This is a genomic window from Advenella faeciporci (assembly GCF_014652395.1).
GTDB classification, from domain to species: domain Bacteria; phylum Pseudomonadota; class Gammaproteobacteria; order Burkholderiales; family Burkholderiaceae_B; genus Advenella; species Advenella faeciporci.
The window spans coordinates 1-90,598 of the sequence record NZ_BMYS01000013.1 but is presented as its reverse complement, the minus strand read 5'-3'; the positions used below and the strand labels follow the sequence as shown (position 1 = coordinate 90,598).

The window sequence follows — 90,598 nt, the reverse complement described above, 5'->3', positions numbered from 1 at the left end:
TTCGCTTCAAGCCGCTCTTGGGTAACTTCAATTGCCTGCTTTTTTTAGCCATGTTCAACTGTCAATCAAAGCCGCTTATTATCTCAAAAAATGCTTAACTTAATGGCAGTGACGCAGAGCGTGGGAATGCATACACAACACACAGGAAACAAAAACCATGGCACAGGCAATAGTCATTCACCAACCCGGTGGCCCCGGCGTTTTACAGCCGCAAACCATCACCGTAGGCAAACCCGGCCCCAACGAACTGCGTATCCGGCAAACCGCCATTGGCGTGAACTTTCATGACGTTTACGTGCGTTCCGGCCTTTACCAAACCCTGCCGCTACCGGGCATTCCCGGCATAGAAGCCGTGGGCATAGTAGAAGAAACCGGCTCACAGGTTACCAACTTCACCGTTGGTGACAGAATTGGCTACATCACCCGCAGCTATGGCGTTTACACCTCTGAGCGCCTGTTGCCTGCCGACCTTGCCATCCGTCTGCCCGACAGCATTAGCGATGACCTGGCCGCCACCCTTTTGCTAAAAGGCCTGACCGCAGAAATGCTGGTAAAACAGGTGCACCCCGTTAAACCCGGTGAGCGGGTACTGGTGCATGCCGCTGCCGGTGGCGTAGGGCGTTTGCTATGCCAGTGGGCCAGCCACCTGGGGGCGACCGTAATAGGCACGGTTGGCAATGCCCAAAAAGCCGAACTGGCCCGCCAGGCCGGTTGTGCGCATACTATTTTGTACCGTGAAGAAAACGTTGTGGAACGGGTGCAAGACATCACGAATGGCAAAGGCGTGAATGTGGCCTATGACTCGGTGGGTAAAGACACCTTCCAGGGCTCGCTGGACAGCCTGGCCATTTGTGGACACCTGGTTAATTTCGGGCAATCGTCGGGCAGCGTGGCGCCGTTTGAGGTATCTGCCCTGTTTGCCAAGTCCAACAGCCTGACACGGCCCAGCGTGTTTCACTACGCCCGGGAAAGAAGCATGCTGGACAGCATGAGCAACAACCTGTTCAATGCACTGGAACAGGGGGCCATCAAGGCCGAACCGGGTATGGCCTTTGCACTGGCAGACGCTGCTAAGGCACATGAAATGCTGGAATCAAGGGAAAGAACGGGGGCTTTGCTGTTGAAGCCTTGAGCTTGGTTTGCTTTATCTCATTCTCACGCTCTGCGTGGGAATGCATACAAAACGTTAACATACTGATATGTATTAGCTAAAAAATGAACAAACAGTTTGCCTTATAAAATCACCCATTAATTTTTATAAATCCTTGTTTCTTCTTGAATAAAAAACCTTCATTGGCAAACATCAGCATAGACTCATCACCTTTACTATTTCCATAGGCATAAATAAACGGTGGTAAACGCCCATTTAGCCATTCCAAAATTCTTTGAACCTTTTGTTCACCAAAACAGTTCCCTCCCTTTAATTTACCGGTAATGCAATCTTCCCTAACAGCCAGTTGGCTGCTTAACAAGGCATTGATATTTTCCATTTTTACCCAGCTACTTAGATAAACATCAAGCGAAGCACTAACCAGAATGCATTCATGTCCCAGTTGTTGGTGCCATCTCAAACGTTCTATTCCTTCGGCCCTAAGCATGCCTGGTATGATTTCATGGCTGAATTTGCTACCCAAATCAAACAGTTCATCTTTAAGATAGCCAGACAAATACCATTTCAACACCAGCTGTTTGGCAACGTCGTTGCGAATGAGCTTCAAGAAATAAGCGATTAAAATGGGGCTGATTGCAAACAACTTAATATAGTAAACAGGTTTCCCGACCACAAACTTAAGAAATGGCATCAAGGAATCTTTGGTCGTAAGCGTGCCATCAAAATCAAAAAAAGCAACTGGCCGATTGAAATCCGTTTTAGTCATATGATTCATAATGACATTTTTTTGAAAATAGACTCTGGAATATGTTTAATCATAAACATGATACCCCACCAAAAACCAGGTAAATAAACTTCATTTTTACCCTTAACCATGGCGCTTACAATGCCTTGAGCAATCTTGTCAGGTTTACTCCATAGTAAGCCTGACTTGTTAAAACTGGCAGTCATTGGGGTATCTACAAAACCGGGTTTGATGGTAACAACATCAACACCTTTTTGAGCCAAACGGTTGCGCAAACCCTGCAAAAACAGGCTTACCATACCTTTAGAGGCACCATAAACGTAGTTGCTTTGCCTACCCCGGTCACCCGCTACCGAGCTGATTACGGAAATTACCCCTTTTTGTTTGGGTTCAAAATAATTTGCCAGCAAAGTCAATAAACTGATTATGCTTAACGCATTCGTTTCAATTTCTTTTAGCGTTAAGTCAACACTATTCTCACAGTCTTGTTGAGTTGGTAAGGTACCGTGTGCAATCAGGACGGCATCAATATCACCCAATACATCTTGGGCACGCTCGATAATTGCCTGATGCTGTTTAATATTTACCAGATCACAACAGAAACCTTCAATTTTTTGATTGGTCCCTGCCCTGACTTTCAAATCATCAACAATCGCTGTCAGTTTGTTATTATTCCGACCAACGCAAAACAATGAAGCACCCTGGCTCACCAGTTGGCGTGAAACCTGTTCGGCAATGGCAGAGGTGGCACCAAAAATAACGACTCGTTTTAAAGTATTCATGGTGTTACCCGTTTCCAGAAGCTTGAAGAAAAATTTGGATCTGTAAAGTGACTGAATGCTTCCCACTGTGGGAAACCTGACTGGAACAAATCTGCTGGCATACGTGCATCTTTTGCGGGATAAAGTGCTCCTCCTGCCTCTCTCACAAGGGCATCAAAGTCAGCTAATAAACGCAGGGTTTTGTCACCCCGGTTAGGAAAATCCAATGCCAGCGTCATACCAGGGCGAGCGAAAGACAGCATGCCTATTGAGGGTTGATTGCCAAATGCTTTAAGAATCGCTAAAAAAGAACCTTCTTTTCTTTTTGAGATGGTATTCAATAAAATTAACGTGGCTTCTTTTGCGTTGTCAGGTGGAATAACACACTGATATTGATAAAAACCCTGACGACCATAAATACGGTTCCAGTTTTGAATGGCATCCAATGGATAAAAATACGGGACATAATGCGACAATGCGCCTTGTGGCTTAACACTTTGACGGTAATAAAGCGCATTAAACGCCCGTAAGCTCATTGGGTTAATGAGCGAGAAAGGGGGTGAAAATGGAATCCGTTTTGTTTTTTCTTTGAAAACAGGGTAAGTATTTTGGCTGGCTGCATGTTGGCCGGCAAATAAAATGCCCCTGCCACGCGAGTTCCCACCTGCCATGCAATCAATCCATGCAACCGTGTATGGAAAATTTTGTTCGGCCTGTGCGTTTAATGGCCAAAACTCATCAAGGTTTTGAAACCGTTGTGATTGGACCCACATCCATGAGTTGTTGACAGGTATCAGTTGCAGTTCAACCCAGCGTATAAGGCCGGTCAACCCCAACCCCCCAATGCTTGCCTTAAAATAGTCTGTATTTTCTGTTGCTGAACAATGCAGAATAGAACCATCGCTACGCCAAAGTTCAAAGGCCCTTACATGATGCCCAAAACTGCCCATAATATGATGGTTTTTGCCATGTACATCATTGGCAACAGCCCCCCCGATGGTGGCAAGCCGTGTACCGGGGGTAACCGGTAGAAACCAGCCTTGCGGAACAATTAGTGCCAGAATATCAGCCAATGTCATACCCGCTTCACACTGGATTACACCTGTTACAGGGTTAAACTCAATGAACCGGTCAAGCCCGTGGGTGAGCAAAAGCGTGCCTTCGTTAGTTAGGCAAACATCCCCATAACTGCGGCCATTGCCATAAGGCAGAAAGGGTTTTGGCAAATGCGTTGAAAACGGCTCTTGTCGGTAAGACAGGGCATGAATTTTTTCAGAAAAAACACGGGGCAGTTGGTTCCAGGAAAGAGGGGTTTTCATTTTCCGGTACTCATTGAAGTATCCAAAGCGTGCAGGCAAACCATAATATAACAGTCATTAATAAATGGGGGTCTTGTAGCAAATCTTTGGCTGTGTCGTTACCCCTTGAGCAACGATGCAACAGGAATATATAACGAAAAATGCCATACATCACAAAGGGTAATGTAAGAATCAGGTTCTCGGTATTGTGAAGTTGGATAGTTTTGGGTGAAACCGTATACAAACCGTATGAAAGAATAGTGCCGGCTGCGGTGATCGCAATGTACTGTTCTAAAATAATTGGGCTGTAGTCATCTAAAACCCGTCTTGTTAAAGCTTGATCTTGTTTGTCACCCCCTTTTAGCATAAGGAGTTCTGCGCGTCGTTTAGAAAAGCCCATAAATAAGGTTATCATTAAGCCACATAGCAGTAACCAGGCAGAAGGTGCAATACCAAGCCCAAGCGTACCGGCTAGAATCCTTAGCATAAAGCCAGACGAGATTAAAAATACATCAAGAATGACAACATGCTTTAAGCTTAATGAATAAAAAATATTAATAATAAAATAACTGATAGTGCATGCCGCAACGTAAATACTTACGCTTATTGACAGCCCAACTGATGCCAAAAACAAGGCCACTAACAATATTTTTGCATGATATGGTGAAATTTCCCTGCTGGCGATGGGCCTTTTGCATTTTATTGGGTGAGCACGGTCTGTTTCAACATCAACCAGGTCATTAAGGATATACACCGCACTTGCCATGGCACAGAATGCGGCAAATGTCATCATGCTTTCATACAGTGTTGATAAATCCCATTGATGAGCAAATAAAGGACCGATGAATACAAAGCTGTTTTTCAGGTATTGATGGGGCCGGATGAGTTTTATAAGAGGGGGCACTTTGACAGAGTATCCTTGTATCCTGTGAAAAATGTAAATTTTGGCCAGTATTACTGCAACAATCTTAGTGCTTAGCCAACGGGTAAGATTGTAATGCTATATTTTCGGTTAAAAGATTTTGGCACAACGGTCGGCCGGTTTATTCCGATTTATCGGAATAGGATTTCATACATCATCTAGAGTTTTCATGCGTTTTTTTTCTAAAATCAATCAAAATAATTTGCTTCATAACAGGGTTTTAATCGTTTTTTTTGCTTCCCTGTTTTTGCTGGTTCTAATACGAACAGCCTGGATTTCTGATGATGCCGCTATTACTTTAAGAACCGTTTTAAACTTTACCCATGGGTTTGGGCCAACGTTTAATATTGATGAAAGAGTTCAAGCTTACACTCATCCTTTGTGGTTTTTATTGTTATCGGTTGGTTCTTTTATTTTAGGGAATGTTTTTTATACAACTTTTTTCCTATCAATCTTTATTTCTGTTGCAACATTGATTTTTTTGCTTGGTACACAGCCACGCAACTTGCTGGCTCTTGTTTTGGTTGGTACAGCTGCAGTTTTATCAAAATCTTTTGTTGATTTTTCTACTTCTGGCTTGGAAAATACTTTATCACATTTAATTTTATTGATAGCAGTTGTTTATGCATCATTGTGCCTTGATAAAGGTAAAAATAGATTAACTGGATTTTTCTTATCCTGTTCTGCACTTTATCTTAATCGTCCAGATTTGCTTTTGATAATGCTGCCCATGGCGATATATTTATTTTATACCGCTTATCGAAAGCCAGAGCATCACGTTTGGAAATCAATTTTAATTGCATCCATTCCTGTTGTTTTGTGGACGGGGTTTTCCATATTTTATTATGGGTTTCCGTTTCCAAATACGGCTTATGCAAAACTGGGTACAGGAATAGATTTAGATGAGAGAGTTGTTCAAGGGCTAATATACATATTGCATGTAATTATTCAGGACCCAATAACAGCCTTTTTCATTATGGCTGGCATCATAATTGGGATTTTTTCGTCAGTTTTAAATAGATGGCTTTCAATAGGAATAATTTTATATCTTGTTTATATTTTAAGTATTGGTGGTGATTTTATGATGGGTCGTTTTTTATCAGCACCATTTTTTGTATCATTGATTATTATTGCGAGAGAATCTTTTTCAAAACTCATTGCAATTACGCTTATGGTTTCAATTATTGTTTTAGGTTCTCGTAATATTATTCCTAATTTTATTTCAGGTTCTTCATATTCGAATCAGGCAATATCAATATATGGTGTGGCTGATGAAAGAGGATACTATTATCAACGTTTTGGTTTGTTAGCGGCTACAAAAAATACTTTTAAACAACCACAATGGTTCATTTATAATGAAAAGGTAGAAACTATTTGTGGAGAGCTGGGTTTTAATTCTATACGTCATGGGCCAGGAATGCATTATATAGATACCTGTGCTTTGGCTGATCCGCTTTTGGCCAGATTGCCTGCAAAATATGATCCTAATTGGCGAATTGGCCATTTTTATAGGCAACTTCCCACTAATTATCAAGAAAGTCTTGAAAAAAATAAAAACTTGCTAGCTGATGAAAATACTAAAAAATATTGGGATTCAATTCGTATTGTTACACGAGATGGACTCTTTAATAAAAATAGGTTATTCGAAATTATAAAATTAAATTTTGGGTTTATTGAAAAGCCGGATTATGATATGTATAGATATCATAATGTTAAGAATAAAATTAATGGTGAGTTGGAATATTAAAAATTTTCATAATATATATTGGTATGTTTTAATGTAAATAATTTAGTTGTTATTTTGAGTAAATTACAAAAACTGAATCTGAATTTTTTTGAGGTGGCTCAAAGTAGTCGATAATGTATCCGGCATCATGTAAATCAGCCATTAATTTTTTGGTATTGATGGTGCTGTTTAGAGCAAAGAATATAAAAGGTTTTCTTTTATCTAGTGTGATTAATTCATCGTAATCCAAAGGTGTTGGATTAAAATCAATATTACCTAATTTGTCAAGATAAAATCTAGACATTAAGCTTTCTATATACAACATGTTACTATCTATATTTTTATGGTAATAAAATTTGTGAGTAATATGTAAGCCTTTATCAAAAATGAATTTAGACGCAGCAGCATGATTTTGGAAAGGGTATTGTTTTGATTTTGTTTCTAAGTAAGCAATAGATATTGCGCTTAGTCCGAATGCAATAACTAATAAAAAATGAAAAATTTTCATTTGATAAAAAGCAAAAAACAAATAAGCTATAAAAATTGAAAAGATTGGAAGGAGAACAATAAAATTTCGGTATGTTGAAATAGGAGTATGCAAATCAATTAAGGCTACACAAAAAACAAACAGAAAAATAATAGATGTAGAGAATTTGAAAATTATCTTTGATGTTATGCCTGAAATTACACTTTTCGATTGAAGTATTTTGAGTAAATAAGCAGTAAAACCAATATAAATAAAAACACCTGTAATTGAAAAAATAGTGGTTGAATTAAAAAAAATATATTTTAAAATAAGAGTTTGTTGAGTTAATGCATTGAAAAATATTTTTAATGTTGTTTGAACTCCTTCTGATTTTATCCAAAAATCGCCTCCTGTTTTGGATGACAAGTTACCTAATAAAAAATGAACTATAGGCCACACTAGAGTTGTTAAGCCTGCGAGGAAAAAACTAATTCTAAATTTAAGTGGTTTGATTGTTATAAATAAGTATAAAAGAACCAGACCTGAGAAGATAAAGCCAAAATAATGAGTTAATGACAGTAATAATGAAAGAGTTGAAATCAAGAGTGCAAATATCAACGAACTGTTTTTTGTTAAAAATTTTAAAGTAGTGATGGTAAGTAATGTTGACAGGAACAACATCATTGCATAAGAGCGGGTTTCTTGGGCATAGAATGAAAACAGGAAGCTGGTTGAAAATATCACTATTGCAACTGTTGACAAACCAAGTGGTATATTTTTTAAAACCCAATATGAAAAAAATGAAATTGCCAGTAAAGAAAATAAAAGGCTTAACGATCGTGTAGCAAACTCTGATGTTCCGAAAAGATTAATCCAGAAACTTAAAATCATTTGATAAAGTGGGGGGTGAACATCTTTCATAATAAATTTAGAAAACATTTCTTCCATCGGAAGTGATGATGCTGTTACTGAGTAGAGTTCATCCCACCAATAGGAATAGGGTTGCCAAATATTAAAAAAAGCAAGGGAAATGCCTAGTAAAAAAAATAGAGCTGCTGACAGTTTTAATAGATTATTCTGACTCATAACTAATCTAAGGAAATGCTGAATTATTAACCATATGGGGACTAAAGAAGCCTGTATAGTGTTTGTTAAACAGGTGTTGCATCTATTCAAAAATACTAGAAAAACCAAGCTTTTTTTTCATATCCCAGTAAGATAAAACACCTTTTTCGGAGAAACTTAAATTTAATGCCTCTTTAAAATCATCAATGTCAATATTTCCGTCTTTTTTTATAAAATATAGATGGGGATAAGAATTGTCATATGAAACAGAAAAAGCCTGGTAATCATCAGATTTATCTTTTAAGTAATCATAGACCGTGAGAGGTGCCTTTGTTACACCATATTTAACCACCCTCCAATCAGTATCTTTTTTGATACCGTTAAGCACTTCTGGATAAGATAGCTCACAGTAATTTTTATTACAAACCTTTGAGTAGTCAGCAGTTTCTACTACATGTATGAAGATGAGGTCAGGGTTCAACCCTTCAATGTATGCAGGGGACGATCCATTCACAGCGGTCTCTGGAGTATTTAGACCAACTAAGTCATACTTTTTACCATTTACCCAGTAAGCAAATCTTCCTGCTTCAGTCAGAGCTATTTTAGTTTCATTATCTATGTTTTTTGATAGATGATAAGGGAAATAGTTAATGTAACCATCGTTTTTCAAGTTGTGAATCATAAAAGAAAAACCAGCAGAATAAATTGCAGTAGAAGAGAATATTGTAGCGCTCATTATCGTAAGTATGATCACTGTAACCCTATTAACATCACCTTTCATTTTTTCTAAAAAATATGAAATAAATAAAGTGGAACATATTATTAGAAGTGTTGTACCTGGAGCTTGAAATCTAAATGCAATATTCTGACTTTGAGTCGCAAACATCAAGGCAATAAATAGGGCAGAAATAGGTATAGAGGCAATAATTATTCTCCACCTATCTTTATAAAAAATAAGAGCAACAATTACAAATATAAGTAAAAAACAATTATACAATGCCCAATTTATATGGGGCCAAAAACCAGGAAAAGATTCTGCTGATGTGCTCTTGACGTAAAGTGGAAGTGGTAAGAGATAGCCAAAATATGTATATCGCCATGCAAAGTATCCCACCCCAAAAGTAAAACAAAAGGCAGAAACAAGCAAATATTTTCTTATCACTGCTTTACGGTATGCGAAATAAAGACCAGTAATAGATGCAACAATGCCTATAATCACACCATCAGGTCTTAATAACCCAAGAGTAATACCGACAACAGGTAGAAGATGAAGTTTTTTTCCTTTAGATTCATATATAAGATAAAAAGATAACGCAACAAAAAAACAATAGAATCCTGCGCTAAAACCTGCCAGTGACGCCTGAGATACCTGGGACAACAAAATTATCAAAGACAAAGAAAAACTGACCAGCATAAGCTTACTTCCAGAAATATGCTTGGAAGCAAGAACGACTGACAAAGCTGCTATTAAAGAAAGGCCTAGACCGTTTAAAAAGGCAGCAGATAAAGCGACATCAACTCCAAAATAACTTCCCAAACTCAATAAGATCATCCACAAGAAGTCCGTAGCTCCTTCAGCAGGAGGGCCTCCAGGAAAATAAGCTATCCCATTACCATTGGCAAGACTTTCAGAAAAAATGAATAATATATAGGCATCTTCATGTAAGTGACCTGTCATCAAAATATAAATTGCTAAAGCAATGTATAATAAAAATACTAATACTGGAGGTATAAAAGCAGTTTTATTCATCTTAAACCAATGTTCAGTTCATTTTGTTGTTTATGATCCGGGGGGATTACCGATTGAAAACGGTTAGTCATGATTTTTATTGTTGAATGGCTTTGAATAAAAGCCAACGACCATCGCTTTCCTGGCTTAATGTTATCGGACTAATACCAGCTATGTCATTGGAACCCGCCAGCCAATTATAAAAAACAGCAGAGTGTGGCTTATCCGTTATAGCATCATTGCCAGACTGGCAAACAAGAATATATCCAACGTTCCGTTTTTCAATAACTTCTTTAGCAATGTCCCACGGGGCCGTATCCAGCAACGTCCTATGCACATCCAGCAACCCACCCACATTATGATGATAATTACCCGCAATCACCTTATGATGGGTCCGGTAAAGCAGTTCAGAAGCACCGCTGCTGGTGGTAAGCACAACTGAAGCAGGCAAGGCATTTAATTGCGGGGCAATATCCTGAATGGAACAATCATTCTTTTTATCTTTGTTCGCATTAAGAATATCGCTATCATTGTTCAGCAACACAACACCAATAACGGCAAACAATTGCAATGGCCCCAATAACACCAGCAACACCCCACCCATTTGCGCCTTGAAAGAATGACGTGCTTCTTCGTTGGCAAACACCGGCAAATAACTTATGGACAAACCAAAAGCCAGGGCAGAAACCAAGGCACCTGCCGCACCCATACGCACATGCAGGCCACCCAATAGGGCATAAAGCAGGGTGCCCATACCCAAAACACCCAGCCATAACAACCGTTTACGCCATGCCCAATAAAGCGCCAGCAATCCAGCCACAATTGGGGTAGCTAGCCAGGCAATCATTTTTTCCGGGGAGCTGGCCGGTTTCAGTTCCTGAATCTGATCCCACCAAACTGTTTTTAATTCATCAGGCAACAACCCACTGGCGCCTGCGGTAGCACCGGGCGTTAGCAACAGCCATACGCCACCCACCACCAAGCCCGTTATGGCCACCCAGGCAAATGCTTTTGGCAAAATCATTTCATGGGTAGCCACATAATCGGCAACCAGCATGACAAATGCAGTAAGGCCAACAAACAATAACCAGGCCAGGCTGATATGGTCTAGCGACCAGGCAGAAAAAGTGGGCGCTGGCGGGTCTATCAGCCAAGCCAGCAATACCAACCCCACCAGCCCGGCAGCCATCGGCCATAATTTGCCACTTCCAGGAAATTGCAACCGAATAGCCATGCGCAGCACCACCATAATAACCACCAGTGGCATGGTTTCTGGCGATATCCATAAAGCCAGCCCAGCCAATAGCCCGGCAAAAAAATCTCTGGCAACATTGGGAGTTTGAATGGAACGTATAATACACAGGGCAGCACCCGCAATGGGCACCAGCATGAAAATATGGTGAGTAATTTGTTGCAGCTGCCCATAACCAGCCAAGGGCAGGTTGCTGGCCATTAACAGGGCGGTTGCCAGGGTGGCTTTGTAGGTGCCAATGCTTAAAATAGTGCCTGCTACCAGTGCTGTTAATAGCAACATGCTGAACAGGGTCAGGCTGGCTCCGGCCCAGATTAGTGCGCTTTGGGTATCCATGCCAAACAGGGCAAAAACCTTGTGCAGTTGCCATACCGTCCAGCTATGCGGCAAAGACCAGTGGATCCAGTTGCCAGCGGGCACATTATCGCGAGGGTTGAAATTAATGGGCTCGCCTTGTGCATAGCCTTCCAGCAACACCAGTTTGTAATAACTGTCCGGATTTGGAAATTGCCCGGCAGCTACATCGCTAAACTGGGTATAGGTAGACCTAAATAAGGCAATGGCCATGAATACAATGGCCAAAATAAAAACCCCATTTCGGGAGCGTAATAAAGATAATTTCATGTTTTGTACCCAGATGCCAGGAAAAACAGTTTTCTTTGTTCTATGCGGTTTCTGGCTATGGCTTCCAGAATAATGCCGGTGGTAAAAATAACAAAGGCAATCATGCCCAGGCTACTGGCCAGTATGGCGGTAGGAATGCGGGGTACAAGGCCTGTTTGCATGAATTCAACAATAACAGGTATACCTAGCAATAGGCTAAGCAAGGCGGTTAGGCCAGCCACTGCCCCGTAAAAATGGGCCGGGTAAAAATGACGGAATAACCTGAAAAAAGATTTTAATATTTTAAAGCCGTCAGACCAGGTCCGCAATTTGCTGGTGCTGCCAGCCGGGCGCGGGGCATAGTGTACCGGAAACTCACCAGTAGAAATTTTAAGAATACTGGCAATAGCCGTCATTTCTGTTTCAATTTCAAAACCCGAAGACTGAATGGGCAGGATGCTGGCAAAACGGCGGGTAAAAACCCGGTAACCCGAAAAAATATCCTGGGTGGGTGTTTTGAACAGTCGCCCGAAAAGACGGTTAAACAAGGCATTGCCCCATAAGTGACCAGAACGGTAAGAATGACTTTCTGTATGCTGGCGAATGCCTGTGACCATATCCAGATGTGCTTGTTCCAGTAAAGCGATCATGGCGGGGGCGCTTTGGGCATCGTAAGTTTGGTCTGCATCAGCCAGGATATAAATATCGGCGTTAACGGTAGCCAGTAAACGCCGGACGGCATTGCCTTTGCCTTTTAGGGGTTCATGAATAACACGGGCCCCAGCTTTGTGGGCGATACTGGCGGTTTGGTCAGTAGAAGCATTGTCACACACAACCACTTCACAATCTGGCAGCACCTGTTGAAAAGCCTGAACCGTAGCCGCAACGGTTTTTTCTTCGTTATGGGCCGGCAGGATAATGGCTCTTTTTTGGCAAGAGGGCGTGTCTGCAGACAAGAGGTGCTTAAGGGGCATATGGAAAATGGTAATTTAGGGCTTGGATGTAAAATGAATGTATCTTTTGAAAAAAATAGTAGGCCTGTTGTATATTTTAAGCGACACTATAGTTCAAATAATGGCTAAAAAACAACTATATATGTTTGTTTTCATCAAATTAACAAGGGTTGACTATATAAAATAGGTTCGAATAAACAACGATTTATGTTACATTGGGTTATAAGTTGTAGATTTTAAAAAACATGGGTGTTTGTCCCTATTTACAGAAATATTATTCTGTTTTTATTTTTAGAATTTTTGTTTTGATTAAGCGCTTCGCCGTTTCATCAATATTTAATCCACGGAGGATTTAAAAATGAAAGATCAATTGATTAAGTTTTGGAAAGATGAAGAAGGTGCAACGGCAATTGAATATGCCTTGATTGCGGGGTTGATTGCTGTGGTGATTATGGTTGCTGTTAGGGCTTTAGGTGACGAAATTGAGGCTGTGTTTCAGGAGATTACTACGCAACTGCAAAATAGAAAGTCCTAGTTCAACAATTGTTTCGTACTAATTGATTCTAAACTGAAATAATATGCCCCCTCCCGGGGCATTTCTTTAAATACAAGCATGTCATCCAGCATCTGGCCCGTTCTCTTCGCTATTTTTTGTCTGCTGGTTATCACAAGTGATTTCAGGAAACGCAGAATAAGCAACCAGTTATTACTGGCTGCGCTGCTTGTTCACGCGGGTTTTTTGTTGGCAAATACGTTTGTTCCAGAAGTTTTGGCGTTACCCGCCACCCTAAGCTGGCGCCAGTGTATCACCGGTTTTTTAATGGGCCTGCTGGTTTTCTTTCCCTTCTGGGGCCTGAAACTGTTGGGCGCAGGCGATGTCAAGTTGATCGCCACACTGGGTTTTTTACTGGGTTTTGCCGGTTTATGGCAGGTGGTGCTGGTGGCGACGGTATTAACCGGTTTGCATGCGGTGCTAACGGTATTGGCACAAGGCTGGTTATCGGCCCGGGCGAGTTGGTGGAATGAAAGCAAAGAAAAACGGCGGGGCGTTCCCTACGGGGCCTGGCTGGCAGTAACGGCATTGGCGTGGGTAGGCACGGTTTACTGGAGCGGATATGCATGGTTCTGAAGGCAACGGCAATTTGATAAAGGCGCGAAAAGCGTCTTTTGTCGCTTCTGCCGCAAGCCGTCAGAAGGGGGCGTATGCGGTTGAGTTTGCCTTTGTGTTTATTGCTTTCTTTATTGTGCTGTACGGCATGATTACTTACGGGCTGATTTTTGCTGCCCAGCAATCCATGAATTTTGCGGCTGAAACAGGGGCGCGTGCAGGGTTGCAGTGGCAGGCGGGGTCTATACGGGCTGATTTGGAAAGTGAGAAAAGCGAGTTGGGAGAGTTAGAATCGCCTACAACGGAACAGTTGGCGCAACTGGCTAATATAAATACGGCGCTGGAATCTCTCGAAGATTTTAACGCTACCGAGTTGGTATTGCTGGAACGTGCTAAAAGAGCATGGGATGTTGCACGTTACCATAGTAGTTGGGTTAATAGCATGGCGAAAAACACCTTGCAAGTAACGGTTTGCAGTTACGGTGTGGGTGTTGAAAAAGATGGCAGCTATGGTGCCTGTGCTAATGTCGGCTCGCTTGAGGTGGTGATTCATTATCCTTATTATTGCAAAAAAACGCCAGATCAAGAATGTATACCGCTGGTGCCTTATTTGGGACCTTCCACTCTTTTACAAATAGCGGTTCCCAATAACCTTGAAAGCCGCAGTTCCGTAGACCTTGGCATTGCACGGGATTTTTCATGATGAAAACCGGCAAACCAAATACCCAAAAAAACCAGCAGGGGGTGGCAGCCATTGAGTTTGCCCTGACTATTTCCGTATTGTTGGTTATCTGCTTTGCCATTGTGAGTTATGGCATGTTGATGTGGACCCAGCAAAAGGTGTCGCATATTGCCGGAGACAGTGCCCGGGTGGGTTTGCAGCAGAGCATCCAGGGTAATGCGTTGTATGCGCAGGAAGCTTGTAACCATGCCAAAGTCATGGTGGCAACTGATTTTATTTTGAAAGACTTTGCCGAAGCCCCAAAATTTTGCGATTTTAAACAAGTTGCGTGTTCATGGGACTCAAAGCAAAAGTGTCTGCAGTTAACTATTGCAGTTACGGTAGATGGATTGCCGTTGGTAAATATGGTGCAGGCAGTAGGTAATCTTCTTAGCAAAGATACAGATACAAAAAGTTGGATACCCAGCGCACTATCCGCCACCTCAACCGTAAAAATTACAGATTTATAAAACAGAGTTATAAAAATTACTGATTAATCCGGAGCTTGATTTTTTTATGAATAACTTTACCAAAATCGTTGCAATAGGGCTGGTTTTGCTTGCAGCCGTTTTGGGCTTTTTTGCCTATAAAATGTCAACCGCGCCCAAGCCGGAACCGGTTGTGGTGGTTCAGCAGGTAGAGCGGCCAGTGGTGGCCAGCAAGCCTACCCGGGCAGTCATTCTGGCCGCCAAAGATATTCTGGCAGGCCAGGTTATTCAGGCCGACATGCTGAAGGAAGACCAGTGGCCCAGCGTGCCGGGCAATGGCTTTGCAAACACAGAAGATCTGGTGGGCAAGGTGGTGCGTTTTGATATTGCCGCCGAAGAACCCATTACCAAAGGCCTCTTGGCCATGGGGATTGCTTCTTATCTTGCTGACGGGCAGCGTGCCATTACCATTCCGGTTGACGAAATTGTAGGTGCCGGCAACCTGGTGGCACCGGGCGATATTGTGGATGTTTTCTTCACGCTTAACAGCAAGGGTGATGTTGGGGCACAGTCCCGTTTGCTGCTGCCCCAGGTAAGGGTGCTGGCTTATGGTGACAATACGGTAGATGGCCCCGCAACGCCACCGGCCAATGATGAGCGGCAGCAACGTACCCGCGCCACACCGGCACGTATTGCCATGTTGGCCGTGTCACTGGAAGACGTGAACAAACTGTTGCTGGCCACCCGTAATGGCAAACTGCAGCTGGCCCTGCGTGCGCCCCATGATGAAAATCTGCCCGATATGACCCTGTTCCCCGAACCGGAGCCGGTCCTGAAGGGCAAACCTGATTTAACGCCCGAACAGCTGGCCGCGCTGGAGAATGCCGGTAATATGGCGTATGCGGGCATGAGCCTGCCCGACCTTTCTGGCGAGTTGCAGGAAGATGACGATACGCCGGATGCACCGGTGGTGAAGCAGGGCAATTCGGGCAAGACCGTGCAGATTATTCGTGGCACGCAAATTGAAAACGTCAAGTACTAGGGTTGAATGGGTTTAATAATGAAATTTTCAGTGAATCAGATTTTTTCCGCCTTTAACAGGAATGCAACGCAGGTACTGACGGCAGCCGTCATGGGACTGACTTTGGTTCCCATGCAGCCGGTTATGGCGCAGTCCGCCGGTTTTACCCGCCCGGGTGGTTTGGGCATGGTGGTGGATACACAGCGCATGATCAAGGTGGACGGTTCACCGGCACGAATTGCCGTGGGTAACCCTGCTGTGGTGGATGTGCAGATTTTGCCGCTTGAAGAGGGCGTGGGTGATATTTTGCTGGTGGCCAGAAAACCCGGCGTGACGGATGTGCAGGTGTGGGTTGATGACGACCCAACCCCCAAACGCTGGCAGGTCAGTGTCGTGTCTGGTGAACAAAGCGCGCTGGAATCGGCCAAACGGCTTGAGGCGCCCGTTCGTGCCACCGGCGGGCAGGCCGTTGTAACAGGCCGTTCTTCCAATATGGTGGAGCATCAGCGTTCAACCGCTGCCGCCCGTGCAACTGGCGATTCTGACAAGATCATTGATACCTCTGTTATTAACCACAGTGGTATGGTGCAGGTGGAAGTGAAAATTGTTGAGTTGTCCCGTACGGTGATGAAAGAGGTGGGTATTGACTGGAATTCAGGTACCTCACGCGCTGGGATAACATTGCCAAATGGCAAGATAATGGAAGGGGGTTCAGGAACTTGGGGGGCGGTTAGCAGTTTTGCCCCTGCCATAAGTAATGGGTTTTCCTTAATGTTTGATTCCCGCAATTTTGGTGCCAAGCTGAAGCTGCTTGAAAACAATGGCATGGCCCGTACCTTGGCCGAACCAACCCTGGTGTCCTTGTCCGGCCAAAGCGCCAGCTTCCGTGCGGGGGGTGAAATTCCCGTGCCTGAATCGGGCGGGCTGGGTACGCAAACCGTTTCCTACAAGCCGTTTGGTATTGCGCTTACCGTCACGCCAACCGTGCTTTCACCCAGCCGGATAGCCTTGAAGGTCGCGCCAGAGTCCAGTGAGCTGGATTATGCCAATGCGATTCCCGTTGTCAGTGGAGACCAAACCACACTGATGCCGGCATTGAGTGTGCGCAAGGCCGATACCACGGTTGAAATGGGCGAGGGCGAAAGTTATATCATTAGCGGGCTGGTTTCACGCCAAACCATGGCTAATGTCAGTAAAATGCCATTTCTTAGCGATTTGCCCATTATTGGTTCGTTCTTCCGCAGCGTGTCCTATTCGCAAGATGAACGCGAGCTGGTGATTGTGGTTACTCCACGCCTGGTCAAGCCCATCGCCAAAGGTACGGAATTACCCCTGCCTGGCCAGGGCAAGGAAAACCTTAACGAGGCGGGTACTGCCTGGGGCTATTATTTGGTTGGACCGGCTTCGGGCGAACAAATGCCCGGGTTTTCCCGCTAAAACAATTATTATTTACCCCTTCCGGAGCAGTAGATTTTGTCCAAGCATAACCGGTTTGTATTTTTTTCTTCAGACACCGAGATCGCCGGAAAACTGGCGGATTCGCTGGAAGATATGGGCACGTTCGTTCATGAGCAGCCCGCTCCCGATGTCTTGACTCGCCACTTGGATGACAGCCTGGTTAACATGGTGTTTCTGGACTTTGTGCCTGATGATGCCGACAATGAAAAACTGGCCCGTGCGATTGACATGGCCCGTTTGCTTAATCGACATAAACCCGATATGCCCAGTGTTGCGGTGGGACGCATGAATTCACCGGGTGCCGCCGTGGCAGCCCTGCGTGCAGGGGTGAATGATTTTGTTGATGTGGATAACCCGGAAGAAGTGCGTGATACGGTCAAGCGCCTGGCAAGGCGGCTGAACAATGTCCACGAGGATGAAACCCGTTATCGCAATGTACTGATTTTAGGGGTGCGGACCGGAATGGGTGCAACCCTGCTTGCCGTGCATTTGGCCAGCCTGTTGCAGGAAATGCAAAATTCTGACCGCAATGCCCGTTTGCAGACGGGGGGGAAGTCTGACGCAAGCCAGCAGGATGCCGGCATGGTTTCCCTGCAGGATCGCACCTGCCTGCTTGATCTGGGTTTGCCGGTGGCTGATGGCATGCTGTACCTGGACCTTAATGGCAATTTTGATTTTGTGGAAGGGGTGCGCAATTTGCGTCGCCTGGACAGAACCATGTTAATGTCGGCCATGGCGCATGACAGTACCGGCCTGAGTGTAATGGCCTTGCCGCGTGACCTGGACCAGCTGAATAATGTTTCCCATGCCGATTCCCTGTTTCTGGTTGAACGGTTGCGTGATCATTTTGGTGTCATGGTAGTGGATGTAGGCGGTATGCCTAATCCGGCCTTTATTGCCGGCCTGGTTCGTCTTGCCGATGAAACCTGGCTGGTGACCGACCAAAGCATTGCCGCGCTGGTCTCCCTGGCGGATATTCTCAAAGAGTTTCAGGAAGATGGCATTTCTTCCAATGAGCTGTCGCTGGTGGTTAACCGCTACGATATTCAATACGGCATGAGTGCCGAACAGATCGCGCAGCGTTTTGGTTTAAAATTGAAAGGTACCTTGCCAGACAGGACACTGGCCATCATGAAAAGCACCAGTCAGGGGCATTTACTGCATCATGACGCACCTAAAGATCCATATATAAAGGCTTTACGGGCTCTGGCAAATACATTGGCAGTTCCTGCAGCAGGCAAAGAGCGGGCGCAGGAACAGAAATCAGGATGGCTGTCTTCATTTCTTGGACGGGACACCCGTTCTGGGTCAGCGCGGTAGGAGATCTGGATAATGATAAGGACACCCATTAAGTTTGGCGATGACGGATTCATTGACAGTGGCCGTTTCCAGGAAGTGAAGAATCATGCGTTCGAGCACTTGCTGACACGCATTGAAGAAATGGGGACCGAATTTGCCCGCTGGAATCCTGATGCGATCAGGACGTTTGTTGATAGCGAAGTCAATTCGTTTGTACGGATTCGGCGGTTTGCCGTCAATGAAAGCGAGATCCGTGAAATTGCCGATGCGCTTACCAAGGAGCTGGTTGGCCTTGGTCCGCTGGAAGATTTGTTAAATGACCCTGCCGTCGAGGATATCCTGATTAACGGGTTCGACAATGTATTCGTGTCGCGTCGCGGGGTGCTTGAGCGCGAACCGGCCCTGTTTACCGATAACCAGCATGTGATGCGCATTGTGCGCCGTATTCTGGCCCCGTTGGGCCGACGGCTTGACGAATCCACCCCCATGGTGGATGCCCGCCTGCCCGATGGCGCCCGCCTGAACGTGGTGATTGGGCCATTGTCGCTGGATGGCCCGCTGGTCTCCATCCGTAAATTCCGCAAGGATCCGCTTAAACCCGAAGATCTCATGAAGTTCGGGACCTTCAACGAAGAAATTTACCAATTGCTGGAAGCGGCGGTTGCGTCGCGCTGCAATATCCTTATTTCCGGTGGAACCAGTTCGGGTAAAACGTCCATGCTGAATGCGCTGGCATTTTTTATCGGCCCTCGTGAACGGATCATCACGATTGAGGATACCGCTGAAATGTCGCTGAACCATGAGCATGTGGTTCGGCTGGAATCGCGCCAGGCCGGTTACGATGGCAGTGGCGAGGTGGCTATTCGCGACCTTATCCGCAACAGTTTGCGCATGCGTCCTGACCGGATTATTGTGGGTGAGGTGCGGGGTTCTGAGGTCATTGATATGTTGCAGGCCATGAACACCGGCCACGAAGGCTCCATGGCCACCATTCACGCCAGTTCACCACGCGAGTGCCTGTACCGGATGGAAATGCTGGCCGGGTTTGCCGGTTTTCATGGCAGCGAAGAAAGTTTGCGTCGCCAGATTTCTGGCGCTTTGGACTTCATCATCCAGATTGGCCGCCTGCCCAACGGCAAGCGGCGGATTCTTTCAGTCACTGAAGTGATTGGCATGAGTGACGGTATTATCACCACCCAGGAGCTTTATCGTTATGAATCGGTCATTGGTGCCGATGGAGAAGAAAAAGACCAATGGGTGAGCATGGGTATCTTGCCGCACTGCAGTAAACTGGAAGATCATAAAGGCAAGATGCGTGAAACGGTGGTGAAGTCGGCGCCTGTGGTTGCCCAGACGGCCTCACGTGACCCCGCTGCGGGCTTCTGGAGCAGGAGGCGTTAATGAGCAGTAGTGTGGTTTTATTGGCGCTGATGGCCCTGGTTTTGCTTGTTCTGGCGTTAGTGCTGCTGTTGGGTGCCAGGCAGCAAGGCAAAAAAGATACCAAAGACCAGTTTGTGCTGGCACAACTGGAGCGCCGTTTAGGGCAGGAAGAAAGCGCAGAAGACGAGGCCATACGCCAGCGTAAGGTCTGGAAGGGTGGGCCACGGAATTGGAATGAGTTTTTACTGCGGGCCGGTGTGGTGCCCACTACCATGTTCTATGTCACGTTCTGGCTAATTATCCTGATACCCACCCTGCTGGCTGGGGTTTTTGGAGGCATGATTGCTGCAGGTGCCGCATTTGTCCTGCTGCTTGCCCTGTCTTTATTCCGTTTATGGCTGAAGGCCGAAACACTGCGCAAGAACCTGGTACGCCAGTTGCCCGACTTTTTAGATCGGGTGGTGCGCATGATGACGATCGGTAACAGTATGGGGGCGGCTTTCCATAACGCGGCGGCAGGCACCGAGTTACCCCTGCGGGATGTGATAGACCGTACGGTTAGCCTGAATCGCTCGGGCAAAGAAATTGACGTTGCCCTGCATTATGTGTCGCGCCAGTATGGCCTGCATGAATTATATCTACTGGCTTCCGTCATAGGCGTGGCCCTGAAATATGGCGGCCGCAGTGACCAGGTGCTGGAGCGGATGTCTGCGTTTATGCGTGACCTTGAACAGGCCCGTGCGGAAATGAAAGCCATGTCGGCCGAGCTGCGCCTGTCGGCATGGGTGCTGGCCCTGTTACCGGTGGGGCTGGCCTGTTTTATTCTGGTGTTCAATAATGCCCTGTTCATGGGCATGTGGGAAGATCCGGCAGGCAAAATGATGCTGGTGGGGGCGGTGGTTTTACAGATATCCGGTTCTTATTGGCTCTATCGCCTCGCCAAGTCCATATAAATGAGGGAAATAATATGCCGGATTTAACAAGTATTATCAGCCCCGAAGGCCTGCAGGCAGGTGCATTGGTGCTGCTGGCCATTGCCGCTCTGGTGGTGGCGATATACCTGATTGAAACCATGGTGCGCCAGGAAAAAAGCAAAGACCAGGTCGAGGACATCCTGCACAAACGGGAGCGGGTCGGGACATTGGCCTTTCCCGGAGCCCAAGGCCAGGCGGAAGAAGAAAGCCCGCGTTTGGAAAGTGCTGTTGTGAAAGCAACGGAATTGGGCGCGCGATGGGGCCAGGGCCGCTTTGGCGATGTCTTGCTGGCTGAAGAAGACAAGGCTTACCTTGAATTGGCGGGTTTTGAAGACTACGGCAAGGCAAAAGCCTTGTTCTCGTTTGTACGGGCTGTTTTGTCTATTGGTCTGCCGGTGATTTTGCTGTTCGTGGCGGGACCTGTGGAAATCATGGGCGGTCATTTAATGAGCTATGTGCTTTCCATTTTCTTTGGCTTTGCACTGGGCTGGATGGTGCCCAAATGGGTGTTGATGAGGCGGGTTAACCAACGCAAGAAAGCGGTTGATGATGAACTGCCGCTGCTGGTTGACCTGTTGCGCCTGTTACAGGGTGTGGGCATGTCAATGGACCAGAGCCTTTATATTATCGTGAAAGATTTCAAGGCGGTATTCCCTGTCTTAAGCTTGGAGCTGGAGGTCGCGGTAGAGCAGTATAATCGTGGCATGCCGCGCGAGCAATCCATGGATCGCATGATTAACGGCATGGACAATGATGACCTGACGGCCATTTGCCACTTGATTGCGCAAGTGGACAAGCATGGTGGCGCCGTACAGGAACCCCTGACGCGTTTTAGTGAACGCCTGCGTGAGCAGCGCCGTTCAGGATTGAAAGAAAAAATTGGCAAATTGACAGTCAAGATGACCGGGGTCATGGTGTTGACCTTGCTGCCCGCGTTAATGATTGTGACCGCAGGTTCTGGCTTTATTGCCGTGTTCCGCGGATTATCTCGAATGGGAGGTGGTTAAAAGTTATGAAGTTGGTGAAGAAAGCAACAGCGATTGCATGTGCAGGTGTATTGGCAGGATGTGTGAACAGTTCTTCGGATTCGGCCTGGCGGCTGATGGAAGAGCAACAGCAGGAACAGGCCATGGTTCAGCGTCAGGAAATGGATGACGCTCGCAAGAAAGCGCCCGAAAAAGAACAATTGTTAATCATGACCATTAAAGAAGCGCAAGATCAGGGGCGTTATTTCGCCTCTTTGGCGTTTATAGATGAACATGATGTCAAATACGGCAAATCGCCCGATGTGGAAATTTTGCGGGCCGAAGCTCTTAGAAAGACAGACCAGCATGCGCAAAGCGAGGAAATTTACCGTCGCCTGACCAAAACCCGTCAAAAGGCCCAGGCCTGGCACGGTCTTGGCTTAATGGCCGGCCAGCGTGGCGATTTTGCCGAAGCGGCCAAAAACCTGGAAAATGCGTCGTCAGCAGCCCCGTCCGATGCCGTTATTCTTAGCGATCTTGCCTATGCCAGAATGCGGTTGGGGGATCTTGAAGGCGCCCGTATTCCGATTGGCAAGGCCGCTGAATTAATGCCACAAAATCCCAAGGTGTTAAGCAATATGGCGCTTTACCTTTTGGTAAGAGGTGCCACGCCCGCTGCCGAGCAGGTGATGCAAAGCGCCAATCTTGGCCAGCAGGCCCGGCAGGAAATTTACGCAATTGCCGATCAGGTGCGTCGCTTGCCGCCTGCCCCCATACAGGCGTCCGGCAATGCGTCATCCCGTGATGATGGCAACCAGGTCAGGGGTGTCAACAACCTTAGGGCCTCTTCAGACGAAGTTAAAAAAAAACAGGATGAGGTCGTTTCGGCTTCGCGCCTGAATCAGGCACAAAATAGCCAACAGCAAGCGTTTGATTTGCAGTTGCCAGCCAGTGCGCCGCTTCCGGCTGATATCCAGCCCCGGCCCGATGCACAGCCGCAAGCCCGGATACAGCCTGAACCAGAACCCCAACTGGTTAATGTAGAGCAACAGGTGGCCCGGGCGACTGAACCAGCACATACAGCGCCACAACCGCAACAACTGGTCAGGGGCAACGAGCAGCCACTGGAAATGGCTCCCCCCACCAATGACCCGATTGCCATGATGCAGCCTGAGTTTGCCTGGCCACCCGTACCACAAGGACCTACTCCGGCTGGATTGGCCGGGCAACAGGCCGAAGAAAAACGCCTGGCCGAAGTAAGCCGACAGCAAGCTGAAGAGCAACGTCAGGCAGAACTGGCCCAACGGCAGGTTGAAGAGAAACGTCAGGCTGAAGTGGCCCAGCAACAGGCCGAAGAAAAACGTCAGCTTGAGTTGGCCCAGCAGCAAGCTGAAGAAAAACGCCAGCTGGCCCAGGCTCAAGCCCAACAGGAAGCCCAATCTCAACAGCAATTGGTTCGGGGTAACGAGGCACCCCTGGAGATGGCTCCGCCCACTAATGACCCGATTGCCATGATGCAACCCGCATTTGTCTGGCCACCTGTTACGCAACAGCAGGCTGAAGAAAAACGCCAGGCTGAAGAGGCAAGGCAACAAGCCGAACAGCAACGCCAGGCTGAATTGGCGCAGCAACAAGCCGAACAGCAACGCCAGGTAGAATTGGCGCAGCAACAGGCCGAACAGCAACGCCAGGCCGAATTGGCGCAACAACAGGCCGAACAGCAACGCCAGGTAGAATTGGCGCAGCAACAGGCCGAACAGCAACGCCAGGCCGAATTGGCGCAACAACAGGCCGAACAGCAACGCCAGGCCGAATTGGCGCAGCAACAAGCCGAACAGCAACGCCAGGCAGAGTTGGCCCAGCAACAGGCTGAAGAAAAACGTTTGGCCCAGGCTGCGGCCAGCAAAAAACCAGTGGCGCAAACGCAAGCCATTCCGACAGCCAGATCAAAAGGCAGCACCAGTGCCATTGACCGCTCTATTCTGGATGACGTCTCTATTGTTGGTGGTGACTTCATTCTTAAACGGAAGTAATCAAGCTATTTTTAAAGGTTTATAACCATGAATTTACTGAATGTTCGTGCAGTGCTATTTACCGCTTTATGCATGCCGGGACTGGCCATGGCCCAGGGTGCAGTAACGGCACCCCTGGATGTACCGGGTACGGGCGTCAACCCGCATCAGCCCAGCAAGAAAACCCATGCGTTTCCGGAATCCAAAACCTTTTCTGAAGATACATCACTGTATGTATACGTACCGCCCGAGCCTTTGGGTAAAACCACCCGCTCACTGATGGCCATGCAAGCCGACCCCAACCGCCCTGGTACGCCACACACCATGCTGGGCGCCACCGCCACCATCGCCTGGGATCGCTACCTGGACAGCTTTAATCATGCTATTCCAGAATGGTTTGAAGAAAAGATTGACGATCCGGGTGAATGAACCGGTGGTAGTGGTTTGAGTTGGCGTATCCCCGTGTAAAACATGACTGAATATCAGGGCGGGGATAAAAGGGTTATAGCGGTATGTTGCCATATTAAATATGCCGCTATTACTGCATTGAAACACCCCAGTTTTACTGATGGTAAAGCTGCAGGGGGTTTACAGAAAATATTTGGCTCCTGTAACATCAGCCGTTTGTATCCATTTGCCAGAAAAGCATCATTATGTATTGAAAACCACTGTTTTTATTTTGAAGCGGTGTGGTTTTCAAGAAGGCACGTTTCCTTTAAATATAGGGAAAATAGGTTAGTTTAAAAGGTTTCACCATGAAAAAATCAGCTATTAATCGCCAGAGAGGCTCAATCATCGTACCGGTTGTGGTTTCCTTATTGGTGGGATTGATACTGCTGGGTGGTGTCCAGCTGGGTTATTACTTTCACTTGAAAAGAGAGTTGCAGAATACGGCTGATTTGGCGGCGTTGAGTGGTGTGCAGACGTTAAGTAATGCGTTATGGTTGTCTGATAGCAAGGAAATAGCAGATGTTGACTGTAGTGCGGCTGAGGAAATTGGCAAACAAACAGCACGAGAAAATTTTAAATCTCATGGCGTTTTATCCGATTCACAGTTGGAGGTAACCTGCGGTAAATGGAAAGAAAACCAGGTGCCAGGAGACCCAAGGCATTTTATTGCGACGCCAACGGTAGAAGATGATACCAATTCACTTTATGTGAAGATAACTTATGATGCACTACCATTTTCTTCATTTTCTTTTGGTTCCACCATTGTAGTTGAGGCCATCGCCAAAAGTAGTAAACCTGTTGCGGCTTTTCAGGTGGGTTCGCAGTTGCTGAGGTTTGATAATGAAGCACCGTTGGGTAGTTTGCTGGGATTGGTGGGACTGGATGTCAGTACCTTGACTTTACTTGACTCAAACGGGTTGGCAGGGGCGACAATCACTCCATCTGGCTTGTTAGGCCTATTGGGGGGAGTGGGTATTAACGAGTTGGGTCTCTTGACGCCTAATGGTGTCGCTAAACTTGATAATGTGACCGTATTGCAGTTAATTAATGCGTCCGCAGAATTGGTTGGGCAGGGTACTGCAGCTGCTGTGGAATTAGGTGTTCTTGCTCAGAAATTGGTAAATATTGAATTAGAAGAAATTAAGCTTTTAGATACGGCAATTCCTTTGGGGGGTGGTAAAGATCAACCTGGTTTATTGGCGTTTCTGGGAATTGGTGGCAACGACCCATTAGGCGGTGCCCTGGATGTTAAGTTGGGGGTGGGTGATCTTCTGAAAACAGCGATTGCTGTGGCTGCTAATGGTCATGCGCTTGAAATACCGGATTTGAATTTACTGGGGCTGGCGAAAGCAAAATTAAGAATCGTGGAGCCCCCGGTTATTGCTATTGGCCCGGTAGGTATAACCGGGTATAGCGCACAGGTTCGTTTATGGCTGGATATTGATACCGATAACCTGCTGGGTGGTTTGCTTACGCCACTGGTAAGTGGTCTGTTGGGGACCCGTGTTCATTTACCTATTGCCGTAGATGTTGTTTCTGGAGAGGGTGAGTTGACAAAATTGCAATGCTCTAAAAACCCGCCGACTATGGATGTTTCTGTTAAATCCAGAATTCTTAATGTTTGTGTGGGCGGATTGACTGAAAATGATATTTTTTCAACAACAATGGCATGTCATGACATATCTTCTTTTAAAAATTCAAATCCCGAGTTGATTAGGCTGTTACATATTCCTGTGTTGTCAGGTAAATTATATGTGCCCGCTTTGGAAGATGACGGTATGGTTTCTGGTTTGGCAGTGGATGAGACGGGAAAGACTGATCCTAATTCTTTAAATTTAGGGGATACGGTTGAAGGGATAGTCGATGGGGTATTGGAATTATTAAGTGGGCTTTTCAGGGCACCTAATACAAATAGCTTTCCAAAGGATTGGGTATGGAATGGTTCATATGAAAATGACAGTCTGATACCTGGTATGGTATTGACGTATCTGGAAGAAGCGGAGAAAGATGCGTTGGGGCGTTATGATATTAATAAAGCGAATGAGTTAATAACGAAGGGAAGAGGCAGTGAGGGTGATGAGGATTACTTACCTAAATTACTGGAAGAAGATTTTGTAATTCCAGATTCAGTCGTTGAATGGTGTGGATTATCAAAATGTCAGAGAGACGGAACATTTACGGAAGTTTTTTATAATACTACAGAGAAAATAGACAGCCTTGGCGATATCTTAGGTTTTGGAGATTCTTGCAGAGGAATTTTTAAAAATCTTGTAGGAGATTATAATCAATGTGTAAGAAATAGATTAACTGCACTATTAACAGATAATCAACAATATATCCCTTCGTTTGAGCCAAAGGTAGTTGACACAATTCTTACTGTCAATGTGGAAGATAGTTGTCGTGGACTTTTGTGTATTGTATTAGATCCAATTGTTAGTGTCCTGAAACCCATCTTGAACGGTGTCGGTTCAGTATTAACTGCCGTGCTAGACAATTTATTGGGGCTTGAAGTAGGGCGTACTGAAGTTACTGCTCTTGCCATTGATTGCGATCCCGCCCAGCTGGTTTATTAAGCACCTTGTCACTATCAAGAAATAAAATGCCTGCAAGTGATTCCTGCAGGCATTTTTTATTGGTTTTTCTTTTTGGACATTAATGAAATTAGGGCCAACGACTATAGGGAAAAAGATGCGGAATATGGCATAATTTAACAGAATGATACATTTTTTCGTCTTTCAAGAACGGTATTTTAATAGGTTAAATGTAGGCCAGGTTTCTTGATAAAAGTAGCGAAAAAAGATTTGTTTTTGCTAAAAAGGTGTCCCCATGCAAACGTTATCAAATAATCACCAGCGTGGTTCAATCATTATACCGATTGCGGTTTCCCTGGTGGTGGGGTTAATTTTGCTGGGCGGTGTCCAGCTGGCTTATTACTTCTACATGAAGCGGGAGCTGCAAAATGCCGCAGACATGGCTTCCCTAAGTGCGGTCCAGCTTATTGAAAAATCTGGCACATTAACCTGCGACCAGCCTTCGCACCCGGCCCAGCAGGCGGCCGCAGCTATTATCAAAGAAAATTTCGGGTACGGTACTTTGTCAGAAATGACGGTATTGTGCGGAACCTGGGACCCCGAACAATATCCCGAAGAAGGGCATTTTAAAGCGGTTGCGGTGAATGGAGAATATAACGCCATACTGGTTGACTTGACCTATGAAGCCTTGGGTTTTATGCCTTTTGCTGTGGATGCAACCATTACCGCAAATGCCATTGCTAAAAAAGGCACCATGCCAGTGGCGGTTTTTTCCGTTGCGCCTGCTTTGCTGTCGTTGGGGCAGGGTGCGTTAACGGGTTTATTAACGCAGCTTGGTCTGGATGCCATCGGGTCTAATGTTGGCAGTTATCAGGGGCTGGCCAATGTCAAAATAAAAACGTCTGGCTTGTTGGAAGAACTGTTCAAAAATACTGATATCGACCTTGATGCCGTGGTGACAGTGGCGGAGTTGAATGCTTTGCTTAATACCAATGTGGGCTTGGGTGATATTGTGGTGGCTGCGGTCAAGGCGGCAGACCAAAATCTTATTGCTGCGGCGGTGCTGGACAGTTTGCTGGACGTGAAGGCTGAGTTAAATAATCTGGGCGTGCAGATCCCCCTGGGTTCAGGCACTCATGGCCGGGGGTTGTTTGCCCAAATCATGGCGCCTTCTGTACAGTCTGCGTTAAATGCAGAAGTAGGCATTGGCGATATTCTTGATGTGGTGCTGGATGTGGCCACAAAAAAGCATGCACTTAACGTGCCTTTGAAGCTTGGTATAGGGGGTATTCTGAAAGCTTCTGTGGAAGCGAAGGTAATTGAACCGGCTTCTATTGGGATTGGCGGGAAGGGGACATCGGCATACAGCGCATCGGTGCGGGCATTTGTGCATTTGTGTGTGGATTCCGCCGGAGAGTGTGATGAAGATGGCTATGACAGTGGTTGGTTAAGGCTGCAGGTGAATATTCCAGTAGCGTTGGAAGTGGTTACAGGCAAAGCTACTTTAAATTCTTTATGTGAACGCAATGACACGTCTGAAGAGAAAAATCCGATTGCAAACATAACAACCGCTTCGTCCGTGTTGGGCCTGTGTACGGGTGATATTACCAAAGATCATGTTTTTTCTTCTGCGTTCAGTTGCAGGGATACGGCTTTGGGGAGTAAAAAACTGGCGTCGCTAGGCGTGTTGGGACAGGTTTTGTTAAGCCTGAATTCAAAAGCGGCATTTGATGTGTTGGCTGATGATGACAATGAGGGTGACAATGAGGATGATGGCGGGAAAGATTATATTGAAGGACAAAGTGAGGTTTTTGTAAATCCGTTGTCAGTCGGCAAGTCACTGGATGATTTAATCTGGGAGGCAACCGTTAATCTTTTGAAAGGAGGCGAGGGTGTGCTGGGAGATGACCAGGCAACGGGGGAGAGTCTGTGGAATGCGACGCTGGCAAATAAAGAAGAGGAGGAAAAATGCAATCCGGTACCGCAAAATTGGGCCGGTTGGCATTGTCGTAAAGATGTCAGGGATGAGATTGCGGAAAGCTTGAAGACCGGTTTGGGTGGGCTTATTGGCGATCTGGCTAATGATTTGTTGGAAGGAAAGTTGCTTACTGGGCTGGTGGGGTTGGTAAATAATCTTTTGAAAGGGCTGCTTTTGGATCTTGATCCATGTACACCAACTGCATTGCTGGGTGCCGCCCCTGTTATAACAGGGGGTACGGTTGCCGGCTGTATTGGTCAAATTGACGACGTGCTTGATGACTTGAGAGAGGCTGAAGTTGAACAGGATGAAGAGGATGAAGAGGATGAAGAGGATGTGTTAGCGCTACTGGCCTTGATCACCGGATTGTTAAGCCCATCCTTGGACGGGCTGGGAGGCATGCTGAGTGAGTTGTTGGATAATCTGGGGGTTGATGTATTCACGGTAGAAACCAAGCTGATTTCACTTGATTGCGAAGGGGGAGCGCAGCTGGTTTATTAAGGGTTAGAGGTATACCACCCCGTCGCTACGCGCCACCCCTCCGCAGGGGGGAATGTAGTACTCACTGTTATAATGGGTTGATTATTTTAAGGTCAATTTGAAAAAGCCCATTTCATGACTTCTTCCATCCTGTCCCTTTTACAACAGCCAGAAAGTAAAATTCTGGAGTTTAAACGTGACCTTTCATCACCTCAGCCTTTGTTGAAATCCTTGATTGCTTTCGCCAATTCTGCTGGGGGGCGTTTAATTATAGGTGTCAATGATGAGCACAAGATTATAGGTGTTACTGATCCCCTTGCGGAAGAAGAACGTATTTGCAACTTAATTGCTGACAATATCGCTCCGCGTCTGGTTCCCAATGTAGAATTAACTAGCCTGAATAATAAAACCTTGCTTATTGTGGAAGTTTTTCCCAGTAGTTCTCGTCCACATTATTTTAAGAAACAGGGGCCAGAACAAGGTGTTTATGTCAGGCTGGGCTCTACTAACCGGCAGGCAGACCCTGCCTTGATTGCCGAGTTGCAGCGTGGTGTATTGGGAATATCATTTGACGAAATACCTATGCCTCAGCTTTCGATACAAGATCTTGATTTGGAGACTGCTGAAAAACTGTTTGGCAACAAGCGGACTTTAGATGAGAAATCATTACTGACTTTAAAGTTGTTGTGCAAAGAACAAGGTCGGCTTGTACCAACCCAGGGAGCTATCCTTTTATTTGGTAAAGATCGGGAAATGTATTTTCCCGATGCTTGGGTACAGTGCGGACGGTTTCGTGGTACCACTAAGGTGGAAATTTTTGATCAAATGGAAATCCATGATCTTTTGCCGTTGGCAGTGGACTCCATTGAAATGTTTTTGAAAAAACATGCATTTAAAAGTGCCAAGTTTTCTGGTATGCGCCGTAAGGATATGTGGAGTATTCCACTAACCATGCTTCGTGAAGCTATTATCAATGCGTTGGTGCATAGTGATTACTCACATCGTGGAAGCCCTATACGTATCGCTTTTTTTGATGATCGCATAGATATAGAAAGTCCTGGCATACTTTTGCCCGGTATGACCATTGAAGACATGAAAAACGGTACATCCAAAATTCGTAATCCTGTTATTGTTCGCATTTTCCGTGAGCTGGGGCTCGTAGAGCAATGGGGAAGTGGCGTTAAACGTATTTTTGCAGAGGCAAAAGAATTAGGTTTGCCCGAACCACAAATCACTGAAATAGCAACGGGTATTAGATTTAGTATCAGATTAAGCGAGTCAAACAGTGAGAAACTTTCTGAAAAATGGGTTGGTGAGCAAGTCAGTGAGCAAGTCAGTGAGCAAGTCAGTGAGCAAGTCAGTGAGCAAGTCAGTGAGCAAGTCAAGGCTATGCTTGGATATTGTTCTGAAGAACCAAAAAGCAGGCAGGAATTATTGGCAGCGGCAGATTTATCCAATGCTTACATGAATTATAAACGTCATATTGTCCCGTTATTGGAACAAGGAATCCTGGAAATGACTATTCCTGATAAACCAAGGAGTCGATTACAAAAATATCGCTTAACAGAACAAGGCAAGTTGATTCTTTCGAGCAATTAGGCGTCTCAAGCAAGTATAAAGTTTTAGATGAAAAAACATGCGACCTTATTGGGGATTCAATCGAAAACCAGTCGTCAACGGGAAATTTTGGTTTGCCCAGAACCACCCCGGCGCTTTGCGCCACCCCTCCGCAGGAGGGGAATGTGCAGCACTGACGTTGCCACGAAGCAGGAAAATTCCCCTCTGTGGAGGGGTGGCAGGCGAAGCCTGACGGGGTGGTTCCAAGCAAACCCCACCGTCCAAATCAATCTCTTCTGACGGGGTGGTTGCCAAAACTCCGCGTTCCCGCGTTAGTATGCATTCCTATGCGGGAAACCACCCCGGCGCTATGCGCCACCCCTCCACGGGAGGGGAATATCTTCACTTACTCCACCGTAATCAACGCCACCCCTTCTGTCACTTGATCACCCACGTTATAGAACACTTCTTCCACTTTGCCGTCTTCGGGAGCAGTGATGGTGTGTTCCATCTTCATGGCTTCCATCACCAGCAGGGCCTGGCCTTTGGTGACGGTATCACCTGCCTGCACCAGCAGGGAAATAATCTTGCCGGGCATGGGGGCGGTCAGGCCGCCACCGTGAGCGTCGCTATCGTCGGCGGCGTGCTGCAGCTCGTCGGGCTTGCCAATGATGGTAATGGCACCATTTTCAAAAACATGGGCCTGTTCACCTTGCATGACAACGGTCGCCTGGTGGTTGGAGCCGTTCAGGCTTAAACGACAGTGGCAGGTTTGGTCGGGGGTGATTTGCACCTGCCATTCAAACTCATAGCCAATGTCGTTATCCAGTAATTGCCATCCACGGGCGGTTTTTTCCAGGGTAACAAGGCGGGCTTCATCGTTGTCAATGACCCGGATATGCTGGGTGTAGTGGCCACTTAAACGCCAGCCATCGGTGGCTGACCAGGGATCGGCTTTGTTGGCATAGCGGTTGGTGGTGCTGCCGGTTTGTCCTTGTCGGGCCATGATGGCAGCGGTCAGGCTGGCCAGGGTAAATATACTGGCCTGCTTGGGGGCGGGCAGCAGCTGTTCGCTGTGCTTTTCAATTAAACCGGTATCCAGGTCGGCGGATGCAAAGGCACTGTTTTGCATCAGGCGGCCCAAGAAGGCCACGTTGGTATTCACCCCCACCACCTGGGTTTGCGCCAGTGCCTGTTGCAGGCGGGCAATGGCCTGTTCGCGGCTGTCGGCCCATACAATCAGCTTGGCAATCATGGGGTCGTAGAAGGGGGAAATGGTATCGCCTTGACGCACGCCACCATCTACCCGCACCTCGCCCAGTTCAAACTTGACGTGCTCGGGAAAGCTCAGGTGGCTAAGGGTACCAATCGAAGGCAGGAAACCTTTTTCCGGGTTTTCTGCATAGATGCGGGCTTCAATGGCATGGCCTTCTATGAACAGCTCGTCTTGTTCAGCGGGCAAGGGTTCACCGGCAGCTACCCGCAGTTGCCATTCCACCAGGTCGGTGCCGGTAATCATTTCAGTCACGGGGTGCTCCACCTGCAGGCGGGTGTTCATTTCCATGAAGTAGAAACGGCCATCGGGTTCGGCAATGAATTCAACGGTGCCGGCCCCCACGTAGCCCACGGCTTTGGCGGCGGCCACGGCGGCTTCGCCCATTTCACGGCGACGTTCTTCGGTCATGCCGGGGGCCGGGGCTTCTTCAATGACTTTCTGGTGGCGGCGCTGCACCGAGCAATCGCGTTCGAATAGATGAAGTGTATTGCCATGGCTGTCGGCAAAAACCTGGATTTCAATATGACGCGGTTTGGTCAGGTAACGTTCAACCAGTACCTTGTCATCACCAAAGCTGCTAATGGCTTCGCGTTTGCAAGAGCTTAGGGCATCGGGGAATTCCTGCGAAGACTTTACAATCCGCATGCCCTTGCCACCTCCGCCGGCACTGGCTTTGATGAGTACCGGGTAGCCAATCTGGTCAGCCTGCAGGTGCAGGAATTCCATGTCCTGGTTGTCACCATGGTAGCCAGGTACCAGTGGCACACCGGCCGTTTCCATTAAGGCTTTGGCGGCGGATTTGCTGCCCATGGCGGCAATGGCGCTGGCGGGGGGACCAATAAAGACGACGCCGGCATCGGCGCAGGCCTGGGCAAAGGTTTCGTTTTCAGATAAAAAACCGTAGCCGGGGTGGATGGCCTGGGCACCGGTTTGCCGTGCGGCCTGCAAGATGATATCGGCTCGCAGATAGCTGTCACGGGGCTCGGATCCGCCAATGTAAACCGATTCATCGCAGGCGGCCACGTGGGCGGCATTGGCATCGGCATCGGAATAAACGGCAACGGTCTGGATGCCCATGCGATGGGCGGTGGCGGCAACGCGGCAGGCAATTTCACCACGGTTGGCAATGAGTATTTTTTTAAACATGTGACGGGCTCCTGTTAAATACGGAACACGCCGAACTGCGTGTCTTCAATCGGTGCATTCAGTGCGGCGGAAAGGCTAAGTGCCAGGACACGACGGGTATCTTCGGGCTTGATGATGCCATCGTCCCACAGGCGGGCGGTGGCGTAGTAAGGGTGGCCTTCTTTTTCATATTGGTCGCGAATGGGGGCCTTGAAGGCTTCTTCCTCTTCGGCAGACCAGCTGCCACCCTTGGTTTCGATGCCATCACGTTTAACGGTAGACAGCACGCTGGCGGCCTGTTCGCCACCCATGACCGAAATGCGCGCATTGGGCCACATGTACAGCATACGGGGGCCAAAGGCACGGCCGCACATGCCGTAGTTGCCGGCGCCGAATGAGCCGCCAATAATCACGGTTACCTTGGGTACGGCGGCGGTAGAAACCGCGGTAACCATTTTGGCGCCATGGCGGGCAATGCCTTCGTTTTCGTATTTGCGGCCTACCATGAAGCCGGTAATGTTCTGCAGGAAAACCAGCGGGATTTTGCGCTGGCAGCACAGTTCAATAAAGTGGGTGCCTTTTTGGGCGGCTTCGGAAAACAGGATGCCATTGTTGGCAATGATGCCCACCGGCATGCCATGGATATGGGCAAAGCCGGTAACCAGTGTGGTGCCGAAGCGGGCCTTGAATTCGTCAAATTCAGAGCCATCGGTAATACGGGCAATGACTTCACGCACGTCGTAAGGCTTGCGGGTATCGGCCGGAATAATGCCGTTGAGCTCTTGCGGGTCGTAAACGGGCGGACGGCTGGGAATGATATGCAGCTGCTGCGGTTTCTTGCGGTTCAGGCGTGCCACGGCCTGGCGCGCCAGTTGCAGGGCATGCATGTCGTTGTTGGCCAAGTGGTCGGCCACACCCGAAAGACGGGTATGGACATCGCCACCGCCCAGGTCTTCGGCGCTGACCACTTCACCGGTGGCGGCCTTGACCAGTGGCGGGCCGGCCAGAAAGATGGTGCCCTGATTTTTGACGATGATGGATTCATCGCTCATGGCGGGCACATAGGCACCGCCAGCGGTGCACGAACCCATGACCACGGCAATTTGCGCAATGCCCAAAGATGACATGACAGCCTGGTTGTAGAAGATTCGACCAAAGTGATCGCGGTCTGGGAAGACGTCATCTTGGCGGGGCAGGTTGGCGCCGCCAGAGTCAACCAGATAAATGCAGGGCAGGTGGTTTTGCTGGGCAATTTCCTGTGCCCGAAGGTGTTTTTTTACCGTGATGGGGTAGTAGGTGCCGCCTTTCACGGTGGCATCGTTGCAGACAATCATGCATTCAATGCCATTGACACGTCCGACACCCGTAATAATGCCGCCGCCGGGGGCTTCGTTGTTGTACAGGTTGTGACCGGCCAGTGGCGACAGTTCCAGAAAAGGCGTACCGGGATCTAGCAGGCGCTCCACCCGTTCGCGAGGCAGCAGTTTGCCACGCGCGACATGTTTGGCACGTGCTGCTTCATTGCCGCCCAGTGCCGTGTTTTCCAGCAGTTGTTTCAGGTCATCAACCTGTTGCTGCATGAATTGTGCATTGTCAATGAAGGATTGTGCACGGGTATTGATTTTTGATGTGATAACTGGCATGTAGGTATGTCTCCTGTCCCTGCCTTTGTTACCTTCCCTGTTTTGGCAGGGAAGGTATGGAGGTTTTGCAAAATGCAAATTGCTTTTTTATTAAGGCTTTTGTTTTTTGTTAATGCTTAAATCAGTTCAATGGCAACGGCAACGGCCTCACCACCGCCAATGCACAGGGTGGCAATACCGCGTTTGCCACCGGTTTTACGCAGTGCGCCAATCAGGGTGGTAATAATACGGGCACCTGATGCGCCAATGGGGTGACCCAGGGCGGTTGCGCCACCGTGAATGTTGACCTTGGCGTGATCCAGGTTGAGGTCTTTCATGGCAGCCATGGTAACAACGGCAAAGGCTTCGTTAATTTCATACAGGTCTACTTCATCGGTAGTCCAGCCCACTTGTTTCAGGAGCTTTTCAATGGCGCCAACGGGGGCGGTGGTAAACCATTCGGGCTCATGAGAGAACTGGGCCTGGCCAGCAATTTTAGCCAATGGCTTGACACCCATTTCTTCAGCGGTTGAGCTGCGCATCATCACCATGGCGGCGGCGCCGTCAGAAATGGAAGAAGAGTTGGCGGCGGTAACGCTACCATCTTTCTTGAAGGCAGGTTTAAGGGTAGGGATTTTTTCGGGTTTGGCTTTGCCGGGGGCTTCGTCAATGCTAACAACGGTGTTGCCGCGACGGCTTTCGATAGTGACCGGTGTGATTTCCCATTCGAAGCTGCCGTCTTCAATTGCCTGGTTGGCACGACGCAGGGATTCAATAGAAAAGGCATCCTGTTCTTCACGGCTGAAGCTGTATTTATCGGCACATAGCTCGGCAAATACACCCATAGCGGTACCGCGCTGGTAGGCATCTTCCAGGCCGTCCAGGGCCATGTGGTCATAAACGGTAGAGTGACCATAGCGGTAGCCTTCACGGCCTTTAAGCAGCAGGTAAGGGGCATTGCTCATGCTTTCCTGACCACCGGCAACTGCAACGTCAATAGAACCGGCTGCCAGCATGTCGTGGGCAAACATGGCGGCTTTCATGCCTGATCCGCATACTTTGTGAACGGTGGTGCATGAAACGCTTTTTGGCAGGCCGGCGCCCAGGGCGGCCTGGCGGGCGGGCGCCTGGCCCTGGCCAGCCTGCAATACGTTACCCATAATGACTTCCTGAACGGCTTCTGGCTTGATGCCCGCGCGTTCTACGGCGCTTTTGATCGCTGCGGAGCCTAGCTGGTTGGCAGCCAATGGTGACAGGCTACCCATCATGCTGCCCATGGGGGTACGGGCGACGGAAACGATTACGATAGGATCAGACATTACAATTCCTTTTGGTTGGTAAGTTCAGGTTGCCTGACATGCAGGCGACGCGAGAACGGATAAGGGAAAATATCCTCGATCTTGCCGGCGGCGACACGGTCTTTGCGTGTTTGCCACCATTTATAATCGAGTAAATACGGATGGTGTTTCATGAAGGCTGCGCGCACGCGCGGATTGCCTAGCAGGAAACGCTCAAATTCTTCGGGAAAGACATCATTGGGATGTATCGGATACCAGGGCTCACCCGACATCTCGGCCTCTTCGTTGGGGGCTTGCGGGATGGCGCGGAAGTTCATTTCCCGCATGGGCTGGATTTCATCGTAGTCATAGAAGACGATCCGGCCCAGGCGGGTAACACCAAAGTTCTTGAACAGCATGTCACCGGCAAAAATATTGGCCGCCGCCAGTTCGGCAATGGCGTCGCCGTAGCCCTTGATGGCGTTGTCCAGGGCTTCATCATTGGCCTGGCTCAGGAAGATGTTCAGCGGGGTCATGCGACGCTCAATGTAAACGTGGCGAATCACGATGCTGTCTTTGGTTTCTTCAATCAGCTTGGGGACCTGGCTGCGCAACTCTTCGAGCAGTGCGGGCGAACAGCGATTTCGTGGCAGGGCCACCAGCGAGTACTCCCAGGTATCAGCCATGCGGCCAACCCGGTCGTGCATTTTAACCATGTGATATTTTTTCATCACGATGTCATGGGTCATGCCGTCTTTGTTGATGCGGTCGCGTATGAGCTTGAAAACATAAGGGTAAGAGGGGAGCGTGAAAACGGTCATGACCATTCCCTTGATACCGGGAGCGATGTCGAATTGGTCGTGCGAGTTTTTCAGGTGATACAGGAAATCGCGGTAAAACAGGGTTTTACCCTGTTTTTGCAGGCCGATGGCGGTGTAAAGCTCTGCCTTGGGCTTGCTGGGCAGTAGCGATGACAAAAAGGCCACATACGCCGAGGGTACTTCCATGTCGACCAGAAAGTAGGCGCGGGTAAAGCTGAACAGGGTACTGATGTCATCGGTGGTGCTCAGGAAGGCATCCAGTTCTATTTCGTTGGCAGGCGTGTGCAACAGCGGAATGCCAAACGGGTAAACAATATTGTTGTTGATGAAACGTCCCACAATATAGGCACCCTTGTTGCGAAAGAACAGGGTATTCAGGACATGGATCTGGCAGTCGGGGGCAATACGCTTGCCACCGCTTTTGATTAATTTCTGGCGCAGGATGCCAACCGCCCTGCGGGCCACTTTGCGGGCATCGTAGGGCAGATTCTTGAAGGGCGCGGCCAGACCGTAGTCAGCCACCATTTTGATGATGCACTTTTCAATGCCATGGATATGCGGGTAGTAAACACGGTAAGACTGGTGTTCTGAATCCAGGTATTCGGTGGCAATGGCCGGGCGCACAAACAGGAAGGCATTGTGAAAATAGTCGCGGTGCAGGATGCGGCAGGTGACCGAGTTGAAGAAGGTTTCAGCGCATTCGGGCTGCTGGTGGTTGGCAAGCAGGCGAACATATTCCTGCTTGATCGTCTGCCAATAGTTGATTTGCTGCGGGGTCAGGTCGCCGTGTTTTTCTTGCGGCATGCCCTGGGTCTTGTTGAGCATGTTGTTGACCTGATAGGTGCATTCGCGCACCCTGATGTCGTAGTATTCGATCCTCTCTTTGGACACCCGCTGTATGCCGTGCCAGTCGTGCGATTCAAACAGGGACTTGGCACGCTGGGCCACATAGCGGAACAGGGAATAATGCCGATCAAACCCTGCCAGGATTTTTTGCGCCACTTCCACCGGTGGGGGAAGGGTTTTGTCCAGTTGCTGTACGAGTTGATGATCGGCGTTATAAGTCATGACATTGTGTGACAAGTAATTAGAATCCTATTATTGCCTTATTTTGTTTCATTGAACAGTTCCCGGCCAATTAACATACGACGGATTTCACTGGTGCCGGCACCAATTTCGTACAGTTTGGCATCCCGCCACATGCGGCCTGTGGGGTATTCGTTAATGTAACCGTTACCGCCCAGGATTTGAATTCCTTCACCGGCCATCCAGGTGGCTTTTTCAGCACAGTACAAAATAACGGCAGCACAATCTTTGCGCACTTCGCGCACATGGCTGCTACCCAGGCGGTCCAGGTTTTTGCCAACGGTATAGCAAAAGGCGCGGCTGGCCTGCAGGGTGGTGTACATATCGGCCACTTTACCCTGGATAAGCTGGAATTCGCCAATAGACTGGCCAAACTGTTTGCGGTCATGAATGTAAGGCACCACCACGTCCATGACGCCCTGCATGATGCCTAGCGGCCCACCGGCCAGCACGGCACGTTCGTAGTCCAGTCCGCTCATGAGCACCTTGACGCCACCGTTCAGTTCACCCAGGATGTTTTCTTCGGGCACTTCGCAGTTGTCAAACACCAGCTCACCGGTATGGCTGCCCCGCATGCCCATTTTGTCCAGTTTTTGCGCCACTGAAAAACCCTTGAAGCCCTTTTCAATAATGAAGGCGGTAATGCCACGCTGGTGGGCTTCGGGATCTGTTTTGGCATATACCACCAGGGTGTCGGCATCGGGGCCGTTGGTAATCCACATCTTGCTGCCGTTCAGGATGTATTTGTCACCTTTTTTCTCGGCACGCAGTTTCATGCTGACCACGTCGGAACCGGCTCCCGGCTCGCTCATGGCCAGGGCGCCAATATGGTCGCCGCTAATGAGTTTGGGCAGGTATTTTTGTTTTTGGGCTTCGGTGCCGTTGCGGTTAAGCTGGTTGACACACAGGTTTGAATGGGCCCCATAGGAAAGGGCAATGGCGGCGCTGGCACGGGACAGCTCTTCCATGGCAATCATATGCGCCAGGTAGCCCAGATTTGTGCCGCCGTATTCTTCGCCAACCGTTAAGCCCAGCAGGCCCAGGTCACCGAATTTTTTCCACAGGTCCATGGGAAACTGGTCACTGTGGTCAACCTCTTGGGCACGGGGTGCAATTTCAGCCTGGGCAAAGGTGCACACGGCATCGCGCAGCATGTCCAGGTCTTCGCCCAAGTCGAAATTCAGTCCGGGTAAATTCATGATGTTTGTCTCCTGTGAAGGTTTTTTTCTTTGGATTATATATATGAAATATAACAGAAATAAGATATTCCGTTTACGTTAACGTTAACATTGGCTCTGCTCGTGTTTTTTTAGCAACCCAATGCAGTGCTCCTCCTGGTTGTGGATTTCCTGCAAAATGGCCTCAAGATCGCGTTTCTGGCTTTCAAGCTGCTCTTTGTGCCGGTTAAGCATGGCAATGTATTGTTTGAGCTGGGGAGCTGTACTGCCCGGGCCGTCGTACATGTCAATCAGGCTGCTGATGTCGGCCAGTTGGAACCCCAGTCTCTTGCCGCGCAGGGCCAGCTTCAGGCGGGTTTTGTCTTTTTGCGTATAGATGCGTTTTTGGCCTTCGCGCCTGGGGTTGATAATGCCGTGGTCTTCATAAAACCGTAAAGTGCGCGGGGTTATATTGAATTCCTGCGCCAATTCCGAGATGGACCATGTTCTTTGTGTCATAATTAATTCTAATAATTACAGTTTACGTAAACGTAAAGTATCATCCATGAATTAAATATAAAAGTCAATAAGGAGAAATAATGAATGTGAACGAAGCAAAGCTGGTTTACCCCTTGGGTGACACACAGCCAGAGCCGGGTTTTGCACTTGAGGTGGCACCTGGAGTCAAATGGATACGCATGCCTTTGCCGTTTGCGCTGGACCATATCAATTTGTGGTTACTGGCCGATGAAATCAATGGGCAAAAGGGATGGACCATTGTTGATTGCGGGATTGCCAAAGATCCGGTCAAGGCTTTATGGGAAGAGGTGTTCAGGAATGAACTGGATGGCCTGCCTGTGCTGCGGGTGGTGGTGACCCACATGCACCCTGACCACGTTGGCCTGGCGGGCTGGTTGTGTGAGAAGCACGATGTGCCCCTGTATATGAGCATGACCGATTATTACGTTTCACGCATGTGGTCGTCGCAACCGGTGGGCGGGGCGGGCACGGGGGGTGATGTCGCCGTTCGGCATTTTTCACGTCATGGCCTTACAGACCCGGATTCCCAGGAAAAAATCCGTGCCCGGGCCACCTATTATCCAGGCCTGGTTTGTACACCCCCCAATCGTTTTTGCCGCCTGATGGATGGCGACACCCTGCGTATTGGCAACAACGATTGGCAGCTTATTTCAGGCTACGGGCATGCGCCCGAGCATATGGCTTTGTACAGCCCTGCACTGAAGGTATTGATTTCAGGCGATATGGTGTTGCCACGGATTTCAACCAATGTGAGCGTGTTTGATCACGAACCCGATGGCAACCCCCTGCCTTTGTATTTGAAGTCGTTGGATAAATACCTTGCGCTGGATGAAGATACCCTGGTGTTGCCTTCGCATGGTCGCCCGTTCAAGGGTTTGCATGAGCGGATTCGCCAGCAGCACGAGCATCATGCCGAGCGTCTGGCCGAAGTGCTGGCATTATGCCGGCAGCCCATGAGTGCCAAGGATGTGGTGCCGCATATGTTCAGGCGCGAGCTGGATTTGCACCAGCTAACGTTTGCCATGGGCGAGGCGCTGGCTCATTTGCATGCCTTGCATTTTGAGGGCAAGCTAAAGCGCGAAACCGGTAGTGATGGTATTGTGCGGTTTGCCGTTATTTAACGCTGAATGCCAGCCTGACAGCCAGCCCTGCAAAGACCAGCGCGGTGAAACGGTTCAACATGACCTGCGCCCGGGCCGATCTTTTCAGGAGCTGGCCAAAATAGCCTGAAAATACAACAATGCTGCAGAATACCAGCAATGTGGACAAGATAAAAATTGCACTGAGCCAGATGAACTGCAGTTTGATCGAACCACTGGCCGGATTGGTGAACTGGGGCAGGAAAGCCAGGAAGAACAGGCTGACCTTGGGGTTGCTGATATTCATTAAAATGCCGCGCCGGTAGAACTGGCGGCCGCTTGGGGCAGGTGCGGCAGTGGTGTCTTCCCGGGAAGACACGGCCCCTACCGGCCCCGCATTGAAGGCACCCCACGCCAAATACAGTAAATACGCGGCACCCAGCAGTTTCAGGACGGTGAAAGCGGTTGCAGAGGCGGCAATCAGCCCGGCCACGCCTACCGTAACAAGAAAAGTATGAAACAGCAGGCCGGTACACAAGCCCAATACAATCAGGAATCCGGTGCGGTAACCGTGCAGGGCGCTTTGCAGCAGGACAAAAATATTGTCGGGTCCAGGAGAGATAGCCAACAGGACACACAAGCCAACGTATACAAAGAGGGTTTCAGGCGTCATAAAATCGGGTAGGGCCAGTTAAACTAAAAGGGTATTTTAACGGGCCAACCCCTATAATGGGGGGTAATATTTCACCCAAAATAAAGAATATCTCCATGGACACAAAACTTTCCCTGCTTACCCAATTACAGCATCTTGGCACCGCTCCCTGTAATGAAACCACCCCGGTTGCGCCGGTGGGCCTGCCTTCCATCAGAACCAGCACGGTTCGTTTCAATACCATCGAAGACCTTGAGGCCACTTACCGCCGTAAAAGCAAGGGCGAGCGGCTGGTTACCTATGGCCGTATGGGCATGGAAACGCATGCCGCCCTGGAAGACATTTTTTGCCAGCTGGAAGGGGGTAAGCGCTGTTTCCTGGCATCGTCCGGCCTGGGGGCCATTACCATGTCGCTGCTGTCCCTGTTAAGTGCGGGCGACCATATGCTGGTGGCCGATTGCGTGTACGGGCCGGTGCGTCACCTGGCCAATACGGTATTAAGCCGCATGAATATTGAATTTACCTATGTGCCGGCGCAATCCACAAATGCCCTGCAGGCGCAGCTCAAGGCCAATACCAGGGTTTTGTACGTGGAGTCACCCGGTTCATTGCTGTTTGAAATGCTGGACATTCCTGCCCTGGCGGCATTCGCTAAACAGCATGGGCTTATTCTGGTGGTGGACAATACCTGGGGTTCGGGCTATGCGTGTCAACCGCTGGAACTGGGGGCCGATGTTAGCGTGATTGCCGGTACCAAGTATGTGGGCGGACATTCAGATTTAATGCTGGGTGCGGTGGTGGCCAAAGACAAGGCACTTATCGAGCGGATAGACCTGAATCAATATGCCATGGGGTATTCAGTCAGTGCCGATGATGCCTGGCTGGCGATTCGGGGTGTGCGCACCTTGCCTGTTCGTATGGATCAACATGCGCGCAGTGCCTTGCAGGTATGCCGTTACTTTGATGACCTGCCAGAAACCCGCCGCATTTTTCATCCAGCTTTTGAAAAAGATGCCGGCCACGCTTTATGGAAGCGTGATTGCACGGGCTCCAACGGTATGCTGTCAATTGAACTGGCGCTTTCCGATCGCCAGATTCGCACTTTCGTGAATGCGCTGGAACTGTTCAGCATTGGTTATTCGTGGGGAGGCTTTGAAAGCCTGATCCAGTGGGTGGACCGCCCGACACTGGAAAACCATGCGTACTGGAGTCGGGAAGATAACCAGATCATCCGCCTGCATATTGGGCTGGAAAGCGTGATAGACCTGGTTGACGACCTGGATCAGGCCTTGCAAAAAGCCCGGGCTGTTTGACGTACTGCAAACAGCACTCCAGAAAAACGGGGCGCTGTTTGCAAGCTGTCAAGGGTAATGCCATGCCCGGTTTTTCCGGGTCATGGCACCTATTGATCGGGGATTATTGGTTGCCGGCCAGTACCTGGTCTAGCAGCGCCTGGGCTTCCAGCAGGCTGGATGCGTAGGTGCCGGTCATGCCTGGTGAAGTCAGGTATTTGCCGCCAACAGCAATTGAAGGGGTAGCCTGTACCTGATACAGATCTGACAGCTCGGTTGCGCGCTTGGCTTTGGCGCCTACACCAAAAGAATCGTAAGCGGCAATAAACTCGTCTTTATTGATGCCCTGTTCTGCCGCCCAATTAATGATGGCATCGCGGTTGAACAGTTTTTTGCCTTCTTTGTGGATGGCATTAAATACTTTGGGGTGAAGGTCTGCTTTGTCTAGCGCAACCAATGAGTAATACAGGTGTTGCATGGGTTGCATGGAAGCGTTGAAAGCGACCGGCACGGGAATGAAAGCCACGTTGTCTGGCAGCTTCTTTTTCCAGTCCTGGAACATGGGTTCCATTTCAGCGCAGTGCGAGCAGCTGTATGAAAAGAATTCAAGCACTTCGATTTTATCGGGGGTGTCTGAAGGCTGGGGGGTTTCAAGCGTGATGTATTTAATGCCGGATTGGGCCATGGCAGGAACAAAAGCGGCGGCACCCATAATGGCCAGGGCGGAAAACGTGTGTTTGAAAATTGTTTTAAGCATCATTGTTTATTCGCATTAAAAAGTATTGATCAGGGGCTTGTTGTACTTGTTGTCCTTAATGAAGGTCAATAAGTTGGGTGTAGCGGAAAATACAGTAAAAACCTTGTTTAAGACTGGTTATAAAACAAAAAGTTCAGCTTGTGTATGAATGGAAACGCGATGCAACAGATAATTGGCGCATCATTTAGCGAACAATGGTTGAGCTGATTTTCGCTTTGCTTAATTCGGTGCGCGAGCGGTTCAGTTCATCATCGTTTTTGAATGGGCCAATCCGCACCCGGTTTATTTCCACATTGTTAACGGTGATTTTGGTAATTTCCGCGTTGTAGCCCATCAGGATCATGCGGGCCCTGATAGAGTCGGCCTCTTTGGCATTGCGAAAAGCTCCTACCTGAAGATACCGGCTGCCGGTAGCGGCGGGTTGGGCGGTATTCAGCGGAATGTCTTTGCCTTTGGAGGTCAGGACAGGTTTTTGTTCGGTGGCAGGGGCTTGGCTGGCAAGTGTTGCCGTTTTGGTTTCGGTATTTGCCTTGACGGGTGCGCTGCCTGCCGGTAACTGATTGATTAATGAGCCAATCTGGTCTTGTGACACGCCCGATGGTGGTGTTTTTACAGGCTCTGCCTGGGTTAACGGGCGAAGGGGGGGCAGGTTGCCAGTGCCTGTGGGGGCGTTTTGCTGGCTGGTGATGCGGCCATCATTGCTGAGCCAGGCGTTAGGGTCTATTAAAGGCTGGTTGCCAGGCGACATGCTACCCACCGTTGAGGATGTGCCCGGCATTTTGATGCCCGATGAAGACGTATTGCCCGAATTGTCCTTGAGTGGTGCCGGTGTGCGGGTAAGCATGAAGGCGGCAATTGCGGCAATGGTAAGGCCAATAATTAGCCCGGTCAGGATTGACGAGAACGAACTGCTGCTGTTGCCAATGCTTCTGGACCTTGGGGGTGCTGATCGGGTGGTACGTCTTTTGGCCATGTTACATTTTTTCTGGAGCGCTAACTCCAAGCAGGTTAAGGGCGTTTGCAATAACCTGACGGGTGCTGTCGGCCAGGCGCAAACGAGCCAGTTTAAGGGGCTGGTCTTCAACCATAATGCGTTCGGCGTTGTACCATGAATGGAAGTCGGCGGCACAGTCCAGAAGCCAGAAGGCAATGTGGTGGGGCGCAAGCTCTTTTGCGGCCAACTGAATGACGTTGGGCAGCTCTGCCAGGCGGCGCAGCAGGGTGATTTCACTGGGGGCCGTTAGCAGGGAAACATCCGCCTCCTTAAGATAACCCAGCATATCGGCCGAGTCACGTAAAATCTTGCAAATGCGGGCGTGTGCGTATTGTACGTAATACACCGGGTTCTCTTCGCCCTTGGCCAGCGCCAGGTCAATGTCAAAAACGAACTCGGTATCGGCACGGCGCTGGATCAGGAAAAAGCGCACGGCGTCTTGCCCAACCCATTCGATCAGGTCACGCATGGTGACATAGCTGCCGGCCCGTTTGGAAATCTTGACCTCCTGGCCGCCACGCATGACTTTGACCATTTTATGCAGGATATAGGCGGGGTAGTCTTTGGGAATACCCATATTCAGGGCCTGCAGGCCGGCCCGCACGCGGGCAACCGTACCATGGTGATCGCTGCCCTGGATATTGACGGCATGGTTGAAGCCACGCTGCCATTTGGTCACGTGGTAGGCCACATCGGGCACAAAGTAAGTATAGCCGCCATCGGACTTGCGCATGACGCGGTCCTTGTCATCGCCGGTACCCAGTTCGGTGGTTTTCAGCCATAGCGCGTTTTCATGCTCGTAGGTATGGCCGCTTTCAATCAGTTTTTGTACCGTTTCAGCCACTTTGCCATCGCTGTACAAAGAGCTTTCCAGATAATAATTGTCGAACTGCAGGTTGAATGCCTGCAAGTCCAGATCCTGTTCATGACGCAGGTAGGCCACGGCAAAATGGCGGATATCGTCCATGTTGTTGATATCGCCGGAAGCTGTAACGGTTTTGCCATCGGCTTCAACTGATTTTTTAGCCAGGAAATCGCGCGCAATATCGGCAATATAGTCGCCACGGTAGCCATCGGCAGGGTATTCTTTTGAATCTGGGGTAATGCCTTTGGCGTGGGCCTGTACACTGATGGTCAGATTGTTGATTTGATTGCCGGCATCGTTGTAGTAGAACTCGCGGTGTACTTTATAGCCACTGGCTGAATACAGGCGGCAAATGCAGTCACCCAGCGCGGCCTGGCGGGCATGCCCGACGTGCAGCGGGCCGGTGGGATTGGCGGAAACAAATTCAACAATAACGCTTTCCCCATTACTGGCGGCGTTGCCATAAGTACTCCCCTGTTCCGCAATGACATTGGCCACGGCCTGATGGGTGGATTGGGTAAGACGCAAGTTGATAAAACCCGGTCCGGCAATTTCAGCGGCAGCCAGAAAAGATTGGGTGTTTTCATTACCTAACAGGGCATTAACGATTTCCTGTGCCAGTTCACGCGGATTGCGTTTGTTGGGCTTGGCCAGTTGCATCGCAACATTGGTGGCGATATCGCCATGTTCGGGTTGTTTGGGGCGTTCCAGTTTGATAACCGGGTTGCTGCCGGGCAGAATGCCTTCAACAGCGGTGGCCAGCGCGGCCTGGATTTTTTGTTGTAGCTCTGGGAGCATAGGAGTTGACTGTATAAAAAAGTGGTAAAAAAGCCGGCGACACGATGATTGCCATGAACAGCAGCGGCCTGCCAGCCTGTTTAATAAATCTTGAAAATTGACATAATCATAGCATATTGACTGTTTTTAACGGCCAGATCGTTGCTACCTTGTCTCCTTTGGCGCTAAAGGCGGGTGTGGATATGACAAGTGTTTTGTACCCAGGCCGCAGGCCTTTCGGTATTGCGGAAACCCGAGAAAACGCATGCGTAAATACCCTAGCTGGCAAGATGGATTTACTGAACTTTTTCCATTATACTTTTTCAGCCCGAATGGGTGATGGAGTTTACTTTCAATTTACTAATAGAGAATAAAGACAATGAAAACCTTATTGCGCACAACATGCCTGGCTTTGATGCTGGCTTTACCACTGACTGCTTGCAAAACCATGCAAGGTGGCACTTCTGGCGCCAACAAATATGACATGACTTATCTGCGTACCCAGATTAAGCCTGGTGTTACAACGTCTGATGAGATCCTCAGCCTGTTTGGCCAACCTTCCTATCGCGATGATGGTGCGAAAGGGCCTAATTATTGGGCCTATAATGAGTCCGATGATAATGCTCTGTTCAGTACCGCCATGAGTTCTTTGGGGCTGGGTACTGCTGGCAATGCAATGTCTACCAGGCGTCAACTGAATATCCACTTTACCAATAATCGCGTGCACGACTTTAGTGTTACACAATAGTAACATTTGAAGGAGTTGGTTTTGGCCAGTTTGTAAACCCCCTTTTGTGTTGAGCAGGGGGTTTTGTTTTTTTATTGGATGTCATGTTTGTATAAGCCTCCCCGTTTCGGGAGAGGCGAATGAATTGATTGGTTTTCGTGTTGTTGCTAGAAAGGGGCATCCCAGTTTAATTTTTGTTTAAGCCATTGTTTATAGGCAGGGACATCTATTTCTCCTACGATGCGATGAGAAGGACCAAAACGTCCGGGTGTGTCGGGGTGTTTATCAATGCGGCGAATGAATGGCTCTAATTCTTCCCTTATCGTTTTACCAATGGTGTGGTGATCTTTCTGCCATAGGTTTCTTTCGTTGTTGCCTGCCGTTTGAACGTGCCTGTCCCGAAGTGGGGTGGTGCCACCGTTATCGGGTGTGCCATGCATGAAAGGGTTGTCTACTCGTTGCAGATTTTCTGGGTAGTAAGCATAATCTTTGTAGAAATCAAGTGGATCTAATGAAACGCCTGCTTGTGTAGCTTGCCAGTGTATCCAGGCTAGGGCAATATCACCCAGATCGCTATATTGCCCAGGTCTAGGGTTATTTCGGTCGTTGGGATCGCTATCCCAGACAATGCCACCAATGTCTGAGTGTGCTCCGATAAAACCCTGTTCAATATAATTGTTACCGCTACCTGTAAGTATAGTTACTGGGAATAGTTCTCTGAACTCGTGTAGTGCCACGGCATGTGCAACCCATTTCCATTTTTCGGGTACATCATAATCCATTTCATGATTAGAGCTTCCTTTGCTACCCAATTGGGTAACGTTGTCGAAAAGCCCAATAAAACGCAGATCTAGGCAAGCCTGTATAGTTTTAAGTTTGTTGTTGTTTATTGCATCATGATAAATATAAGTGAATAAGCCATTTTCATCAGTATGCTCGGCAAGTAAGTTGGCAAAAATAAGTGCAAAGGTGGCTCCTCGTGAAAAGCCTACCAGGTCGATAGTAAAAGAAGGGATGAAGGAGGGGTCCCTCACAATAGGTATGGGCTCTTTCTTTCCGTAGAAGTGCGGATCAATTTTCTTAAATAGTTTTTTGAGTTGTTCTTGAATAATAAATTGTGTTTTAGTGGCAGATAAGAGGTCAATGGTAGTACTCATATCATCAAAATAAGGGAGGGCACCAGAGCCCTCAATGTAACCGCCCTTTTCTCCTCGGTATAAACGTTGAAATTTACTGACATTACTGTGGGAATATTCATTATTATTGGTCCCATCAAAAGCAAAGAGCAATAATCCTAAAGGGTCAATAAAGCGGCGCGGCTGCTGGGCAGCATAGCCAAATGGATCGTTATTGGTTGTTGGTCCAATTGGATCTGGCTCAAGATAATGCCCCGCTTCCGGGTCATAGTAACGATTCATGTTGTAATGCCAGCCGGTTTCCTGGTCGTAATACTGGCCAGGCAAGCGCAGGTTGAATTCAATATCGGCATGCAGAATTTGGCTTTTACCAGTGGGGCTGTTATGCGCCAGCCAGTGGATTTTTTGTGCTTGGTCAGTCACCATGAAAGGTTGGCCGATGTGGTCTGTATGAATGAAATATAATTTTGACAGATGAGGTTGTTGGGGAGGTAGTGCTTTGTGGGCTGATGCGTCATGTGGGAAAGCGTGTTCATAGGGAAACATTGCTTTTTCGTACTCAATGAAAGCTACAGGCAGATTGCCTGCATAAATATAGCGGCGGTCAATATTGCCATTCAGTCCGCGCCGAGAGTGCTTGTCTTTGTAAGTTGTCCATTCACCAGATAACTTATTGTTTTCATAGTAATAATAGGTATGGCTGTTTGGGGTTTTCTTGAGGATTCGTTGGCCGAGTGCGTTATAAAGATAGGTGGCGATCGGTTTTTTGTCTTTAACTATGAAACGAAGTTTACGACTGGCATCGTAAATAAGATCAAACTCATTTATCTTGAGTGGCAAGCCGCTGACATCACGTTCAATAGAGGGCTTAATTGTATTGCTACCATTAAAATAAGCGGCACTGGATCCATCCTTGTTCCAGGCATAATGGTGCAGGCCAGACAAATCCTGTTCTTTATATTGGGCGCTGGTTTTGGTGCTGATCATTCTTTGGGATGGGTCATAGGCATAATTGCGGCCTGCTTCGTATTTTGCGTCTGGCACAATGACGGTTTCGCTGCGCAGGGTGTTGTCTTCAGAGAAATCCAGTGTCTGGGTCCAGAACCGTTTGTCTTTATTCCATAAGCTAAGCTGGGTTTGTCCTGCATCGGTCTTCAGGGCATGAAAGGCCAACTGGTTGCCCAGCACATAGCCTTTTTCGGGAATGCTGGAATCCATGATTAAATGGTGTTTTTTGCCGGATTGTTCGGTCCAAATGATAGTTTCAGGTTTGTTTTCCTGATTGTAAAAATAGCTTATATGTCCTCCTTCGGGTAAGTGGTGAATCCGGGTTTTTCCATCGTTCTCAAATGTATATTTGTCCTCAAAGCTGATTTGGGCTGCCTGTATTGGATTGCGTTCCGTACTGGCGATTAAAGTATTTTTCTGTCGTGTGTCATATCGTATTGTTTCCAAGTCATGCTGAAGAATGATGTAGTTTTTTTCAGGGCTTGTAAGAATTTTTATGGTGCTTGAAAGGTCTTTATCTTTTGAGGTTTCCGTCACCTTTGAAAGCTGCCCGTCTTTATCATATTCAAACAGGGCCTGGTCTCCATTGGCAAACTTCTGTTCTACCGGCAGGTTTCTGTCGTTATAACGGGTATGTTCGGCACCTGTAATTTTGCTGGACCATGTTACCGGACGGTCTTTTTCATCGTAGTGCAGTTGCAGCCCGGCCCAGGGTGAGCGGCTGATGTCCAGTTGTCTGATATTATCGTTTTCATCGTAATGAATCTGGGTGCCATTCAGGCTGGTCATTCTTCCCTTGCTGTCATATTCGGCTTTGGTGCCGGGTATGGCGCAACCATGACAGCCAGCTCCTTCAATTGCTTCCAGTACATATTTTCCACCCTTGATGGAAGTATGAAAATCGGTGTGCTGGCCATCGGTATTTTTAACACGTGTGAGACCTGGGACATTTTCAGTTTTGGGGCGACTGATATATTCAATCTCAATACGGTTGTTGGTGTCGTCTTGGCGACCCGTGATGGAATGAATGGCCAGGCCTTTTTCGTTATAAGCCCATGAATTGGTTCTGACCGATTTTTGACCGGTATGGTCATGCATGCTGATGCCGGTTAGCAAAAACGGGTTGCCATGCTGGTATTGGGCTTCATAGGCATAGACTTTGCCCATTTTGTCGGGTCTTTGCATACCAACAAGGCGTAGGCCTGTGTGGTTTTCAGGCTGTTCGTGCTGGTAATGAAAAGTCCCAACATGGGTATCAATACGGCTTAAACGGGCCGCACCCTTGAAAATTTCATAATTAAAAACCAGCTTGTGTTGGAGGCCTGCCTGTACTTCCAGAATGGCATGCTGGGTGGGGCCTGGCTTTGCATCGCGGCTGATGCGGATGGGCTCCAGCCCAGGTAGATTAACCTGTATCAGGCGTCCATGCTGATTAAAAATCTTGCTGAAACCAGAGCCCAGTTCCCAGTGCCAGACATTGTCTTTGGCCAGCAATTTGCCCTGACTGGCCTGTACTGCATGGGCGGTGTCACCCTGGCGTGCCTGAAATAGGGTGCGGGCGCCATCGGCATGGATAATTTGCAGTTTGTTACCTGCAAAATACAGGCGGGTATCATAAGAATGCGACCAGCCTTCACCCAGCAGGCTATTACCTTTGGAGAGCGAATTGTAATATCGTGTTAATTCCAGTCCTGATGGCAGAAAGGGCAGATCGGTTTCTTCTTGGTATTTATTGCCACTAATTAAATGTATGGGGTTGCCAACACCTAAATTAAGTGATGGCTCCTTGCTTCGATCCTTGCATGGATGTCCAGTAAAGGCAGGCTTGCAAACGGGATTTCCATTGTTTATTTCGCTGGTTTGCGACCAGGCTGCAGGCATTATGACTATTGCCAGCAGGAGCAGGGTTGTGATTCTTTTCATGAATATAAGTGCACGTCTTGAATAAAAAATGAAATCATCGGCCTGAAATGCTTCTTGTAGTAAACTGGACGTATTACTTTATCTATTGTGGGAAACCGAAGATGCTGATTACTTTCCGCTCAAATGCAAGTGCTGATGTTGTGATGCTGGACAAGCATGCCCTGTCTGTCCTGAAGGCTGCAGGGCGTGATTATGAGACCTTACCTGAAAGTGGCGTGTTTACGGTAGAGCAACTGGATGAGGCCATTCAGAACATTTTGCGTGCCGTGGCCGAAGACCCCGATTCCAATCCTGACCTGGTTTATGCTGATAAAGACAGGGAAGAAGAAGATGACGAGTATCCGGAAGAAAAGCCGCACCCGGTGCTGGAAAAGGTGACCTTGCGTCGCCGTACTTTTCCGTTGCTGGACATGCTAAGAGCCGCCAAGGCTCAAGGCAAGGAAGTGGTGTGGGAAGTGGGAAGCGCCTGGTAGGCTGTTTTATATTTACCCATAAAAAAACCAAACAACCGATGGTATCCGGTAAGTTTGGGTTTTTTATGTTTGACGTTTTTGTCTGGTCCTGAACCTGTTTGGTTCAGAAAGCTGGCTTGATCTTTCGGTAAAAGATCAATCAGGACAGTTGCCTGCCCGTATTGTTAATACGGGCAGGCAATACGCGCTTATCAATTTCAGGCAGTGGCCGCTTCAACGTTTTCTTCTTTGGAGGTGTTGGCCCCTTGCTGAATATGACGGTTGACGGCACTTAATACCGCCTGGAATGAGGCAGTCACGATGTCTTTGTGAACACCAACCCCAAAACCGGTGGCAGAATCACCCAGGCGCAGTTCAACATAGCAGGCGGCCAGTGTTTTTTCACCAGAGCCAATGGCGTGTTCATGGTAGTCCATGAAGCGGATAGGCAGATTCAAGGCATTGATAAACGCTGAAATGGCGCCATCACCCTTGCCGCTTGCCTTGACGACAGTGCCGTTGTTTTCCAGCTCAACTTCAATGCTGAACGTTTCATCATCAGCGCCATCAGGATGGCTGTTGATTTGATGCTTGAGCAATTTCCATGGAGAGGTCTGTTTCAGGTACTCTTTCTCGAAGATCTCGTAAACGGCATTGCCATTGACTTCAGTGCCGGTTTCATCGGTCACGCGCTGGATGGCGCGGCTGAATTCAATTTGCAGGCGACGTGGCAGGTTCAAGCCCTTTTCCTGTTCAAGCAGATAAGACACCCCGCCTTTGCCAGACTGGCTGTTGACACGGATCACGGCATCGTAGCTGCGTCCCAGGTCTGCCGGGTCAATAGGCAAGTAAGGCACTTCCCAGACACCATCGGGGTCTTGCTGCGCAAAGCCTTTTTTGATGGCATCCTGGTGAGAGCCCGAAAACGCGGTAAAGACCAGGTCGCCTGCATAGGGATGACGCGGATGGACAGGCAATTGGTTGCAGTATTCGGCGGTACGGCGGACTTCATCAATATCGGAAAAGTCCAGGCCCGGATGGATACCCTGGGTATACAAATTAAGCGCCAAGGTAACCAGATCAACGTTACCGGTACGTTCGCCACTGCCAAACAGGCAACCTTCAACACGGTCGGCACCGGCCATGACAGACAACTCAGCCGCCGCAACTGCAGTACCACGGTCGTTGTGGGGGTGTACGCTAACAATAATGCTGTCGCGGTTTTTTACGTTTTTGCAAAACCATTCGATCTGGTCGGCGTACATGTTGGGTGAGGTTGATTCAATGGTTGCGGGCAGGTTGAAGACAATTTTGTCTTCAGGGGTGGGTTGCCATTCTGCTGATACTGCGTTACACACTTCCACGGCAAACTCGGGCTCGGTGGTGCTGAATACTTCAGGCGAGTACTCATAGCGCCATTTGGTTTGCGGATATTTAGCCATGGCCTCTTTAACCCAACGTGTACCCTGAATGGCCACTTCTTTCACTTCGTCTTTGCTCATGTTGAAAACGATTTTGCGGAAAGCGGGGGCGCAGGCGTTGTAAAGGTGAATCATGGCGGTTTTAGCGCCAGCAGCCGCTTCAGCCGTCCGTTCGATCAGGTCTTGACGGGCCTGGGTCAGGACAATAATGGTGACATCATCAGGAATCAGGTTTTCTTCAACCAGGGTACGCACAAAGTCGAAATCGGTTTGTGATGCGGAAGGAAACCCAACCTCAATTTCCTTGAAGCCAATGGCCACCAGCTGTTTGAAAAAGCGCAATTTGCGCTCGACGCTCATGGGCTCGATAAGAGACTGGTTGCCATCGCGCAGGTCGGTGCTCATCCAGATTGGAGGGGCCGTAATGGTTTTGCTGGGCCATGTGCGCTCTGAAAAATCCTTGACGAACGGTTTGAATGGAACGTATTTTTTTGCTGGGTTGGAAAGCATCATAATGCACCTGTTTGATATGAATCCCGGTGCTGGAACTGGCGTTTGCCTGTTTGTTGGCCCGGGATATTACAATTTAATAAAAATCCGGGTGGCTAATACAGGGCTGCCGAACTGCCACGAATGCTCTAGGCTCGGCAACCGAGCGCTAGTAGTAGAAGAGAAGAGAGTGCGCAAACCGGCAAGTCGCTGTTGCGACCTGCATTAATTTGAGAGAGGCTGAAAGTTTGCGTTTTCATAATAACTTTATTATGAGCATGAAAGGGGGGTAAAGTCAAGAGGTTTTTTCGTTTTGGCTGAGCTCAGGAATAAAATTGTGTTGCAGGAGTGTCTGTTGTTCTTTGACTTGAGCCAGTTTGTAAACACGCCCGCTGCGTAATTCACTTAGGGTTTCTTTTAAGGTGATGAATTTGATGGGTTCGGTGCGATCGCTCCAGGCCCAGGCCAGGACTTCTTTGCCTTCCGGAGAAAGATTATTGATGAGCGGGTTGATTTTTTGTGGTGGCGGGCAGTTTTCACCGGCACGTCTAATGCTTCCACTAAGCCAGCTGCTTAAGATAAGATAAAGGACTAGGCTGCCTAGCAGAACCAGACCCCACCAAATATAATTGTTTATACTGTTCAGGTAGGTTACCAGTTGGTCGCTGAAGGCTTCCAGTCCGGCGTAGTCCTGTTTTTTGCCAAAATCAATGATTTCACGGGCAAGGAAAATCCAGACAAGTACGGAAAAGGCAATGACCGTGCCACGTAAAACAAGTTGTGGCATTGCCAGCGTTAGCAGGGTTTTGCTGAGTACTGCGGTATCATTTTTATAGGCCGCTGGTTTTTTTTGTTTCATAAAGAATTTTTAATATGCGTCAGGCGTTAGAGTTAAAAACAGGTCAGCAATTGGTCATGACCCCTCAGTTGCAACAGTCATTGCGATTGTTGCAGTTTTCCGGTCTGGATTTCCAGGTTGAGCTGATGCGCGCCATTCAGGACAATCCGATGCTGGAGTTAGTAGATGATAACCAGATATTGTCTGAAACACCAAATTCCGAGCCGTCTTATGCTGAGGTTTTACAACAGGATTGGGATCAGGGTAAGTCTGCCACTGCCAATCCTGATGACGATGATTTCTATCCTGAAACCGCAACCAGCATTAGTCTGGAAGCGTATTTGCGCAGCCAGCTGGGTACCACGCGTGCGCTGGAACGTGACATGCTTCTGGTTGATGTCCTGATTGATGAGCTGGACGAAAATGGATACCTGCATACCCCGCTGGAAGAGGTTGCCGGGTTTTTTGAGGCAGAGCATGAGGTAACCGAAGAGGAATTGACGGTTGCGCTGCGCTTATTGCAGTCGTTTGATCCTCCGGGCATTGCCGCACGCAGCCTTTCCGAGTGCCTGTTATTGCAGCTTTCCCGTGAGATGAGCCCTGGAGCCCAGAGCGAAGTGGTGGCCTGTGCCAAAAAAATTTGTGCCAATGCCCTGGATGCGCTGGCAGCGGCCGATATGGGTACCCTGCAAGCGGTAACCGGTGCCGATATTTCCCTGATTCGCCAGGCCCATACTCTTATTAAAGGCCTTGACCCTCGTCCTGGAAAAGCCTGGAGTACGCCGGCTGCCGATTATGCCGTACCTGATGTGCTGGTGCGAAAAATCAATCATGAATGGGTCTTATCGCTTAACCACGGCATTTTGCCAAAGGTTCGGATAAATGCCGAATACGAAAGCATGATTCGGACCTTGGGTAAAAAGGAAGATACCAGTTTGAGTGAACAGTTAAATCATGCAAAAGGTTTTTTAAAACAGGTCAATCACCGTTTCAGCACTATTCTGGATGTTTCCCGGGTCATTATGAAATACCAAACGGCTTTTCTTGAGGAAGGCATGTCTGCCATGCAGCCCCTTACCTTAAAAGAGGTGGCGCAAGAGCTGGATATTCACGAATCAACCGTATCCCGGGCCACCACGCAAAAATTCATTGCCACCCCACACGGGGTATTTGAACTGAAACATTTTTTTGGTTCGGGTCTAGCCACCGAGTCTGGTGAGCAAACCTCGGCCAAGTCAATTCAATTGAAAATCAAGGCACTGGTTGATGCCGAAGATTCCAAAAAACCTTTTTCTGACAGTAAGTTATGTAATTTGTTGATGGCGGATGGTTTGTTAATTGCCCGCAGAACGGTGGCCAAATACCGTGAAGCCATTGGTATTCCTCCGGCTTCCAGAAGAAAAGCCCAGGCCTTTCTGAAGGGTTGACATTTTTTTAATAAACGCCAGAAAAAATATTGCGAAAAAAATAAAAATATATGATAATGATTCTCATGTATATTTGTATTTGTAATGCCATCACAGAAAAAACCGTTATTGAGGCAGTCAATAACGGAGCGTCAACCCTTGGTGATTTACAGGCCGAGTTAGGAGTTGCATCGTGCTGTGGTTGCTGTGCCCAGACTGCCAGCGAATATCTTCCGCAAGACTCTGCCTCAAATGCAGCTACTCAAGAGTATGTCAGTGAATCACGCAGCCGTAAGGCAATTGTGTCCACGGCACTCTGGTAGGCAAGGCATATAGAAAAGCCAGGCGTTTTTGCATAAGCTTCTTCTTTGTCAGGAAGAGGGGGTATTGTGCCATTCATTTTGGTAAATCTGTTTCGTAACCGCTTCCAATATATAATGGTGGCCTAGGGGTCGGTGTTGCCGTCGGATGCCGGAGCCCCGTTGAATAAACTTGAAAAAGGAAGGGTTATGAAAGGCGATAAAGAAGTTCTTAAATACCTGAACAAGCAATTGACCAATGAATTAACGGCAATTAATCAGTACTTCCTGCATGCCCGTATGTTGAAAAACTGGGGTTTTAATGTTTTGGGCAAACATGAGTATGAAGAGTCCATCGAAGAGATGAAGCATGCCGATGCCTTGATAGAGCGTATTTTTTTGCTGGAGGGATTACCCAATTTGCAAGACCTGCACAAGTTGCGCATTGGTGAGGACGTGCCGGAAATCCTGTCCTGTGACCTGCACCTTGAGGTAAGCGCCCATGGTACGCTTATTGAAGCGATTGCCCATTGTGAAAAAGTGCGTGATTACGTTTCCCGTGATTTGTTCCGCCGTATTCTTGATGATACTGAAGAACATATCGACTGGCTGGAAACCCAGATTGAACTGGTTGACAAAGTAGGTTTGCAAAATTACCTGCAAAGCCAGATGGGTGAAGAATAAATCGCCTTGGCAAGGTCAGTTAAACAGGTTTGAAAGCATGTAATTGGCTTAAGTTAAGTAACAAAAAAAATGGCCTGGAAAGTATTTTCAGGCCATTTTTTTGTCTTAACGCTCGGGGCAGTCTTTCACTTTACCCCAGGCATTGTTGGCGCCACAGTATTGTTCACGGACCTTGCCAAGGCAAGTGGGGCGCTCAAAAAAGCCCAGGGTGCGGCAGTGGGCGACGGCACGATGAAAGGCGGGCTCCCAGGGATAGCCGGCTGATGTACCCGGTACCTGTGTGGGGCGGGTAATGGGGGTGGCCTGAAGAGGGGCAGCGTCTATGCGGCCGCTTGCCGTGCCGATGGTTATGTTGGCATTGGGATTGTATTGGCTGCTGGAAGCGGTCAGGATGTCTGATTTTTGTGAGGCTTCTATGGCCCAGTCTATGCCGGCAGGTTTTTCAGGAACCCCTTGGGCGCCACTCATAAGGGGCTGTTGGGGCTGACGCAGTACGGGACGGCCGAACTGATCAACCTGTGGGGGAGGATCGAACTCGGAAACGTTGGGTATGTTGGCTGTGGTAGGCGTATGTGCAATAAGCCATTCGCCCGCCTGGATGCCACCCCATGTGGCCAGTCCGGCAAATATCAGTAAAGAAATGAATAAAAAACGCCAAGACATTAATAAATTACCCTTCATTGATGTGTGGTTCATTTTAGCTGTTTTCCTAGAACACCTGACCAGCATGTTCACGCATTGCATGAAAATTAATTTCAGGATTCAGTTCCTGGGCAACACGAAGCTGGGCAGGAGAGCTTATCAGGAAGGCAAGCGCATCAACCACATCGTAAGCGATATGGGCCGCATTGCTGTCCATGAATTTGCGCAGTGCTTTTGGATTGTCACTGGTGACCCAGCGTGCCATGGTATATCTGGATGGCATTAAACGCGCTTCCACCCCATATTCGGTTTTCAGGCGGTGAGCAACCACTTCAAATTGTAATTGGCCAATGGCACCCAGCAACAGGGCACCGCCGGCCGCTTCAGGACGAAATACCTGAATGGCGCCTTCCTCACCCAATTGGGTAAGGCCGGTACGCAACTGCTTGGTACGCAATGGGTCCTTGACTTCGACGCCCTGGAAGAGTTCGGGGGCAAAGAACGGCAGTCCGGTAAATTGCAGGGTTTCGCCTTCAGTCAGGACATCGCCCAGGTGCAGGACACCGTGGTTGGGAATACCAATCACATCACCTGCGTAAGCCTCATCAAGCAGGTCACGGCGTTGTGACAGGAAAGAAACCACGTTGTTGGGACGGATTTCCTTGCCGGTACGGCTGACTTTCAGGCGCATGCCGCGTTCAAACTTGCCCGAACTGACCCGTACAAAGGCCACGCGGTCGCGGTGGGCCGGATCCATATTGGCCTGTACCTTGAAGACGACACCGGAAAACTTGGGCTCATCGGGCTGCACGATGCGTTCCAGCGCCTGGCGAGGTCCCGGTTTGGGCGCCCATTTAACCAGGGCGTCAAGCACTTCTTGCACGCCAAAGTTGTTAACCGCCGAGCCGAAAAATACCGGTGTTTGTTTACCAGCCAGAAAGGCTTCGTGGTCAAAATCGGGGGTGGCCTCCTTGATGAGGGAGATTTCTTCGTGGGCCTTCTCGAAGGCAGAGCCGAATTTTTCCCGGATCAGGGGATTGTCGAGGCCTTCGATAAAATCATCGTTGCCGCGTCGCTCCTGGCCGGGGCGGAACAGTCGCATGCGGTCTAGCTGCAGGTCATAAACACCACCAAATGATTTGCCCATGCCAATCGGCCAGGTAAACGGGATGGTGTCCATGCCCAGATGTGATTCAATTTCACCCAGCAGGTCCAGCGGTTCACGGACTTCGCGGTCAAGTTTGTTGATGAAGGTGAGAATGGGGGTGTTGCGAGCACGGCAAACCTGCAACAGGCGAATGGTTTGCGGTTCGATACCGTTAGCGGCATCAACCACCATGATGGCCGCATCCACCGCGGTCAGTACCCGATAGGTGTCTTCTGAAAAGTCCTGGTGCCCGGGGGTATCAAGCAGGTTGATGACACAGTCCTTGTATTCCATTTGCATGACGGATGAAGCAACCGAAATTCCCCGTTGCTTTTCAATTTCCATCCAGTCGGAAGAAGCATGGCGGCTTGCCTTTCTTGCTTTTACGCTACCGGCGATCTGAATCGCACCTGCAAACAGGAGCAGTTTCTCGGTAAGGGTGGTTTTACCTGCATCGGGGTGGGAAATAATGGCAAAGGTGCGGCGACGGGCCACTTCCTGCTTGATTGATAAGTGTGACATTAATTAAAAACGGTATATAGTCACCCGGGATGGGATGATAAGGCAACAGATTGATGGATGATTCGGGGATTCGTGCAAAAACATTGGTAGAATGCCAGAAAACGTTGTTTATTATAATCTTTATCGGTTTTTTTTGTGAAAGAAAAGGGTTGCAAAGGCTAAGTCATTATGGCAAACAGGAAAATTAAAATACAGGACTTTCTTTCCAATGTCCCATTGTTCAGTGAGCTGGAGCCGGCCGAGCTGGATGCCATCGCGTTGGGAACTACCGAGATGCAGGTCAGGCGCGGCGAAATTGTGTTTCAGCGTGGCGAGCCTTGCCTGGGCCTGCATGTGCTTATCTATGGCCAGATCAAACTCTCCGTGGTTTCATCTCCCGGCAATGAAAAAGTGGTCAAGATCATTCGTGCCGGTGACAGTTTTGGTGAGGCGCTCATGTTTATGGGCAAGAACTATATCGTGACGGCACAGGCACTTGAAGACTGTCTGGTGCTGCATGTCAGCCGCAATGTCATCAACGCCGAATTGGCCAAAAGCCAGAATCTTACCTTCAATATGCTCAAGGGGCTTAGCCAGCGGCTGTATGGCTTGATGGAAGATGTCGAGTCGTATTCCCTGCGTTCAGGCGCACAGCGGGTAATTGGGTATTTGCTTAAGCACGATCATTGTGAAAACGGGGAAACCATTACTTTAAGCACCAGCAAAGCCATTATTGCTTCTCGCCTTAACATTACCCCGGAACACTTTTCGCGTATTTTGCTGGATTTAAGCACGCACGGCCTGATCAAGGTCAAGGGAAAAGAAATTACCATTCTGGATATGCAGGGGCTTATTGATTTTTAAGCGGGTTTTTATACTGTTTGGCAAGCCGGCGGTAGATGCCGACGGCACCCAGCAGATTAAAAAACAGCATGCCTGCCGATACCAGCAGTAACAGTGCCGCCAGGGTGGCAAAGCCGGGGACCTGCCAGGCTGCCGCCAGCATGGCTGGCACGGTCAACAACTGTACCCAAAACTGGCGCATGGCCCTGGCTTCAGGCAAAATATCTTTTATTTTGGGCACGGCGCCTGAACGGAACGGGACGATTTCCTGGCTGTGCAGCAGCACCAGGAAAGGTACAATTTTGTACAGCATGCCATTAATGGCGGAATAGGCGCAGCCTAAAATAAACAAGATGCCCAGCGACAGTTCCAGTTGCGGAAGGCTAAACCGTTGCAGCAGCGGTAACAGGAGACTGCTGCCAAGCAGGCTGGCCAGTGACAGCCGCCAGAACAGGGTGGTGACATCGGGTTCGGGCCGTTTGCGACCTTTAAGTAAAATCCCGGTCTGGATGGTGAAAATAATGGCCAGCAGGGCCAGCACAAAAACCAGGACGGTTTGAAACATACCCGCATGCAGGCCAAACCATTCAGAGAAAACCGTCCAGAGCAGCAACACCACAAAAAGAACCGGCAACAGGCGTTGTGTCATGCTGGCGGGATAAATTTCAGTGACCTGAAACAGGGGAATGACCTGAAAGCTGATGCCCATCAGCAAAATGGCGACCCAGCCGGCCAGGCCCCACAAGGCGTGCAGGTTGGTGAGGGCCACCAAAGACAGGCCCAAGGGGTGAGTAAATGCATAGACCAGGGTTAAACCAAGAATAACCGTGATGGTCAGGCTGGCGACGCTATATCGTACTGCCAGGATGGATGCCCTGGCTTTTTCCGCCTGCTGTTTGCGTGACAGCCAAAACCCAAGATTAAGTGCAAAAATGAAAATGCCCAGGCCTGCTCCAAGCAGGATGGCTGCAGTGATGAAAAGCAGGTTGGACGGGGCAAGGAAGGCGGCAGCCAACGATAAGGTTCCTGTTGCCAGAAGGAGAAATACAATCAGTCCCAACGGGTTGGGAGAGGGTATTTGAATACGGAAGGCCACCGGCAGGAGCTGGATTAATGAGCCAGCCATGCTCATGGTCAGAATGCCCAGCGTGAAAAGATGGGTAACACTTAACATGACCGGCGACCATCGGCTTGACCAGGCCTCGGGGCTGGAAAACAGCAATACCAGGGCTGCCAGAATGGCAAACAGCGGGGCGGCCAGAAAAAAACGCACCGGCGCCATCAGGCCGGGCATGCTGTCGAATGTTAAAGCACGTTGCATTAAGCCTTTTTCCAGATGATGACTTCATAAGAGTAATCAGGCTGCTTGCGGATACTGTATTCGAACTGTTCGCTTTCAAGAATGCGAAACAGGGGAAGGGGTTCGCGGTCTATCAGCATGCGCAGGCGTTTTTCACCATTATTGATTTGGGGTAATAATTCCAGGACCCGTTCCATGGGTTCAGGAGGGGGTAAACCACGTACGTCCAGCTGAATATCATTATTCATGTTTAATCCGTAAAAAGGGTGGTTGGTGAGCCTGTCGGGGCAAGCGTTAACCGTGCTGACAGGCGTTATGTAGATACATATCAATATATTATCAAATTAATATTGATGCCTTGCTTTTTCTTGATCTTGCTCAAGGTTATGCGAGGATCGTGGTTGTTATATTCAATCGTTATTCTTTTGCTTAAGTTCAAGCCTCAATAAAATTCAAGTTTGAAATAATATGTCAAGTTTATTGTCAATTAACGGTAACAGCCAGCCAGATTCAGGGCAGCCTGTTATAGAACTGGTGTGTCCGGCCGGCAGCCTGCCCGCCCTGAAAAATGCCGTCGATAGCGGTGCAGACTGTGTCTATCTGGGGTTTCGGGATGCCACCAATGCCCGCAATTTTGCCGGGCTTAATTTTGATAACGCCGCCATACGCGAGGGGATCAATTACGCGCATGCACGCGGGTGCCGGGTGTTTGTTGCGCTGAATACCTATCCCCAGCCCGGCAGTGCCGGCTTATGGACGCAGTCCATCGACCAGGCGGCCGGCATGGGGGTAGATGCCCTTATTATGGGCGATTTGGGTTTAATGGCTTATGCGGCCGATAAATACCCTGATTTGCATCGTCATTTGTCGGTACAGGGCTCGGCCACCAATTACGAGGCGATTGCCTTTTACCAGCAACAGTTTGGCATTACGCGGGTTATTTTGCCTCGGGTGCTCTCGTTGGCCCAGGTAGAACAGGTGGCTGAAAAAACCACGGTTGAAATAGAGGTATTTGGTTTTGGCAGCCTGTGTGTCATGGTGGAAGGACGTTGTGCCTTGTCTTCTTATGTGACCGGCGAATCGCCCAATACGCATGGTGTGTGCTCACCGGCCAAATCGGTGCGCTGGCAGCAAACGCCCAAGGGGCTTGAGTCACGTCTTAACGGTGTTTTGATTGACCGCTATGATGATAATGAAAACGCAGGTTATCCCACCCTGTGCAAGGGCCGCTTCGATGTTGAAGATGAAAATTATTATGCAATAGAAGAGCCCACCAGCCTGAATACGCTGGAAATTTTGCCACGGCTGGTTCAGCTGGGCGTGCGTGGTATCAAGATTGAAGGGCGCCAGCGCAGCCCGGCCTATGTGGGCCAGGTCACCAAGGTCTGGCGCCAGGCTATTGATAATTGCCTGTCCCAGGTGCAACGCTATTCGGTCAAGCCCGAATGGATGGCAAGCCTGAATAAAGTGGCAGAAGGTCAGCAGCATACGCTGGGTGCCTATAGCCGACCCTGGAAATAGTTCAGTTATCAAATATATTTGCATAAAGGTATTGTTGTGAAAATCGCACTGGGACCCATACAGTATTACTGGTCACGCAATGAAGTCGTGACTTTTTACGGAAAAATGGCCGAAAGCGCCGCACAAATCGTGTATCTTGGGGAAACGGTCTGTTCGCGCCGCCATGAGCTGCGCCTGCCCGACTGGCTGGATATTGCCAAAGACCTGAAGGCCTGTGGAAAAGAAGTGGTTCTGTCTACGCAAACCTTGCTGGAAGCCGAAAGTGATCTTAAAACCCTAAGAAAAATTGCCGCCAATGAAACGTTCACGGTGGAAGCCAATGATATGGGGGCCGTGCATTGCCTGCAAGGGCAAAATTTTGTGGCAGGCCCTTTCTTAAACCTGTTCAGTACGCCTTCCCTTGAGTTGCTGGTCAAGCAGGGGGCCATGCGCTGGGTGATGCCACTGGAAATGGGTCAGGCAGGTTTGGCCAGCATCCTGGCCGACAAACAGTTTCCGGTAGAAACCGAAGTGTTTGCCTATGGTCGTTTGCCGCTAGCCTTTTCAGCCCGCTGCTTTACCGCCCGCAACCGCAACCTGCCTAAAGACAATTGCCAGTATGTGTGCATGGAGCACCCTGATGGCCTCATGATGAAAACCCGTGAAAGCCAGCCTTTCCTGGTGCTTAACGGCATCCAAACCCAGTCGGCGCTGGTTTATAACCTTTTGGCCGAACTGGATGGCATGCGTGAAACGGGCGTGGATATTGTGCGGATCAGCCCGCAATGGCGCGATACCGACAGAATTGTTGAGCTGTATGATGCCGTTATTAATCACCGCATGAGTGTGGCCGATGCCATGGCACAAATTGAACCTTTAATGCCTGAAAAAGGCTGCAATGGCTACTGGCATGGCAAGCCGGGGCTTGAACAGGTGGCGGCGTAAGCCATTATTGACCCTTGTTCCACGCAGGATCGTGGGTACGAGAATGTATTCCACGCAGGAGCTTGGGAACGAGAAAGAATGCCTTCCCACAGAGCTTGGGAACGAGAAAATTTCAGGCGTCTGAACGCTGAACACAGGAGAAATACGCTATGGACAAGCCTTTTTTATTGCCCCCGTTTGTGAAAACGGTTTTTTCAAAACTGCCGTCTTATCCCGGCACGTTTTTCTTTGTTAACGGGCTTAATCTGCTGCTTAAAAAACATTTGCCCGAGGATGTGCTGGCACGCCTTGAAGACAAGAAACTGCGCCTGGTGGTTAAGGATGCCGGGATTTCCTTTGACTATAGCTGGCGCAACCGTGCGTTTGTGGCGTGTGCAAGGCATGCGGAAGAACCCGACCTGATCATTTCTTCAAGTGTGTATGATTATTGGCAGATGATACAGCGCAAGGAAGACCCCGATACCCTGTTTTTCAGCCGTCGCATGATGATAGAAGGTGATACGGAACTTGGCCTGATGGTTAAAAACACGCTGGATGGCATTGATTTATCGGTGCTGTCGCCCGAACAGGTGTTAAAAAACCTGCCCGGCATGCAAGTCATTGGCCGGCTGGTCAAGCCTGCCAATGATGCTAGGCATTCTTCCTTAATGTAAAACGCGTAAACATGGCAGATACCTGGTTAACTAAAGCTTCAGACGGGTATCCTGCCAGACTGGCCCTGCGCAGGGTCGTGTCGTTGCAGCCCTGGTCACGAAACAGCTGCCAGACATAATTGTTGACGTTCATTTTGGCCAGGCTGTTGGCCAGTTCCAATAAGTCTTCTTCGGGTAACAGCAGCGGGTGCAGGGTAGTACGTAATTCATAATCAACCCCGCTGGCCAGCACCGCTTGCAAACAGGCCAAAACCTGGTCGCCACTGCCGGCAAATTGCGTGATATGGGCATATTTATTGAAGCTTGCCTTGATATCCAGACCAATCCAGTCCACCAGTGGCAACACTTCTTTCAGTCTTCTTGGGTAAATGCCGGCGCAGTGCAGGCCGATTTTATAACCCAGTGCTTTTACCTGCTGCATGGCTGCTTCCAGGGCCGGGTCTAGGGTGGGTTCGCCGCCACTGAATACCACTGCGTCAATCAGGCCGGCACGCCGTTGCAGGAATGTCATGATACTGCCCCAGTCCAGCGGATTGTCGGTTCCCCGCTCCTGCAAATGTGGGTTATGGCAGTAGCCACAGCGCCAGGGACAGCCCTGCACAAAAAGCACGGCAGCCATCTGGCCGGGGTAGTCCGAGGTGCTGAAGGGGGTCATGCCCCCTACCCTAAGTGAAGCGTGTGCTGCGTCAGGAGTCAAAGGCGTGCCTCTTTTTCGCTGAAGTATTTTCTTTCATGAAATTCGCCTTTTTTGCCGATATTGAAAGAAGAAACCGGGCGGTGGTAGCCCATGACCCGGGTCCAGATTTCGCATGGCTGGCGCTCGTCGTCGCTCAGTGTGATATTTGCAGGTTTGTTCATGAGGGTATTTTTCATTTCTATTCCTTTAAGATTAAATTTGTTTGGATTGGGCTGGTTTGGGTTAAATGGATCTATGCGGCTTCTTTCAGTTTTTTCTGAATCAGTTCATCGTCGCATTTCGGGCAGAATTTATGGCTTCCGCCCAGGTAGCCGTGCTTGGGGCAAATGGAAAACGTGGGCGTCACGGTGATGTAAGGCAAATGAAAGCGGCTTAGGGCGCGCCTGACCAGGTTGCGGCAGGCATCCGCCGTGGAAAGCGGGTCGGTCATGTACAGGTGCAAAACGGTGCCGCCAGTGTATTTGCGTTGCAGGTCGTCTTGCCTTTCCAGTGCCTCGAAGGGGTCGTCGGTGAAACCCACCGGCAGCTGGGATGAGTTGGTGTAATAGGTCATGTCGGTCGTGCCCGCCTGTAAAATGCCGGGAAAGCGCTTGCGGTCTTCTTTGGCAAAACGGTAGGTGGTGCCTTCGGCAGGGGTGGCTTCCAGGTTGTACATATGGCCGGTTTCTTCCTGGAAAACCAGCATTTTGGCGCGGATATGATCCAGCAGGCGGATGGCGAAGTCATGCCCCCATTCAGACGTAATATCATGTTCGTCATGGGTGAAGTTGCGGATCATTTCATTAATGCCATTCACCCCCAGGGTTGAAAAGTGGTTGCGCAAGGTACCCAGGTAACGCTTGGTGTAGGGGAACAGACCGTTATCCATGTGTGTCTGGATTTCCGTACGTTTCAGCTCCAGGCTGGTTTTGCCCAGTTCCATCAGGTAATCCAGACGTGCAAACAGGCCGGCTTCATCGCCGGCATATTGGTAGCCAAGGCGGGCGCAGTTAATGGTGACTACGCCCAGGGAACCGGTTTGTTCTGCCGAGCCGAACAGGCCATTGCCACGCTTGAGCAGTTCGCGCAGGTCCAGCTGCAGGCGACAGCACATGGAGCGGATCATATTGGGCTTGAGTTCAGAGTTAATGAAATTCTGGAAATACGGCAGGCCGTATTTGGCGGTCATTTCAAACATCAGCTCGGCGTTGGGGCTGTGCCAGTCGAAGTCTTCGGTGATGTTATAGGTGGGAATCGGAAAGGTGAACACCCGGCCTTTTTCATCGCCCTGCATCATGATTTCAATATAGGCGCGGTTAATCATGTCCATTTCTTCCTGCAGGTCGCCATAGTAAAACGGCATTTCCCTGCCGGCAATCACGGGCGTTTGTTCGCGCAGGTCTTCGGGGCAGATCCAGTCAAAAGTCAGGTTGGTAAAAGGCGTTTGCGTGCCCCAGCGTGAAGGCACGTTAAGGTTGTAAATGAGTTCCTGCATGTATTGCTTGACGGTGGCATAATCCAGTTTGTCTACCCGGACATAAGGTGCCATGTAGGTATCGAAAGAGCTGAAGGCCTGGGCACCGGCCCATTCGTTTTGCAGGGTACCCAAAAAATTCACGATTTGCCCGATCGCGCTCGACATGTGTTTGGGCGGGGAAGACTCCACTTTGCCGGGAACGCCATTCAGCCCTTCATTCAGCAGGGTACGCAGTGACCAGCCGGCGCAGTAACCGGAAAGCATGTCCAGGTCATGGATGTGCAAGTCAGCATCACGGTGGGCCTGACCAACTTCGGGTGGATAAATGTGGTTAAGCCAGTAGGTGGCAATCATTTTGCCGGAAATGTTCAGAATCAGGCCGCCCAGCGAGTAACCCTGGTTGGCATTGGCGTTAACACGCCAGTCGGCTTGACTAAGATATTCATCAATGCTGGTTTGTGCATTGATCAGGCTTTCCTGTGACATGAGTAATCCTTGATAAACTATATATTGTGTTTGTTGTGATATTAAACACAAGATGTAGTTGTTTCAAGGATGGGTTTGCAATAACAGCGGATTGCTTGATCTGGATTAAACTTCTGCTTGTTACCATGCTCTGTGTGGGAATGCATACCCAGCTTTAGGGTGAGCACTCTGGGGCTACGATGGATGTATTGGCTTGGTTTAGAACCACCCCGGCGCTACGCGCCACCCCTCCGCAGAGGGAAATTTTCCTGCTTCGTGGTAACGCCTGTGCGCTTCCCTATTTTTCTTCTTTGTGGTAACGCTTGTGCACTTTCCTATTTTCCTGCTTCATGGTAATGGCTGTGTATGCATCTTAGGCCAGCTTTTGCCCCATGCCTGCCATAAACAGGGCGGCCAGAATAAATAAAATCCCAAAAAATTTATTCATTCTGGCGGCATGGTGCGGGTTGCGCATGAGATGCATGACCTTGGCAGCCAGCCCGGTATAAACGGCCATAACGGCCAGGTCGACGGCGCACAGGGTAGTGGCAATTAGCGCATACTGGATGAGTAGCGGTTTGGATAGATCCAGGAACTGCGGAATAACCGCCAGCAGGAAGATGGCCCCTTTGGGGTTCATGATATTCACCAGGATACCCTGCAGGACCAGTTTGTGAACCGGCGTGTTTTGTACAGAATCCTGCTCAAGCCGGATCATGGCAACCGGCGAACGGTACTGTTTATAACCCAGGTAAATAAGATAAAGCACCCCAGCCCACTTGACGATATTAAACGCCGTTTCAGAAGTGGCCAGCAGGGCGCCAACGCCAATCACGCTAATCACAAACTGTATGGCCAGGCCAATAGCCAGGCCAATGGCATTCCAGTACCCACGTTTGAAGCCAAAGCGCAAACCCGATGACATGGACGCCACGGCACCCGGGCCCGGAGAAATGGAAATGGCCCAGGAAGCGGCAAAAAGGGTAAGCCAGACGGAAAGAGACATGGTGAATCAGTGTGCCAGAAACAGTGAAGTATTTTTATTGCCACCGAACAGACCTCACACTTCGGTAGAAGTCTAAGGCGCCAGCGATGTGAATTTGTATTCAGGCGAAAAGCTTATGGATGGATACAAAGACAAAATTGTAGCGCAGTTGCCGGTTAAAATCCGGCTTGATTGAAATTTGATGTTGTGCCGGACGTTGTGGCTGGTCGCACATCTATTCAGCTGAAGAGGTAGCAATTCAGGCCATAGTTTATGTTGCTTGCCTTGGTTTTTTGCATTAATTAACCTGATTGCCCCTGTTACGCCGTTTTTTTACAACGGCTTGCAGGTATAGGCAGGATATAATCCCCTAAACAGGTCTGTTCTGCCCTGACCCTGCTTATCCAAGTTTTTAAGAGAAACCATGAAACGATTTTTATCCCTCATTAGTGTTTTTTTGCTGTCAACGGTTCTGGCCGGTTGCGGCTATAACGAGATCCAGACGCTGGATGAAGGTGTCAAGGCTTCCTGGTCCGAGACCCTTAACCAATACCAGCGCCGTGCCGACCTGGTGCCACAGCTGGTGTCCAGTGTTAATGCCTACATGGTTAATGAGCGCGAGGTGCTGACCGAAGTCACCAATGCCCGTTCAAGGGTAGGGTCGGTGCAGGTGTCGGCCGATAAACTGCCCACCGGTGAAGAGCTGGCCCAGTTCCAGGCCGCCCAGGGGCAGCTTACTTCTGCATTGTCCCGTTTGATTGTGGTGTCAGAAAATTACCCGCAATTGAAGGCGGATGCCTTGTTCCGCGATCTTAACGTGCAGCTCGAAGGCACCGAAAACCGGATTGCCACTGCCCGCGGCCGTTATATCAAGGAAGTGCAAGGCTACAATACGCTTATCCGCACCTTCCCCACCCTGATTACCGCTAAAATCTTTGGCTACGATGTCAAGCCCAATTTCGGGGTAGAGAATCAGGCGGAAATCATGCGCGTGCCCGAAGTGAAATTTGATGTTTCGCCCCGGGTTAATCAGCCTGCAACGGCACAGTGATGTCTGCTTCAGCTACCCCATCCGGCACCATGACACGCTATTTCCTGTCAATGTTTTTCATGCTGTTTGTCTTGGCCGGGTGGCAGGCCAGTGCCCAGGAACTGGTGCCCGTACCCAACCTGCAGGCGCGGGTGACCGACCTTACCGGTACTCTTTCTGCCGGGCAGCAGGCTGATATCGAACAAAAACTGGAGGCCCTTGAAAAAAGCAAGGGCGCCCAGGTTTTTGTATTGATGGTGCCCACGGTGGGGCCCGATACGGTTGAAACCTATTCGCGCCGGGTATTTGATGAATGGAAAGTGGGCCGGGCCAAGGTGGATGATGGTATCCTGTTTCTGATTGCCAAGGATGACCGCCGCATGCGCCTGGAAGTGGGCTATGGCCTGGAAGGCGCGGTGCCCGATGTGCTGGCTGCGCGGATTATCAATGATCATGTGGCGCCGCATTTCAAGATGGACAACTATGCCGGTGGTGTACAGGCCGGTGTTGATGCGCTGGTGGGCCTGATTGAAACCGAAGAACTGCCCCCACCCGTTAATGATTGGCAGCAGTCATCCGATTTTGATGAAGGTGATTGGCCATTTTTCATTTTCCTGGTGTTTTTTATTTCCATGTGGCCGGCCATTCTGGCAGCGGTAATTGCCGGAGTGGTTATTTTTGGTGTAACCGGCAGTTTCGGTTTTGCCCTGTTGGGTGCCGTGGGCGGGTTTTTAATCAGTTTTATTGCTCATAAGTTCATGCCCGAACGCAAGATCAGCAGTGCCAGCCGTGGCCGTGGCAGACGCGACGGTTTTGGTGGTGGCTTTGGTGGTGGCGGTTTCGGCGGTGGCGGTTTTGGGGGCGGTGGCTTCGGCGGCGGTGGCGGCGGAAGCAGTGGCGGAGGAGGAGCATCCGGTGGCTGGTAAATGGTTAAAATGGCTCGATCTTGATTCGGTGCATGGCTGGTGGCTGCGACGCAAACACTTTCACGCCGGTTTCATGAAGGAAATTACCGAACAGATCCGCTTAAGTGAAGAAACCCATCATCATGGCGAGCTGGTTGTTGCCATAGAAGCGGCCATGCCTTCGCATGTTAAAAGCAGTGCCGAACGGGCCCTGGAGGTATTTGGCCGCCTGCGGGTGTGGGATACGCCTCATAACACGGGGGTGCTGCTGTATATCGCGCTAGACCGGCATAAAATTGAAATTGTTGCCGATAAAGGCCTGAAAGCGGCGGAACATGAATGGAAGGCGATCTGCGCCGGACTGGAACTGCGTTTTTCCGAAGACCAATACCAGGAAGGCCTGACCGAAGCGGTGATCGGGCTAGAGGCCATTCTGGCCCAGTATTGCGGTCAGGAAGCGGGTGAAAATGGTCCTAACTTCCTGCCTGATGCGCCTGTGATGCTTTAGGGGCTGGTGTTTTCGTACGACGCGGAGCGCTCCCAAGCGGAGAACGGAAGCCAGGTATCACGGAGCGGTTCCCACGCAGGAGCATGGGAACCAGGAACCAAGCGTACTCACGCGGAGCATGGGAGCCGGGAACCACCCCGTCGCTACGCGCCACCCCTCCACAGAGGGGAATTTTCCTTCTTCGTGGAAACACCTGTGTTTGCATTCCCCTCTGCGGAGGGGTGGCAGGCGAAGCCTGACGGGGTGGTTTTCGCTTACGTGGGAATGCAGGTGATCACCCGCTCATGGTGGTTTACGCCTGCGTGGGAATGCATATTTTATCCACTTCACCGCATAACCCCGCTCTTCAGCACCTGTTAACGAAGCTTATGTGCCAGTGACTTGATGGCCGCATTACGGCGGGCGCCGGTTTCAAACTGTTCGCTCATTTTGGACCACTGTGGCAGGCTGCGTGCTTCCAGGATTTCTTCCGGCAGGTCACCTTCCTTGAATTGGCCGGTAACGGTTTCCGTGTTCAGCATAATGGGCCGCTGGTCTGCGTGGCCACGCATTTCCAGGGCATTGAGCAGTTGCAGGCTGCGGATGCCCAGCAGGCGGATGATCGCATCGTCAAGGGAAATTTCCCGGTAACCCTGCAGCTTGCCCAGAATACGCTTGCCAAATTTGTCCACGCCCTGCCATACGCTGCCAATCACGCCACCAATCAGGGTGGCGGTACCCAGGCTCAGGCCGGCAGCCATGACATCTACCGCTGCACCCGCCATGGCACCGGCCACAAACCCCTTGCTAACCTGAATCCCCATTTCCATCAGGGCCTGGGGCTGGAACAGGTCCATGCCCCAGCGGCCTTCTTCGATAGGCAGGGGCTGGTCGGGATAGTCTTCCTGCCTGAAACGGTAATGCGTTAGCAGGGCCTGTATGCTTTCCTGTTCCCGCTGGCGGATCACGTCCTGCAACAGGGCCGTGGCGCTTTTGAGGCTTTCTTCATCGCCTGCGCAGGTCGAGCGGAAAGCGGCCACATCAATCAGGAGCTCGGCAATCATGTTGTAGGCAATGTCACGACGCAGCTTGCGTTGCCGGTGAATGTCTTCCGACAGCGCTTTCAGAGTATCGGCATGACTGTCCAGGACCAGGGCCAGCTTCTGGTAAAGCTGTTCTTCGCCATCCAGGGCCGGGGCAACCGTGTCAAACTCAATGCTTAAATGCAGGCCCAGGCGACCCAGGGATTCTTTCCAGTCGTTCAGGTAATTGGGGCTGCTGTGCATAAAATTAAGTATAGGCACCAGCGGGCGTCCGCACCGGCTTAAAATGGCCAGTTCGTCACGGTGCTTGGCCAGCACCGGATCGCGAATATCAATCACATACAAACCGGCGTCACATTCCAGCAGTTTGCGTAGCACCCGGGCTTCCTGTTCAAAGCGCTGCCTGCTTTCCGGGGTGTCCAGAAACCGGTGAATGCTTTCCGGGCCATCAAAACGGGAGGAGCCTTGCCGGGTCTGCGCTTTAAGCTGATCCAGGTAATCCAGCAGAGCAATCCCGTCTTCCAGCCCCGGTGTGTCAAACAGTTCAACCGCGGCCTGCCCGTTCAGGAACAGGCGGGCACCTTCCACGTGGCGGGTGGTGCCGGGAAAGTCGGCAACTTCCCCAAACCCGGTATCGTGGGTAAGGGTTCTTAATAAAGAAGTTTTGCCGGTGTTGGTGTGGCCAACAACCGCCAGATGCAGTATTTTATTTGGTTCCATATTCATCAACTTGCCTGTATCCATTGCGGCAGTGTTTTTTGTGTTTCATGCAACTGTTCAATGCCAAAGCCGGCCTGCTGCAGGCGTTCTTTCCATAATTGCAGGCGATTTTCCGCTTCGCCGTGACCGCTTTGCAGGTAGATATCGGTACGCGAAGCCAGATTGGACAGGTCGGTAATGAAGTGCAGGATGCCGCGATCGGGGGTTTGCGCGGCATCACACACAATCAGCAGGGCTGGCACGGTTTGGCGGGTCATATGTGCCAGCAGCTGGTGGCGCTGTTCCCGGCTTTCCAGCTTGCCCTGGTCATGGACGGTGGCGGACAGTGCAAAGGGCGGCCATGGTGCGCGCGGGCTTAATTCCAGCCCCACGACCAACGGGCTACCTGCCGGTGCCAATGCAAGATTGGTGTTGCGTCGGGCGGTTTGCAAAGCAGGGGCGGGGGCATCCACCCCGATATGTTCGCTGTGGGCAGACAGGCGGTCTACCAGGCCGGCATAGGCGGGCAGGGTTGCATCTATCTGTATTTGGCGCATGGCTTGCCGGGTTTTCCAAAGGCATAGCAGCAGGCTGGCCAGGCGCAGCAGCAAACCGTAAACCATGACTGCGCCAATCAGCCAGGAAGACCAGATGGCCTGTGATTCGGGGCCAGCGGTTTGCAGGCCGCTGCTTTGCTGGATGATGTCGGCTGAAGGAATGGAAAAACCCAGCAGATGCGGTAAAAAACCAATGCCTTGGGTGATGGACACAAAGGAAGAAACAGGCAAGATGGTGGTTTCCCAGCCGAAGGTGTATTGCCTTGCCGCCAGCAGGGCCAGCATGGTCATGATGCCTGCCGCCATCATTACAACCCAGATACCATGGCTGATGGCCGACAGCAGCCAGCGCAGGCCGTTGTTCTGGTTGAGAATATTAATAAACGCCTGGGGGGCCAGGGTGGCATCGGGACCGCGCGCCAGTTTCTTGCCCAGCCAAAGCCAGGCCTGGCCCAGCAGGGTGCCACCATGGTACGGGGCCAAAAAAGACAGCAGCCAGAATACATAGGTGATGGCATGCAGGCCCAGCAAGGCGACCAGTGCCAGCAGCAGGTTGACATGCCCCGTGCCCAGGGCACTGGCAGCCATGCCGATACCTGCAAAAATGGCCAGCAGTGCCATGGCCCAAAAAGCCAGGCGTGCGTTGGCACTCCATTTTTCAATGGTGGCAGCCAGCCCGTCCCGTTTGGCAATCAGGGCGGCACGCTGGATGATTTTATGGCTGACCGGTTCTGTGCTGTGACGGATCTGGTGAAGCAGTGTGGCGTCTTCAATGGGCCCCCAATGCTCTTCCCTAAGTCTTAGGGTTTCGGTTATCCAGTAATCCTTTAGAGAGTGTTGCGGCATAAACAATCGTGAGTAATGCAAATAAACGATTATTGCCTTTATTCAAACCACTTGTCTAATGTTTGACGCGCCTGTTGTTTTACTTCGGCGGTAATGTAAAGGGAAACCGTTGCCAGTGCTGCGGTAATAATACCCAGGTCATCAGTAAAACCGGCAATCGGCATCAGGTCGGGAATGGCATCGACCGGCAAGACAAGGTAGGCCAGCGCACCGTAAATAACACGTTTTGCCCAGGCCGGTGTTTTAGGGTTTTGTACGGCAAAAAACAGGAAAAGGGCTTTTTCAATGACGGGCCTGCCTGCTTTTTTTGCCAGGCGTGCCATTTTGCTGATAACGCCCGAATGATTGCGAGTGGTTGATTGGTCACCGAAACGGGACTGGATCATTGTGTGTTCCTTAAAAATTGCGAGTGTCACGACAAGCAATTGACAAAACGTGCATTTATTTCTTTTTGGCGATTAAACCGTAAACAAACAGGACAATCATGGCGCCAACGACCGAGCCAATAAAGCGTGCACTGCTGCCGGCCTCGTAAATGCCTACGGCAACACCTAAATGGGTGGCAATCAATGAGCCAACAACACCCAGCAGGGTGGTCATGATTAATCCCAAAGACTGGGAGCCGGGCATCAGGGCACGAGCCACCAGACCAACCAGAAAACCAATAATAATTTCCCAGATAATATCCATATAACAATGCTCCGAGCGGGTAGGGCTTTGATGGTGGATATAGAGCTTATTTCCCCATAATCAAGGCCTGAAATGTTTCAGGATGTGCACTTGAAAGTGTAATGGTAATTTCTGTTTATATCTTTATCTATAAGGTAAAAAATTGTTCGGCTTTACTTGTAAATATATTTTTCCGGGTTCAATGGGCGAAAACCAGCTTACGCAGCCTGGGACCAAAGATGTTGATAATCAGGCCCAGCATCACCACTGTACCTCCCAGCCATTGCAGGGTGGACAGTTTTTCGTCCAGGACCCATGTGGCAGACAGCAGGCCAATTACCGGCACCAGCAGGGTGAGCGGGGCAATGAGGCCCACCGGGTGCTTGCTAAGCAGACGTCCCCACAATACGTAACCCACCAGCGTTGCACCATAAGCCAGGTACATGATAGCGGCAATACTGGTAAAGGTGGCCGATTGCAGACTGGCCACCATAATATCGCCACCTTCAAAAATCCATGAGCTAAGCAGGAATGGGATAATGGGAATGGTACCGCCCCAAACCACCAGGCTTAGCATGTTTACATTTTTGGCCTGCTTGATAACAATATTGCCGGTGGACCAGCTAAAGGCAGCCAGAAAAATAAAGACCAGCCCCAGAAGGGGAATGGGGTGTCCGGCACTGGCATTGGCGTTAATAATGAACAGGCCAAGCAGGGAAATGCCTATGGCCAACAGATTATGGGGCCTGATTTTTTCATGTTGCACCAGGGCGGCCAGCAGTACCGTGAAAAAAGCCTGTACCTGCAAAAGCAGGGAAGCCAGTCCGGCTGGCATACCAACCGCCAGCGAGGTAAACAGGAAAGCAAACTGCCCGAAACTGATGGTTAAGCCATAGACAAGCAGCAGCTTGAATGGAATGTTGGGGCGCTTTATAAAAAAAATGGCCGGAAACACAACCGCCATAAAACGCAAGGCGCCCAGCAACAAAGGTGGAAAATCAACCAGCCCGAATTTGATCGCTATGAAATTCACGCCCCATACCAGAATGACAAGCAAGGCGAATAACCAGTCGATCAAAGGCATTATGGAGTCCTGGGGAAATAATTAGGGTATGGAGGAAAGATTTTTATTGACAGGTAATCATACCATTTCATGACAGCGTTGCCAGCCGTTCCCGGAAAGAAGCAGGCACAATTTTGTCATGCGGAACCATACCCTTTTTCTGCATGAGGTTGATTGTCACAATCATGTAAACAGGCTGCCGTAAGCTTGCCGGAAAATGTAAAATCCATTCTGCTTGACGCTATTATTCCGAGGGTTATATGAATTTCCGTGTATTGTCTGTCTCAGCCATGTTGGCTGGTGTTGTTTGCAGTGGCGCCGTTCAGGCTGAAACGCTGGTGCTGTATACCAGTCAGCCTGCCCAGGATGCACAAATGACAGTGGATGCCTTTGAAAAGGCCAACCCGGGTACCAAGGTTGAATGGGTGCGCGATGGCACCACCAAACTCATCACCAAGCTGCGTGCTGAAATGGCGGCAGGGGTGGTCAAGCCCGATGTGTTGTTGATTGCAGACAGCGTTACTTTGGAGCAGCTTAAAAAAGAAGGCCTTCTGGCAGCATACCAGTCAGAAGAAAGCAAGGAATATGACCCGGCCCTGTTTGACAAGGATGGCTATTATTATGGCACCAAGCTGATTACCACCGGTATTGCCCATCATGCCAATGCCAAGGAAAAACCGGCATCCTGGAATGATTTGCTCAAGCCTGCATATAAAAACCAGGTGGCTATGCCAAGCCCGCTGTATTCGGGTGCTGCCTTAATTCATCTTTCTACCTTAACCGCCAACCCGGATTTTTCCTGGGGATTTTATGAAAGCCTCAAGGAAAATGGTGCTTCAGCACTCAAAGGCAATGGCAGCGTCCTGACTGCGGTGGCTTCCGGTACCAGTCCATATGGCGTGCTGGCCGACTATATGGCCATACGTGAAAAAGCCAAGGGTGCACCGATTGAGTTTGTGTTTCCAACAGAAGGCGTCAGCCTGGTTACCGAACCGGTTGCCATCATGAAAGACAGCAAGCAGCCAGAACTGGCCCGCAAGTTTGTTGACTTTGTCTTGTCTGAGCCAGGCCAGCAGCTGGTACTTGAACAAGGCTATTTGCCTGCCCGCAACGGCATGAAAACACCGGCGGGTTTCCCTGAACGCAGCCAGATCAAGCTATTGCCTTTTGATGCGGCCAAGGCACTGGAAAATTCGGAAATAGACAAGGAAGGTTTTAGCAAACTGTTCAACTGATTTTCTAACGGTGGTTTAAAATCAGGCGCTTGTGTGTAAACATAAGCGCCTGAGCCTTTCTTTTTCATGTCATATCCGCAACTCTCTTCTTTCAGGAGCCCAACCCGGCATGGGTGGATATTGGGCCTGCTGTTTATTGTTTTCCTGGTCAATGTCTTGCCAAGCCTGCGATTGCTGGGCGAAGCATTGGCCGATATTGTGGCGGGTGAAAAATCCAGTTTCTGGAAAGTGTTGCGGTCTTCGGCCACCTGGCAGGCCACCTGGCACAGTTTGTATACCAGTGTGCTGGCAACCTTGCTGGCGCTGGTGCTGGGAGCAGGACTGGCTTTTTTCATTGCCTTGACCAATATCCGTGGCAAGTCGTTCTGGGTGTTCATGTTCATGCTGCCCATGATGATTCCGCCCCAGGTAACCGCTTTAAGCTGGCTGCAGCTGATGGGGCCGGGTAGTGCCCTGTTGCAGCTGTTGGGCATCGCTCCTGGGCTGGGCAGTCCGCAACCTCTGTATTCAGCTTGGGGCATTGTCTTGCTAATGGGCATCCAGCATGCCCCCTTGGTGTTTTTGTCAGTAAGAACCAATTTGCTGGTGCTACCCAAAGAACTGGTTGAAGCCGCTCGCCTAAGTGGTGCTTCCCAGCTTCGCATTATGCTGGATATGATTTTTCCGTTGTGCAAAAACGGAATCCTGGCCGGTGCCGCCATTGCTTTTGTATCGGCACTGGGTAATTTTGGCATACCGGCCATGCTGGGTATTCCGGCTTCTTATTATGTGCTTCCCACGCTTATCTACCAGAAAATGGCTGATTTCGGGCCGTTGATGCTTAATGAGGTATCTAGCCTGTCCGTGATCGTGGGGGCGATTGCCATGTCGGGCGTGTGGGTCCAGCACCGTTTTCAGTCCAGAATGGCTTTGGTAGGCATGCCGGGCAAGCCACTGGCCTTTGATCTTGGTAAAGCCCGTATCGGGTGTGAAATGGCTCTGGGCCTGATCATTACGCTGATTCTTGTTCTGCCGATATTGGCTTTGGGGGCCAGCTCCCTGGTGCCGGCCATTGGCGTTTCCTTGGGTTATGACAATATCAGTTTTTCTGCCTATGCACATATGCTGGCCAGGCAGGGGGCGACCTGGCGCGCTTTTGAAAACAGCATGCTATTGTCGCTAAGTGCGGCTTTTATCCTGGCGTGTCTGGTGTTGCCGCTGGCTTATGTCACGGTCAGGCGTCCCCGCCGTTTGTATGCATTTGTCCTGATGCTGCTTGATGTGCCATATGCCTTGCCGGGTGTGGTGCTGGCCATTGCCTGTATTTTGCTGTTTGCAAAGCCCCTTCCCGTTTTGCAAATCAGTCTGTATGGCAGCCTGGGCATTATCCTGTTTGCTTATTTGTCGCGCTTTTTGACCGTCAGTTTCAAGCCTGTCCATGCCAGTATGCTGCAGCTTGACGGCGCACTTGAAGAGGCCGCCCAGTTATGTGGTGCTTCCATGGTACGCAGATGGCGCGACATCGTATTCCCCCTGCTTGCGCCTGCGGCTTTTGCCGGATTCCTGCTGGTTTTCCTGATTGCCGTTAACGAACTGACCGTTTCAGCATTGCTATGGAGTGCGGGCAATGAAACACTGGGGGTGCTGGTTTTTAATCTTGAAGATGGTGGGGAAACGGTGCTGGCTTCGGCCATTTCCGTTTTGATTATTATGATGATTGCGTTGTTAATGCTGGCGTTGGGCATAGTGGGCCGCAATCTGCCAAAAGGGGTTATTCCATGGCGCAACTAGTATTGGACAGGATTGGCAAATCGTTTGGCACGACCCAGGTGGTGAATGCGTTCAGCCTTGAGGTGCCTACGGGTTCTTTTGTGGCATTGCTGGGCCCAAGTGGATGCGGCAAGACAACCTTGTTACGCATGCTGGCCGGCTTTGAGCAGGTAGACGAGGGAACAATTCAGGTTAATGGCAGGCAATTGGCCGGAAATAATCTGCATGTGCCGCCAGAACAGCGCAATATGAGTATGGTGTTTCAGTCGTACGCATTATGGCCGCACATGAACGTGATGGATAACGTCGGTTATGCCCTGAAACTGAAAGGGGTCAAAGGAGAAGACTACTGGCAGCAGGTCATGCAGGCACTGGAGACGGTTAATCTGTCCCATCTGGCTGAACGGGCACCGCAAGATCTTAGCGGTGGCCAGCGCCAGCGGGTTGCCTTGGCCCGCTGTCTGGTGTCACACCCTGACGTCGTGTTGCTGGACGAGCCACTGGCCAACCTGGACCAGCATTTGCGGGCTTCCATGGAAGAGACGTTTCGTGAGTTTCATCGCCGTACCGGGGCCACGTTTGTTTATGTGACCCATGACCAGGCAGAGGCTATGGCCCTGGCTGACCGGATTGCCGTCATGAACCATGGCAAACTGGAGCAGTGGGACACACCTGAGCAACTGTATCAGTATCCGCAAAATACCTGGGTGGCCCGTTTTATTGGGCAGGGTTCCATCCTTCATGTGCATCGCAACACGGATAATCGTCTTTTGTCGGGTCCGGAAGTGATGCAGTTGCTGTCTTCTTCACTAGGTTCAACCCGGCAGGCGATCCTGGTCAGGCCCGAGCATGTTCGGGTGGTGGAAAACGGGCTTGAAATACAGGTGCTAAGCCGGGTTTTCAAAGGTGAGCGTTATAAATACACCGCTCGCCTGTCAGATGGGCAGGAGCTGGATTTTTTTCATCCAGAGCGGCTGGAACTTGAGTGCAAGGTTTGCGTACAGGTGCAACAGGCCTGGGTCCTGATGGATTAATTGAACAGGGTAAGCAGCCAGGTCAGCAGGAAGGGGGCCACCAGGCTGAGTACGGCACCACAGAAAATAGCAGTGGCAATATAGTGGTTGCCGGTTATTTTCTTGATGATTGGCAGGGTAGTATCCATGGCGGTTGCCCCTGACGTGCCAATGGCAGGAACAGGATGACGGGCACCCAGAAAAAACAGCACGACAATAGACAGTAATTCCCGGAACAGGTCGGTCATGAGAGAAGCGGCACCATAGAATTCGCCAAGGTTGGCCGTGACCAGTACCCCAGACAGCGAGAACCAGCCGAAGCCGGCAGACAAGACCAGGCCATTGCGTATATCCATGTCCATTAACCAGGCAACGGCAGTGCCGCCCAGCAGGGAAAACAAAATAACCACTACCGGTGTGGCAATGGTCCTGAACTGCAGGAACTTGAGGGAAATGGGGGCATTGACCAGGTCGATGCCAATGAGCACCAGTAATATATACAGGAAGGTTTCAACTGAAGGAAGCCATTCGGTATTCATGTGTGCCATTAGCAGCAGTTTGGCCAGGCCAATGCCGGCCAGTAAAAAGGCAAAGGCAATGCCGCATTCCCGAATCACATGCCAGATGCCAAAGTCCGAGGTGGCTTCAGTCGTGCCTTTTTCATTCTTTGGAAGCAGCAGCCATAACCCTACAAAAGAAAAAACCGTGGTGCCCAGGGCGTAGGCCATGGCAATGCCCAGGATTTGCGTTACGTTTTGCAGGTTTTCCAGTTGCAGGCCAAATTTATAGCCAATGGCAAACAGAAGCAGCCAGACAAAAGGCGTAATCAGGCGCGTCAAGCGGGCAGACTGGGTGGCCGGCAGTATTTTGCCAATCAGCAGGCCAAGAACCAGATACAGGCAAATGGGCAATAACGAGAACAGCAGGTCTTTCAAGGTGGTTGCCTTTTTGAAGCATTATGGTCTGGTCGCGTTATGACGACCAAACGACATAAGGCCAGAGATGGGGCTTAGGCCGGGTTGTGGTTATTGAAGGCGGCCAGTTTTTCTTTCAGTGCTTTTTTGATCGCAGGCCATTCTTCACGGGTGATGCTGTACATGACCGTATCCCTGATAGAACCATCCCGACGCCTGGCATGGCCTCGCAATACCCCGTCTTTTTTTGCACCCAGCCTTTCGATGGCTTTTTGTGAGGTGTGGTTGATGATGTCGGTACGCCAGCCCACGACATTGGCCTGCAGGCTTTGGAAGGCATAAAACAGTAGCAGGTATTTGCATGCGGTATTAACATGGGTGCGCTGCCAGGATTTGGCATACCAGGTATAGCCAATTTCAAGCCTGGCAATATCCGTAACAATATCGTGATAGCGGGTGGTCCCGATTACTTTTTTGGTTTTGGCGTCAAGGACGGTAAATGGCAGCATATGGCCATCTTGCTGACCCTTCAGGGCAGCTTCAATATAAGCGGTTTCCTTGCCCGGTTCAGGCGCCGAGGTATACACCAGATTCCAGAGTTCGCCGTCACTGGCGGCATTTTTCAGGCCTTCGGCGTGGGCAAGCCGCATGGGCTGAAGAATAACGCCAAAGCCTTCTAGCTGGATCGGGTGGATGGGAGTGGTAAGGGGGGCGACTGCTGGCTGGCCGGTTTCAGAAGAGAGGGTCATGGTGTAAGGCAGAAAAAAAAGCAAACAGGAATGAAAACCAGAAAAATCACAGTGTATCAGATTGCGGACAGTGCCCCGCTTTTTGGCATTGCCTTGGCTGTTCAATGTGGAACAATGTGTTTGCGCCATGCCAGGCTCTTTTTGGCCGGAAAAAACTCTAGTTATATAATGGATCAGAATCAAGGTGTTCCCTAGTGGCAATAAACAAGCCTTGCGGTTATTATCGGTTTATATAGATAGAAATTTTTTGTATCGGACAGGTAAACTTTGTTTGACTTTCCGTTTTTGATCAATTTGCATAGGAAGTTTAGGCATGAAAATCAGAAAAATATTAATTGCTGCAGGATTGGCATGTTCTGTTCTTGGAATGGGTAACCTTGCCGCTGCCAGTGAATGGAAAGAAATCCGTATTGGGGTGGAGGCCACCTATCCTCCTTTTGAATACAGAAATGCCAAAGGCGAAATGGAAGGGTTTGATGTGGATGTGGCCAATGCCATCTGCGGTAAACTCGATGCCAAATGCGTGTGGGTCGAGCAGTCTTTTGATGGCCTGATTCCCGCCCTTCAGGCACGCAAATTTGAGGTTATCCATTCAAGTATGACCGCTACCGAAGCACGGTCAAAAGTGATCGATTTTACCGATCCCCTGTATGCCATTCCCACCCAGCTAATTGCCAAAAAAGGCAGTGGCACCTTGCCGACCGCAGAATCATTAAGTGGAAAACGCCTGGGCGTGTTGCAGGGCACCACCCAGGAGGCTTTTGCCAAAAAAGCCTGGGGCAAGGGGGGGGTACAAATTGTGTCCTACCAGGACCAGTCACAAACCTATGCCGATTTGCGGGCCGGCCGTCTTGATGCCGCCTTGCTTGAAAAGCCCAATGCGATTGCCGGCTTTCTGGTCACACCAGAGGGCAGGGACTTTGAGTTTGTGGGAGAAGTGCTGTCTGGCGACCCTATCCTGACCAATGAAATTGCCATGGGATTGCGCAAATCCGATGTGAAATTGAAAGAGGCCATTAATAAAGCCATCAATGAGCTGGCTGCAGAAGGTACAATTGCGGAAATTGCCGGCAAGTATTTTCAGCCCGGTGAAATCGGCCTGATGCAGGCCAAGTAAGCATAAGCCCGAGTGGCATCACAATCAATTGAAGTCATCGCTTGATTGAGCAATCGCGGGTTGCTCAATCATTTTTGTTTTTAAGGGACACACATGTTTTTGCATGGCTATGGCGGCCAGATTCTGGACGGCACTTGGGAAACCATCACGCTGGCATTGTTGTCGCTGCTGGTGGCCTTTTTGCTGGGCCTGATCGGGGCAAGCGCAAAACTGTTTGGCAATTTCCTGTTCAAAGGGCTTGCCCAGGCTTACACAACGCTGGTGCGCAGCGTACCCGACCTGGTCCTGATGCTGCTTATTTTCTTTAGCATTCAAATGGGCCTTAACAATATTACCGATGCCTTGGGTTTGCCCATGCTGGAAATTGATCCGTTTATTGCGGGGGTTCTTACCATCGGGTTTATTTACGGGGCCTATTTTGCAGAAACCTTCCGTGGCGCTTTCCTGGCGGTGCCCAAAGGGCAGCTGGAAGCGGGCAAGGCATTTGGCATGAGTGATTGGCAGGTTTTCAGCCGTATCCTTTTTCCGCAGATGATGCGCTTTGCCTTGCCGGGCATTGGCAACAACTGGCTGGTGTTGTTGAAGGCCACTGCCCTGGTGTCCATTATCGGTTTGTCTGATCTGGTTCAGGTAACGCAAACGGCAGGTCGTGCAACAGCCAGCATGTTCCTGTTTATTTCGGTGGCCGGCTTTATTTATCTGGCGCTTACCACTGTTTCCAGTATTGTGTTGTGGTGGCTCGAGAAAAAATACTCTGTTGGCGTGCGTGAGGCTCATTTATGATTGAGTCATTTGAAAATTTCCTGACGGTTATCAATGAGTACTGGGCGCCATTTCTGTACTGGGACGGCACCCATTTTTCGGGTCTGGCCGTCACTTTATGGATTTTAACCCTGTCGGTAGTGCTGGGTTTTGTACTGGCTTTACCGCTGTCAGTCATGCGGGTTTCCAAAAACAAATTTATTAGCGGTCCGGTCTGGTTCTTTAGCTGGGTTTTCCGGGGTACACCGTTTTATGTGCAGCTGTTGCTGATTTACAGTGGTGTTGTGGGGCTTGAATTGGTACGTGACACGCCCCTGCTGTACACCTTTTTCATGAGTGGTTATAACTGTGTGGTATTGGCGCTGCTACTCAATACCCTGGCCTACACCATAGAGATCTTTGCCGGCTACATAAAAGCCACTCCATACGGCGAGCTTGATGCCGCCCGGGCCTATGGCATGTCACGGTGGAAAATGTATACCCGCATCATTCTTCCTTCCGCCTTGCGTCGGGCTTTGCCCGCTTACAGCAATGAAGTCATTTTAATGCTGCATGCCACCTCGCTGGCGTTTACGGCCACGGTGCCCGATATCCTTAAAGTGGCCAGGGATGCCAATGCGGCCACTTATTTAACCTTTGCCTCGTATGGCACGGCGGCACTTTTGTATATGTCAATTTCGTTTGTACTGGTTTGGGCATTCAGGCGGGTGGAACGCCGTGCACTGGCCTTTCTGGCATACGAAAACAATTAGGAAAGCCATGTATAAACTGGATGTTAAAAAAATACATAAATCGTATGGCCAGAACGAGGTCCTGAAAGGCGTTTCGTTGCAGGCCAGCGCCGGAGACGTGATTGCCTTGATTGGCTCAAGCGGTTCTGGCAAAAGCACTTTTTTACGCTGTATCAATTTTCTTGAGCAACCCAATAGCGGCAGTGTTTTCCTGAATGGTGAGGAATTGACGGTTGTCCAGGATAAAAAAGGCCGTTTGCGTGTGTCTGATGAAAAGCGCCTGCAATTGTTCAGGACCAAACTGGCCATGGTGTTCCAGCATTTTAATTTATGGGCACACATGACGGCTTTGGATAACGTGATAGAGGCACCCATGCAGGTGTTGGGCGTTAAAAAAAACGAGGCGCTTGAACGGGCCCGCCATTATCTGGACAAGGTTGGCCTGGCGCAAGCGGTGGAAAAACAATATCCCTCGCAGATGTCTGGCGGGCAACAACAGCGCGTGGCCATTGCCCGTGCCCTGGCCATGGAGCCCGAGGTGATGCTGTTTGACGAGCCCACTTCAGCCCTTGATCCGGAACTGGTGGGCGATGTGTTGAAGGTGATGCAGCAATTGGCCGAAGAAGGCCGTACCATGATTGTGGTGACCCATGAAATGGGGTTTGCCCGCAACCTGGCTTCACAGGTGATGTTTTTGCATCAGGGCAGTGTTGAAGAGCAAGGGACGCCCGCCGAGGTTTTCGGCCATACCAAGAGCGCCCGTTTACAGCAATTTTTATCAGGTAACTTGAAGTAATGATTTTAAGCTTTGGAATGATTGTCGCCCTGTTGGCACTGGGAGCGTTTGGTGGTTTTATGGCCGGTTTGCTGGGTATTGGCGGTGGAATGGTGCTGGTGCCTTTCCTTACCATGCTGTTTACCTGGCAGCAAATGTCTGGCGATATTGCGGTGCATGCTGCCATCGCAACGTCCATGAGCATGATCATGTTTACATCGTTGTCAAGCATGCGGGCCCATCACAAGAAAGGGGCGGTGTTGTGGCCGGTTGTTTATTCATTGGTGCCCGGCATTATTTTAGGTGGCTTGTTGGCCGGTGGCGTTGCTTTCAGGTTTATCAGTATGGCCTGGCTGGCCTTGTTTTTTGCGTTATTCGTGGGCTATTCGGCGCTGAATATGCTAAAAAACAAAAAGCCCAAGGCGTCACGCCAGTTGCCGGGTGTGGCTGGTCGTACGGCCGTCGGAACGGGTATCGGGTTTATTTCCGGTCTGGTTGGTGCGGGTGGCGGGTTTTTGTCGGTGCCGTTCATGGTCTGGTGTAATGTGCCCATCCGCAATGCGGTGGCCACATCGGCGGCGCTGGGCTTTCCGATAGCGGTGGGCAACAGTATCGGGTATATCAGCTCAGGGATAAAGACAGTAGGTATTCAGGACGGAATGCTGGGTTATGTGTACTGGCCGGGCTTGCTGGTCTTGATTGCCATGAGTGTGCTGCTGGCGCCGGTAGGGGCAAAATGTGCGCATAGCTGGCCGGTTGACAGGTTGAAGCGGGTTTTTGCTTTTTTACTGTTTTCGATTAGTGCGTATATGTTGTATAAATCGCTGACAGCGTTTGGCATCATTTAGGAAGGCTTNTAGGAAGGCTTGCCGTTTTTTTTTGCAAGACCACAACGTATCCGGGCCTGCTTAAGGCTACCAGTTTGCTCCGACGCCCCTTCGGGCCGAAGTCGCTGCACTGGTAGCCTTAAGCAGGCCCTTTTTGGTTTGTGAAGTCTTTAACGGAATCCTGGTGGTAGGTTAATCGTTTTTTGAGTTTTATTGCCCGGTTCTTTTCAGGGTGCCGTAGTATCTCTTCCTTATTTCTTGGGTGTCCTGAAAACCTTGTTGTCATTGTAAAAGCTGACTTGTGACTGCTCTTCATGCCATCCGGGAATGCCAAAAATCTGCAACGGGATGAAAGGTTTGGTTTGCAGGGTTTGTTCTGTCAGGAACCCGGCCAGATAATCGTCCACTTGCTCGATGTCCGTTTCTGAAAATATCTCAGGCGTGTCGGGATCGGTCTTGTCTTTACCGGTTACTTCAGTTCCAGGGTGGTTTGAAGCTGTGTGTTGGTGACTGGGTGCAATGAAATTGGGTATCCGGATGGCGTGGGCGGTAATGGCTTTGTAAGGGGCCACCAGTTTTTCCAGCAGGGCATGGCCGAAGGCGATAACCCGGGTTTGGCGCCACAGGGGGCGTAAGGCCTGGAAGGCGGTTTGCCACTGTTTGGCTTGCAGGGCTTGCCAAAGCGGGTCGGGGCACTGGATGAAGAAGCCGTTTTCATCGATAACGGTGATGGCATCTCTTATTTTTCCTCGGGTATCACCAACACCGGCTTGTCTTATTTGCGCCGCCTGTAACTGGTTAAGGCGGGTTTTGGTGTTTGGGAAGGTAAACCAGCACAGGGCATTGAAATAATCATGCAGGCCATCACGGGTGGGCACACTGCCGGTTTCATAAATATAGGTTTCATAGGCCATGCCATCGGGCAGGGTTTCCTGTGGGACGAAGTTAACCGGTAGGAGGGCAGGGCGATGGTCGTTCAGGAATGCGTGAACACTGGGTACGGTTTGCTGCGGGGCAGGGAAACGGGTTTTCCAGGGGGACCAGTAGGGGGTATCAAGGTTGATCCTGTTCAGGATAGAGATGGGCATGGCATTGAAAATAATTTAACCCGCCCTTGATGCAAGAACGGGGGAGAAGCGGGTTGGAACAGGAAGTACGGTGCTTATTTCTTGAAGGTGACTTCAGGCAGTTTTTCGCCCCAGGGCATTAATGGAACACCTGAGATGCTGTTGTATGGCGAGCCCTCAATAACCCGTTCACTGACCACCAGGTAAACCAGCGTGTTATTGGGTTTGTCCAGCAGGCGGGTGACATTCAGATCTTTGAATAACAGGCTCATGCGCTGGGTGAATATATTTTCTTTTTTGTCAGGAATGGCTTTTGTCGCCTTGATGGGGCCAACCTGACGGCAAGAAATGGCAAATCGCGAAGGGTTTTCGGCAAAACCCAGCGCGCCTGAAATACCCCCGGTTTGGGCGTGCGACAAGTGGCACACAACGCCTTCGATATCCGGGTCATTGAAAGATTGGACACAAACTTTGTCGTTGTTGACCACGCGCCAGGTGGTGCTGACACAGCCCACTTCTTCAGCCTGTACAGAGGGTTGGAAGAACAGGCCGAATACGGTCAGGGCGCTAAATAGTAATTTTTTCATGGATGGATTCAGTCTGGAAATAAATAATGTTCAGGACAATTATATAGGGTCTCTTTGGCAAAGTTAAAGACAGGCAAAGAATGAAGTCTGGTGAATAAAAGGCTGTCGGGGTGCTTGCGCACCGGTGCGCATGGCCTGGAAGGGTATTTCCTGATAGAGACAGCAAGACGATTGCGTCCTGCCATAGTATCATTGGAAGATACTTATCATTTTATTATTGAACATGACTCAGCTGGAAAAAATTCGCATAGACAAATGGTTATGGGCCGCCCGTTTTTATAAAACCCGTTCGCTGGCCGCTACCGAAGTTGGCAAGGGAAGGATTGAACTTAACGGGCAACCCTGCACCAAACCTGCCCGAGAGGTCAAGGTGGGTGACATGCTGGCTATCCGGCAAGAGCAAACTAGCAGAACGGTGGAAATAAAAGCCTTAAGCGCAGTGCGTGGGCCGGCACCGGTGGCCCAGTTGCTGTATGAAGAAACCCGCGAAAGCATTCAGGCCCGCGAAGCGGAAAAAGAAAGACGAAGATTGGCCAATGAACCTGCCGACACCATCTTGCATGGCCGCCCTACCAAGCGTGACCGGCGCAATCTAGAGGGGTTGAAGCGAGGGTATTAGTTTCCTGAACCTCAGGGATAACAAAGGAGGAGTTATGTTGATTCAAATAAAACGCAGTACGCTTGTGGCCTCTCTGGCGCTAGCATTGGTTGTAGTCGGGCCTGTAACGCCAGTACAGGCCAAGGCACCAGTGGCCCAAATGCCGCAGGTTAAGTACGACTACAACATGGATATTTTCCATCCGGTTATTGCGCATAACGGGATGGTGGCTACCGAGCAGCATCTGGCCTCTGCCATAGGGCTTGATATTCTGAAAAAAGGCGGTAATGCGGTTGATGCGGCGGTAGGCATTGGCTTTGCCCTGGCAGTTGCCCTGCCCAATGCCGGTAACCTGGGTGGTGGCGGTTTCATGATGGTGCACGACAAGGACAGTGGCCAAACCATTGCGCTTGATTTCCGTGAAATGGCCCCTGCCAAGGCAAGTCGCGACATGTATCTGGATGAACAGGGGAATGTGGCCGGTGGCCGTTCCCTGTACACCCACTTGGCGGTTGGCGTACCCGGCACCGTGGCCGGTATGGAGCATGCCCTGAAAAAATGGGGCAGCATGCCACTGGAGCAGGTAATTCAACCGGCTATTGACCTGGCTGAAAACGGTTATATTGTTAGCAATGCATTGGCAGAAAACCTGGCTGCCACCAAAGAGAGCCTGGGTAAGTGGGACACCACCAAAGCTATTTTCTTCAAAGAGGGTGAACCCCTGAAAGCTGGTGATTTGCTGGCCCAGAAAGACTTGGCGGCATCCATGCGCTTAATTGCCAAAGAGGGCGCGGCGGCTTTTTATCAAGGAGCCATTGCCGACCAGATTGTTGAAGAAATGGCCAAGCATGATGGCCTCATCACCAAAGAAGACCTGGCTAATTACAAGGTGGTAGAACGTGAGCCCGTCAAGGGAACTTACCGTGGGTATGAGGTGGTTTCCATGCCGCCACCCAGTTCAGGCGGTATTCATGTCATTCAGATACTTAATATGCTAGAAGGCCAAAACCTGAATGAAATGGGGCATAACAGCGCCAAAGCAGTCACTTTAATGACTGAGTCCATGAAACGGGCCTATGCCGACCGTTCTGAATATTTGGGTGATCCTGACTTTACCAAAGTACCGCAAAAAGGGTTAACCTCAAAAGGCTATGCCAACAGCCTGGTGGCAGGCATGCCGCTAGACAAGGTTACGCCTGCCAGGGAAATCTTGCCGGGCAAGCCTCAGCCTTATGAAAGCGACCAAACCACGCATTATTCGGTGGTAGACAAAAACGGCAATGCCGTGGCGGTTACCTACACCCTGAACCTGAATTTTGGTAGCGGTATTGTGGCTGGCAACAGCGGCATTCTTCTGAATAATGAAATGGATGATTTTTCAGCCAAGCCGGGTGTGCCCAATGCGTTTGGCCTTATTGGCGGCGATGCCAACGCGGTAGGGCCTGGCAAGCGCCCGTTGTCTTCCATGACACCTACCCTGGTGCTTAAAGATGGCAAACCATGGCTGGTTACCGGCAGTCCGGGCGGTGCGCGCATTATTACCACCGTGCTGCAAACCATTGTGAACAGCATTGATTTTGGCATGAACCCCGCTGAAGCCGCTTCGGCACCGCGTTTTCATCACCAATGGTTGCCCGATGAGTTGCGTATTGAAAAGGGCTTCAGCCCCGATACCCTGGTCTTGTTGAAGGAAAAAGGTTATGAAATTGCCCTGAAACCTGCCATGGGGCGCACGCAAACCATTCAGGTGCGTGACAATGTGCTGTACGGCTATTCCGACCCGCGCAACCCCGATGGGGTCACGATTGGGTATTGATTCGTTGGCAAGTTAGTTTGCTCTCATGCTCTGAAGTGACCCCCAAATGTATCTTGTTCCCATGCTCCTGCGTGGGAACACCTGTTTTGGCGGCTTTTTCGAAAGCGTTGTTCATAATCAATAATCACATCACGGGCATGGCCAAGACTGGGGGCACGTTTGCCCATCCACGTGCCAAGGCCCAAAGGGACGGCCTGTCCCAGTCTGATGCCGTTTACCTCATTTTTATCAAGTTCAAGCAAGGCATCCCAGCTTAATTCAATACCAATATATTGCCGTAACCAATCCATAAGCTGGCGGGCATTTTTTGTGCCGGGCAGGAAGGACTCGAACTGGTGTCTGTTTAAGGGACCAAGTTTAAGCCTGAATTTATGTTGCGCATCGCGAACCGCAATACCCAGAATAGTGTCCTGGCCCAGACCCAATGAACCACCCAGTTGCAGCTGCTGATTTGGTTCAAGTTTGATCCATTGAGGTACGAATTCCTGGATATTGACCTGAATGTTAAAGAAAGTGGACAGAATTTGGGTCAGCCCTTCGGGATTTCGGGTTTGTCTTACCAAGTGCCCGGCAAAGAAATACTTGGCGTGATCCATGACCGAATCACGATTCTGCAGGGATTCTTCACCCTGGTTGATCAGGCTGGCTACATAACGGGTAAAGCGGTTTTCCTTGCGATCCAGGCTGACGGTGCTTTGTGCATCGGCCCAGGCCCGGTAAAACAGGGTAATAAGCCGGTGGTGGAAAATATCGGCAAACGCGGAAAGCGTATGGTCCCGGTGGTGGAAAATGCGTTCCCTGACATATTCGGTCAGGTGCAGTGGCAAGGGGCCATTGGGGCCAAACAGCCCGAAGCCCAGCGTTGAAATAACCGGTGGGCCGTCTTTGTCGAGGTTAACCTTGCCAAGTGTTGATGCAGCAAAAGCCAGCGAGGGTTCCTGTCGCAGGCGTACAGATTCATGGGACGGCAAACTTTCCCTGCCCAATGGTTGGCGCATGCCGGTACAGGCATCCAGCCAGCGCATGACATGATAAAAGCTGTGTTTGTAGGGTTCTTGTTCCAGGGCTTGCCAGAATCCGGGCGGAAGCCGGGAGGCCTGTTTGACAGCAGGAGAAGGAGAAACTTCCATTAGGAGGAAAAGTGCGGACAAAAGATTTATTCTAATCTTGCAATATGAACGTAATATTAAATTGAAGCGTCCGTTTCTTCATGATCCCGTCATATTGTTTTGTTAGTTTTACGGCTAATTAATTCCACTCGTTCCCACGTTCTGCGTGGGAACGGCAACCGGAGAATTCGTCTCATTCCCACTCTGTGTGGGAATGCTCCTTGTTCTCATACTCTGCGCGTGGGAAGGTGAACAGGTCGAGTTGTGTTGTATGGCTAATTCCTTGTTCCTCGTCTCGTTCCCATGCTCTGAACTGACCCCCAAAAGTTGGACACCCATTCAACTTTTAGGGGTTTTTCAATGGAAAAATATGATGTGCAATTCAAAGTCAAATTAGTAAAGGAGTATCTGTTCGGCGAT

80 protein-coding genes and 1 pseudogene are annotated in these 90,598 nt (G+C 49.7%); 42 read left to right on the top strand and 39 right to left on the bottom strand.

Annotation, left to right across the window (positions count from 1 at the left end):
* The first annotated feature begins 157 nt into the window (after positions 1–157).
* Positions 158–1,132 (top strand): quinone oxidoreductase family protein, encoded by a 975-nt coding sequence (locus tag IE074_RS09895; RefSeq protein WP_189385302.1) that lies wholly within the window; start codon positions 158–160, stop codon positions 1,130–1,132.
* Positions 1,133–1,241: 109 nt separating this feature from the next.
* Here the strand turns inward: IE074_RS09895 and IE074_RS09890 are convergent, their stop codons facing one another.
* The 4 genes from IE074_RS09890 to IE074_RS09875 are packed head-to-tail and all read right to left on the bottom strand — an operon-like array spanning position 1,242 to position 4,819.
* Positions 1,242–1,877, bottom strand: coding sequence for an HAD-IB family hydrolase (locus IE074_RS09890; protein WP_189385301.1), 636 nt, complete (start codon positions 1,875–1,877; stop codon positions 1,242–1,244).
* A gap of 5 nt (positions 1,878–1,882) precedes the next feature.
* Positions 1,883–2,638 (bottom strand): SDR family oxidoreductase, encoded by a 756-nt coding sequence (locus tag IE074_RS09885; protein WP_189385300.1) that lies wholly within the window; start codon positions 2,636–2,638, stop codon positions 1,883–1,885.
* Positions 2,635–3,936, bottom strand: coding sequence for an FAD-binding oxidoreductase (locus tag IE074_RS09880; protein WP_189385299.1), 1,302 nt, complete (start codon positions 3,934–3,936; stop codon positions 2,635–2,637). Before IE074_RS09880 ends, IE074_RS09885 begins: the two co-directional genes overlap by 4 nt.
* A 10-nt stretch (positions 3,937–3,946) precedes the next feature.
* Complete coding sequence (locus IE074_RS09875; protein ID WP_229793976.1) at positions 3,947–4,819, bottom strand: decaprenyl-phosphate phosphoribosyltransferase; 873 nt, start codon at positions 4,817–4,819, stop codon at positions 3,947–3,949.
* A 187-nt stretch (positions 4,820–5,006) separates the two neighbouring features.
* Here IE074_RS09875 and IE074_RS09870 point away from each other — a divergent pair, with 187 nt between their 5' ends.
* Positions 5,007–6,584 (top strand): hypothetical protein, encoded by a 1,578-nt coding sequence (locus tag IE074_RS09870; protein WP_189385298.1) that lies wholly within the window; start codon positions 5,007–5,009, stop codon positions 6,582–6,584.
* 49 nt (positions 6,585–6,633) lie between these two features.
* Here the strand turns inward: IE074_RS09870 and IE074_RS09865 are convergent, their stop codons facing one another.
* The 4 genes from IE074_RS09865 to IE074_RS09850 all read right to left on the bottom strand — a co-directional run bounded on the left by IE074_RS09865 (position 6,634) and on the right by IE074_RS09850 (position 12,652).
* Entirely contained in the window at positions 6,634–8,115 is a 1,482-nt protein-coding gene (locus IE074_RS09865; RefSeq protein WP_189385297.1) for a glycosyltransferase family protein, read from the bottom strand.
* Positions 8,116–8,197: 82 nt separating this feature from the next.
* The gene (locus IE074_RS09860) at positions 8,198–9,844 is read right to left on the bottom strand and encodes a DUF8728 domain-containing protein (protein WP_189385296.1); all 1,647 of its coding nucleotides are present in this window, start codon (positions 9,842–9,844) and stop codon (positions 8,198–8,200) included.
* Between the two features lie 76 nt (positions 9,845–9,920).
* Positions 9,921–11,699, bottom strand: coding sequence for a hypothetical protein (locus tag IE074_RS09855; RefSeq protein ID WP_189385295.1), 1,779 nt, complete (start codon positions 11,697–11,699; stop codon positions 9,921–9,923).
* Entirely contained in the window at positions 11,696–12,652 is a 957-nt protein-coding gene (locus IE074_RS09850) for a glycosyltransferase family 2 protein (RefSeq protein ID WP_189385294.1), read from the bottom strand. Before IE074_RS09850 ends, IE074_RS09855 begins: the two co-directional genes overlap by 4 nt.
* Before the next feature lie 337 nt (positions 12,653–12,989).
* Between IE074_RS09850 and IE074_RS09845 the strand changes: the two genes are divergently transcribed.
* The 16 genes from IE074_RS09845 (at position 12,990) to IE074_RS09770 (ending at position 31,035) form a co-directional block, all read left to right on the top strand.
* Positions 12,990–13,166 (top strand): Flp family type IVb pilin, encoded by a 177-nt coding sequence (locus IE074_RS09845; protein WP_189385293.1) that lies wholly within the window; start codon positions 12,990–12,992, stop codon positions 13,164–13,166.
* A 78-nt stretch (positions 13,167–13,244) separates the two neighbouring features.
* Positions 13,245–13,760 carry an A24 family peptidase gene (locus tag IE074_RS09840; RefSeq protein WP_189385292.1) on the top strand — a complete coding sequence of 172 codons (516 nt, stop codon included), beginning with the start codon at positions 13,245–13,247 and terminating at the stop codon, positions 13,758–13,760.
* Positions 13,747–14,442, top strand: a complete 696-nt coding sequence (locus tag IE074_RS15070; RefSeq protein WP_189385291.1) for a TadE/TadG family type IV pilus assembly protein — start codon at positions 13,747–13,749, stop codon at positions 14,440–14,442. Before IE074_RS09840 ends, IE074_RS15070 begins: the two co-directional genes overlap by 14 nt.
* Complete coding sequence (locus IE074_RS09830) at positions 14,439–14,930, top strand: TadE/TadG family type IV pilus assembly protein (protein ID WP_189385290.1); 492 nt, start codon at positions 14,439–14,441, stop codon at positions 14,928–14,930. The genes IE074_RS15070 and IE074_RS09830 overlap by 4 nt, the downstream gene beginning before the upstream one ends.
* Before the next feature lie 46 nt (positions 14,931–14,976).
* Complete coding sequence (gene cpaB / locus IE074_RS09825; protein WP_189385289.1) at positions 14,977–15,930, top strand: Flp pilus assembly protein CpaB; 954 nt, start codon at positions 14,977–14,979, stop codon at positions 15,928–15,930.
* A gap of 30 nt (positions 15,931–15,960) precedes the next feature.
* Positions 15,961–17,346, top strand: a complete 1,386-nt coding sequence (locus IE074_RS09820) for a type II and III secretion system protein family protein (RefSeq protein ID WP_189385288.1) — start codon at positions 15,961–15,963, stop codon at positions 17,344–17,346.
* A 36-nt stretch (positions 17,347–17,382) separates the two neighbouring features.
* Positions 17,383–18,687, top strand: coding sequence for a pilus assembly protein CpaE (locus tag IE074_RS09815; protein ID WP_189385287.1), 1,305 nt, complete (start codon positions 17,383–17,385; stop codon positions 18,685–18,687).
* A 12-nt stretch (positions 18,688–18,699) separates the two neighbouring features.
* Positions 18,700–20,067: a TadA family conjugal transfer-associated ATPase gene (locus IE074_RS09810; RefSeq protein WP_189385286.1), complete on the top strand. Its 1,368-nt coding sequence runs from the start codon at positions 18,700–18,702 to the stop codon at positions 20,065–20,067.
* Positions 20,067–20,999, top strand: a complete 933-nt coding sequence (locus IE074_RS09805) for a type II secretion system F family protein (RefSeq protein WP_189385285.1) — start codon at positions 20,067–20,069, stop codon at positions 20,997–20,999. The genes IE074_RS09810 and IE074_RS09805 overlap by 1 nt, the downstream gene beginning before the upstream one ends.
* A gap of 14 nt (positions 21,000–21,013) precedes the next feature.
* Positions 21,014–22,027, top strand: a complete 1,014-nt coding sequence (locus IE074_RS09800) for a type II secretion system F family protein (RefSeq protein WP_229793975.1) — start codon at positions 21,014–21,016, stop codon at positions 22,025–22,027.
* Positions 22,028–22,032: 5 nt separating this feature from the next.
* Positions 22,033–24,018, top strand: a complete 1,986-nt coding sequence (locus IE074_RS09795) for a tetratricopeptide repeat protein (RefSeq protein ID WP_189385284.1) — start codon at positions 22,033–22,035, stop codon at positions 24,016–24,018.
* Between the two features lie 27 nt (positions 24,019–24,045).
* Positions 24,046–24,426, top strand: coding sequence for a DUF3613 domain-containing protein (locus tag IE074_RS09790; RefSeq protein ID WP_189385283.1), 381 nt, complete (start codon positions 24,046–24,048; stop codon positions 24,424–24,426).
* A 42-nt stretch (positions 24,427–24,468) separates the two neighbouring features.
* Positions 24,469–24,741: a hypothetical protein gene (locus IE074_RS09785; RefSeq protein ID WP_189385282.1), complete on the top strand. Its 273-nt coding sequence runs from the start codon at positions 24,469–24,471 to the stop codon at positions 24,739–24,741.
* An 11-nt stretch (positions 24,742–24,752) separates the two neighbouring features.
* The gene (locus tag IE074_RS09780; RefSeq protein ID WP_189385281.1) at positions 24,753–27,020 is read left to right on the top strand and encodes a pilus assembly protein TadG-related protein; all 2,268 of its coding nucleotides are present in this window, start codon (positions 24,753–24,755) and stop codon (positions 27,018–27,020) included.
* A gap of 253 nt (positions 27,021–27,273) precedes the next feature.
* On the top strand, positions 27,274–29,457 hold the full coding sequence (locus IE074_RS09775; RefSeq protein WP_189385280.1) for a pilus assembly protein TadG-related protein: 2,184 nt from the start codon (positions 27,274–27,276) through the stop codon (positions 29,455–29,457).
* A 114-nt stretch (positions 29,458–29,571) separates the two neighbouring features.
* The gene (locus IE074_RS09770) at positions 29,572–31,035 is read left to right on the top strand and encodes an AlbA family DNA-binding domain-containing protein (RefSeq protein WP_189385279.1); all 1,464 of its coding nucleotides are present in this window, start codon (positions 29,572–29,574) and stop codon (positions 31,033–31,035) included.
* A 364-nt stretch (positions 31,036–31,399) separates the two neighbouring features.
* Here the strand turns inward: IE074_RS09770 and IE074_RS09765 are convergent, their stop codons facing one another.
* The 6 genes from IE074_RS09765 to IE074_RS09740 form a co-directional block, all read right to left on the bottom strand.
* Positions 31,400–33,415, bottom strand: a complete 2,016-nt coding sequence (locus IE074_RS09765) for an acetyl/propionyl/methylcrotonyl-CoA carboxylase subunit alpha (protein WP_189385278.1) — start codon at positions 33,413–33,415, stop codon at positions 31,400–31,402.
* A 14-nt stretch (positions 33,416–33,429) separates the two neighbouring features.
* Positions 33,430–35,037: a carboxyl transferase domain-containing protein gene (locus tag IE074_RS09760; RefSeq protein WP_189385277.1), complete on the bottom strand. Its 1,608-nt coding sequence runs from the start codon at positions 35,035–35,037 to the stop codon at positions 33,430–33,432.
* A gap of 116 nt (positions 35,038–35,153) precedes the next feature.
* Entirely contained in the window at positions 35,154–36,335 is a 1,182-nt protein-coding gene (locus tag IE074_RS09755; protein WP_189385276.1) for an acetyl-CoA C-acyltransferase, read from the bottom strand.
* Complete coding sequence (gene aceK, locus IE074_RS09750; protein ID WP_189385310.1) at positions 36,335–38,182, bottom strand: bifunctional isocitrate dehydrogenase kinase/phosphatase; 1,848 nt, start codon at positions 38,180–38,182, stop codon at positions 36,335–36,337. The genes IE074_RS09755 and aceK overlap by 1 nt, the downstream gene beginning before the upstream one ends.
* A gap of 38 nt (positions 38,183–38,220) precedes the next feature.
* The gene (locus IE074_RS09745) at positions 38,221–39,399 is read right to left on the bottom strand and encodes an isovaleryl-CoA dehydrogenase (RefSeq protein ID WP_189385275.1); all 1,179 of its coding nucleotides are present in this window, start codon (positions 39,397–39,399) and stop codon (positions 38,221–38,223) included.
* A gap of 84 nt (positions 39,400–39,483) precedes the next feature.
* Positions 39,484–39,876, bottom strand: a complete 393-nt coding sequence (locus IE074_RS09740; RefSeq protein WP_189385274.1) for a MerR family transcriptional regulator — start codon at positions 39,874–39,876, stop codon at positions 39,484–39,486.
* An 80-nt stretch (positions 39,877–39,956) separates the two neighbouring features.
* Between IE074_RS09740 and IE074_RS09735 the strand changes: the two genes are divergently transcribed.
* The gene (locus tag IE074_RS09735) at positions 39,957–41,018 is read left to right on the top strand and encodes an MBL fold metallo-hydrolase (protein WP_189385273.1); all 1,062 of its coding nucleotides are present in this window, start codon (positions 39,957–39,959) and stop codon (positions 41,016–41,018) included.
* Here the strand turns inward: IE074_RS09735 and IE074_RS09730 are convergent.
* Positions 41,011–41,649 carry a LysE family translocator gene (locus IE074_RS09730; RefSeq protein WP_189385272.1) on the bottom strand — a complete coding sequence of 213 codons (639 nt, stop codon included), beginning with the start codon at positions 41,647–41,649 and terminating at the stop codon, positions 41,011–41,013. The genes IE074_RS09735 and IE074_RS09730 overlap by 8 nt on opposite strands.
* A 95-nt stretch (positions 41,650–41,744) precedes the next feature.
* Between IE074_RS09730 and metC the strand changes: the two genes are divergently transcribed.
* Positions 41,745–42,941, top strand: coding sequence for a cystathionine beta-lyase (gene metC / locus IE074_RS09725; protein ID WP_189385271.1), 1,197 nt, complete (start codon positions 41,745–41,747; stop codon positions 42,939–42,941).
* 103 nt (positions 42,942–43,044) lie between these two features.
* Here metC and IE074_RS09720 read toward each other — a convergent pair whose 3' ends face one another.
* The 3 genes from IE074_RS09720 to argS all read right to left on the bottom strand — a co-directional run bounded on the left by IE074_RS09720 (position 43,045) and on the right by argS (position 46,334).
* A complete protein-coding gene (locus IE074_RS09720; protein WP_229793974.1) occupies positions 43,045–43,680 on the bottom strand; it encodes a thiol:disulfide interchange protein DsbA/DsbL in 636 nt (211 codons plus the stop codon).
* Between the two features lie 181 nt (positions 43,681–43,861).
* A complete protein-coding gene (locus tag IE074_RS09715) occupies positions 43,862–44,650 on the bottom strand; it encodes an SPOR domain-containing protein (RefSeq protein WP_189385270.1) in 789 nt (262 codons plus the stop codon).
* A gap of 1 nt (position 44,651) precedes the next feature.
* Complete coding sequence (gene argS / locus IE074_RS09710; protein WP_189385269.1) at positions 44,652–46,334, bottom strand: arginine--tRNA ligase; 1,683 nt, start codon at positions 46,332–46,334, stop codon at positions 44,652–44,654.
* 358 nt (positions 46,335–46,692) lie between these two features.
* On the opposite strand from argS, the gene IE074_RS09705 reads away from it, so the two are divergent.
* Positions 46,693–47,061, top strand: a complete 369-nt coding sequence (locus IE074_RS09705) for an outer membrane protein assembly factor BamE (RefSeq protein WP_189385268.1) — start codon at positions 46,693–46,695, stop codon at positions 47,059–47,061.
* A gap of 146 nt (positions 47,062–47,207) precedes the next feature.
* Here the strand turns inward: IE074_RS09705 and IE074_RS09700 are convergent, their stop codons facing one another.
* Positions 47,208–51,107, bottom strand: a complete 3,900-nt coding sequence (locus IE074_RS09700) for a DUF6531 domain-containing protein (protein ID WP_189385267.1) — start codon at positions 51,105–51,107, stop codon at positions 47,208–47,210.
* A gap of 101 nt (positions 51,108–51,208) precedes the next feature.
* On the opposite strand from IE074_RS09700, the gene IE074_RS09695 reads away from it, so the two are divergent.
* On the top strand, positions 51,209–51,580 hold the full coding sequence (locus tag IE074_RS09695; protein ID WP_189385266.1) for a DUF1840 domain-containing protein: 372 nt from the start codon (positions 51,209–51,211) through the stop codon (positions 51,578–51,580).
* A gap of 197 nt (positions 51,581–51,777) precedes the next feature.
* On the opposite strand, the gene leuA is transcribed toward IE074_RS09695, so the two are convergent.
* Together leuA and IE074_RS09685 are read right to left on the bottom strand one after the other, a co-directional pair.
* A complete protein-coding gene (leuA, locus tag IE074_RS09690; protein WP_189385265.1) occupies positions 51,778–53,493 on the bottom strand; it encodes a 2-isopropylmalate synthase in 1,716 nt (571 codons plus the stop codon).
* A 271-nt stretch (positions 53,494–53,764) separates the two neighbouring features.
* Positions 53,765–54,328 (bottom strand): hypothetical protein, encoded by a 564-nt coding sequence (locus IE074_RS09685; protein ID WP_189385264.1) that lies wholly within the window; start codon positions 54,326–54,328, stop codon positions 53,765–53,767.
* A gap of 14 nt (positions 54,329–54,342) precedes the next feature.
* Between IE074_RS09685 and rpoN the strand changes: the two genes are divergently transcribed.
* From rpoN to bfr, 3 genes and pseudogenes are all read left to right on the top strand, one after another.
* Complete coding sequence (rpoN, locus tag IE074_RS09680; RefSeq protein ID WP_189385263.1) at positions 54,343–55,734, top strand: RNA polymerase factor sigma-54; 1,392 nt, start codon at positions 54,343–54,345, stop codon at positions 55,732–55,734.
* 65 nt (positions 55,735–55,799) lie between these two features.
* A pseudogene (locus tag IE074_RS09675) lies at positions 55,800–55,967 on the top strand ((2Fe-2S)-binding protein); the annotation flags it as partial.
* Between the two features lie 255 nt (positions 55,968–56,222).
* Positions 56,223–56,696 carry a bacterioferritin gene (gene bfr / locus IE074_RS09670; protein ID WP_189385262.1) on the top strand — a complete coding sequence of 158 codons (474 nt, stop codon included), beginning with the start codon at positions 56,223–56,225 and terminating at the stop codon, positions 56,694–56,696.
* Between the two features lie 105 nt (positions 56,697–56,801).
* On the opposite strand, the gene IE074_RS09665 is transcribed toward bfr, so the two are convergent.
* Together IE074_RS09665 and IE074_RS09660 are read right to left on the bottom strand one after the other, a co-directional pair.
* A complete protein-coding gene (locus IE074_RS09665) occupies positions 56,802–57,392 on the bottom strand; it encodes a hypothetical protein (protein ID WP_189385261.1) in 591 nt (196 codons plus the stop codon).
* 13 nt (positions 57,393–57,405) lie between these two features.
* Complete coding sequence (locus IE074_RS09660) at positions 57,406–59,007, bottom strand: peptide chain release factor 3 (RefSeq protein WP_189385260.1); 1,602 nt, start codon at positions 59,005–59,007, stop codon at positions 57,406–57,408.
* Between the two features lie 168 nt (positions 59,008–59,175).
* On the opposite strand from IE074_RS09660, the gene IE074_RS09655 reads away from it, so the two are divergent.
* Positions 59,176–59,850 carry a Crp/Fnr family transcriptional regulator gene (locus tag IE074_RS09655; protein ID WP_169293052.1) on the top strand — a complete coding sequence of 225 codons (675 nt, stop codon included), beginning with the start codon at positions 59,176–59,178 and terminating at the stop codon, positions 59,848–59,850.
* Here IE074_RS09655 and IE074_RS09650 read toward each other — a convergent pair.
* On the bottom strand, positions 59,837–61,150 hold the full coding sequence (locus IE074_RS09650) for a hypothetical protein (RefSeq protein WP_189385259.1): 1,314 nt from the start codon (positions 61,148–61,150) through the stop codon (positions 59,837–59,839). The two genes, IE074_RS09655 and IE074_RS09650, sit on opposite strands and share 14 nt — an antisense overlap.
* The gene (locus IE074_RS09645; protein WP_189385258.1) at positions 61,150–61,377 is read right to left on the bottom strand and encodes a DUF2249 domain-containing protein; all 228 of its coding nucleotides are present in this window, start codon (positions 61,375–61,377) and stop codon (positions 61,150–61,152) included. The genes IE074_RS09650 and IE074_RS09645 overlap by 1 nt, the downstream gene beginning before the upstream one ends.
* Positions 61,378–61,597: 220 nt before the next feature.
* Between IE074_RS09645 and ubiU the strand changes: the two genes are divergently transcribed.
* The 3 genes from ubiU to ubiT all read left to right on the top strand — a co-directional run bounded on the left by ubiU (position 61,598) and on the right by ubiT (position 64,227).
* A complete protein-coding gene (gene ubiU, locus IE074_RS09640) occupies positions 61,598–62,650 on the top strand; it encodes a ubiquinone anaerobic biosynthesis protein UbiU (RefSeq protein ID WP_189385257.1) in 1,053 nt (350 codons plus the stop codon).
* A 36-nt stretch (positions 62,651–62,686) separates the two neighbouring features.
* Positions 62,687–63,574, top strand: coding sequence for a U32 family peptidase (locus IE074_RS09635; RefSeq protein WP_189385256.1), 888 nt, complete (start codon positions 62,687–62,689; stop codon positions 63,572–63,574).
* A 149-nt stretch (positions 63,575–63,723) separates the two neighbouring features.
* Positions 63,724–64,227, top strand: a complete 504-nt coding sequence (gene ubiT / locus IE074_RS09630; RefSeq protein WP_189385255.1) for a ubiquinone anaerobic biosynthesis accessory factor UbiT — start codon at positions 63,724–63,726, stop codon at positions 64,225–64,227.
* On the opposite strand, the gene IE074_RS09625 is transcribed toward ubiT, so the two are convergent.
* From IE074_RS09625 to IE074_RS09610, 4 genes are all read right to left on the bottom strand, one after another.
* Entirely contained in the window at positions 64,205–64,882 is a 678-nt protein-coding gene (locus IE074_RS09625; RefSeq protein ID WP_189385254.1) for an anaerobic ribonucleoside-triphosphate reductase activating protein, read from the bottom strand. The genes ubiT and IE074_RS09625 overlap by 23 nt on opposite strands.
* Positions 64,883–64,920: 38 nt before the next feature.
* Complete coding sequence (gene nrdD / locus IE074_RS09620) at positions 64,921–65,100, bottom strand: anaerobic ribonucleoside-triphosphate reductase (protein ID WP_169293057.1); 180 nt, start codon at positions 65,098–65,100, stop codon at positions 64,921–64,923.
* A 56-nt stretch (positions 65,101–65,156) separates the two neighbouring features.
* Positions 65,157–66,887, bottom strand: coding sequence for a ribonucleoside triphosphate reductase (locus tag IE074_RS09615; RefSeq protein ID WP_268247315.1), 1,731 nt, complete (start codon positions 66,885–66,887; stop codon positions 65,157–65,159).
* Between the two features lie 331 nt (positions 66,888–67,218).
* Positions 67,219–67,851: a LysE family translocator gene (locus IE074_RS09610; RefSeq protein ID WP_189385252.1), complete on the bottom strand. Its 633-nt coding sequence runs from the start codon at positions 67,849–67,851 to the stop codon at positions 67,219–67,221.
* A 403-nt stretch (positions 67,852–68,254) separates the two neighbouring features.
* Here IE074_RS09610 and IE074_RS09605 point away from each other — a divergent pair, with 403 nt between their 5' ends.
* Genes IE074_RS09605 through IE074_RS09595 form a run of 3 tightly spaced genes read left to right on the top strand, consistent with a single transcriptional unit; the run spans position 68,255 to position 70,273 of the window.
* Positions 68,255–68,881 carry a LemA family protein gene (locus IE074_RS09605; protein WP_189385251.1) on the top strand — a complete coding sequence of 209 codons (627 nt, stop codon included), beginning with the start codon at positions 68,255–68,257 and terminating at the stop codon, positions 68,879–68,881.
* Positions 68,881–69,786 (top strand): TPM domain-containing protein, encoded by a 906-nt coding sequence (locus tag IE074_RS09600; protein ID WP_229793973.1) that lies wholly within the window; start codon positions 68,881–68,883, stop codon positions 69,784–69,786. Before IE074_RS09605 ends, IE074_RS09600 begins: the two co-directional genes overlap by 1 nt.
* Positions 69,776–70,273, top strand: coding sequence for a TPM domain-containing protein (locus tag IE074_RS09595; protein ID WP_229793972.1), 498 nt, complete (start codon positions 69,776–69,778; stop codon positions 70,271–70,273). Before IE074_RS09600 ends, IE074_RS09595 begins: the two co-directional genes overlap by 11 nt.
* Before the next feature lie 356 nt (positions 70,274–70,629).
* Here IE074_RS09595 and IE074_RS09590 read toward each other — a convergent pair whose 3' ends face one another.
* The 5 genes from IE074_RS09590 to IE074_RS09570 form a co-directional block, all read right to left on the bottom strand.
* The gene (locus IE074_RS09590) at positions 70,630–72,021 is read right to left on the bottom strand and encodes a GTPase/DUF3482 domain-containing protein (protein ID WP_229793971.1); all 1,392 of its coding nucleotides are present in this window, start codon (positions 72,019–72,021) and stop codon (positions 70,630–70,632) included.
* A complete protein-coding gene (locus IE074_RS09585) occupies positions 72,021–73,397 on the bottom strand; it encodes a DUF2868 domain-containing protein (RefSeq protein ID WP_189385250.1) in 1,377 nt (458 codons plus the stop codon). Before IE074_RS09585 ends, IE074_RS09590 begins: the two co-directional genes overlap by 1 nt.
* A 38-nt stretch (positions 73,398–73,435) precedes the next feature.
* Positions 73,436–73,720 carry a YkvA family protein gene (locus tag IE074_RS09580; RefSeq protein WP_229793979.1) on the bottom strand — a complete coding sequence of 95 codons (285 nt, stop codon included), beginning with the start codon at positions 73,718–73,720 and terminating at the stop codon, positions 73,436–73,438.
* Between the two features lie 118 nt (positions 73,721–73,838).
* Complete coding sequence (locus IE074_RS09575; protein ID WP_189385248.1) at positions 73,839–74,087, bottom strand: GlsB/YeaQ/YmgE family stress response membrane protein; 249 nt, start codon at positions 74,085–74,087, stop codon at positions 73,839–73,841.
* A 178-nt stretch (positions 74,088–74,265) separates the two neighbouring features.
* Complete coding sequence (locus IE074_RS09570) at positions 74,266–75,150, bottom strand: EamA family transporter (RefSeq protein ID WP_189385247.1); 885 nt, start codon at positions 75,148–75,150, stop codon at positions 74,266–74,268.
* Between the two features lie 239 nt (positions 75,151–75,389).
* On the opposite strand from IE074_RS09570, the gene IE074_RS09565 reads away from it, so the two are divergent.
* From IE074_RS09565 to IE074_RS09555, 3 genes are all read left to right on the top strand, one after another.
* Complete coding sequence (locus tag IE074_RS09565; RefSeq protein ID WP_189385246.1) at positions 75,390–76,364, top strand: ABC transporter substrate-binding protein; 975 nt, start codon at positions 75,390–75,392, stop codon at positions 76,362–76,364.
* 66 nt (positions 76,365–76,430) lie between these two features.
* Positions 76,431–78,134: an ABC transporter permease gene (locus IE074_RS09560; protein ID WP_189385245.1), complete on the top strand. Its 1,704-nt coding sequence runs from the start codon at positions 76,431–76,433 to the stop codon at positions 78,132–78,134.
* Complete coding sequence (locus IE074_RS09555; RefSeq protein WP_189385244.1) at positions 78,122–79,147, top strand: ABC transporter ATP-binding protein; 1,026 nt, start codon at positions 78,122–78,124, stop codon at positions 79,145–79,147. The genes IE074_RS09560 and IE074_RS09555 overlap by 13 nt, the downstream gene beginning before the upstream one ends.
* Here the strand turns inward: IE074_RS09555 and IE074_RS09550 are convergent.
* The gene (locus IE074_RS09550; protein WP_189385243.1) at positions 79,144–80,061 is read right to left on the bottom strand and encodes a LysO family transporter; all 918 of its coding nucleotides are present in this window, start codon (positions 80,059–80,061) and stop codon (positions 79,144–79,146) included. The two genes, IE074_RS09555 and IE074_RS09550, sit on opposite strands and share 4 nt — an antisense overlap.
* A gap of 74 nt (positions 80,062–80,135) precedes the next feature.
* On the bottom strand, positions 80,136–80,789 hold the full coding sequence (locus IE074_RS09545; protein ID WP_189385242.1) for a GNAT family N-acetyltransferase: 654 nt from the start codon (positions 80,787–80,789) through the stop codon (positions 80,136–80,138).
* A 313-nt stretch (positions 80,790–81,102) separates the two neighbouring features.
* Here IE074_RS09545 and IE074_RS09540 point away from each other — a divergent pair, with 313 nt between their 5' ends.
* From IE074_RS09540 to IE074_RS09520, 5 genes are all read left to right on the top strand, one after another.
* Complete coding sequence (locus IE074_RS09540) at positions 81,103–81,906, top strand: ABC transporter substrate-binding protein (RefSeq protein WP_189385241.1); 804 nt, start codon at positions 81,103–81,105, stop codon at positions 81,904–81,906.
* 93 nt (positions 81,907–81,999) lie between these two features.
* Complete coding sequence (locus IE074_RS09535) at positions 82,000–82,689, top strand: ABC transporter permease (RefSeq protein WP_189385240.1); 690 nt, start codon at positions 82,000–82,002, stop codon at positions 82,687–82,689.
* Positions 82,686–83,420, top strand: coding sequence for a histidine ABC transporter permease HisM (hisM, locus tag IE074_RS09530; protein ID WP_189385239.1), 735 nt, complete (start codon positions 82,686–82,688; stop codon positions 83,418–83,420). Before IE074_RS09535 ends, hisM begins: the two co-directional genes overlap by 4 nt.
* Positions 83,421–83,427: 7 nt before the next feature.
* Entirely contained in the window at positions 83,428–84,195 is a 768-nt protein-coding gene (locus IE074_RS09525; protein ID WP_189385238.1) for an ABC transporter ATP-binding protein, read from the top strand.
* Complete coding sequence (locus IE074_RS09520; protein WP_229793970.1) at positions 84,195–85,022, top strand: sulfite exporter TauE/SafE family protein; 828 nt, start codon at positions 84,195–84,197, stop codon at positions 85,020–85,022. The genes IE074_RS09525 and IE074_RS09520 overlap by 1 nt, the downstream gene beginning before the upstream one ends.
* 230 nt (positions 85,023–85,252) lie before the next feature.
* Here IE074_RS09520 and IE074_RS09515 read toward each other — a convergent pair whose 3' ends face one another.
* Positions 85,253–86,089 (bottom strand): DUF3025 domain-containing protein, encoded by an 837-nt coding sequence (locus tag IE074_RS09515; RefSeq protein ID WP_189385237.1) that lies wholly within the window; start codon positions 86,087–86,089, stop codon positions 85,253–85,255.
* A 74-nt stretch (positions 86,090–86,163) separates the two neighbouring features.
* Complete coding sequence (locus tag IE074_RS09510) at positions 86,164–86,655, bottom strand: CreA family protein (protein WP_189385236.1); 492 nt, start codon at positions 86,653–86,655, stop codon at positions 86,164–86,166.
* A gap of 232 nt (positions 86,656–86,887) precedes the next feature.
* Between IE074_RS09510 and IE074_RS09505 the strand changes: the two genes are divergently transcribed.
* Both IE074_RS09505 and ggt read left to right on the top strand, forming a co-directional pair.
* The gene (locus IE074_RS09505; protein ID WP_189385303.1) at positions 86,888–87,274 is read left to right on the top strand and encodes an RNA-binding S4 domain-containing protein; all 387 of its coding nucleotides are present in this window, start codon (positions 86,888–86,890) and stop codon (positions 87,272–87,274) included.
* A gap of 40 nt (positions 87,275–87,314) precedes the next feature.
* Positions 87,315–89,069, top strand: coding sequence for a gamma-glutamyltransferase (gene ggt, locus IE074_RS09500; RefSeq protein WP_229793977.1), 1,755 nt, complete (start codon positions 87,315–87,317; stop codon positions 89,067–89,069).
* A gap of 23 nt (positions 89,070–89,092) precedes the next feature.
* On the opposite strand, the gene tssG is transcribed toward ggt, so the two are convergent.
* Positions 89,093–90,199 carry a type VI secretion system baseplate subunit TssG gene (gene tssG, locus IE074_RS09495; protein WP_189385234.1) on the bottom strand — a complete coding sequence of 369 codons (1,107 nt, stop codon included), beginning with the start codon at positions 90,197–90,199 and terminating at the stop codon, positions 89,093–89,095.
* Positions 90,200–90,598 lie beyond the last annotated feature (399 nt).

Bases quoted from the DNA above. Each gene is read 5' to 3' on its own strand.
- IE074_RS09895 (WP_189385302.1), top strand. From the start codon at position 158: ATGGCACAGGCAATAGTCATTCACCAACCCGGTGGCCCCGGCGTTTTA.
- IE074_RS09890 (WP_189385301.1), bottom strand. From the start codon at position 1,877: ATGACTAAAACGGATTTCAATCGGCCAGTTGCTTTTTTTGATTTTGAT.
- IE074_RS09885 (WP_189385300.1), bottom strand. From the start codon at position 2,638: ATGAATACTTTAAAACGAGTCGTTATTTTTGGTGCCACCTCTGCCATT.
- IE074_RS09880 (WP_189385299.1), bottom strand. From the start codon at position 3,936: ATGAAAACCCCTCTTTCCTGGAACCAACTGCCCCGTGTTTTTTCTGAA.
- IE074_RS09870 (WP_189385298.1), top strand. From the start codon at position 5,007: ATGCGTTTTTTTTCTAAAATCAATCAAAATAATTTGCTTCATAACAGG.
- IE074_RS09865 (WP_189385297.1), bottom strand. From the start codon at position 8,115: ATGAGTCAGAATAATCTATTAAAACTGTCAGCAGCTCTATTTTTTTTA.
- IE074_RS09860 (WP_189385296.1), bottom strand. From the start codon at position 9,844: ATGAATAAAACTGCTTTTATACCTCCAGTATTAGTATTTTTATTATAC.
- IE074_RS09855 (WP_189385295.1), bottom strand. From the start codon at position 11,699: ATGAAATTATCTTTATTACGCTCCCGAAATGGGGTTTTTATTTTGGCC.
- IE074_RS09850 (WP_189385294.1), bottom strand. From the start codon at position 12,652: ATGCCCCTTAAGCACCTCTTGTCTGCAGACACGCCCTCTTGCCAAAAA.
- IE074_RS09845 (WP_189385293.1), top strand. From the start codon at position 12,990: ATGAAAGATCAATTGATTAAGTTTTGGAAAGATGAAGAAGGTGCAACG.
- IE074_RS09840 (WP_189385292.1), top strand. From the start codon at position 13,245: ATGTCATCCAGCATCTGGCCCGTTCTCTTCGCTATTTTTTGTCTGCTG.
- IE074_RS15070 (WP_189385291.1), top strand. From the start codon at position 13,747: ATGCATGGTTCTGAAGGCAACGGCAATTTGATAAAGGCGCGAAAAGCG.
- IE074_RS09830 (WP_189385290.1), top strand. From the start codon at position 14,439: ATGATGAAAACCGGCAAACCAAATACCCAAAAAAACCAGCAGGGGGTG.
- cpaB (WP_189385289.1), top strand. From the start codon at position 14,977: ATGAATAACTTTACCAAAATCGTTGCAATAGGGCTGGTTTTGCTTGCA.
- IE074_RS09810 (WP_189385286.1), top strand. From the start codon at position 18,700: ATGATAAGGACACCCATTAAGTTTGGCGATGACGGATTCATTGACAGT.
- IE074_RS09805 (WP_189385285.1), top strand. From the start codon at position 20,067: ATGAGCAGTAGTGTGGTTTTATTGGCGCTGATGGCCCTGGTTTTGCTT.
- IE074_RS09800 (WP_229793975.1), top strand. From the start codon at position 21,014: ATGCCGGATTTAACAAGTATTATCAGCCCCGAAGGCCTGCAGGCAGGT.
- IE074_RS09795 (WP_189385284.1), top strand. From the start codon at position 22,033: ATGAAGTTGGTGAAGAAAGCAACAGCGATTGCATGTGCAGGTGTATTG.
- IE074_RS09790 (WP_189385283.1), top strand. From the start codon at position 24,046: ATGAATTTACTGAATGTTCGTGCAGTGCTATTTACCGCTTTATGCATG.
- IE074_RS09785 (WP_189385282.1), top strand. From the start codon at position 24,469: ATGACTGAATATCAGGGCGGGGATAAAAGGGTTATAGCGGTATGTTGC.
- IE074_RS09780 (WP_189385281.1), top strand. From the start codon at position 24,753: ATGAAAAAATCAGCTATTAATCGCCAGAGAGGCTCAATCATCGTACCG.
- IE074_RS09775 (WP_189385280.1), top strand. From the start codon at position 27,274: ATGCAAACGTTATCAAATAATCACCAGCGTGGTTCAATCATTATACCG.
- IE074_RS09770 (WP_189385279.1), top strand. From the start codon at position 29,572: ATGACTTCTTCCATCCTGTCCCTTTTACAACAGCCAGAAAGTAAAATT.
- IE074_RS09765 (WP_189385278.1), bottom strand. From the start codon at position 33,415: ATGTTTAAAAAAATACTCATTGCCAACCGTGGTGAAATTGCCTGCCGC.
- IE074_RS09760 (WP_189385277.1), bottom strand. From the start codon at position 35,037: ATGCCAGTTATCACATCAAAAATCAATACCCGTGCACAATCCTTCATT.
- IE074_RS09755 (WP_189385276.1), bottom strand. From the start codon at position 36,335: ATGTCTGATCCTATCGTAATCGTTTCCGTCGCCCGTACCCCCATGGGC.
- aceK (WP_189385310.1), bottom strand. From the start codon at position 38,182: ATGACTTATAACGCCGATCATCAACTCGTACAGCAACTGGACAAAACC.
- IE074_RS09745 (WP_189385275.1), bottom strand. From the start codon at position 39,399: ATGAATTTACCCGGACTGAATTTCGACTTGGGCGAAGACCTGGACATG.
- IE074_RS09740 (WP_189385274.1), bottom strand. From the start codon at position 39,876: ATGACACAAAGAACATGGTCCATCTCGGAATTGGCGCAGGAATTCAAT.
- IE074_RS09735 (WP_189385273.1), top strand. From the start codon at position 39,957: ATGAATGTGAACGAAGCAAAGCTGGTTTACCCCTTGGGTGACACACAG.
- IE074_RS09730 (WP_189385272.1), bottom strand. From the start codon at position 41,649: ATGACGCCTGAAACCCTCTTTGTATACGTTGGCTTGTGTGTCCTGTTG.
- metC (WP_189385271.1), top strand. From the start codon at position 41,745: ATGGACACAAAACTTTCCCTGCTTACCCAATTACAGCATCTTGGCACC.
- IE074_RS09720 (WP_229793974.1), bottom strand. From the start codon at position 43,680: ATGATGCTTAAAACAATTTTCAAACACACGTTTTCCGCCCTGGCCATT.
- IE074_RS09715 (WP_189385270.1), bottom strand. From the start codon at position 44,650: ATGGCCAAAAGACGTACCACCCGATCAGCACCCCCAAGGTCCAGAAGC.
- argS (WP_189385269.1), bottom strand. From the start codon at position 46,334: ATGCTCCCAGAGCTACAACAAAAAATCCAGGCCGCGCTGGCCACCGCT.
- IE074_RS09705 (WP_189385268.1), top strand. From the start codon at position 46,693: ATGAAAACCTTATTGCGCACAACATGCCTGGCTTTGATGCTGGCTTTA.
- IE074_RS09700 (WP_189385267.1), bottom strand. From the start codon at position 51,107: ATGAAAAGAATCACAACCCTGCTCCTGCTGGCAATAGTCATAATGCCT.
- IE074_RS09695 (WP_189385266.1), top strand. From the start codon at position 51,209: ATGCTGATTACTTTCCGCTCAAATGCAAGTGCTGATGTTGTGATGCTG.
- leuA (WP_189385265.1), bottom strand. From the start codon at position 53,493: ATGATGCTTTCCAACCCAGCAAAAAAATACGTTCCATTCAAACCGTTC.
- IE074_RS09685 (WP_189385264.1), bottom strand. From the start codon at position 54,328: ATGAAACAAAAAAAACCAGCGGCCTATAAAAATGATACCGCAGTACTC.
- rpoN (WP_189385263.1), top strand. From the start codon at position 54,343: ATGCGTCAGGCGTTAGAGTTAAAAACAGGTCAGCAATTGGTCATGACC.
- bfr (WP_189385262.1), top strand. From the start codon at position 56,223: ATGAAAGGCGATAAAGAAGTTCTTAAATACCTGAACAAGCAATTGACC.
- IE074_RS09665 (WP_189385261.1), bottom strand. From the start codon at position 57,392: ATGAACCACACATCAATGAAGGGTAATTTATTAATGTCTTGGCGTTTT.
- IE074_RS09660 (WP_189385260.1), bottom strand. From the start codon at position 59,007: ATGTCACACTTATCAATCAAGCAGGAAGTGGCCCGTCGCCGCACCTTT.
- IE074_RS09655 (WP_169293052.1), top strand. From the start codon at position 59,176: ATGGCAAACAGGAAAATTAAAATACAGGACTTTCTTTCCAATGTCCCA.
- IE074_RS09650 (WP_189385259.1), bottom strand. From the start codon at position 61,150: ATGCAACGTGCTTTAACATTCGACAGCATGCCCGGCCTGATGGCGCCG.
- IE074_RS09645 (WP_189385258.1), bottom strand. From the start codon at position 61,377: ATGAATAATGATATTCAGCTGGACGTACGTGGTTTACCCCCTCCTGAA.
- ubiU (WP_189385257.1), top strand. From the start codon at position 61,598: ATGTCAAGTTTATTGTCAATTAACGGTAACAGCCAGCCAGATTCAGGG.
- ubiT (WP_189385255.1), top strand. From the start codon at position 63,724: ATGGACAAGCCTTTTTTATTGCCCCCGTTTGTGAAAACGGTTTTTTCA.
- IE074_RS09625 (WP_189385254.1), bottom strand. From the start codon at position 64,882: ATGACCCCCTTCAGCACCTCGGACTACCCCGGCCAGATGGCTGCCGTG.
- nrdD (WP_169293057.1), bottom strand. From the start codon at position 65,100: ATGAAAAATACCCTCATGAACAAACCTGCAAATATCACACTGAGCGAC.
- IE074_RS09610 (WP_189385252.1), bottom strand. From the start codon at position 67,851: ATGTCTCTTTCCGTCTGGCTTACCCTTTTTGCCGCTTCCTGGGCCATT.
- IE074_RS09605 (WP_189385251.1), top strand. From the start codon at position 68,255: ATGAAACGATTTTTATCCCTCATTAGTGTTTTTTTGCTGTCAACGGTT.
- IE074_RS09600 (WP_229793973.1), top strand. From the start codon at position 68,881: ATGTCTGCTTCAGCTACCCCATCCGGCACCATGACACGCTATTTCCTG.
- IE074_RS09590 (WP_229793971.1), bottom strand. From the start codon at position 72,021: ATGAATATGGAACCAAATAAAATACTGCATCTGGCGGTTGTTGGCCAC.
- IE074_RS09585 (WP_189385250.1), bottom strand. From the start codon at position 73,397: ATGCCGCAACACTCTCTAAAGGATTACTGGATAACCGAAACCCTAAGA.
- IE074_RS09580 (WP_229793979.1), bottom strand. From the start codon at position 73,720: ATGGCACGCCTGGCAAAAAAAGCAGGCAGGCCCGTCATTGAAAAAGCC.
- IE074_RS09575 (WP_189385248.1), bottom strand. From the start codon at position 74,087: ATGGATATTATCTGGGAAATTATTATTGGTTTTCTGGTTGGTCTGGTG.
- IE074_RS09570 (WP_189385247.1), bottom strand. From the start codon at position 75,150: ATGCCTTTGATCGACTGGTTATTCGCCTTGCTTGTCATTCTGGTATGG.
- IE074_RS09565 (WP_189385246.1), top strand. From the start codon at position 75,390: ATGAATTTCCGTGTATTGTCTGTCTCAGCCATGTTGGCTGGTGTTGTT.
- IE074_RS09560 (WP_189385245.1), top strand. From the start codon at position 76,431: ATGTCATATCCGCAACTCTCTTCTTTCAGGAGCCCAACCCGGCATGGG.
- IE074_RS09555 (WP_189385244.1), top strand. From the start codon at position 78,122: ATGGCGCAACTAGTATTGGACAGGATTGGCAAATCGTTTGGCACGACC.
- IE074_RS09545 (WP_189385242.1), bottom strand. From the start codon at position 80,789: ATGACCCTCTCTTCTGAAACCGGCCAGCCAGCAGTCGCCCCCCTTACC.
- IE074_RS09540 (WP_189385241.1), top strand. From the start codon at position 81,103: ATGAAAATCAGAAAAATATTAATTGCTGCAGGATTGGCATGTTCTGTT.
- IE074_RS09535 (WP_189385240.1), top strand. From the start codon at position 82,000: ATGTTTTTGCATGGCTATGGCGGCCAGATTCTGGACGGCACTTGGGAA.
- hisM (WP_189385239.1), top strand. From the start codon at position 82,686: ATGATTGAGTCATTTGAAAATTTCCTGACGGTTATCAATGAGTACTGG.
- IE074_RS09525 (WP_189385238.1), top strand. From the start codon at position 83,428: ATGTATAAACTGGATGTTAAAAAAATACATAAATCGTATGGCCAGAAC.
- IE074_RS09520 (WP_229793970.1), top strand. From the start codon at position 84,195: ATGATTTTAAGCTTTGGAATGATTGTCGCCCTGTTGGCACTGGGAGCG.
- IE074_RS09515 (WP_189385237.1), bottom strand. From the start codon at position 86,089: ATGCCCATCTCTATCCTGAACAGGATCAACCTTGATACCCCCTACTGG.
- IE074_RS09510 (WP_189385236.1), bottom strand. From the start codon at position 86,655: ATGAAAAAATTACTATTTAGCGCCCTGACCGTATTCGGCCTGTTCTTC.
- tssG (WP_189385234.1), bottom strand. From the start codon at position 90,199: ATGGAAGTTTCTCCTTCTCCTGCTGTCAAACAGGCCTCCCGGCTTCCG.